The sequence below is a fragment of the Mesorhizobium sp. M1322 genome (assembly GCF_040318085.1).
In the GTDB taxonomy this organism is placed as follows: domain Bacteria; phylum Pseudomonadota; class Alphaproteobacteria; order Rhizobiales; family Rhizobiaceae; genus Mesorhizobium.
In genome coordinates this window covers 1-84,759 of sequence record NZ_JAMYLP010000017.1, presented here as the reverse complement: position 1 = coordinate 84,759, position 84,759 = coordinate 1, and the positions used below count along the sequence as shown (strand labels likewise).

Below are 84,759 nucleotides of genomic sequence, written 5' to 3'. Positions count from 1 at the left end.
GGGGCCAAAAAAGGGGGTCTGAAGATCAAGCCCTTGGTCGCTCCCGCGGCGGCTTGAGCACCAAGATACACATGGCCGTTCGCGGATTGGGGTGCCCTGTGCGGTTCACGCTTACTGCAGGGCAAAAGGGCGATGCGCCGCAAGCCGCAGCCTTGATCGAAGGACTGTCCGCCGACGTGGTCATGGCCGACACCGCCTATGACGCCGACTATTTACGCCAAGCCATCGCCGCCAAGAATGCAGTTGCTGTCATACCCAACAATCCATCGCGCTCACTCAAATATCCGCTCGACAAGCACCTCTATGCCCAGCGTCATCTCGTCGAGTGCTGCTTCTCCAAGCTCAAGCAGTTCCGCCGGGTCGCAACCCGCTTCGAGAAAACCGCCCGCAATTACCGCGCCGTTGTCACTCTCGCGGCTATTGTCCTATGGTTGCGGTAACTGTCCACACGGCCTAGAGCCTGTCACCGGCACGAAAGAAGCCCGCGGCATTCGCGCCACGGGGTTGAGATAAGTCAATCACTGAAACGGTAGCGGGGGTTAGATCAGCTCTTTACGACAGCAGCTGTCACTTTCTCGGAGACGTAGCCGAGACTGTTGCCAATGATCAGCGAAATCACCACAGCTGCCGCTACCTTGCTGATGCCGCTTGGACCCTCGCCATAGGCGGCAGCGCCAAGCAGAAAAAGTGCCGCAGTCGTTGCGTAGCCATAGACCGCTGATGGAATCGCACTCAGCAATGGCAGCTTGGCAGCGAAAATCAGAACTACGATTGAAACGCCGACGCAAATGCCGGCCGTGAGAGCCGTAACACCGATAGACGTCAGTGCTATCAATGCGCCGGCGGCGCAGATCGCTCCCCAAAGATTTGCAAGCGCCGAATTCTTGAACCCGGCTTCCTTGCCGCCACAGTGATAGAAACTCCCCCAGCCCACAAATACCGCCCAGATCAGCAGATAGGGGTTGCCGATGGTGATCGCTGCCCAGGTTGCAATGCCGCCCATAATGCCGATGACGACGGCCAGTCCTGTAATAAGATCCATATTGTCCTCCCATTTTTCCAAACTGCGAAGCAAAGAACTCGTTTCAGGACCACGCTTCGCTGACGTCCCGATTACGGAAAAGCCATGGCATCAGCCGCGGCGCCCAAGAAAGGCTTGCCGGGACCGGCAAGCGAACCAAAACGCCGGGCCCGCTCCGTGCAGGCCCGACCAGACGCTTCAGGGCACGATGACGCCGCGGCCGGTGAACCGACGGTTCTTGAAATCGTCGAGCGCGGTGTTGATGCTGGCGAGGTTGTATTCCGTGTAGTGCATCCTCACCTTACCGTCGGCGTTGAGCTCCATCAGTTCGACAAGCTCGGTGAAATTGCCGACCAGGCTGCCGCCGATGTTGATCTCCTCGATGACGAGATGGGCGGTCGGCACATTGATATTGCCGCCATAGCCGACGACGAACAGTTGCCCGCCCTTGCGCACCATCTTCCAGCAGATGTTCTCGATACCGAGTTCACCGACGAAATCGATGACCACATGGGCGCCGCCGCCGGTGATTTGGCTGACCTCCTCGACGATGTTCGGCCCACCATCGAGGACGAAGTCCGCGCCGAGATTCTTGGCCAGCACCTGTGCTGCCGGCTCGCGATCGACGGCGATGATGCGGCAGCCCGAGATCGCGTGCAGCGATTGCAGCGCGATGTGGCCGAGCCCGCCTATGCCGAGCAGCACACAATAGCTGCCTGGTCGCAGCAGTTTGGCGGCGCGCTTGGCGGCGCGATAAGCGGTGATGCCGGCGTCGGCAAGCGGCGCCACCTCGATCGGCGTGACGTTGGCGTTCAGCTTGATCAACGAACGCTCGCTGGTAATGAAATACTCCGCGAAACCGCCATTCATGCCGAGGCCCGGAAATTGGCCGTTATCGCAGTACATATCCTCGCCGTGGCGGCAGTTGAGGCAGATGCCACACGAGCGGAAGGGGTGGCAGATCACGGCGTCACCGCGCTTGACCGACCTGACGCCGCTGCCGACCTCCTCGACCCAGCCTGCATTTTCATGGCCCATGATGTAAGGCAACAGCGTGCCTTCTGGGTCCATCGTCGGCTTCCACACACCCTCGATGATGTGGAGGTCGGTACGGCAGAGGCCGGCGGCACCTACCCGTACGATGACCTCGTCGGGAGCGGTAATGGTCGGCGCCTTGACCTCCTCGACCCTGAGTTGGACGTTCATGTGCGGATCGTATTCGTACAGTCTGGCAGCTTTCATCGTCGTATCCTTTCAACGTCGAGATTGTTCGGATTGCTTCAGGCGCGGCCGAGCTTTTCAGAGCCGCCACCGCGAGCCGGTCCGGCCGTCGGGTCCTCGTCCTCGGCGAGATGGCCGATCAGCGTTTCGGTGGTCAGGATCAGCGTCGCCACCGAAGCTGCGTTGGCGAGTGCTGTGTAGGTGACGCGGACCGGATCAATGATCCCTGCCTCGAACATGTTCTGGTAGCTGCCGGCAGACGCGTTATAGCCGTAGCCGCCGTTGATGCGCGTGACTTCCGCCACCACTGCTTCGGGATCGGCGCCGGCATTGACGGCGATGCGCCACAGCGGCCGCGACAGCACCGATCGCACCAGGCGCACGCCTTCGGCGACATCGCCGTCGACGCCTGCCGCCACCTTGTCGAGCAGCGGCGCGATCTGGGCAAGCGCCGAACCGCCCCCGGCGACCACGCCCTCTTCGGATGCGGCGCGTACCGCATTCAGCGAATCCTCGATGAGCTGAATGGTTCGCTTCTGCTCGACCGGCGTGACACCGCCGGCATAGAGAATCGCAGTGCCGCCAGAAAGCTTGGCCAGGCGCTCGCGCAGCTTGTCCTGGTCGATGTTCGGCGGCGAAGCTTCATACTGCCGCTGCACCTGAGCGCGACGCGACGCGATTGCCGCGTGATCGCCGCCGCCGCGGATGATCGAGGTGTAGGACGAACTGGTCTTCACCCGGTCAGCCGTTCCGAGATCGTCGGCGGTGATGTCCTCCAGCCGGCCGCCGAGGTCGCGCGCGATCACCTTGCCGCCGGTGATGATCGCCAGATCCTCCATCATCGCCTTGCGCCAATGGCCATATTCCGGCGGATGAACAACGAGGTATTTTCCAGGTCCCTGCTTGCCGAGCAGCGTCACCACAACTTCCGGCGACATTTCCTCGGACACGATCAGCAGCGGCCGACCATCCTCGGCGGCAATGCGGCGAGCCGCATCCAGCGCCTCGGGCTGCTTGATCTTGAGATCGGTCATCAGGATGTACGGCCGTTCGAGAACAGCCTCCATCTTTTCGTGGTCAGTCACCATGTGATGAGAGAGATAGCCGCGGTCGAAGGACATGCCCTCGACCACATCGAGAGTGGTCTCGGTGGTGACGCTGAAGTCCGTGGTGATGACGCCTTCGGCCCCCACCCGCTGGTGGGCTTCCGCCACCAGAGCGCCAAGTTTGGCATTGGTCGCGGCGATGTTGGCGACGGACGCCAGGATGCCGTTGCCCTTTGCCGGCTTGGCCGAAGCCTTGAGCGCCGCCACCACCGCTGCCACGGCAAGGTCTATGCCCTTGCACAGATCGACGGACTTCACGCCGCGTTCATTCGCCTCCACACCGCCCTGGATGAGAGCGTTGGCGAGCACGATGGCAGTCGTGGTACCGTCGCCAGCGACCTCGTTGGTCTGCATCGAGACCTCGCGGACCACTTGCGCGCCCATGTTTTCGAAACGGTCGTGCAGCTCGATCTCGGAGGCGATGCTGACGCCGTCGCGGGTCACCATCGGCGTGCCGATCGGCCGGTCGATCATGGCGTTCATGCCCTTGGGGCCGAGCGTCGGCTCGACGGCAGCGGCCAGCCGAAAGACGCCACGGGCGAGAGCGCGGCGGGCGTCGGAATTGTGAAGCATTGTCTTGGGCATGATTCCTCCTTCCGCCTTACGGGCGGGTTGTTGGTTAGGGGCCTCGTGCGGGGAGGCCGTTGTTTTCGGCTCTACTTCAGGCGGTCGGCGCGGCTCGTGCCGGCACGCGATCCATGATGAAATCGACCAGTGTCGGTTCGCCCTCGACCACATCGAGTTCCTTGTATCTGGTCTGCTTGAGTCCACGGCACAGCGCGCCGTTGAACTCCATGTTGACGCGCACACCGCGCAGTTCGGCAAGATGAGCACCGAGCGCGGCGGGCGGTAGGCGTTGTCCTTCCCAGGTCACGAAGACGGGATCATCCGCCCGGCGGTCGGGAAAACGCTCGATCAGAGCCGCCCGGTATCTCGGCTTCTGGTTGGCCGCTTCGCCCGCTTCGAGCCGCGCGACGTCGTATGCCGGCAGGTCCATGCAGAGGATTTCCCGATCCGTCAGACCGTGCTGCCGGAGACCCCGCAAGACGGCCTCCTGGCGCCGCTTGAATGCCTTCATCCTGAAGGTTTCGCGCAAAGCGCCCAGATCCTGATCCTCGGCAAGTTCGACGAAAATATCGGCGAATGTCTTGCCGGCTTCCATGCCGCGATTGACCTCTTCCGCGAACATGTGGTCGTGCAGCTTGACGCGATAGGCCGGCGCCCAGGAGAGCTGGTCGAGCGCCTTGCGGACGCCGTCCAGCATCAGGAACGCGAAGTTGGGCGAGCACCAGTAGGTCGGCAGGCGGAAATCTATCTCCACGCTGCCATCGCTCGCCATCGCGGCCCGCTCGACGAAGCCCATCTCAGTAATAGGTTCGTCGAGCTCGGGGTCGTTGACCTCACCAAGGCACCGCCAGAGCTCCTTCTCGCGGTTGCCGGAAACGCTGGCGGCGGTTGCCATGGCCCCTACTCCGCCGCGATGCTGAAGGGCGAACTGGCGAGCGCCTTCTTCTTGGCTTCGATGTCGATGTCGTAGAGACGCGCGGCATTGAGGCCGAGGATCTTCTCCTTGATCTCGTCGGTCAGCTGCACGCCGCGTTCTGCGGCGATGTCGTCTGGGATCTGGTAGGCCCAGAATTTCTCGACCAGCCAGCGTGGCGTCCAGATCGCGTAGTCGGAACCGAACAGGATTTTCTCCGGCCCGAGCCAAAAGAGCAGTTCGGCGATGACTTCGCCGAAGTAGCGCGGGCGGGAATGGATGAAGGGCAGCGCTACCGCAAGCCCACCGAAGACGTTGGTTTCCTGCGTCGCGATCCAGCAGAAATCGTCGAGGCGCGGCAGGCCGCAATGCTCGATGATCCAGTTGAGGCCCTGGAAATCCGTCGCCGCGTGATCGACGTCATGCACATCGAAGGCATCCTTGCTGAGCGGCAGGATCGTCGGGCCCTTGTGGACGTGGATGTTCCTGATGCCGAGCTTGCCGCAGAGTTCAAAACACTTGTAGGCATCGGGATCGGTGAGCTTCCAGCCCTTGGAGGCGCCGTTCCATTCGGCCGTGTACATCTTCACGCCCTTGACGTCATAGGTCTCCTTGAGGAAGTGGATGTACTCAAGCGCCTTTTCGCCATCGCGCGGATCGAAGGCGCCATTGACGATGAAACGCTCGGGATAGAGCTTGGCCACCTCGGCGTTGCGCTCGATCGTGTTGAAGCCGTTCTTGTAGAAGTCCTTGAGATAGGTCGACTGGACGATCGCAATATCATCTGGACCGTCGATGAACAGGTCGCGATAGAGATCGTCGGCACTGTATTTCTCGAACTTGCTCTTCTCCCACAGCTGGTCCTTGGGGCTCAGCCCCGTGTGATAGGCGTAGAAGCAATCGATAAACTGCTTGCCGTGAATATTCTTCTGGTTTTCGGGGCTGCCGTCCCAGAAATGGGTGTGGCCGTCGACCACGAAGATTTCCTTGCCTTCCGGTGTGATGAACATGGTTCCCTCAGCCTGATTGCGTTGATCGGGGCGGCGCGCCGCAACCAAGCGGCGCGCCTGATTGATTTTTTGGCGTCTATTCGATGTATTCGAACATTTCGTCCATGTTGCCGAACAGGATCACGGTGTTGTCGTCGATGCGCACCATCCGCCCGTAGTGGGTGGAGCTGTTGACCTCGAAGGTTTCCGCCGTCATCTCGCGGCCGAGATATTCGCTGATCTCGTCCATTTTGAAGATCAGTTTGCCGGTGCCGTCGATGCGGATCATCGCCGGTTGGTAGGTGACGGTTACGTTCGGCTTCAGGCCCATGAATTCAGCGATGGCCCTGGCTTCCACCGAGTCGTTCATGGTGACGCCGCACTGATGCGAGATCGTCTGTTCGAAGGTGATGTCCTTCATCGCCCTGAAGATGTTGGATTGCGATGCGTCGCGTGCTGCAGTTGACATGACAGTTCTCCCTGTGTCAGCGCTTGAGGCCAAGTTCGCGGAGTATCTGACCAATCCGTTCCTCGGATTTGGCACGGACATCCGCAAAGGCGACCGGCTTGGAATGCGGCATCGACCAGATCGGCTGCAGGCCGGTGGCTGCCTTGTCGGCGAGCGCGCCGTGTTTCTCGACCCAGCCCTGGAAGAGCTTCTTGTTGGCCGCGCCGTGCTTCTCGTCGTTGGCGAGCACGTGCATGAGGTCGATCGTGTTGGCGAGGTTGCGTTCGTAGTCGGCCTCGGCTGCCGAGATCACCGCAGGCGTGATGAAGTCATGGTTGGCGGCCGCGATCTGCATCAGGAAACCTGAGCGGAATGCTTCCCCGACCAGCGGTTCGAAGACGATGTTGGTGGCGAAATACTGTTCGAGATAGTCGGTCGCGCCCATGATGGTTTCGACCGCCTCGCGGGTGCCTTGCCAGTTGTTGTCTTCGAGCCAGGTCTTCTTGCCGAGTTCGTCGTCCCAGCCGGGAAGGTCCATGCCGATCTCGGCAAGGTAGAGGGTGATGTCCTGCGCAAGCCGCAGCTTGTAGGACGAGTTGGTCAGCGTGGCGTTGTTGATCATCTGGGTGTAGCCGTAACGCTGCGCCTGCATCAGCGAGGTGCCGAGCCCGAATTCGGCATGTTTCCAGGCGCCGAGCTGCGTCTGCAGAATCTTGACCCAGGCCTTGTCGAATGTCTTAGGCGCCCCCGACTTGCGGGCGTTGTTGATGACGCTCTGCACCATCGTCTCGATCTTCGACTGGCGCTGGTAGTGCGTGCGTTCCCACTCCTGATCGGGGGCGCGAAAGGCATGCCAGTTGGAGCTCTGCGCAGCGGTGTTCTGCTTGACATAGGCGCCCTTGCCGTCGGCAAAGGAGATGATCCAGTCCTGGATCAGGTAACGCTCCGGGTCAGGCTGTACGTCGACCGTCATGTCTTCGTAGTGCGTGGCGCGCTGGCCCTTCGGGTCGAAATACCGGTACTTCCGGCTGTCGGAGTCGGCAAAGATCGCCGCGCCGGCGGCTCCGGATCCGACTGAACTCGAAATAGCTGGCATAGTCTTCACTCCCTTGTTGCAGTTGAGGTTGCAGTTGCGTGGCCGCCCTCAGTGGGCCGGCGTTGCACCTGCCGATGTGGTGAACTTGTCGAAGAAGATCCGCTCCGTCTCGAACCCGTTCATGAATAGAACCGGCTGGAGCGCATCGATCATCGGTGGCGGGCCACAGGCATGGACATCGCCCTGCCCGTCGACCGCAAGTTGCTTGAGCTTGGCGTCAACACTCTGGTGTACGAAACCGCGTTCGCCTTCCCATTCGGCGTCATCAGTCGCGTGCGACAGCACGGGAATGAAGGTGACGTCGGAATGGTTACCGACCAGCTCGGCGATCCTGTCGAGATAGAACAGGTCGTTGCGGGTGCGGGCGCCGTAGAAGAAATAGACCGGACGTTTCTCGCCGCTCTTCAGATGGTCGTTGAGGATCGACCAGATCGGCGACATGCCCGATCCGGCCCCGACCAGGATCAGGGGTCCTTGCCGTTCGTCCCGGCGGAAACAGGTTCCGTAAGGTCCGACGACGGTGACCTCGGCTCCGACCTTGATGCCTCCGGAATCGAGTTCTCCGGAGAACTTTCCCTCAGGGTATTTTTTGATGATGAAGCAGAGTTTTTGGGTTTGGTCCGGCGTATTTGCCATGGAGAACGAGCGCGTAATCGTCTCCCCTTTTTGCGTGGTAACCGTGATGTCGACATATTGCCCCGCCCAGAACTTTATCGGCGAGCCGAGTTCGATCTCGATGCCGCGAATGTCGTGGGTCAGGTGCTCGATCCGAGCAATCCGGCCTTTGAACGTCTTCACGGCGATCGCTTTCGCCAAAATCTCCTCGTCGTAGTTGAGAAGCTCGACTTCCAGATCGGAGTAGGCGATGCAGCGGCACAAAAGGACGTGGCCGCTCTCCTTCTCCATGTCGTTCAGCGCGAAGGTCGAGTATTTGAGCATGTCGACTTCGCCTTCGAGCAATACGCTTTTGCAGGCGGAGCATTGCCCTTCCTTGCAACCGTGCGGCAGCGCGATGCCCTGGCGGAACGCGGCGTTGAGCACCGTTTCGCCATTTTCGACATCGAATTCGACGCCGACTGGGCTGAGCCTGACCGTGTGGGTTTCCGACATACAGACCTCCAGTAAAGAGAAGGGGCGGGACGAACCCGCCCCTTGGCCTGATCAGTTGCAGGGATTGATTGTGAAGCCGGCCCGGTATTCCGCCAGGTGCTTCTCACGGTCCGCGGGCGACATGGCACGCAGCGCGTTGAGCGGCGATCCGAGCTTGTTGCCGCGCACGTCGTCCAGCGTCCACATCTCCTTGTCGTCGAAGCGCATATGCGGCTGCGGGACGAGTGTCTTGCCGTCGGAGCGGACGAAGTTCAGGTCCTTGATCGCATCGGCCAGATCCCAGCCGTCATAGAGCGTCTCCCACTCGCGCTTGCCACTGAAGCGGCCCATCGCGGGTGTCGGGCGGCCCTCATACTCGTCGGCGAAGGCCACGGTGGCGGTCCACTTGTCGAGCTCGTGGGCGAAGGTGTGCAGCTGGCCATCGATCTCGCCGACCACCATGTCTTCGCGGATCAGGCAGGGCACAAGGCAGGACCAGCAGCGGTGTGGATAGACGTAGCCCACGTCGCTGTTGAACAGCAGCACCTTCTCGCCCTTGTGGCTGAGCTTGGCGTACCATTTCCAGAAGTCGCCGAATTCGGCGTACCAGCCCGGATACTTGTGCTCGAACCACTCGAAGTCCTTGTCGGTCTGAGCTTCGATGCGCCAGAAATTGACCGGCCAGCCGACCGCGAAGAACTGCCCGACCTTGTGGACGTAATTCTTCTTGGTGATGCGTTCCCAGGCCGCCTGGACGTCGTCGTGATGGACCTTGATGCCGTATTTCTCGAGCGGCAGCATGTAGGTGCGGTAGTAGTCTTCATAGATCCAGCGGTGCCACATTTCCGCGTAGGACTCCTTGTTCTTATCGCGGTTGGTGGTGCCGTATTCGATGAAGGTGCCTATGGCCGCATCGACGATCGCGTGGTTCTGCCAGAAGGCATAGCGCAGGTCGCGCTCGAGCAGCAGATGATTTTCCGGCTCCTTGAGAGCCGCCATCAGCAGTGAGTGGCCATTACCGATATGCCGGCTCTCGTCGGACTGCACCGACAGGAAGACGGTCGGCAGCGCATAGTCGCCGTTGCGGGCGGCTTCCGAAGGCATGGCGACAAACAGCGTGTTGGTGAAGGCGGTTTCGGCCACCACGGTCAGATACATGCAGGCGGCAGTCATGGTGTCGCCGGTGATGAAGCCTTCCGCGAACTGCCGGCCGATAGTCGTGGCGTAGCATTTGCCGAAGGCTTCCTCGGTGATGTCGAAGCCAGCCGGATCGATGTAGTTCTCCATGTACCATTTCTTCAGGTTCATCTGGATCGTCGAGTGCCGGAACTCGTCGATCATCTGCATCGTGAAGCCGGTCCTGAGTTCCTCGCCAGGAGCGATACGGGCGACCATCGCCATCGAGCGGGCAGCCGAGATTTCCGGGAAGGGAATGATCGCCAGAAAGAGTTTCATCCACTCGACCCAGCGCGGTTCCACATTGCGGAACATGTCGCCGCGCAGCGCCGCATCCAGCGCGCCGTAGACCCGGTTGTCCTTCTCTTCCTGCATCGGGAAGTACGACCGCAAAACCTGTTTCATCGGGTCGCGCGGCGTCTTGTTGATCTTGTAGTCCGTCGGAAACGTCATCGCTTCCTGGACGTAGGAAGGATTCCAGCCGAGATCGGCAATCTTCTTGGTTGCCTCGCCCACGGAGATTCCGCGTTGTGAGGTAATCTTGTTGAGCGTCAGAGACGTCATGGTCATAAGCCTCCACCAGGTTTGAGCCGCAGGTCCCTTGACCCCGGCATGGAGCGGCGCACAGCACCGCTAGTGAGAGTGCGAACGGCACGACAAGGGTTGCGCGTTCAGGCGCGACTCATGGTCCGGCCATTCAAGTGGATCGCGGCAAAGGTTTTAGAGGCGTCTGGCAGAGATCCTCGGCGCCAACCGCATTTGCGATGGGCGCATCGAAGCGGACGTGACTGGTTCCCTGCTTCCTTCGTTCCTTCGTTCTTTTGGCACCGCGTCAAAAGCGCGATGGGCTTCTTATGGAAATGTATAAAGCAAGCGCCGTGCCAATTTGAAAATGGCGCCCATGGCCGGCGCAAAAGCAAATCGCTGCCCGTTCGGCGCGTGAAGAGAAGGTCAACCGTAACGTTCTTTTACAATTGTAACGTACGCATGTAATATTTATACATAGCTCGCAAATGCAATATATCTAGTTAGCAGGTGCAGCATATACAAAAACGCGCATCATCTATTTAACAATCGTTCTTTCTCTACTATTTGAATGCGATGGCTATGGACGAGCATGGCACTGGAGAAAGATCGTGGCGAACGACAGAGACAGCGGGTGGCCGCCCGAGCGGATGTCCAGCCAGGGCGATGGTGTTACCGGCGATCTTGTCAGGCTGATGCCTCGCGACCTGATCTTTGTCATGCGCTTCATGGGCGAGAGCCAACATCGCCTGCAGAGCCACTTTCAGGACTTCATCCGGGCCGAACTTGCCGCCGGCGGCGTCACCACGGAAACGCATCCGATGATCCATCTGTTCATCGAGAACCATGCGATCCTGTTGCGCGACTTCGTGTTTTCCGGCGTTTCGCTGTCGCGGCAGTTCCGCGTCGAGGAGATCGAGCGCCTTACCGGCGATACGACATCGATGATCCGCGTCGACATCTGGGATCAGCTCAAGAGCCACATCGAAACGGCCGAAAAACAGTTCCAGTCGCAGGCCAGCACATTGCCCAAATTGCTATCGGCTTTCGAAAATCCACCCGGACCGATGGCTGGGACCGAAAAATGATGGAGGATCCGATGGGGCAAACCACCAGGCGTGACATATTGCTCGCCCGCCGGCTCGATCTTGTCGCCAACGTCTCCGCGCTGACTGCCGAGGCGCTGCGGCTCAATCAGAAACGCGCCGGTATCGAGATGGATGTGCTGCGCCTGGAACTCGCAATCGGCAGGAGCGGCGCCAGCGCGCAACTGGTGCAGGATTTGCATGAGGCGGAAGAGAGAGCCGCGGCGGTCATGCAGGAAGTCGCGAGGTGCGAGCAACGCATCGCCGCTGCGGAGGGTGAGGTCGAGGACGTCGACCGCAGCCTCGCGGCGACGGTGGGTAACTGACGAAGGGAATGGTCATGAACCAGCACGCGATACAAAGCCTGACCTTGTTCGACCTGCTGGCGCGAAGCTGGCGTCGCCCGTCGGCGATCGCCGACCTGCGCTTCAGCGCCGATGGCTCGGCTGTCGCATGCACCAGCGTGGACGGAACGGTCGCCATAGCCGCGGTCGCGGACCAGGAGCCGCCGGAGTCGCGGATCAGAGTGAGCGGCGATCTCGGCCGAACGACGATCCGCCCGCGGGAGAAGCCACCGGCACCATTGATCGCCACCGCTGCGTTAGGCGATGGAGACGTCCCGCTCGCCAGCTACCTTTCCTCCGGATTCCTCGTTGGAACGGCGGCTGGCGAAGCGGTGCATCTGGCCGCGGACGGCAATTTGATGGAGACGCTGGTCAAAATCGACGGGCCGGTCGTCGCCGTCGACCACAACCCCCGAACGGCCATAACAGCCGTCAGCAACCGACGGGATGTCTTCCTGGCACGCGGCCAAGGCGATGCAGTGCGACTGCGACACGATGCGACACCGTCCACGGATGCGCTTGCCTTTTCGCCAGGCGGAAGGCGCCTCGCCCATGGCCTAGGCGACGGATTGTCGATCTGGGCGGTCGACGGCGGTGCTGCCCCGATACGCGACGTTTCTTTTTCGGCGCGCCCGGTATCGATCCGCTGGAGTGGAGACGGCACTTGGCTGGCCTGCGGGCTCGAAACCGGAGGCTTTGCTTTGGTCAGCGTGACCGATGGCCGAGCTAACATCGTCGAAGGATTTCCATCGCCGGTCCGGACAGTATGCTGGAGCCTGCCGGAGAATGCGCTGTTTGCGTCGGGCGCCTTCCGGATCGCCGGCTGGTCGATGACCGCTCCGCCACTTGACGGCGACACCTCGGGCGCGCTGGAGACTGGCCGAGCCGGGCTGGTTCCGGTCGAAACAGTGGCTGCGCACCCGGAGAAAAAACTGATTGCGGCCGGCTATGCCAACGGCCGGATCACCATCGCCCAGATCGGCGCGCGAGACGAACTCCTCGTCAGGCCGCTGGGCAGCGCGGTGGCCGCGCTTGCCTGGTCCGGCGACGGACGCCACCTAGCAGTGGGCGCAGTCGACGGCACCGCCGCGATCATCACCTTTCCCGCGCAGATGTTCAAATAGCAAAGGCAGCCCGTATGCAAAAGGAACACAAAATGCAAACCGAACCCACCCCCGAGGACGAAAGCAAGGACGAATTCTTCGAACGGCTCGCCAAGCTGTCGGAAGAAATGGTGGCCAAACACGGCAAGGATTTCAGTATGGGCGCATTGGTGCTTGCCGCCCGCTGGATTGCCGAAAACCGCGTCGGCCAGTTGAAGACCAACTAAACTCACGACCAATCAATTGCGCTCGAAAGCCATAGCTCCGAAGGAGCTTCAGGCGGATTCGCCGTACAGGTTTTGCGCTGCGCTGGCTGTGTATGCCATTCCTCCGGATTGCGACTTACCCTGATCGAGGGCTCATCCAGGCGACTCAATCCAGCGCTCGCAGATGCCGCACGGGAGCCGGCCTGCGCTAAGAGCGCACCACCAGAGGCACCAGACCTTCATGGCGATGGTCGAGATAGCACACAACGCGGTCGCCAATGCGCTCGAAGATGAGATCGACTTTCGCCTCGCCGATGGCCAGGTGGCGGATAACGATGTTGTCGATGCCGATCGGCAGCCGCGGGCGTTCGACGGTGATTTCGCGTTTCCAGCCGTCAACCCGAATGCCCAGGCAAGCCTGCAGCATCATGAAAGCGGAGCCAGCCGACCACGCCTGCGGCAGACAGGCGACCGGGTAGGCCACCGGTGAATCGCTGGCCGCACGCGTAAAGCCGCAGAACAGCTCTGGCAGCCGCATATTGAAACGGACCGCCGCCTCGAACATACCGCTCATCAGCTTCACGACGCTGTCGCGTTCGTGATAGCGGGCGAGCCCGGAGGCGCAGAGCGCGGTGTCGTGCGGCCAGATCGAGCCATTATGATAAGACATAGGGTTAAATGGGATCTCGTCGTCGGCCAGTGTGCGAACGCCCCAACCGCTATGGAGATGACCAGAGAGCAGCTGGGTGGCGACTGACTGAGCCCGTTCCGCCGACGGCAGCCCGACGTAAAGCAGGTGACCGGCATTGGACGTGCGAACCGCGCATTGCTTGCCTTGTCCGTCGATTGCCAAAGCATAGAAATCGCGGTCCGGCATCCAGAAATGCGTCTCCACCGCCTGACGGATCCTCTCTGCCAAGGCGCTCCAGTGCGCCGCCTTTGCGTCGTCGCCGCGCCTGGCGGCCAGCGCCGCCATCCCTTGATATGCGGCGAAGGCATAACCTTGCACTTCGACCAATGCGATCGGCCCTTTGGGGATCGTGCCGTCGGCATGGAAGATGGCATCGGAACTGTCCTTCCAGCCTTGGTTGAACAGACCCGTGTCGGCCGCCCTGTTGTAGGTTACAAAGCCTTCCCCGTTGCGGGCTCCGACCTCTTCCATCCACGCAGTGGCAGCGCCCAGCGAGTTCCACATGCGATCGACGAACGCCTCGTCTCCGGTGCGATCGGCGTAGGACGAAGCCAGATAGACATAGAGTGGCGTGGTGTCGACGCCGCCATAGTAGCGGCCGAACGGCAGCTCGCGCAGCACGGCCATTTCCCCCTTGCGGGTTTCATGCATGATTTTGCCAGGCTCCGCATCGTCGAATACAGAGGTCTCGGTCGATTGATAATGGGCAAGGAAGGCCAGGACCCCACGAGCAAGGTCCGGATTGAGCCAAAGCATCTGCAAGGCGGAAATGACGCCGTCGCGGCCGAAAGCCGTCGAAAACCAAGGGATGCCGGCATACGGGTATGGCCCGGTCTCCAGATCGGTCGTCAGCAGCGCGATGTCGGCGCGCGTGCGTGTCAGCCAGTCATTGAACACGCGCCCGGAGCTGAAGACGGTAGCGCCCTGCCGGCGCTTTGAGCGCATGGCGAAGCGGGCTCGCGCAGCGGCCGCGCGAAAGCGGTCGCTGGAGGGGGTTTCTTCGCTGTGGCCGACCTCCAGGTACAATGCTCTGCTGTCACGCCTTGCCACGACAATGAGGAAATCGGCGTGATCGGGGTGCACCTGATCGGGCTTGATCGAGAATGCGATGACCGATTGACGAGCCACATTGTCGAGGCCTTCATATCGGAACGTTACGCTCGCCTCGCCGACCAGTGCGTCATGCGCGCGACCGCGGCGGCTACGCGTAGTGCCGCGCACCTCGAACATGTCACGGAAATCGGCGTCGAAGTCGAGCCGGACCGGCAGAACCACCTCGCGCGCGGAGTAGTTGGTGAACTTGATGCGTTCGAACATGCGGTCCTGCCAGATGAACCGCGTCCGATCGACGTGGACGACGCCCGGCAATGCTTCGCTGCCATTCGGCCCGATAGTGGCTAGATTGGTAAGATTGGCGGTGAATAGGATGTTGTCCTGCGACAGCGAGGCGCCGAGCAGCGACGGCATCCGGCCGCCAATGAACAGACGGAAGCGCGACAATACACGCGTGTCGTCGCGGAAAAGCCCGTCGCCGGTGCCGCGTATGTCGCCGTAGCTGTCTGCGACGACGAAACAATCCTCGTGTTTCAGCGCAAATTGCCGATGCGGCTCGCGCGGTGCCGTTTCGTCGATTGCCGGCAGCGCCACGGCAGGATCAATCTTGCGGTCTTCGAGTTGAGTGGTCATGGTCAACCCTCCCGTTCAGAAGCGACCAAGGCGGCTCAGGCCTGATCCGGGCAGCCGAGCCGTCTCCTTGCTCGGTCAGGTAGACATACTCATCATTGCGGCATTTTTAGCGCGCTTGTTTTGAGAACCAAGTGCGGTCGTTATGTCGTCCGAGAGCGAGCCATAGATCGCTGCATAGTCGCGGCACATGCGCTCGACCGTGAATCGCTCTTCAAAAGTCCGTCGCACCTGTCCACGATCGAGGCCGTTTATTCGCCGTGCTGCGTCCACAGCTTCGTCCAGCGTGTCGACGATCAACCCGGACACACCATCGTCGACGACCTCCGGAACGGCGCCGCGCCTAAACGCTATCACAGGCGTGCCGCAGGCCATCGCCTCGATGGTTACGAGTCCGAAGGGTTCCGGCCAGTCGATGGGGAACAAAAGCGCTGCCGCATTACCCAAAAAGTCTGCTTTTTGCCGTTCGTCGATCTCGCCGATGAATTCCACGTTCGAATGTCGAAGCAATTGGGGTTCCACCCTCTCTTTCCAATATGATTGGTCTACCTTGTCAATCTTGGCGGCGATCTTCAGCGGCATACCGGTACGCGCTGCGATTTCAATGGCCGTTTCCGGCCCCTTTTCCGGTGAGATGCGGCCGAGGAATGCGAGATAGCCCGAGGCTTTCGGGCGAAAAGGAAGGAGGTCGCGTGGCAGCCCGTGATACACCGTGCCCGCCCAATTGACCGGCGGCATGGGCCAGCGTTGGTCGTAGGAAATCGAGACCAGCGGAATGTCATCGAACATCGCATAAAGCTGCGCCAGGTCCGGGAGGTCGAGCCGTCCATGAAGTGTCGTAACGGTCCGCTGGGCAAAATCCCGGACTACGGGGAAGTGGAGAATATCAACGTGAAAATGCAGCACGTCGAATTCATCGGCCCGCCTGCGCACCTTTTCAAGCATCGTCACGTGGTGGGGAATATCGTGCCGAACCCTGGGATTCAGGCGCAACGCAATATCGCAACACGGTACCAATTCGGCCGAGGTGCGTGAATCACCACTGGCGAACAAAGTCACATCATGCCCCTGCCGAACAAGCTCCTCAGTCAGATACGAAACTATTCGCTCGGTCCCGCCATACGTCCGCGGCGGCACGGCTTCGGTAAGGGGGGCGATCTGGGCAATTTTCATCTGCAACACTTCTCGAAAGCGAAGGTCATCCTTCAAAACGCTCCGACGGCAATCCCCTTCCTCGCGTTCATTGCGGTGCGGTCCTCCTGCGCCAACTCTCGAAGCGCCGATATGTTCCCAGCGGGAACAATCGCCGCGTCAGGGGAGTTCAAGCAGAGAACCAGGACGGCTACGAGGCTTCAGGACAGAAAAGCCGTCAAGGGATCCAGCGGCGAACATGGCGGCAACCGCGGCGGCAATCAGGACAAGAAGGACAAGCCGCAAAAGAGCAGCCAGGCTGCCGGCAAGGATTCAAATCGTGGCAAGGGCGGCAAGGATTGACCCGCAGGCGGACCATAGTGGTTGCGATCCCCGACCATCGACAGGAGTGACACCATGGCGAAGACAAACTCGTCTACGAAAGCCGACCAGCCTGTATCCGGAAAGAGGGCAAGCGGCAGCGACAAGGCCAAGGAACCGGCCAAGGGCGGCGCTAAAGCCAGGAATGCCCAGGAATGGGGAGGCGGATCGAAAGCATCGAAGGGCAAGATCACCCGGGCAGACCGGGAAAACCCGAACTCGAGCCAGCGCAACTAAGCTTTTCGCGAAGTTAGACGCTTCTGAAAATTGCAGCCTTGACGCGATGTGCATTAGGTCGTTTGTTGCGGACGGGAGAGCCACGGGAGGAAACCATGGAAGTCACCCTGGGGGTGGACAGCCCCGCAGCGCGGTTCCACGTTTTCATGCCGATGACGGGCGAAGGCTCCCGCGCATGAATTCCGGAGCGATCCTCGAAGCCGCGGGATTGACTAAGGAATTTGGGGGTTTCGTCGCTGTCAACAATGTCAACCTGAGGGTGGAGCGAGGATCGATCCACGCGCTGATCGGTCCCAACGGCGCAGGCAAGACAACCCTCTTCAACCTGCTGACCAAATTCCTCCAACCAACGCGCGGCGCGATCCGCTACCAAGGCCGCGACATCACCAGGATGCAGCCGGCCGACATCGCGCGACTGGGCCTTGTGCGTTCCTTCCAGATATCGGCGGTGTTTCCGCACATGACGGCACTCGAGAATGTCCGCATCGCGCTGCAGCGCCGGCGCGGCGACAGTTTCGATTTCTGGCGCTCCGAGAAAGTGCTTTCCAAGCTCAATAGCGAGGGTGCGGCTCTTCTCGCCGATGTCGGATTGACCGAGTTTTCAGATGTCCGCGCCAGCGATCTGCCTTACGGCCGCAAACGCGCGCTTGAGATCGCAACGACGCTGGCGCTGAACCCTGAAATGCTGCTCCTCGATGAGCCTATGGCCGGCATGGCGCAAGAAGATATCGAGCGGATCTCGGCGCTGATCCGGCGCATCGCCAAGAACCGCACCATTTTGATGGTTGAGCACAATCTTTCGGTCGTAGCCTCGCTGTCGAACCACATCACCGTACTCGCGCGCGGCAAAGTCCTCGCCGAAGGCGACTATGCTGCGGTTTCCAAAGATCCGCGCGTTATCGAAGCCTATATCGGGGCCGGACATGTCTGACGTTGAACTTGCAAGCAGGGCGGGTGCTGGCCCCTCGGCAAGAGCGCTGCTGCGCGTCGATGGCCTGCAGGGCTGGTACGGCGAGAGCCATGTGCTGCACGGCGTGAGCTTCGAGGTTGGCGAAGGCGAAGTGGTGACGCTGCTCGGCCGCAATGGCGCCGGCAAGACGACGACGCTGAAGGCCGTCATGGGCATCCTTTCCAGGCGCTCGGGCTCGGTCACCTACGACGGCCGGGAGACGATCAAGCTGCCGTCGCGGTTGATCGCACAGATGGGCATCGCCTACTGCCCGGAGGAACGCGCGATCTTTTCCAGTCTCTCGGTCGAGGAAAATTTGATGTTGCCGCCGCAGGTGCGCCCCGGTGGGCTCAGCGTCGAGCAGATTTTCGAGCTTTTCCCGAACCTGAAGGAGCGGCTTTCAAGCCAAGGCACCAAGCTTTCGGGCGGCGAACAGCAGATGCTCGCCATCGGCCGGATATTGCGGACCGGCGCGAAGCTCCTGCTGCTCGACGAGCCGACCGAAGGGCTTGCTCCCGTCATCGTGCAGCAGATCGGTCGCACCATTGCCCGGCTCAAGGAGGAGGGATTCACGATCGTGCTCGTCGAACAGAATTTTCATTTCGCCGCGTTGGTCGCGGACCGGCACTACGTGGTGGAACAGGGGCGCGTGATCGACACGATCCCCAACGACGAACTCGACGCCAACATCGACAAATTGCACGCCTATCTCGGTGTCTGAGGCAATTAGCAATGGCGCGTTGCGCCGCAATCGGAGGAGAGTAGCGATGAAAAAAATGGGGTTGATTCTGGCTTCGCTGACGAGCCTGCTGATGGCCGGTGCGGCCTACGCCACGGATGTCAAGATCGGCGTTCTGAATGACCGTTCCGGCATCTATGCAGACATCGCCGGCGAAGGCTCGGTCATCGCGGCCCAGATGGCGGTGGAAGACTTCAAGGCGGCGGACAAGGGCATCAACGTGTCGATCGTCTCCGCCGACCACCAGAACAAGCCGGACGTCGGCTCGAACATCGCCCGCCAGTGGTACGACACCGAAAATGTCGATGTAATCGCCGACGTGCCAACCTCGTCAGTGGCGCTCGCCGTCAACGAGATCACCAAGGAGAAGAACAAGATCTTCCTCGCCTCGGGTCCGGCTTCGTCCGACCTCACCGGCAAAGCCTGTTCGCCCAACACTGTCCACTGGACCTACGACACCTGGGCGCTTGCCAACGGCACGGGTTCGGCCATGGTCGCGCAGGGCGGCGATAGCTGGTTCTTCGTCACAGCGGACTACGCCTTCGGCCACGCGCTCGAGCGCGATACGTCGGCGGTCGTCGAAGCATCGGGCGGCAAGGTTCTCGGCGCCGTCCGTCATCCTTTCCCCGGCCAGGATTTCTCGTCCTTCCTGCTGCAGGCGCAAGGGTCGGGTGCCAAGGTCGTCGGCCTCGCCAATGCCGGCGGTGACACGATCAACGCGGTCAAGCAGGCATCGGAATTCGGCATCACGCAGGGTGGCCAGGCGCTCGCCGCCCTGCTGATGTTCATCAATGACGTGCATGCGCTTGGCCTAGAAGTGGCGCAGGGCCTCGTGCTCACCGGCGCGTTCTACTGGGACAAGAACGATCAAACGCGGGAATTCTCTGCCCGCTTCCAGGAGCGGAATGCCGGACAGAAGCCTTCGATGATCGAGGCCGGAGTCTACGCTTCGGTCCTGCATTACCTTAAGGCCGTCGAGGCCGTTGGCGACAAGGACGCGGCCAAGGTGATGGCCAAGATGAAGGAAATGCCGACCGATGATCCGCTGTTCGGCAAGGGCACGATCCGCGCGGACGGGCGCAAGCTGCACGACATGTATCTGTTCCGCGTCAAGAAGCCGGACCAATCGAAGGGGCCATGGGATTATTTCGAGACGGTGGCCACCATTCCGGCCGACAAAGCGTTCCGCCCGCTCGCCGACGGCGGCTGTTCGCTCGTCAAGTAAGCGAGCCTCGCTAACGACGCGCCGAGCGGCTCGGCGCGTCCTTTCGTCGACAAGTCAGCCGGAGCGACCATGTTCGAACTGCTTGGAATTCCGCCGCAGGTCCTGTTCGGCCAATTGCTGCTCGGGCTGATCAATGGGTCCTTCTATGCGGTTCTGAGCCTCGGGCTGGCGGTCATCTTCGGTCTCTTGAACATCATCAATTTCACGCATGGCGCGCAGTACATGCTAGGCGCCTTCGGCGCCTGGATGCTGCTCAACTATCTCGGCGTCGGCTACTGGTGGGCCGTGTTCATCGTGCCGCCGATCGTCGGCGTCACCGGCATCGTGCTTGAGCGCGTGCTGATCCGACGGCTCTATCACCTCGACCATCTCTACGGGCTGCTTCTCACTTTCGGCCTGGCGCTGATCATCGTCGGCTTCTTCCGCCAGTTTTTCGGCGTATCCGGCCTTCCTTACCCGCCGCCGCCGCTTCTGACCGGCGGGCATAATCTCGGCTTCATGTACCTGCCCAATTCGCGCGCCTGGGTGATTGTGGCTTCCCTCATCGTGTGCCTCGCGACCTGGTTCATCATCGAAAAGACCCGGCTTGGCGCCTATCTCAGGGCAGCGACCGAGAACCCGACCATGGTCGGCGCGTTCGGCATCAACGTGCCGCTGCTGGTCACGCTCACATATGGTTTCGGCGTCGCACTCGCGGGTTTCGCCGGCGTGCTCGCCGCGCCGATATACGCAGTCAATCCGAACATGGGGGCAGACCTGATCATTGTCGTCTTCGCCGTCGTCGTCATCGGCGGCATGGGCTCGATCCTGGGCTCGATCCTCACCGGCTTCGGGCTTGGGCTGATCGAGGGCCTGACCCGCGTGTTCTATCCGGAAGGCTCGGCCGTGGTGATCTTTGTCATCATGGCGCTCGTGCTGCTCGTCAAGCCCGCGGGTCTGTTTGGGCGGAGTGTGTGATGACAACCGACACCAACCCGATCGCTATGGCGGCCATCACCTCCGTTGGCGCCGAGGGCATGCCACGTCATCACCTTGCGATCTTCGCCGCGCTGTTCGTCTTCCTCATCGCCGCGCCATTTCTGCTCTATCCGATCTTTGTCATGAAGGTGCTGTGCTTCGCGCTGTTTGCCTGCGCCTTCAACCTGTTGCTCGGCTATGGCGGACTGCTGTCCTTCGGCCACGCAGCATATTTCGGTATGGCGAGCTACGTCTCGGCCCATGCGGCAAAGGTGTGGGGTTTGACGCCCGAACTCGCCATCATCGCGGGCACGCTGGTGGCAGCCGTGCTCGGTCTGGCCATTGGCTCCCTCGCCATTCGCCGCCACGGCATCTATTTCGCCATGGTGACGCTCGCTTTTGCGCAAATGATCTATTTCTTCTCGCTGCAGGCGGCGTTTACCGGTGGCGAGGACGGCATCCAGGCCGTGCCGCGCGGCCATCTGTTCGGGCTGATCGACCTGCGCTCGAGCGAAGTCCTCTATTACTTCGTGCTCGCCATCTTCTTCGCCGGCATATTGCTGATCTATCGGATCATCCATTCGCCGTTTGGACAGGTGTTGAAGGCGATCCGCGAGAACGAGCCCCGCGCGATCTCGCTGGGTTATCGGGTCAACCGCTACAAGCTCGCCGTATTCGTGCTGTCGGCCACGCTCGCCGGCGTCGCCGGCGCCACCAAGGCGATCGTGTTCCAGTTGGCGTCGCTTACCGACGTCTACTGGACCATGTCCGGCGAAGTCGTGCTGATGACGCTCTTGGGCGGCATGGGCACGGTGTTCGGACCAATCGTCGGCGCGGCAGTCATCGTCACCATGCAGAATTACCTCGCGACATTTGGCGACTGGGTCACGATCGGCCAAGGCATCATCTTCGTTGTCGCGGTGCTGTTGTTCCGGGAGGGCATCATTGGCGTCCTGGCAAAATGGATCCGGAAACCGCTCTGAGCAGGTGATGAAACCAGCGACCGGTCGCCGGTTAGGCATGCAGCCACTCAGTCCTATAGCCAGACGACAATTTTGCACGAAACCATCTTACCAAGACTTCAGGATTAAGAGGCAAAAGGCCTCTGCCTAGGCGTGTTTCTCGGGCCGGCGGGCTGTTCAGGAGTCCGGTGCGATCAGTTTCAGCGATGGAAAATAGGTGCGGTAGCGGCCGACGTCGCGGGTGAGCAACGGCAATCCATTGACGGCTGCATGGGCGCCGACGAAGAAGTCAGGCAGCACACCAGTGCGCGATCCGCCAGATTTGCGATACCGCGTAAAGACCTTTCCGGCGAGGAACAGTGCTGCCCGGGGCATCGGAGTCAATTGGAGACGAGCTTCGTCAAGAAACGCGTCGATACTCTCGATGCGGTCATAGCGGACGGCAAGTTCGGCATAGACTGCATCGTTGATCAACAACGGCCCATTGAGGCTTGCCGCCTCAAGCTGGGCGATCGACCAATCCGCCCAGTTCGCATCGTCGGTGACAAGATCGAGCAAAACATTGGTGTCGACCAGCGTCACGCGTCGCCACGCGTCAGTGCCATGATCGCGTCGGTGTCGAGTCCCTTGCCGGCATGGCCGCGCAATTTCGCGAAGCGGCTCGCGGGCTGCTTCTTGTCACTACGCACAATCACCACATTGCCGTCATCGGTGCGGCGGAAATCAACCTTGCTGCCCGGAACGATTCCGAGCAGGTCCCGGACCGGCTTCGGGATGGTCACCTGTCCTTTGGCTGTGACCGTGTTGGCCATGCTCGCACCTTGGTATTACCTATTTTCCACAAGGTATTACCTTGTGGGTCGAATTTCAACCTCCGCAACGGCTGCCGGAGCCGTCATTTGTGACTTGTCTTCCCAGGCGCGCCTTTTGACATCGTAATCCGCAGGCAAGCACCCTATCTACGCCGCATGAACGACATCACGAACAGACGCGCGCTTCTGCTCGTCAATCCAAAGGCGCGACGCGGGCAGGAATCTATCGCACCGGTCGTTGAACGGCTCGAAGCCGGTGGGCTCCGCGTCAGCGTCGAGACGTTTGAGGCGCTGCCCGAGATAGCACGCGATATCGTACGCCTTCGCCATAGGGCCGATCTTGTGATCGTGTGCGGCGGCGATGGCTCGGTGTCTTCGGCGGCGGTCGCGGTTATGGAAAGCGGGCTGCCGATGGGCATCATTCCGATGGGGACGGCGAACGATCTGGCGCGCACCCTCGAAATCCCGTTGGATCTGGGGAAAGCGGCCGACGTGATCGTAGACGGCGGAAGACGTCTGATCGATATCGGGACCGTCAATGGTCACGCTTTCTTCAACGTTGCGAGCACCGGCCTCAGCACCGACCTTGCCCAGGGCCTCGATCCGGCGCTGAAGAAGCGTTTCGGCAGGTTTGGCTATGCCTTGGCCGCCATGAAAGTGTTGACCAAGGCCCGCCTCTTCGAAGCAAGGATTACCGAAAAGGGCGTAGCGACCGAAGTCAAGACCTACCAGATTGCAGTCGGCAACGGCCGCCACTATGGCGGCGGCAACGTCGTCGAGGAGACGGCGGAGATCGATGACGGCCATCTCGACCTGTACAGCCTGGAAATGACGAACCTCTGGAAAATGGCGTTTATGCTGCGCTCGTTCCGCTCAGGCACACACGGCGCCTGGAGCGAGGTTCGCACGGCCAGATGCGTCGAGTTCGACATCGAGACGAAAAGGCCGATGCCGGTGAACACTGACGGTGAGATCGTGACCTCGACCCCGGCGCATTTCAAGGTCCACCCGAAGGCGATTTCGGTGTTCGCGCCTGCCGCCGCGCGCATGCAGCCCCGCACAAAGGTGCTTGGTGACGCGGTCAGCGCCAACAGCCGCTAGACTGGCGATCAAGCGCCTTCGGACACGTCTTCGATCATTGCTTGAGGAACGCGCCCGTGTAGGTCTGGCCGGCAAGTCTAACGGTTCCGGCCAGGGTTCCGTCGGGCCGCATGACAAAGCTGACGTCTGCGCCATTCGGTAGGCGATCAAGCTTCAACGTAGTCCCTACAATTCTGCCGGTGCCGGCCGCCTCTCCCGGATGGTTGTCGCCCAGATTTCCCCACGCATAGGTAACCGTCACCTTCCCATTGGAAGAAATCGTCTGAACAGCAAGCTTGGCGTCATACATCCCATCCAATCGTCCGGCCCATAGACCCGAAAAAACAGTATACTTTCTCGGAACGGCCTTGTCAGGCGGGGTTACCGCCACGGATTGATCGATAATTGCTGAGCCGGAGGGAACAGCGGCAGGATCCGAGGCAGTTTGCGCAGGAATGGTACCAGGTTCTAACGCTGGTTCGAGAGTGGTTTGCGGCGCGTCAGGAGCCGATTGGCACGCCGCTAAGGCAAGCGCGGCGAAGCCAAGCATTGCTTTGCATATTCGGCGTGCCATCTTCTGGTGCCCCGGCCATCTCTAAATCTAGCGCAGGCTAACCTTATCGCGCGTTTTCACGACCTCTGTCTACCCAAGGTAGCTCGTACAACAGCGGCTCGTCGAAGCACTGCAGCGGTCGTGAGTGAGCACCTCCATTCGTCGCCCAACTAGCCGCCCGGGTGATAGAAAATATTTTCAATTCAGCCGTTTATAGCAGAATGTTCGATCTATTTCTAGGTTTTTGGCTTCGACCATAGATGGCTAAGCTGCTATCGATGCAGCCGCTGCCGTTTCAGCCGCGACGCCATCCACCATGACATGACCGATGCCCCGCGAGCAGCGCTCGATCCTCGCCTCGACGCGGTACACATCACGCAAAAGCGCCGGGGTGACGACATCTTCCGGCGTGCCGCAGGCGATCATCCGCCCCTCGGCGATGACGATGCATTTGTCGGCGAAGCGCAGGGCCTGATTGAGGTCGTGAATTGCGATCAGCACAGCGATCCCGTGCTTGCGCGCAAGCCCGCGCATGAAGCTCAGCACCTCGACCTGCCGGTGCAAGTCAAGCGCGGAGGTCGGCTCGTCCATCAGCAGGATTTCAGGTTCGCGGGCAAGCGTCTGGGCAATGCTTACCACCTGCCTTTGTCCGCCGCTCAGTTCGCCGACATTGCGAAAGGCAATATCCGAAATGCTGAGCGCGGCCAGGATGCCGTCTATGAGTGCGAGGTCGCCATCGCCGACCGACCAGGCCGAGCCCTGCTTGCGGGCGAGCAGGATCGATTCATAGACGGTCAGCACCGCGTTGGCTGCCGTATCCTGCGGCATATAGCAGATGCCGTCCGGTCCCTTCGCCGCCCCCTCGAGGCAGACACGCCCCGGGCCCTTCAAAACTCCTGCGATGCGCTTGAACAGCGTCGACTTGCCCGCTGCATTGGGCCCGATAACGGCGACCACCTCGCCACCCCGAAAAATGGGAGTTGAAATGTCTGAAAGGACGAGCCGCGCGCCGTGGAAGGCTCCGAGACCATCGAGCCTGATCGTTACCATGAGCGCCTCACATTCGAGAGGATCAGCGAGATGAAGAAGGGAATGCCGATAAGCGAGGTGACGATGCCGATCGGGAAGATCGTGCCCGGAATGAGCGACTTGCTGGCAACCGAACTCGCCGAAAGGATGAGCGCGCCGGCAAGCGCGGAAGCGGGCAGGAAGAAGCGCTGATCTTCTCCGATCAGCATGCGGGCGATGTGCGGACCGACCAGCCCGATGAAGCCGATCGTGCCGACGAAGGCGACGGGAATGGCGGCGAGCAGGCTCACCATCATCATAGTTTCGAGCCTCAGGCGCGCGACCTTGACCCCAAAGCTCGCGGCCTTGTCTTCGCCTAGCCGCAGCGCCGTCAGCGCCCAGGCGCGGCGCGCGAATATCGGAAGCGTTGCGAGAAGGACGAGGCTGGTGATGATGAGCTTGGGCCAGGTGGCCTTTGTGAGGCTTCCCATGGTCCAGAACACGACCGCGGCGAGCGCCTGCTCTGAGGAAAGATACTGGACGAGCGACAGCAGCGCATTGAAGGTGAATACGAGCGCGATGCCGAGAAGCACGATGGTTTCGACCGTCACGCCGCGCTTGAGGCTCAGCATGTGGATGACGAGCGCGGTCAGCATGGCAACCACGAAGGCGTTGAGCGGCACGATATATTCGATCGCGGCTGGGATGAGCGCGACGCCGAAGGCCAGCCCCAGCGCGGCGCCGAAGCTGGCCGCCGCCGAAATACCGAGCGTGAACGGGCTGGCGAGCGGATTGTTGAGGATGGTCTGCATCTGGGCGCCGGCGACCGACAGTGCTGCGCCGACGACCACGGCCATCAGCGCGATGGGCAGCCGGATTTCCCACAGCACCACGCGCACCTGAAGCGGCACGCTGCCGGGAGAAACGAGGGCGAGCACCACCTGGTCGAGGCTATAGCTTGCGGGTCCGAGCGCAAGATCGACGCAAAGGCTCAGGAGCAGCGCCAGGGCGAGCCCTGCGAGCATGAGCTGCTTGCGCAGAACAAGAGCGCGGTAGAGGCCGCGCCCTTCTTTGGCCGACAGTGCAGCGGGTTCACTGCTCATCGGAAAGCGAGACCCAATGGCCAGGCCTATACGCGACCGGCAGGAACTTCTCGTGCAGTTCCTTGAAGGTGGCCTCGGCGTCGAGATCGGCGAACAGGTCGGGGTGCAGCCATTTGGCCATCTGCTGGATGGCCACGAACTGATAGGGGCTGTTGTAGAACTGGTGCCAAATTGCATGGACCTGCCCGTTCTCCACCGCCTTGATGCCGGTTAGCGCGGGCCGCTCCGTCAGGCCCTTGAGTTTCTTCAGTGCTGCCGCTTCGTCGGCGCCGGGCGCGCCGCCGACCCATTTGCCGCCCGGCACATAGGCCTCCCAGTTGCCGCCTGTGACAATCACCTGGTCAGGATCGCTTGCGATGATCTGTTCGGGATTGAGCGCGCCAAAAGTGCCCGGGATCAGATCCGCCGCGATATTCCGGCCACCGGCCATCTCGACGAACTTGCCGAAATTGTCGTTGCCGAAGCTCATGCAGCAATCGTCGGAATAGCGCCCGGCGCGCTCGACGAAGACGGTCGGGCGCTTGGGATCCTCTTTTGCGATCACCTCGGTGACGCGCGCGATCTGCGCGGCGCGGTAGGCGATGAACTCTTCGGCCCGCTTTTCCTGGCCAAAGAGCTTGCCGATAAGGCGCATGCTCGGCTCGGTGTTGGTGAAGGGATGCTCGCGGAAATCGACATAGACCACCGGGATGCCAACGGCGGCGAGCTTTTCGATATATTGCGCGTCCTCGGTCGCCTGCTTGGACTCGATGTTCATGATCATCACGTCCGGCTGAAGCGCGATGGCCTGCTCGACGTCGAAGGTGCCGTCCTTGAAACCGCCGAAGGTCGGTATCGTGGCCATCGAGGGGAATTTTTCCAGATAGACGGCGTAATTGTCGGGATCGGCCTGAGAGAAATCCTCGCGCCAGCCGACGATTCGCTTGAAGGGGTTGTCGGTATCGAGCGCGGCGATCAGGTAGATCTGCCGGCCTTCGCCAAGTATGACCTTCTCGACCGGCGTCTTCACCTCGACCTTGCGGCCGCTAATGTCGGTGACGGTTTCGGCGCGCGCGCCGTGGGTTAGCGGCATGGAGGCCGCGAGGGCGACCGCGGCCGCGAATATCGACTTCAAAATCATTGGGCTCTCGCAATTCAGTTTACCGGCCCGGCTTTAGAAAACATGAATTGTGTAATCAAGAATTATCTTTTAGAGCAATTCCAATGTACCGCTTTAGGGGAGAGCGTTTCGGGCAATGACGGCTCACGCAAACTATTCGCTGCGCGATGAAATTCGGGACTATTGGTCCGAACGCGCCGAGACGTTCGACCTGCAGGTCGGTCACGAGATTTTTTCCGAGCGGGAGCGCGCTGCCTGGCATGCGCTCATACGCAGGCACCTTGGGCCAGGCGCCGGGCGGGCGGCTCTGGATCTCGCCTGTGGGACAGGCGTGATTTCGCATCTGATGCACGATCTAGGCTTTGTGGTGACAGGCCTCGACTGGTCGGAAGCCATGCTCGCCAAGGCGCGCGCCAAGGCACAAAAACGCGGCGCCGATATCCGCTTCATCGTGAGGGATGCCGAACGGACGCTCGAGGACAAGGCGAGCTACGATGTCATCGTTACCCGTCACCTGGTCTGGACGCTGGTGGATCCGAAGGCGGCCTTTGCCGAATGGTTCTCGCTGCTGAAGCCCGGCGGCAAGCTGCTGGTCATCGACGGCGATTTCGTCAGCCGCAACTGGGCGATGAGTTTGCGGGAACTTTGGGAGAAGTTCACGGCCGGCAAGCCCCAGGTCTCGGACAAGGACGGCGCCTCCATGGCCAGACGCCACCAGAGCATTCTTGCTCGTGTCTATTTCTCAGGCGGCGCACGGGCGGAAGAGATAGGGCGCTTGCTGGCCGAAGCCGGGTTGGAGCAGCCGGTCATCGACTGGAAACTGGGCGCAATTCATCGCGCTCAGGCTCGTCAGATGAGTTGGCCCAAGGCGCTCGAACGCGCCACTCAACATCGCTTCGCGATCTGCGCGACAAAGCCGCAGTAAACGCCTCGGCGTTGCCGGCAATCGGTCGCTCTGTGGGGCACGCGACGGCACGACTGCGAATAGCTGCCGGTCTGCGTCAGCTCAGACGCGCCACCGAGGATTACTTCTCCTGGTTGGCGTGCTGCAAGATCATTTCCGATGCCTTCTCCGCGATCATGATCACTGGAGAGTTGGTGTTGCCGGAAACGATTGTCGGCATAATCGAAGCGTCGACGACGCGCAGGCCAGAAATGCCGTGCACCCGCAACCGGCCGTCGACCACCGCCATCGAGCCTGCGCCCATCTTGCAGGTGCCGACCGGGTGGAAAATCGTAGTGCCGATATCGCCTGCCTTGCGGACGAGATCTTCGTCGCTTTCATAGTGTGCACCGGGCAGCATTTCCTCAGGCGCGAAACGGGCAACGGCGCGCGCCTTCATCAAGCGGCGGACGTGGCGGAGCGATGCTACGGCCACGGTCCTTTCTCCCTCGGTAGACAAATAGTTCGGCCGGATCTTCGGGGCAGTCTGCGGATCGGACGCCTCTATGTGGACGGTGCCGCGGCTTTCCGGTCTGAGGTTGCAGACCGAAACCGTGACCGCGGGGAAGCGATGCAGCGGCTCGCCCAGCCGGTCAGTGCTCAACGGCTGGACATGGTATTCGAGATCGGGCGTCTCCAGGCGTGGGTCGCTTCTGGCGAAGATGCCAAGCTGGCTCGGCGCCATCGACAGCGGTCCGGTGCGACGGATGGCGTATTCGACGCCCATTGCCGCGCGGCTGAACAGATTGTGGTAGCGCTGGTTTAGCGTCGAGGCGTTGGCGACCTTGAAGACTGTGCGGATCTGCAGATGATCCTGCAGGTTCTCGCCGACGCCTTCCAGCGCGCGGCGAACCGGGATTCCTGCTGCGCCAAGCACGGCAGGTCGGCCGACGCCGGAAAGCTCGAGCAGCTTCGGCGAATTGATCGCGCCGGCGGCAAGTATCGTCTCGCCTGCCCGCGCACGATGCAGTTGACCGCCCATGCGGAAAATAACACCAGTGACGCAAGCTCCGTCGAAATCTAGCTTCTCGGTCTCGGCGCCGGTCACGACGCGCAAATTCGGCCGCCGCAGTACGCTGCGTAGGAACGCTTTTGAAGTATTCCAGCGCACGCCCCTCCTCTGGTTGACCTCGAAATAGCCCGATCCTTCGTTGGTCCCGCCGTTGAAATCCTCCGTCCGGGGGATGCCAAGTTCCTCGGCAGCATCGCGGAAGGCGTCCAGGATTGGCCACGACAGGCGCTGGCGCTCGACGCGCCATTCGCCACCGGCGCCGTGAAGGTCGTTCGCGCCACCAAAATGGTCCTCGGACTTGCGGAAATATGGAAGCACGTCATCCCAGCCCCAACCAAGATTTCCGGCTTGCCGCCAGCCATCATAGTCGGCCGCCTGGCCGCGCATGTAGATCATGCCGTTGATCGACGAGCAGCCGCCAAGAAGCTTGCCGCGCGGATAGTTGAGCACACGACCGTTCAGCCCGGCCTCCGGCTCGGTCTTCATCAGCCAATCGGTGCGTGGGTTGCCCATGCAGTAGAGATAGCCGAGGGGAATGTTGACCCAGTGGTAGCGGTCGCTGCCGCCGGCTTCCAGCAGCAGCACGCGCGTGCCTGGATTGGCCGACAGTCTGTTGGCCAGCACGCAGCCGGCTGAACCCGCGCCGACGATGATGAAGTCGTATTGTCCAAAATCGGCAGCGGTCTGTGTCAATTGGACATCCGTTCGCTTGCCATCCTGTCCCATAGCGGACCCATGGCGTGGTTGATCTCGCCATAGAGACGATAGCGCTGCTCATAGGCCGGTGCGGTCGCGCTATTGGGCTGGTAGCAGCGGTCGGGCGCGGTCATCGCGGCCGCGCCTGCAGAGAAGTCGGCAAACAGGCCGACGCCTGCCCCAGCTGCAATTGCAGCTCCCAGCGCACCAGTCTCGCGGCTGCGCGCTACGGTCACCGGCACATCAAGCACATCGGCGAATATCTGAGGCCAGACGGCGCTGCGCGAGCCGCCGCCCGAAAGAACCGCCTGGCTGACCGTCGCTCCCGCTCGACGAAGCGTCTCGACGTGACGCCGATGTTCGAAGACGACGCCCTCGAACAGTGCGCGCAGCAGATGCGCCCGCGTGTGCCAGCCGGCGATGCCGTAGAAACCTGCACGCGCCTTGCCATTCTGCTGCGAACCGTAAAGGAATGGGTGGTAGATCGGCATGTCTCCCGCGGGATCGACGGAAGCAACAAGCTCGCTGCAGATCTCGAATGGTGATGCGCCTGCCGGCGGCGCATGCTCGAAGAACTCACGCACGATCCATTCGAGATTTGCGGCCGATGTGGCGCTCGATTCGATGGCGAGGTAGCGCACCGGATCGAACGTCGACAGCATGAAGATCGACGGATCGCGGATCGGCTCTTCGGTGATAACCTGATTGATGCTCCAGGTGCCGGCAATGATGGAGGCGGCGCCGGTGCTGGTGACGCCCGAACCGATGGCGCTGGCGACGACGTCGAACAGGCCCGCCACCACAGGCGTGCCCGCTCGAAGGCCTGTGGATGCGGCGACATCGTGTGTGATATGGCCGGCGATGTCGGAGGCCTCCAGCACGTTCGGCAGCAGTTCCATGCAATCGGCGAGCCCGTATGGGGCCAGCAACTCACGCTCGTAGCGTCGGCCGGGCAGATGCAAAAGCCCGCAGCCCGACATGTCCGAGGTCTCGGTCGAGCGCGCGCCGGTGAGGCGATTGACGATAAAATCCTTGCACAGGAAGACGGTGCCTATTCGGGCAAAAAGCGCCGGGTCATGACGTTTGAGCCACGCCAGCAGAGTCGGCGTCTGCGCCGCCCAAGGCCGTTGCAGGCAGTGGACATAGGTCTGGTCGCCAACGCCTGCAGCCGCCCATTCGCTGACGATGCCGACGCCGCGCGTGTCGAGCGACTGGATGCCGAGCAGCGGGTCGCCGCCGCGGTCCAGCGCGTAGAGCCCGTTGCCATGGCCGGCGCAGCCGATCACCGCGATGTCGCGGGGATCTATGCCCGACTGATCGAGGCACTGGCGGATGACCTCGACGGCGTTGCGCCACAATTCGCCGAGGTCTCGCTCGACATGGCCGGGCTTTGGCATGCAGGAGCGGCCGTCCCGAGCGGCAAGCGCGAGTTCGCGACCTGCCGTGTCGAAGATGATGGCCTTGATGACGGTGTTGCCCGCGTCAAGGCCCAGAATGTATTGCTGCATTGAAGCTCCCTCCCAAGCCGCCAAAGATTATTCTTGTTGGTAGAGCTCCCAGGCCGCCGCGCCGTCCGCATTCTCATGGATGATCGCCATCAATCCTCTCACGACGGCGCGAGGGTTGGAATGCTGGTATATGTTGCGGCCATAGACCATGCCTGCCGCGCCTTGTGCCATCAGCGCTGCCGACTTGTCGAAGACTGCGCGCAAATCCTCCCTGCCCCCACCGCGCACAAGGACAGGACAGCGCGCCGCCGCCACGACCCGATGGAAGTCGTTCGGATCGGTAGTCGGGTCCGCTTTGATGATGTCGGCGCCCATCTCACTTGCGAGCCGGGTCAGGGTGACGATCTTTTCGGGGTCGCCGTCGACCATGTAGCCTCCGCGCTCCGAGTTGGGCAGCATCGCCAGCGGTTCGATCATCAGCGGCAGGCCGAATCTTTCGCAGTCGGCGCGAACGCGGGCAATATTCTGGACGCATTGCCGGAACAGGTCCGGCTCATCGGGCAGCATGAATAGATTGACGACCACACAGGCCGCGTCCATCTCCAGCGCGCCGATCAGTGGCTCGGCTTCGTTCTGCAGGATGGCCCACATCGAGCGATGGCGGGTTTTGTTATATGGATTGCCCATGTCTATGCGCATGACCAATGCTGGCTTTTCCTTGCCGGGCAAGGACTGCAGCAGATCGGCCTGGCCATAATTCATCTGAATGGCGTTCGGTCCGGCGGCGACCAGCTGGGCGACGACGCCGGCCATATGCTCTAGCCCTTCCAGAAACGACGGCTCGTTGCACACGCCATGGTCGATTGCGACGTCGAGACAGCGCGCTCCGCCGAACAAGCGGTTCATGCGGACTTTCTTGTTGATGCGCATTCGGCGCTCCTTCCTTGGTCTTTTCGGGATAGCTGGTCGAGATCGACGCCGTGCTGGCGTTGCAACAGGGCAAGGAAATCGGTTCGCTCGAATGCCTTTCGCGCGGCGTCCCAGTTCTTTTCGACAGCGAGAATATCGAGAACCGCATCGAGAAGGCCGGAAGAGAGAGCGCCGGTGATGGCGATTGCCGTGCGGCGGAGCAGCAGGTCCTCCAGCTGTTCGACATATTCATTGGCGATGAGATAGCGAATCTCCCGGGCCGAGTACTCGCTGCCGGGCAAGATCTCATCATGTCCGGATGCCAGATAGGCGGCGACTGCATGCGCCCCGGTACCGTAGCGCTCGAAGAGGCTGTGCATGCGGTCAAGCGACAGACCGTACGTCGCCGCGCGTTCTGCACACCATTTTGCCGGAGCGGTGGGAAAATGGCGGCCGCCGCCGATCGGCATGTTCTGGGTGCCGACGACGCGCTGCCGGCACAATCGCTCGAGCACGATATCGGCTGCCAGTTCGCCGAACGAGCGGAAGGTTGTCCATTTTCCGCCGATCATGCAGAGCGTCGGCGGCACTATACCGGCGCCCTCGATGAGCTCGCAGAAATGATCGCGGGGAATGCGCCCGGTAAAACTGTCTTGGCTTATCGGCAGCGGCCTCACCCCGGTGAACTGAAAGACCATGTCGGTATCGGCGATCTCGATCCCGGGAAAGACGAACGACAGCGACTGCAGGATGTATCGCCGCTCGTCGTCCATGCAGCACGCCTGGTCGGGATCGTCGACACGGATATCCGTCGAGCCGACCAGCACGTTGCCGAGATAGGGGAACAGGATGCAGATCCGTCCGTCCTCGTTCTCGTAGTAGATCATGTGGCCGTCGAGCGCGTCATGAAGCTCGCGATTGTCGACGATGAGATGCGAACCTTTGGTGCCGCCCATAAGCTTTGGCGCAACGGCTCCGATCGCCGAATTGGTCAGGTCGATCCAGCCGCCGGTGGCGTTGACGACGAGCCGCGGCTTTACGGCTACCGTTTCGCCAGATAGTCGGTCGTTAAGCACCAGGCTCGCGTCATCGAGCGATACGCGTGCATAGTTGAGCGCTCGGGCGGACGGCTTTTCCTTCATGGTGTCGCGCAACATCTCGGTACCCAGCCGCTCGGGGTGGCTGACCCAGGCATCATAATATGTGGCCGAATTGCGAATAGAAGGATTGATTGCAGGCCAGACCTTGAGTGTTTCAGCGCGGCTCCTGAATTTGTGCGTCGGGACAAGACGCCGTGCGGCGGTGAAGAAGTCATACATCGCCAGGCCGGTCTTGATGATCAATGCGCCGCGCCGACCCGGACGACGGCTTAGCCCAAGGAAGCGGAATGCGCCATTTGCTATGCCTGAGAACAGGTCGAAGATAGGCACCGTGGTTGGCAGTGGCGCAACGTAGTGCGGCGCGTTCTTCAACAGCCGATCGCGTTCGAGCAGAGATTCGCGGACCAGCTTGAACTCGCCGTTTTCAAGGTAGCGCAAGCCGCCATGAACCATGCGGGAAAGGGCTGCGCTGGCGCCGGAACAATAATCGCCCTTTTCCGCCAGCAGCACATCGACGCCCTGCAAAGCGAGTTCGCGAAACACGCTGATGCCGTTAATGCCGCCGCCTATGACGAGCACGTCGACGTCGGGGTTCTCGCGCAAGCCGGCAATCGTCTGGATGCGATTCATCTCAGGATGCGCTTTCGATCACGCGTCTATCGCTACGAGATGCCCGGCCACCGCCGCATCGATGGCCCCCAGTTCCGCCGCGCTCAGTAAAATCTCCCCTGCCCTCGCGTTGTCGAGCGCCTGCGTCGCGTTTCGCGCTCCACACAACGCGAAGGTGATGCCGGGTTGCGCCAGCGTCCAGGCGATGACGATCTGCGCCATGCTTGCCTGATGGATCTCAGCGACCGGGGTCAGGGCATGTTTCAACGCGGCTACCTTGCGCCGGTTGGCCTGAGAGAAGCGCGGATTGTCTTTGCGCTGGTCGTCGCCGCTGAACTCACGCGCCGGATCGATGGCGCCTGAGAGCAGTCCGAGTGCAAGCGACGAGTAACTGAGTGCTGCAACCTGATGCTGGCGCGCGATCGGCAGCAATGTCTGTTCAATCTCGCGATCCAGCATCGAATATCTTTCCTGGATCGCGTCGAGCTGGCCGGCGGCGACATACTGCTGCAGCTCGGCAGCATTGAGATTGCTTGCGCCGATGGCGCGGATCTTGCCAGCGGATTTGAGGCGTTCGAGCGCTTGCATTGTTTCGGCAATCGGGGTCGTCGGGTCCTGCCAATGGGTGATGTAGAGATCGATATAATCGGTGCCGAGCCGCCTCAGGCTCTGCTCTACTTCATAAGCGATGCCATCGGCGCCGAGATATCGGTTCACCGGCGTTCCGTCCTGATCGAAGAAGTGGTTGCCCTTTTTCGCGTGCCAGTTCAGGCCACATTTGCTGGCGATGACGGCGCGATCGCGCCGGCCCTTGATGGCCTTGCCGACGATCTCCTCGCTGCGGCCGAGACCGTAAGCCGGCGCGGTGTCGATCAACGAGACGCCGGCATCGATGGACGCCTGGATCGCAGCAATCGATTCTGCTTCATCGGTGCCACCCCACATCCAGCCGCCGATGGCCCAGGTGCCGAGTCCGACTGCCGACGTGACAACGCCGGACTTGCCGATTGAGCGGGTGATTTGTCGAGAATTCATGCTGCATTTCCTTCGGCGAGCTCGAGGATCTTCAGGCCGGTGGTTTCGTCGGTGACGAGGATATCGAGGTGAGAGCCGCGCATGGCACTGAGGATCGGGACCACCTTGCTTGCGCCGCTTGCGACCCCGATCGACTGCGGAATGGTCGCGAATTCCTGGAGCGTCAGCGAGACCAGTGATTGGTTGAGGCTGTAGTCGGCGAGCTTGCCGTTACGGTCTATGAGATGGGCGAGCAGCTCGCCGGCCGCGCCCGAGCGCTCGATGGCCAGCCGGTCGGCGCTCGATGACGGGTGCAGATCGTAGTAGCTCGAATCGTCAGCCAGGATGGAGCCGATGCCGACGACCGCAAGCGTTGCTTCGCGCGCCTTTTTGAAAACATCCGAAACGGCCCGCACGCCCATCAGCATGTCGCGTTGGGCCGGGCTGTCGGCAAACAGCGGCGCGTGAATTTGATAGGCGCGGCCGCCGAGTTTGTCGGCCATCAGAGACGCGACATGATTGACGTCGGTGTAATGCTTGCCCTGGACCAGGCCGGTCGCGGGAACTACCTCGACGTCGTAGCTGCGGCTCGGCTTGAGGCCGGCGACGACGGCACTCACCCCCTTGCCCCCGGTAATGGAAATCGTGTCGCCGTCCTTGATCGTCTCGAGCACCAGCCTGGCTGCGGCCTCACCGACACGCTGAAGCGCAGTCTGCGGATTGTCCGAAACGGAAGGGACGACGACGGCCCTTTGGAGTCCACCTATCGCGACAAGTCGCGCCTCGATGTCGATCAGTTGCTCGACCGGCGACTTGATCTTGATCTCGACAAGCCCGAGTTGATGACCGCGTTTGATGAGGCGATTGACGGTCGCATGCGAGATGCCGAGCTCCTTGGCGATTTCCGCCTGCGTCTTGGCTTCCATGTAATGAAGCACAAGCGCCTGATACATCTGGCGGACGATCGTGACGTCGTCCCGCGAATTGGGTGGTGACATGATGGATGCTCAACTCTCGCGCTGCTGCTCAGGATTTCCTGCGGTGCAGAAAGTGGTCGATCGATACCGCCGCGAGCAGGATGCATCCCTTGATCATGTCCTGCCAATAGACGGAAACGTCGAGCAGGATCAGCGAACTTGTGACGACCGAGAGCAGCGCCATGCCCAGTATGGCGCCGAAGATTGTGCCCGAGCCGCCATTGAGCGATGCTCCGCCAATCACCGCTGCGGCGATGATGTTGAGCTCCATGCCAGCGCCGAAGGTCGGGGTCGCAGCGCCAAAGCGTGACATATAGATGACGCCGGCAAAGCCTGCGAGAGTGGAGCAGAGGACCGTGACCCAGAATTTGATCTGCTTGGTCTTGATGCCCGAAAACTGGGCCGCCTTCTCGTTGCTGCCGGTATAGAAGACCTTGCGGAAGGCGGTGGCGCGCCGAAGTAGGAAGTCGAAGATGGCCACGACCACGACAAAGATGACGATGACATACGGCACGTTGCCGAAGCTGCCCTGGCCGATCGCCTTGAACTCTGGTGGCAGGCTGAACAGCGACAGCGGGGTTCCCTTGGTGATGACAAGGCAGAGACCGCGCACGATCACCATCGCCGCCAGCGATGTGATGAAGTGATTGAGCCCGATGACGGTTACGAAGAAGCCCATCGCCGCGCCGATCAGCGCGCTGGCGCCTATGCCGATGAGGCTCGCGGTCCACGGGTCCAATCCCATCAGGAAGAGAGCACCTGACACGACCATGGAGAAGCAGACCACCGATCCGACGGAAAGGTCGATGCCGCCGACAATGAGGAGTATCGTCATGCCGACCACGACGATGCCTTCAATGGAGAAGCTCATCAGCATGGCGCGGAAATTTCCCCAGGTCAGGAAATGCGGCGAGGCGAATGTCATCGCGATGCACAGCGCCAGCATGATTGCGATCAGCCCCGCCTCGCGCATTGACCCCAGACGCAGCCAGTTGCGCCCGCCAAGCCCGGGGGCGCTCGCCTTGATTTCAGCGTCCATGAGGGTTCCTCCGGTCTGTCTAAGCGACATTGTGAACCTGCCTTGCGTTTGATCGTTGCTGGCGGACACCCGAAGCCAGCAGCATGATCGCTTCTTCGGTCAATTCGTCCGCCTCCAGTTCGCCGACGAGGGCACCTTCGCGTATGACAAGCACCCGGTCGCTGAGCCCGATCAATTCCGGAAGCTCGGATGAAATCACGATGACGCCGACGCCCCGCTCGGCGAGATCGCGAAGCAGGCGATGAATTTCCACTTTGGCGCCGACATCGACCCCGCGTGTGGGCTCGTCCAGAATGACCACTTTGGGACCGACCGAAAGAAGCCTGGCGATGGCCACCTTCTGCTGATTGCCACCACTAAGTGTCGACACCTGTGTCTCGATGCCGCCCATGCGCACACCGTGGCGCTCGACCAGGTCGGTGGCTTGCTTTGCCTCGGCGCGGCGATCGAGCAGCCCAAGCGGTGTGGTCAGTTTCCGAAGGTCCAGCGCGGAAATGTTCGAGGCAACCGACAGGTCCAGGAACAGGCCAGACGCCTTGCGGTCCTCAGAGAGGTAGACCAGGCCCGCGCGCACCGCATCGCTGTAGGTCCTGATGCTGACCGGCTTGCCATTGAGTTCGACCGATCCCGACACCTTCAGGCGCAAGCCGCAAACGGTCTGGACCATCTCGCTGCGGCCAGCGCCAATCAACCCGCCGATGCCAAGAATTTCGCCTGCACGAAGCGTGAAGCTGACGCCGTCGGAACCCTCTCGATGGGAGAGATTCCCGATCGACAGCACAGGGCGGCCGGTGCGCCGTTCAGGCGAGAGCTTTTGCGGATAGAGCTGCGTGATTTCGCGCCCGACCATCTTGCGCACGACATCATTGGGAGTGACCGAAGCGATAGAATCGGTCGCAACATATCTGCCGTCACGAAACACCGTGACGCGGTCGCACAGGCTGAAGATCTCGGCCATGCGGTGGCTGATGTAGATGATTGAAATTCCGCGCGCCTTGAGATCGCGGACGATTGCAAAAAGGCGCTGCGCCTCGGTCTCGGTCAGGGCGGCCGTCGGCTCGTCGAGCATCAGCACCCGGCATTCGAGCGTCAACGCCTTGGCGATTTCCACGAGTTGCTGGTTGGAGATCGAAAGGTCGGCGACCGGCGTCTCGACCGGGATCGGCGCCAGCAGGTCCATTATCTTCTGCGCATCGGTGTAGAGCCGGCGAAAATTCATCAGCGGCGCGCGCCGATTGTTGATGGCCGCCATGAGGATGTTCTCGGCGACCGTGGCATCCTGGCAGAGCGCGATTTCCTGATGGACGAGGCCTATGCCAAGCCGCTGCGCGGCGGATGGCGATGCGATGGTGACGTCCTTGCCTTCGAGACGAATGGCGCCTTCGTCGGGCTGCACAATGCCGGCGATGATATTCATCAGCGTGGACTTGCCCGCGCCATTCTCGCCGCACAGCGCGTGAATTTCGCCTCGCTGCAGCGTGAAATCGACCCCGGTCAGCGCTTTGATGGCGCCGAAGGATTTCGAGATGTCGCGGATTTCAAGAATGGCGGCGGCAGTCACTCCGTCCCCCTGCAGCGTTGATATTGACGATGATGGCCCGGTCGACGAGGCGCGCGCGCCCCGTCCGGTTCGAGCATTTCCGAGAGAGCCCCCCCCGAAAGGCGGCGAGCCTTATTCCTCGATGCCCTTGGTGCCGCGCCGCGTGAGGTAGGCATCCCAATAGAAATCATCGGCGTTTTCCGCAGTGACGATGGAAAAGCCGTTGTCGACGAAAGGCACGCCCATGCCGTTGAATCCCGACCGCCGGGCGTCGTTCATCGGATCGATCAGCTCAGGATGCTTGGCCAGCCACAGCAGCATGAAGCCCATATAGCCCTGCATGCCCTGGTTCGGGTTGACCGAGCCGAAGATTTCACCGGCCTTGATCATGTCGAGGATCTTGGCGTTGACGTCGGCCAGCATAACCCGGATCTTGCCGCCGCCTTCCTTCGCGGCCTGCGCGGCGCCGATTGCCGAGTTGGCTTCCGGCATGAACACCGCGCCCAGTTCGGGATGCGCCTGGGCAAGGCTGAGCACGGCCTGATAGGCCTTCGTCGCATCCTGGTTCGACGCCGCGCGGCCGACGAGCTTCATATCCGGCCATTTGGCTTCCATGCGGGCGATGAAGGCGGCGATACGCTTGTCGTGATTATCCTGTCCGGGGTTTTCGAGGACCGCGTATTCGCCCTTGCCGTCCATCGCCTTGGCGACTGCATCGGCTGCATAGGTGCCTTCGGCGACGTTGTCGGAGGTGATGTAGGACACTCGTTTGGAGTTCGGCGAATCCGCGGCGAATGTGACTACTGCCGTTCCCTGGTCTATGGCCCGGTTGATTGGCTCGATGAAGGGATCGGAGTTCATCGGATGCACCAGGATGCCAGCCGGCTTTTGAGCCAGCGCCTGGTCGAATGTCGCTATCTGCTTGTTCACATCGTATTCGGGCGTTCCGGTGTATTCGGTCCCGCAACCGAACTGCTGTCCAGCCTGCTTGAACATCTCGTAGACCGGGAACCAATATTCGACGCCGGAAACCATGACGTTCATGACGTATTTTTCACCCGGCTCGCACTTGAACGGGTTAGCGGCCTGGGCCGCGGCGTGGCCTGCCCCCAACACTGTGGTCGCTGCTGCCGAAATGGCGAGCATGCTCAAAAATTTGCGCAAGAGTCCTCCCTCGGCCGAAGCCTGGTCAATTGGGCGGCCTGACACTTACGTGCCGCCGCTTGTGGTTGATGAGACCGAACCTCCTCCCGAGGCCCAGCAGCTGATCATTCGCAGGAGTTGGCTTGAGTGTCAATAAAATTCACATGCTGAAATATATTTCACACCCAGCCGACCGAAACCACTCGCTTCGCTATCTCAGCGGGCTGACTTCGTGCACAACGGCGCGGTTCACGAGCCAGTTGGTGAAGCGAAAAATATGAACGTGCGGGAGGGAGGCGGGCTTCGAGGCTGACGAACGCGGGGCGACGGGCTGAGCGCCCGGGATTTGGCTGGCTAACAGAGCAGTTAGGCGAAAACATTTGAGGGGGGTGGTCTGCGTGGGCAGCCGCTGCGCGTGGCAAACACACCAACCAAAAGGTCACCTTACGCTATCTCAAATTCCGTACTGCCGCCATCTATGGGTTCCACGAAACAGTCCGGCGGGCGTGAGTTGCAGGCTGCTTCGTACGCTTTCGTTCGAGCCGCGCCTCGCCCACTTCGAAAGCATCTCCACAATAGGCCGGAGACTTTCACCTTCTTCGCTGACGCGGCACTCCACCCGCGGTGGAACCTCGGCATAGACCCGTCCTGCTGACCAGTCCTGCCTCCTCCAAATCCCGGAGTTGCTCGGTGAGAAGCCGTATGCCGGGCACCCGGCGATGCAGCTCGTTGACGATTCCAAGCGGCGGGCGCGCCCGCCGCTTGGAGGTCTAATCTCGACCGTGCCGGCCGAACGCTGGTATCAACGGCCCCAGATCCCCTGGCCATAACCGGGCCCGGGAATATCGAAGATCGAATTTCCTGCCGAGGTCGGTGCGCTGTCGGCCGTGTTGACGCTCGCTGTGCCGCTGAGGTCGACTGCGTAGGCGTTGTCGGACACCATCGAATGGTGACCGGTGTTCGAAGAGCTGGAGCCATGGCTGTAGTCGGAGCCATAGTGGTCGCTGCCAGCAAAAGCCATGCCGGAGGCAAACAGGAAGGTGGCAGTGGTAAGAACGATCTTATGCATTTCAATTCTCCATCTTTTGAGGGTAGCATTTGGCCTCAACGCGCCGTGCCCCGCACCGCATCGATGAGCCGTCTTTCATGCCCTTTGGGCAAAAACCGACCAACCGCTATCCTTCTGGATTTGCGGCGGCAGGTTGTTCAGCGCACGGTTGTCTTACGTTCGTGCGCTGTTCGGAGGGCTGCTTGATAGCAGCCGAGATCGTCACCGTTCGGCGGCGTTCAACGCGGCCTGCACGAATGGCGGCTGTTCCCGATCAGCCGTCGCGTGGTGGGATTGACGTCTGCCCCTTGTCGATCATGGCGTTGTAAGAGCCGGCGAGCCGCTTCATGGGCCGGATGGTTTTGGTCAATAAGGCTCGCGCGGAGCCGGTCGGGGAAATCGTACGAAATAACTGGCTTATGCATTTTGAACCTCAGGTTTCGGAGCAAGACGCATCGACACCTCGACAAGACTAGATGTTCGTCCATGGCGCTGGATATTTGTATCTCGCCCGCTGAATCTGCCGCATCTGCGGTTCTTATTGTCATACACCGCTTTCGTTTCATGCGTTTTTCTGTAGTGCGGTGGGAGTGTTTCGTTTGTTTCAGCGGCACGCGCGACGGGGCGGGCCGCTCGTCGAAGATTCGACGAGAGTCTTCCTCGATGGCGCGACACCGGCTTCCGCATGCCACAGGCCTGTCCGCCTCGGCGCGACCCAAGGACGGACAGGCTCAGCCTCGGCTTACGGCCGGATGTTGTGGTTGACGCGGAAGAGGTTCGCCGGATCGTATTTGCGCTTGACCGCGACGAGCCGCTCATAGTTGGCGCCGTAGGCGGCGCGTACGCGCGCCTCGCCTTCATCATCCATCATGAAGTTGATATAGGCGCCACCATGCGGGTTGTGCTTGTGCACCGCGGCCCAATACTCGCTTGCCCAGCGCCTCAGCTCCGACGCCTTCGTCGGGTCGGGGTCGATGCCGGCGATAACCATGGACCAACGCGCTCGCCGCGCTCCCCAGGCGGTGGCGTCCGGAGCCACTTCCTGGACCGCTCCGTCGATCGGGTAGAGATGCATCAGCGACAGCTCGCTCGGGGTCTTCGAGCCGTGCTCGGCATGGGCAGCGATGGCCGCATCGGACAGCTCATCGACATAATCGCCCTTCCAGTACCACTGTAAGCCCTTCGGCAGCAGCGGATCAAATAACGCCTGCAGATCGACGAAGGGCATCTGCATCATACCGTCCATCAGAGGCTTGGGAAGCGCGTCGCGCACGGGCTGCATCGCCCGGATGCCGGCCTCCTCCGCGCCGTTGTAGCAACTGATCAGCGCGCAGACGCGCCGTCCCCAGATCTCGCGCGGGAAAGGGTCGCAGGAGGGCACCGTCTTGATGCCGAAGAACATCCCGAGCTCTCGCGGCGCTCCGGGCAGGAAGTCGCGGTACCAGCGCATGATCTCTGCGGCATGTGCGATGTCGAAGAAGATCGGCCCGGCATAGACATCCTTCGCTGGATGCGCCTGAAATGTGAAGCGCGTCACGACGCCGAAGTTGCCGCCGCCGCCGCGCAGCGCCCAGAACAGCTCCGGGTGTTCGTCCTCACTTGCCGTCACGACGCTGCCGTCGGCCAGCACGACCTCGGCCGCAAGCAGATTGTCGATGGTGAGGCCGTGTTTGCGCGTTAGATGGCCGGTGCCGCCGCCCAGCGTCAGTCCGGCGATGCCTGTGGTCGAGACGAGGCCAGCCGGCACCGCCAGCCCATGAGCGCTGGTGGCGCGGTCGACATCACCTTGGGTGCAGCCGGCCTCGACGCGGACCGTGCTGGTCCTGGGATCGATATCGACCCGTTTCATCGGCGACATGTCGATGACCATGCCGCCGTCGCAACTGCCGAAGCCTGGACCGTTGTGGCCGCCGCCGCGAACGGCAAGAAGCAAATGCTTCTCTCGGGCATGATTGACTGCCGCGACGACGTTGGCGACCTCGGCGCAGGGGACGATCCAGCGCGGCCGCTTGTCGATCATAGCGTTGTAGAGCCTGCGAGCTTCTTCATAGGCCGGATGGTTTTGGTCAATAAGGCTCGCGAGGAGCCGGTCGGGGAAATCGTACGAAGTAACTGGCTTATCCATATTGAACCCTCAGGTTTCAGAGCAAGACGCGTCGGCAATCGCCAAGACTAGATTGTTCGTCCTGAGCGCTGGACACTTGCGTTTCGCCGGTTGAATTTGCCGCATCTGCGGCTCTTCTTGTCATACACCGCCTTCGTTTCAGACGTTTTTCTGTGGTGCGGTGGGAGTGTTTCGTTTGTTTCAGCGCGCGCCCCACGGATGACAGGCGGCATTTTGTGGCTGGTTATGGTCCGAGTCGTTTGCTCGATCCGTGATGTCGGTCGTGCAACCTAGGCCATTCGTGTTTCGGCCGTTTTTCCGGAGGATCGGATAGAGTTTCGTTTTCACGTCAGCGCTGGCGATGACTCCCACGAGCCGAAACAGTTGAAACAAATCACGCAGCGTCTGAATGTATGCTGAAACAAAGAGGGTCTAGTATCCGCCCTCGGGAGATGACGTGAACAAAGGGAACGACCATGCGGCCTGATCATCCGGTGCCATCCACACACACAGGCTATGCCCTTTTTGACGCCAATCATGTTCTCGTCGACAGCAATCCGGAGATATTCGGAAGCCAGCGGCTCGACCGCGGCGAGATGCGGCCGATGGACGCCATTGCCGCAGTCGCCGAAGCCCTCGCATATCTGAAAAGTTTCGACGGCCGCCCCATCGAGCCCGGCAACGCGTTCGTTGAAAGCGCCGCGGCGCGATGGACGCAAATCGACGACGCTCCAGTTGAAGCGGAGACTTTGGATGGGCGGTGGAAGTTACTCACGGCACATCCTCGGCCGAATGGTGGCATGGCCCTGGTAAGCGTCGACATTACCGACATGAAGCGAGCGCAGATCGCGCACCTGGAAAACGCGGAGATATTCCGCTGCATCACGGACAGTCACCCGCTGCCCGTTTGGGTGGTGGACGCGGGAAGCGGGCAAATCGTCTACGAAAGCCTCGATGCGTCGAACCTGCTTGGCCGAAAATGGACCCCGAACGAGCCGCAATTCCTGACGGATCATTTCGTGAATACTGGCGAATTCGATGAAATCAGTTCTCTCGCCAGCAACAGCGACATCGTGCGGGATCGCGAAATCCAGCTTAGAAACACAAGCGGATCGACCGTATGGTGCTCGACCAACTGCCGCCGCGGCGTTTATGGCGGGCGCTCCTCGCTCATCATCGGGGTATTGGACATCACGGAACGGAAGCAGCGCGAGGATCTGTTCGGTTTCCTGATCAAGCATCATCCGTTGCCGGTATGGATGAACGATGCAAGTTCGGGGGAACTCATCTACCAGAGCAATGCTGCCGAACGGCTGCTTGGATGGAGCAAAAAGGCGCAACGCGAGACGGTGCGGCTCGGCGACTACTTTGTCGACCCCGAGAAACACCGGGAAATCAATCGAGAGCTCATGCAAAAGGGCGTCGTCGAAAATTGCGAAGTGCTTCTTAAAAGACCCGACGGCCAGGAGTTCTGGGCCACGGGCAATCTCAGGATCGTCGAGTTCCAGGGCCGGCAAGTGGTTCTCGCCGGCATCGCCGATGTGACCAAGCAGAAGAAGCGTGACGGCGAAGTCGCTGCGGCGCGGGAGATGCTCGCAGACGCCGTTGAATCACTCTCCGAGGGGTTCGCACTGTACGACGAAGATCACCGCCTGGTCATGTGCAACAGTCTTTACCGCGAGCTGAACCACCCAGTGCGGGATCTCGTTGAACCGGGGGTGGAATGGAACGAGCTCCTTCGCGAATCCGCCAGGCGCGGCGTGTACCGCAACGCGGTTGGACGCGAGGACGAGTGGCTCGGCGAGCGGATCCAAAACCGGATCGAGTTCCACTCCCATTTCGAGGTCCCCCTCTCCGACGGCAAATGGCACTCGGTATCGATACATCCCACCGATCTTGGCGGCTTCGTCGTAACGCGCGCCGACATCAGCGGGCGCAAGAAGGCTGAGGCTGCCGAGCGCGACGCCACGGCTCTGCTGCAACAGGTGCTCGATGCCTGCCCTTCGCCGATACACATGACCACGTTCGAAGGAGAAACGCTCTACCGCAATCCTGCTACCAGAGATCTCTACGCCGATCGCCCTCGAATAACCGACCACTATGTCGATCCAGACTATAGCGCAATATTGGAGCGCACCCTGATCGAAAAGGGCAGGATCGATGATTTTCGGGTCCAGCAGTACGACACGGAAAACAAGGCCTTCTGGGCCTCGATTTCCGCTCGCCTGATCGATTTCCAGGGAAGGCAAGTGATCGTGTCGAACACGACTGATATCACCGACATGATCGCCGCCCAGCAAGAAACGCGCAAGGCAAACGAGCGGCTGATCGACGCGATCGAATCTCTGGCCGAAGGGTTTGCCCTCTACGACAAGAACGATTGCTTGGTGCTGGCCAACAGCAGGTACCGCCAGATGCATGCGATAAGCGCGGATGTGCTCGTTCCCGGGGTGAACTGGTTCGAGTTCCTCCGCGTGACCGCGGAGCGCAACCAGTTTTCGGTTCCACGGGACAAGATCGACGACTGGCTTGCCGAGAGGGCAAGGGACCGCCGCGAGTTCCGGCAACAGGAATTCCGTCATACGGACGGCGGTTGGTTTTTCGTCTCGAACTGTCCAACCCGCGAAGGCGGGTTCGTGGTCACCCGTGTCGACATTACAGAGCGCAAGCGGGCCGAGGAGGCCGCTAAGGAAGCGGATGAAATGGTCCGCAAAGTCCTCGAAGCCTGCCCCGTCAACATCCAGATGACCCGCGCGCATGACGGGAAGCTGCTCTACCGCAGTCCCGCCACCGTTGAGCTGCTCGGCAACGTGACCAGCGCCATCGACTACTATGTCGATCCTTCAGAACGGATGCGATACGTTGAGCGGCTGCTCGCGACGGGGTTGGTCGACGATTTCGAAACCCAGCTCAAACGCAAGGACGGTAGGATCTGCTGGTGCTCGATTTCGTCTCGACTGATCGATTACCATGGTGAGAAGGTGATCGTTTCCCACGCCTACGATCTCACCGACCGAATCGAAATGCAGCAGGAATTGGAGCGCCAGCGCGAGACGCTGCACCAGAACGAAAAAATGTCGGCGCTCGGCGGATTGCTGGCGGGGGTCGCGCATGAGCTCAATAATCCGCTCTCGGTGGTGCTTGGCCTGTCATCGCTGTTGAAGGAGACCGCTACCGACGCCAAGGTCGTGGAACGCGCCGACAAGATGAGCAAGGCAGCCGAACGCTGCGCCAGGATCGTCAAGACTTTCCTGGCTATGGCCAGACAGCAGCCGACGCGAACCTCAAACGTTGCAATCGATGACATTATTTCCGAAGCGGTGGAAGTGGCGAGCTATTCGATTCGATCGTCGGACATTGGGCTTTCAGTTCATCTTGAACCTGGCCTTCCCCCGATCTGGGCGGATCCCGATCAGCTTGGCCAGGTGCTGATCAATTTGCTTGTCAATGCAGAACAGGCGCTGCACGGCTGGGAAGGGCGACGGACAATCACGGTTTCAACGCGGCTTCATCCCACGACCGGCAACATAGTCGTCAGCGTTGCCGACACGGGTCCGGGGATACCCAAAGAGATACTTCCCCGCATTTTCGAGCCGTTCTTCACGACCAAAGAGATTGGGGCAGGGACTGGGATCGGGCTGTCCTTCTGTCATCGGATCGTTCAATCCCATGGAGGAACCATCGAGGTCGAATCCCCCGAGGGGGGTGGCTCGACCTTCATACTTTCCCTGCCTGCTTCGGGCCGTATCGAGGAACGAGCCGAAACGGCCGAAGACGAGCTCCCGAATTCAACTGGTATTGCTTGTCTGGTGGTGGACGACGAAGAGGAAGTGGGTGAGCTGGTTGCTGAGGTGCTCAGGCGAGATGGTTTCAAGGTCACCATTGCCAGATCCGGCGAAGAAGCGCTGCTGCACCTCCAGAACCGCACTTTCGCGCTCATCCTGAGCGATCTGAAAATGCCTGATATGGATGGACGGGGATTGTTCAACCAGATTGCCAAGCTTCATCCGGCCGAGCTCGACAGGTTAGCCTTCTTGACGGGGGACACGATCAGCCCGGACGCGCAGATGTTCCTGCGCGCCGCGAAACGGCCCTATCTCGAGAAACCGATCAAACCTAACGAGCTCCGTTCGTTTGTCGCGAATCTGGTCAACAACAATACTTGACAGATCAGTGGATTTGCACGTCACTTCAGGGGCAGCTTATCCATTAGGCTAGTTGCTCGGTGGTCGATTTTGACGACGCACGCACATATAGTTGTCTGCGATGACGAACCGGATATCCGCGACACGGTGGCGGAGTATCTGGAGCATCATGGCTATGCCGTGACGACGGCCAACGCGGGGCCTGCCCTGCGTGAACTTATTAATCGCCAGCACGTCGATGTGGTCATATTGGATATCCGAATGCCAGGCGAGGATGGCCTCTCCCTGGCGCGATATCTACGAGAGCACTCAGACGTTGCCATTATCATGCTGACCGGATCGACGGAAATCGTCGACCGCGTTGTCGGATTGGAGATTGGCGCCGACGACTATGTCGCGAAGCCCGTGGACTTGCGGGAGCTGCTGGCGCGGGTAAAGGCCGTGCTGCGCAGGACGTCGGCGAGCGAACGAGCTGCGGAGAAAGCGAGTACTCCGGACCCTCTCCAGATCCAGTTCGGCAAGTGCCGCTTCGACGCGGACGAACACAAATTATACAACGCCGAGGGGGCCGAAATTGCGATCACCGCGATGGAGTTCCGGCTTCTGAAAGTATTCAGCGAACATCGCGGACGAGTGCTCAACCGCGATCAACTGCTCGAACTCGCCCATGACCGCGGATGGGATCCCTTCGATCGTAGTATCGACATTCGCGTTTCGCGCCTGCGGAAGAAAATCGAGGTCGATCCCTCCAAGCCGGAGGTGATCAGGACGATCCGCGGCATGGGTTACCTCTACTCCTGAGAGCGCCGCACGGTGGACCAGCGCCTCATCCCTTGCGGTTGAGGTATTGCGACCTTGTGATCCAGGCGAATGGCCCCGCTCGAACTTCTGAGTTTCGGGAATGCAGCTGCGTTGCCCTGGGCTTCCACTCTCACCTGTGGGCGCTGAGGGGCGTGTTGGCCAAGCCGGCCTTCTCGACACCTGGATTGTGTGCCGCAGCCGTCAGGCTGCACCTTGAGCGCGGGTCAGAGACGTTCGATGCCGAGAAAATCCGGCGCTCCCACCCACGCGGCCTTGAAGCGCGCATCCATCTCTTCGGCGTCCGCTGTCCTGCCGGTCCGGCGGAACACCTGGCGCAGGCCCCACAACGCCCAGGCGTTGTTCGGCGTCTGCTCCAGGACGTGCTCGAAGGCTGCCGCCGCCGCCTCGTGCTCGCCCATGGCAATGTTGACCGCGCCGAGGGTCTGTCGGACCGGATAATACCAGTACGCCGGTTCCATATAGGCAAGCCCGTCCTCGATCGCGACCGCTGCCTCAAGCTTATTGCGCGCTTCCCGCAGGTTGCCCTGGTGCTGGGCAATGCGAGCCTCCACGATCAGCGCGCTCAATTCCAGCAGGTCCGGCGCCGGAAGTCCTCCCGCCGTCTCCGTGGAAAAATCGGTGTCGGCAGCGAGCTTGCGGATTGCGGCGGTCTCGGCGCGCGCCGCCTCGCTCGCACCCTTTGCGGCGAAGGCGACGCCCCGCGCATATCGCCAGGTTGCCTCGACGTAAGGCAGGGCGTTTGCCGGCAGCGGCAGCGCGAGTATGACCTCGGGACCGCTGTACTGGGCGTGCGCGAAATAGGGAGCCGCCTTGATCGGCTGCAGCCCGGCCACCTTTCTGGCCATGGTGTCGGAGACAAGGGATTCGAGCTTTTTGGCCGCCTCGGCGATTGCCTCGACGTCGCCCGCCATCTGTGCGGAAGTCATCAGGAAATGCAGGTTGTGCGGATAATAGCCGTCCGTGTAGACACCGGGCGTGCTCTCCGGCGCTATGCCGACGCGCTCGAAATAGGCCTCGTCCGCTGCCACCGCCTCGCGGTTGATTTCCAGGCTGTCGATCCACCGGCCGACCTGGTGATAGATGTGCGCTGGCATGTGCACGATGTGTCCGGCGCCTGGCATGAGGGCGGCAAGCCGGTCGGCATGGGCTTCGGCCCTTTCCGGCGTCGTGGACGCTTCGACGGCATGGATATAGAGATGGATCGCGCCGGCATGATCCGAATTGCGCGCCAGCACCCGCTCCAACGAAGCCACAAGCTTGGCCGTGTCCGGCTTTGGCGTTGCTCCGCCGTCAAGCCAGTAGTCCCAGGGCGTCAGGTTCATAATCGCGTCAGCGTAGAGCGTGGCGATTTCGTCGTCCTGCGGATGGCGGTCTGCCAGTTCCGCCATCGCCGCGGCATAGGCCTGGTTCAGGGCGCCCTGGTCGGCCGAAGTATCGGCGCTGTAGCGCTTGGAGAGCGCGGCGATGAGGTCCTTTTCCCGGCTGGTGGCAAGGTGCGCTAGCTTGCGCGCCTGCGCGACGGCTTCGGCGGCGTTCGCGGCCGCCTCCTGGCCCATGCCGGCGTTGATGTTGGGGCCGAGCACGTAGGCCTCGCCCCAGAAACACATGGCGCAGGTCGGGTCCAGCTTCTGCGCGGCCCTGAAAGCGCGTTGCGCTTCGGCGTGGTTGAATGCCCACGCCCAGCGCAGACCCTGATTGAAATAGGCCTGCGCCAGCGGGTTGGCGGTGGTGACAGGGTAGGAATGACTGCCGAGGTTTTCGAACAGCGGGACGCTTGTCGAATCCTCTCCAACCGCCGCCTTGGCCTGGCGATGCGGAACGCCCGTTTCATGGGCATTGGCGGCGGGCGCCGCCAGAAGGGCGGCCGCGCTCGCACAGGCCAGCAGCGGGAGCCTAAATGAAAGCTTCATGGTTCAGCCCGCCTTGTCTTCTTGGCCGCGCTTCAAGCCGCGGACCACCAAACCAATTTCGGACCGGCTGATCCCGATGTCCCTCAAGAAGGCATCGTCCATTGCCGCCAGAGTCCGTTCCGCCATACGGTGAACCCGGTAGTCCCGGAAAGAGCGGTAAGCTGCTCGCATTATCGACATTGCAACACTCCATTGATTGGCGCCGCGGGATGCAGCGGTTGCCATTGCATTTAAACCATCCCTGTTTCAGGCGTTTTTCCGCGCCGAACGCGAAGTGTTTCGTTTGTTTCAGCGCCGGGGAGCGCTCCCGCGCGGTGTGAATTCCGAGCTGCCGGAGTCGCGCGGGAAACCGCCTTCTTTCTTAGCGCTCGATAGTGAAACCGGCGTCCGCGATCAGCCACGTTGGCTCGCGCGTCAGATGGCGGCACCGGGAGCCAGCCCCTCAGTCCGACAAGATGCCTTTGCAGAGTGCTCGGGGAGCGGAGTCTCACACCTGCCGCCCGCCGAGCTTCAGGACGTGGCAGAATTCAGCCAGCGCGCCCTTTGGGTGGGATGCTAGAAGGCGAGTGGATGACGACTACGGTCTCGGCCATAGCGTCACCCAAAACGTCTAAGGCAGGTTGAAGCTGGAGGAGGCATCGCCGGCGCCCTGCCCTTTGAAGTCGATGATTTGCCTTTCCAGGCGATCCGCCGAAACTTCTGCTACGGCAAAATTCTGCGAATTAGCTCCGTGCTGTTCAGGCCCGGAACGGCCCCAGAGATAAGGCAGCCCGCCTACCGATCTAATCGCCGATTATCTGCTGCCTTCCGAAACGGCAACAATGCGCCAATTCTGGATCTTCCCCAGTGATGCTGCGAAGTTAGCGTGCATTTCGTTGGGCAGCGCAGATGGTTGCACGGCAAGGAGCCTAGCGTCCGGGTTTTGCGCCGTACACGTCGTCAGCGAACCCTGTAGAACGGATTCGGCAGCAGGAACAGCTTCTCGGCGTGTCCCCCGAACAGGTCGGATGGCTGGTCACCGACATTGGCAATGATCGTGTAGCCGGCCTTTTCGATTTCGGCTCTTACGGGTGCCTTGAAATCAGCGGCGGAACCATATTTGGCGCCCGGCTGGACCATATAAAGTTGCTCATAGCCGGCATAGCCCGCCGATTGCAGGTTCTGTTCGGTCGCCTGACGCTGGTCCTCCGGACGTCCGGTGATGAAGAATACTGCGACTTTCGCCGTTCGCGCCTGCCGGAAGACCTGCAGCACAGGGTCGATGGCCGGATCCTTCGCGAGTTGGTCCCAGGCGGCCCAGCCACAGGGACCGTCGATTGCGATGTCGCAGGCGCCGCCGATCGGGCGGCCGAAATTGTCACGTATGATCACTTCCCAGTTGGCCAAAGCCGTCTCGTCGATATCGAGCACCAGTGCGGGGCGAGGCACCTCCATTGCGCGCTTGACGACCCAATCGCCAGCCTGCTTCGCCACGGCGGCAAGGTCGCGATCATATGCGCCGGAATCATGATAAGCGGCGGCCGCCAGCATCGCGTCGCCGACATTGGCTGGCTGAGACGGGCTCGTGAGAAGGAGTGAGCCGTCGGCACGCGCCGACCCAGGCACATTTGTGCCAGTCATCAGCAGGATTGCCCCGACGGCCGCACCACGCGCAATTCTATTCCAACCAATCGTCTGCATCACGAGACCTTGCGGTCGCGAGAGTGCTCTGTCAAGCGAGGCAAACCACAGGTCCTCGAAACTGAGCGATGTCGGCAAGTGCCCCAATAGCGGTTTTTCGGGGTGCTTGAGGTGAACGCTAGAAGTTGACCTCGCGAGAACTACACCAACGCTCTTGAAGACAGGTTCGGGGTACCGACGGCGAGATGGTTAGACCCCTCCGAAGAGGTGCTCGCAATGGATGCTCCGGACTGGTGGGCGCACCGGAGAAGGTTGGATAGCGCGATATTCCGCGAAATGACTGCCCAATCACCGCCGATTGCCGTTCAGCCGGCGCACCGAGCCGTCAAGGACGCGATCATCCGCATGGCGAGGGTTCGCAGCTTTGGCGCGCGTTGCCGTTCAGCGGGCACCGCGGTGGAAGGACCGCGGTGCCGTAGTCTGTACCCGCACACCTAGCAGTTCGCCCCAGTCTGCGGATCGCACGCTTTGTTTTCTTGCTTCTGTGGTTTGGGCTTGGCCGCCTGCTCAGGCTCGGCCTGCTGCTGCTCAGCGGCGGGCTGCTCCTCGGCCTTCGGCTTCTCAGGCTTGGCCGCCTGTTCCGGCTCGGCCTGCTGCTCGGCAGCGGGCTGCTCCTTGGCCTTCGGCTTCTCAGGCTTGGCCGCCTGTTCCGGCTCGGCCTGCTGCTCGGCAGCGGGCTGCTCCTTGGCCTTCCGCTTCTCAGGTTTGGCCGCCTGCTCGGGCTCGGCCTGCTGCTCGGCGGCGGGCTGCTCCTTGGCCTTCGGCTTCTCAGGCTTGGCAGCCTGTTCCGGCTCGGCCTGCTGCTCGGCGGCGGGCTGCTCCTTGGCCTTCGGCTTCTCAGGTTTGGCCGCCTGGTCCGGTTCGGCCTGCTGCTGCTCGGCGGCGGGCTGCTCCTTGACCTTCGGCTTCTCAGGTTTGGCGGTCTCTTCCGGCTCGGCCTGCTTCTGCTCGGCGGCGGGTTGCTCCTCTGTCGTCGACTTCTCAGGCTTGGCCGCCTGGTCCGGTTCGGCCTGCTGCTGCTCGGCGGCCGGTTGCTCCTCGCTCGTCGGCTTCTCAGGCTTGGCGGTCTCTTCCGGCTCAACCTGTTCGTCGGTCGCCGGCGCCTGTTCGGTCGTTGCTGCGCCTTCGGTCGGCTTCGATTTCCGGCCTGCCTGAACCTGCTTCACCTCCTCGATGTCTTTGAGCTCAGCTGGTTTGGCATCTGCATCGGCTTTCACTTCACCTTCAAAGACTGTGACCGTATTGTTTTCCAATTTTCCGGCCTGCTCGGGCGTCTCGGTCTCGCTGACCTCGACGACAGTCACCTGCTGGTTCGTCTCCTTCTCGATCACATTGACATCAATGACTTTGTTGATCACCACGTTGTTCTGGATCGTCACATCGCCGGCCGGCTCGGCCGCTTCGACAATGCGCACAAACTCCGGCTCGTCACGGATAACGACGACAGAAATGTCCTCAGCAAGGAATTCGCGGGTGGGGACCACGACCCAGTAAAAATCCGGCGTGGCGTCGAAGGTCACCTCGATCGAAATCAAATCGGGATCGCGGCGCGGCGGCAGTGGAGCCCAGATGATGTGCTCCCTTTCGCGGCGCCAGCTCACCCATGCTGGCGCCCAACGAGTGCCGGGAACCCAATACCAGCCGATGTCGTCGGCATAGCCCCACCGGCCGTAATGGTAAGTCGCCCAGCCGAACGGCTCGTCGGACACCCAGAGCCAGCCATACTGCTCGGTATAGACCCAGTGTCCAAGAGTATACGGACGCCAGTCGTCAGCTACAGCAACTGGGACGAAAACGGTCGCTCCCTCGTAGGAAACCCAATCACCGTGGGAAGACAGGTCATCGTAGAATGTGCTGATCGAAATGGAAACGTCGGTGGCGGCCCTCGCCTCGGACACAAGCGACAATGGCGCAACCGGGGTGGGAATCTCGACTACCGTAAGCAAACAGGCGGTCACCCCGCCCAGCATCAGTCGTATCGCATTTTGTGCAAGGACGCGTTTCATTATGGTCTTCCTCCGAAACAGATCGCCCTTCCTCTTGGAAACTCGCCGGCTGTCGGATTGTTCCACTTGCTAATGTTGCCCGCATCTGCACACACCGGCTTGGCATCACATGATGGTATGCCACCCTTATCAGCGCAAACGGCACACATCGCGCATTGCTGCCTTGCAGCCTCGGGCCGAAATTGGTTCTTCCTGAAAGGAAAAACTGCCCAGCAACTACCTCACCCGAGGGTCATATATATTCGCGGACAAACATGCCCGCGCTGTGAAGAGCGCGCCAACCGGCACTCAATCCTGCATTCCAAACCGGCCAGGCGTGAATCATATGCGGCCAAACTTCGAGACGTACTTTGACGTCAGCCGCGCCAGCGGCTTCCGCGAGCCGAGTTGCGTCCGACAACAGCGTCTCGGCCGAACCGACTTGTACCAGCATTGGGGGAAATCCGCTCAGATCGGCGAACAACGGCGAGATCAGGGGATCGCGCCGACTGACGCCAAGGGGAACATAGGCGGTTGCCAGTTCCTCCAAATACGCCCGGTGGACGATAGGGTCGATCGCGTCCTTAGTTGATAGTGTCGCGCCGGACATCGAAAGGTCCGTCCAGGGGGAAACCAGCCAAAGGCATCGCGGCAACCGCTCCCCTGCCGCGCACAATATACTGACCAGGCACAGGGTGAGATTGCCGCCCGCACTGTCTCCGCCAACCACGATGCGATCCGGCGCGATCCCTTGCCGGCTCAGAAAGCGCCATGCGGTGAGTGCGTCTTCATGTTGCGCAGGGAAAGGATGTTCCGGTGCGCGTCGATAGTCGATCGCGAGGGTGCGCATTCTCATTGTTCGCCCTGCCTCGGTCACCATTCGACGATGACTTTTGACAGAGCCGGAGCAGTAGCCACCACCGTGGAAAAAGAGCAGAACCTTATCCCTGTCACTCTCAGGCGCCAGCGACCACTCGCCCTCGAGGCCATCGAAAACCGCATTCTCGCATCGGATGTCGTCCGCAATCGGCCACGCCGAACCAACCTCGTCGAGCCGTGCCCGGCGTTCGGCCCAGCCCACCGGTCGTGGCTTTGACGTCAACAAGCTGCGGACGGCGTTGATCTCCGTCAGATCGAGGTGTTCGTCCACATCGCTCATTTTGCTTCCCTAGGATAGCCTGAGCTTCCGTTTCGGCCTCGCGCTTCAGCGCTGCCTCGTGCGTTTCTTTGATATAGGATACCGAGGGACGTGCCTTTCAACCACCATCCGCCCCCTGAGCGGCCGCGCTACGCGCTCAAGCGAAACCGTGTGACGTCGATGGCCGCGGCCATCAGCGTCTGCGTGTAGGTAGCCTGCGGATTGCTGAAGATTGCCTCGGTCGGCCCTTCCTCGACGATCTTGCCCTGCTTCATGACGATGATGTAGTCGGCCATGGCGCGCACGACGGCGAGATCGTGGCTGATGAACAGGTAGGACAGTTCATTGTCCGCCTGCAGCTTGCGCAGCAGTTCGACGATCTGTTTCTGGACGGAGCGGTCGAGTGCCGAGGTCGGCTCGTCGAGGACGACCACCTTGGGCTTGAGGATCATCGCACGCGCGATGGCGATGCGCTGGCGCTGGCCGCCGGAGAATTCGTGCGGGTAGCGATTGCGCGCATTCGGATCGAGCCCGACCTCGCGTAAGGCCTCGACTGCGCGCAGATCGCGTTGCCTGCCCGACAGGGTCGGCTCATGCACCAGAAGTCCTTCGGTGATGACTTGGCCAACGGTCATGCGCGGCGACAGCGAACCGAATGGGTCCTGGAAGACGAGCTGCAATTCACGCCGCAACGGCCGCATGGCCTGACGGTCGGCGGCGGAAATATCGCGATCGCCGAAGCGGATGAGGCCATCGCTAGGCAGCAGCCGCAGCAAGGCCCGGCCGAGCGTCGACTTTCCCGAACCCGATTCGCCAACGATGCCGATAGTCTGATTTCGTTTCAGCCGGATCGAAATGTGATCGACCGCGCGCAGGATCAGCGGCTCTCCGGCAAGAAACCCGCCGCCGATCTTGAAGGTCACTTCGACATTCCTGCCTTCGAGCAGAACGGGTGCGTTCGGCGGCGGCGGCGCCTTGGTTCCGGTCGGCTCGGCGGCCAGCAGCATCTTGGTATAGGCATGCTGCGGGTTGACGAAGATCGCTTCCGCCTCGCCCTCCTCGACGACTTCGCCGTAGCGCATGACATAGACGCGGTCGGCAAAGCGCCGGACAATGCCGAGATCGTGGGTGATGAAGACGATCGCCATGCCGAGCTTGCGCTGCAGTTCGGCGAGCAGCATGAGAATCTGCGCCTGGATTGTCACGTCGAGCGCCGTCGTCGGCTCGTCCGCGATCAGTATGTCGGGATCGTTGGCCAGCGCCATGGCGATCATCACCCGCTGTCGCTGACCACCCGACATTTCGTGCGGATAGGATTTCATCCGCCGCTCGGGATCGGGAATATGGACCAGCCGCAAGAGCTTGAGCGCCTCTTCGCGTGCCTCGGCGGCGCCAAGCCCACGATGCCGGCGGATCGGTTCGATCAGCTGGTTGCCGATCGAATAGAGCGGATCGAGCGACGTCATTGGCTCCTGGAAGATCATGCTGATCTTGCGGCCGCGGATCTGATTGAGCTCGGACTTGCTTAGGGTCAAAAGGTTGCGGCCGCGATAGTCGACGACGCCTGTCGCCTCGCCGTTCGAGGCCAGCAGGCTCATCGCCGCCATCATCGTCTGGCTCTTGCCGGAACCTGATTCGCCGACCACGGCAACGGTTTCGCCTGCATTGACGTGGATGTTGATGCCTTTGACGGCTTCGACCACGCCATCGAGCGTTCGGAAGCGGACCCGAAGGTCCTTGACGCTGAGGATCGTTTCGGAAGCGACCATCTCAACGATCCCTGGGGTCGAGCGCATCGCGCAGGCCGTCGCCGACGAAATTCAGCGCGAACAGCGTCGAGACGAGAAAGAAAGCAGGGAACAAGAGCAGCCAGTTGGCGGTGCCGATGTTCTTGGCGCCGGTCGAGATCAGCACGCCCCAGCTGGTCATCGGTTCCTGGACGCCGAGCCCGAGGAAGGACAGGAAACTCTCCAGGATGATGACATGCGGCACCAGCAGCGTCATGTAGATGACCACCGGGCCAAGCAGGTTGGGAATGACGTGGCGGATCAGGATGCCGCGTTGGCCGACGCCCATCGCCTCCGCCGCCTGGACGTATTCCTGCCGCCGGATCGACAGCGCCTGACCGCGCACGATACGCGCCATGTCGAGCCACAGCACGGCGCCGACCGCCAGGAACATCAGCACGAAGTTCCGGCCGAAGAACACCACCAGCATGATGACGAAGAAGATGAACGGCAGCGAATAAAGCACATCGACAATGCGCATCATGACCTCGTCGACCTTGCCACCGGCAAGGCCGGCCGTAGCGCCGTAGAGCACGCCTATGACGCCCGCGACGACCCCAGCGAGCAGGCCGATGGCCAGTGAGATGCGCCCGGCCATCAGCGTCCGCGACAGGAGATCGCGGCCGGTATTGTCGGTGCCGAACAGAAAATATTGCTGCCTGATCGAAGCGCTCATCACCGCCTCAAGGCCGTCAGGCGATTTGCTCTCTATCTTCGTGTTGTCGAAGGCATCGGAACGGTCGAGGTAGCGGACATTGCGGTCATCGATCGGCTTGGGCGATGTGACGGTGACGAAGATGCGATCGTCTTCCTGCCGCCACTCCTTGATGTCGACACGCATGCGCTTGATCGCCTCATTGAGCGCGGTTTCTATCTTGTCGGCCCTCGGATAGGCCGAGAAGCTCGGCGGTGTGCGCACATAGTCAGCGTAGATGGTGGTGTATCGATGCGGCACCAAAGAGGGTCCGAACACGCTGAGGATCGCGATGAAAGCAAGATAATACAGGCTGAACATGGCGGCGCGGTTGGCCTTGAGGCGCGCCCAGGCATCGCCCCACAGGGAGCGGCCGACGACGGCCGGAGCGGTGGCTGCGATATCAGTCATAGCGCACCCTCGGATCAACGAAGGCATACATGACGTCGACGATCAGGTTGAAGACGATGGTGAACAGCGCGATCACCACCACGGTGCCCATGACCAGCGTGTAGTCGCGGTTGAGTGCGGCCTCGACGAAATAGCGGCCGATGCCGGGAACGGCGAAGATCGTCTCGACGATGATCGAGCCGGTGAGCAGTGCCGCCGCCGCCGGGCCTGTGAACGAGACGATCGGCAAAATGGCGCCGCGCAGCGCATGCTTGACGACCACCGACCAGTCGGACAGGCCGAGCGCGCGTGCGGTGCGGATGTGGTGCGAGCGCAACGATTCGATCGTCGAGCCGCGCATCAGGCGGGCGACGATGGCGATCTGCGGCAAGGCGAGCGTCAGCACAGGCCCGACCTTGTTGAGCAGGGCGCCATCGCCCCAGCCGCCGATCGGCAGCAGCTTCCAGGTCAGACCGAACAAAAGCTGGATCACCGGCGCAATGACGAAGGTCGGAATGGTGCTGCCGGCGGCAGCCAGCGCAATCACCGAGTAGTCGGCAAGCTTGTTCTGGTTGAGCGCGGCAATGGTGCCGAGGAGGCCGCCAAGCAGCAGCGCCAGGATCAGGGCCGAGGCGCCGATCTGGATCGAAACGGGCAGGCCCCTGGCAAATAATTCGGTGACGGTGAAATCCGGCATGTTGTAGCTCGGACCGAAATTGCCGCGCAGCAGATTGCCGAGATAGTGGACATATTGCAGCCAGAGCGGGTCGTTGAGGCCGAACTGCGCTTCAAGATTGGCCTTGATCTCGGGGCTCAGGCCCCGCTCCTGGTTGAACGGGCCGCCCGGGGCGACGCGTATCAGGAAGAACGCCATGGTTACGATGACGAACAGCGTCGGGATGGCGGTCAGGAGCCGCCGGAATACGTAACGTAGCATCGGTTCCCCGCGGACCTAGAGCGACGTGCGTCCACTTGGACGCACAAAGTACGCTCTAGCGTTTCAATCTTCGCATCGTGCTTCCCGAAAATCGATTCCGATTTTCGGGCCGATGCGATGGCAAACCGGAACCGCCGCCCCTGACGCATGACCCCGAACCGAAGTTCGGAAAGGATCAGGCGTAAATCACAGCGCCCTGTGCGCGTCCCAAAGGACGCGCGGCGCTGTAGAGGAGCGGCAGTCCGGCCAAGGAGATCAGTCCTTGGAGATGAAGCGGGACGGATGCACGTCCATGACGTTGTCCTCAAAGCCATGAAGCTTCGGGGAAACGATATCCTTGTAGCTGTAGTAGAGGAGCGGGATGTTGCCGACCTCATCGACGAGAATGCGCTCCGCCTCAGCGAGTTGCTTCATGCGCTCTTCGGGCTTGCCGCCGGCGGCGGCAGCCTCGTCCATGGCCTTCTCGAAGTCCGGGCTGTTGTAGCCCGAATAGTTGTTGCCGCTTGCCTTGCGGGAGATGCCGAGGAAGGTTTCCGGATCCTTGTAATCCGCAATCCAGCCGGCACGCGCCACGTCATAGTCGCCCTTCTGCTCAAGGAAGGAGTAGTGGGTCTTGGTGTCGGTATTGAGCAGCGTGACTTCGACGCCGAGCGGCTTCAACTGCTCCTGGATGGCGACCGCAGTGTTCTTGTGGTTTTCCGACGTGTTGTAGCGGATTTCCATCTTCAGCGGTTTCTCGGGCGTATAGCCAAGCTTCTCGAGTACCTTCTTGGCCTCATCCTCGCGGTCGATCTGCGACATGTCCGCGTATTTGGCCATTGCCGGCGTATAGCCCTCAATGCCTGGAGGCACCATCGAATAGCCGGGCAGCATTGAGTTTTGCCAGACCTTTTCGGCAAGGAAATCGCGGTCGACTGCCATGGATATGGCATTGCGCAGTTCGACGTTGTCCCACGGGGCCTTGTCGGTTTTGATCGCAAAATAGTAGGTGCCGAGGTAAGGCCCGACGCGAATCTGATCGCCAAATTTGGCCTTGAGGTCGGCGAGCTGCTCGGTCGGGAGGTCGTCGTAGCTGTCGAGTTCGCCGGCCTCGAAGCGCTTCATCGCCGACGAACGATCTTCGGTCGGGATGTAGTTGACGACGTCGAGCTTGACGCTTGCAGCATCCCAGAATTTCGGATTCTTGACCAGTTTGATGTGGTCGTTGGGAACCCACTCCACCAGTGTAAAGGCGCCGTTGGAGACCAAATTGCCCGGTTTGATCCAATCGGCGCCGAGCTTGTCAATGGAGGCCTTGCTGACCGGATAGGCCGCCTGGTGGGTCAGCATTTCGAGGAAATAGGGCGTGGGCGCCTTCAGCGTCACTTCCAGTGTGTTTGCGTCGATTGCCTTGACGCCCATCTCCTCGGGCTTCGCCTTCTTGGTGTTCACCTCCTCGGCATTCTTCACGGGATAGAGCATCGAAGCGTATTCGGCGCCGGTGGCCGGATCTTCCAGCCGTTGGAAAGCGTAGACGAAGTCATCTGCCGTGACCGGAGCGCCATCCGACCAGACGGCGCCCTTGCGCAGCTTGAAGGTGTAGACGGTGCCGTCGTCCGATACTGTCCAGCTTTCGGCGGCGCCCGGGATGAGGTTCGCCTTTGCGTCCTGCATGGTCAGCCCCTGGAACAGGTCACGCAAAATATTTGCTTCGTAGATTGTCGAGGTCTTGTGCGGGTCGAGCGACTCCGATTCGGCGGCGGTGCCGCGGTTATAAACGACCTCGGCGAAAGCCGGCGTGTAGAACGTGCCGGCAGCCAAGGCCATGGTTGTGGCGAACACCGTCGCCTTCAGCATGTTTTTCAGCATGAAGTTCTCCCTGTCGAGGCGGCCCTTCAGCTACGCCTCTTGAGTGTTGACGCCCCGAAACCGATTAGATGGCCCCTTTGAGCGCGCCGCCGGTTCCCTCTCCGGCAGCTGGTGGCCAAACAGTAACGTGGCAATTTTTTATTTCAACAGACTCGTGAGGTCACCCTAAGTAAGGCGCGCTGACAGCCACTTCGCGGCCGCCAGAACAGCAGTCGAAACGATGGGCTTGCCTCCGTTTCCCACACTTCAAGCACTCGTTCTGGCAAGAAACCTGTCGTCGATTCCACTTTGTCGAAATGTCTTAAGCCGTCTTTAAGCAACCATGGGTTACTTCTTGCGCGAGCTTCGAGATGTCTCGATGGGCGAAGGACATGGACAGGATAGAAACTGAGACAATCTCTATACAGCGGCGTAAAATGCACCGGTTAACACTCAAATTTCGCCAGTTTAGAGACCAGTCCGGAACTTCCGCCATCGAGTTTGCGCTGCTTTCGCCCATTTTTATCTTAATTTTGCTCGGAATGGTTGCGTACGGTATCTATTTTGGTGCAAGCAACTCTGTACAGCAAATCGCAGCGGACGCCGCCCGCACGGCGATAGCCGGGCTGAATGAGGGCGAGCGCCAGGCGCTGGTGACCAGTTTCGTCAACACCAATGCCGGCGGATATCCCTTCGTCGATTCCACCAAGCTGACCTATCAGGCAAAGGACAGCACAGCCGACGGAAACCAGTTCGTCGTGTCCATCCAATACGATGCCCGTAACTTGCCGGTCTGGAATCTGTTCCCGACGCTGCCCATGCCTGGAACCACGATCTCACGCGAGTCGACAATACGGGTCGGAGGCATCTGAATGTCGGAAACTTTGCCGGGGAGGATCGGCCGGGTCGCCCACTCGATGCTTGGCGACCTGAATGCGAACTTCACCGTCATGACGGCGCTATGCGCACCGTTCGCGCTGGCGCTGGCCGCCTTCGCCATCGATGAAGGCTCGATCTATGTGGAGCGCCGGGAGGCTCAGTCGCTGGTCGATCTTGCGGCAATCACCGCCGCCTCCAACATCAACAACATTGAGGCCGCGGTGGTGACCACGCTCGGCGACAACGGAATGCCGGGTATCGTTGTCCAGAAGGCAGGGCAGACGATCGCCCCTGCCCTCGGGAAAACCGTCGTGTCAGTCACCGCCGGCCGATATTCACCAGAGTCGTCGCTCGGCGTCGACAAGCGCTTCGAGGCCGGCAAGACGCCCTACAATGCCGTCCACGTCACGCTGAAAAAGATTCCTGCCCGCTATTTCGCAAGTTCGCTTATCCCTACGCCGGTCATCGGCACCGATGCCGTTGCTAGCGTAGCGCCGCAGGCGATGTTCTCGGTCGGGTCCAGGCTTCTCAGCGTCAATGGCGGCATCCTGAACTCGCTTCTCAGCGGGCTCCTGGGCGGCAACATCTCGCTCAGCGTCATGGACTACAACGCGCTGATCGCTGCCGACGTCAACCTGCTTTCGTTCTTCGACGCGCTTGCCGTCCAGTTGCAACTGACAGGTGTCAGCTATTCGGAGGTGCTGGCTTCGAAAGCGACGGTGGGTCAGATAGCGACCGCCATGGCTGATGTTTCACCCGTTGGCAGCACCAGCAAGCTTGCCTTGCAGACAATCGCGTCAAGGACCACCAACACGGTCAAGATACCGCTCAATCATCTTGTCGACCTTGGATCAATGGGCCAATTGGGCCTCGGGCAAAAGTCGGCCGGTTTTTCGGTCGACGCTAACGCCATGGGAATGCTGACCTCCGCCGCCGCACTGGCCAACGGTTCGAAGCAGGTCGCGCTCAATCTCGGAGCCACCATTCCGGGGCTTACCTCGACCACGCTTGCCATCGCCATCGGCGAACCTGCGCAATTCTCGCCATGGCTGACAATCGGCGAGAAGGGCGCTGTGGTGCGCACGGCACAGACGCGGATCAAGCTGGTGGCGTCCGTCGGCGGCAGCAATGCCAATCTCGGTGGTGGCATCAGCCTGCTGGCCGTCAAACTGCCGCTGCATGTCGAGGTGGCCTCTGCCGAAGCCACGCTGACCGACATCAGCTGCCCGACGGGGCGCCCCGACAGTTTGAAGGTTACCATTGCCGCACGTCCGGGCCTTGCCTCGCTGCACCTTGGCGCCAGCGATGCCGACAACAGCCCCTCCGCCTTCGCCGATTTCAGCAACCCACAGTCATTTCAAAATGCCGAAATCGCGCAGGTCAGCGTGAGGCTTCTGTTTCTCACCCTCAATCTGATCGGCGTGAATGGTTCTGCAGCCGTTGAGATCGCCAACAACGATCCGACGATATTAACCTTCAACAGCACCGAAATCGCAAACAAGACGATAAAGACCGCCTCCACGAAAAACCTGACGCAATCTCTCACCACGTCGCTGGTCAACAATTTGTCGCTATCGGTCAGTGCGCTGGGCCTCGGGCTTGATGTAACCGCCTTGCTTGGAACGGTGAAGCCGGCAGTGGTGGCGCTGCTGAACGGCGTGACGGCGCCTGTCGACGAATTGGTTTACAACGTGCTTGCGGCACTGGGCGTCCGCGTCGGCGAAGCCGATGTCCGGGTCATGGGCGCGACTTGCGGGCGCTCCGTGCTCGTTCAATGAGCTGACAAATGGACGGGTCAGCCGGCTCGTCCGAGGAAGCAGCCCAAGGGCGGCAGCGACAGAATTTTGTCCTGCAAGGCGGTACCAGCGCCAAGATCGATCGACTCTGCGACATCGATACCCTGCGGCAACGGCCAGCTGGCCGGCTTCTCGGCGAAATTGAAAACGCAGAGCAGCTTCTCGCCGCCGCCTTCGCGAATGAAGGCAAGCACATCGCCCTCGGCATCGAGAAAGCGGATCGAACCTTGTACCAATGCGGCATGCTGCTTGCGCAAGGCCAGCATCGCCCGATAGCTGGCCAGAACCGACTTTTCCTCGCCATTCTGGATATCAACCGCGCGGGCGCGATTGCTTTCCGGGATCGGAAGCCACGGCCTGCCGGTGGAAAAACCGGCATTGTCGGCACCTCTCTCCCAGACCATCGGCGTGCGGCAGCCATCCCTGCCCTTGAACCCGGGCCAGAAGCGGATGCCGTAGGGATCGCGCAAATCCTCGAACGCCAATTCCGCCTCCTCCAACCCGAGTTCCTCGCCCTGATAGAGGCAGATCGATCCACGCAGGCATGACAGCAGCGCGATCGAGAACCTCGCCACCCTCTCTGGATCGCCGTCGAGCCTTGTCCAGCGCGTCACGTGGCGAACGACATCGTGGTTGGAAAACGCCCAGCAGACCCCGCCGTCCAAGACCGTACTCTCGAAAGCCTCGACACATCCGCGTATATGTGCTGCCGAGAATTGCGGACCGAGCAGGTCGAACGTGTAGCACATGTCGAGCTTGTCGCCGCCGCCAGTGTAGGCGGCGAGCGTCTGCAACGAACGGGTTTCGTCGCCGACCTCGCCGACAGCGGCGCGGCCCTCATATTCGTCGAGCAGCGCCCGAAAACGCCTGAGGAATGCGAGGTTTTCGGGCTGCGTCTTGTCGAACAGATGTTCCTGATAGAGGTAGGGATTGGTTTCGGTGTTGGTGCCGGCGACACTCGACGCCAGGGGCGGGTTGCTGCGCAGCCAGCGGTCATGGACATAGTAGTTGACGGTATCGAGCCGAAAGCCGTCGACGCCGCGCTCCAGCCAGAACCGCACCGTTTCCAGCAAGGCGTCCTGAACCTCCGGATTGTGGAAATTGAGGTCCGGCTGCGAGGCAAGGAAATTGTGCAAGTAATATTGCCTGCGGGTCGCATCCCACTCCCAGGCGGGACCGCCGAAGACCGACAGCCAGTTGTTGGGGGCGGTGCCGTCAGGCCTCGGATCGGCCCAGACATACCAGTCCGCCCTGTGGTTATCGCGGCTCGCGCGGCTTTCGACGAACCATTCATGCCGGTCGGACGAATGCGACAGGACCTGGTCGATAATGACTTTCAGGCCGAGACGGTGCGCCACGGCGACCACCGCGTCGAAATCCTCTGATGTGCCGAAGATCGGATCGACGGCTGTATAGTCGGATACGTCGTAACCCATATCGGCCATCGGCGACTTGAAGAAGGGCGACAGCCAGACGGCGTCGACGCCAAGCGATGCTACATGAGCCAGCCTTGGGACGATGCCGCGCAGATCGCCACTGCCGTCCCCCGTCGTATCTTGGAAGGAGCGCGGGTAGATCTGGTAGATGACGCAGCCGCGCCACCACTCGGTGTTGTCACTTGCCACCGGCGTTCTCCTCTATCCGTGCCTGCGCGGCTTTGTGTTCGATGATGAAAATCACCGTTCGCCCCGGCACCGGCCGTGAAATTCCTGCTGCGCCGTCCGGTGTTTCGATGGCTGGCACCCAGCGAAATCCGTCGCGCTCCGGCAGCGTGAACATACACGCCCGGCGATCACCATTGATGACCGCGGCAAGGCGGCAATCATCGCCGCCGAGCATCATGACCAGGCGGTACCGCTTCGGATCGTGCCAGCCTGCCTCGTCGAGCGGCATGCCGGTTTCAGTGAGCCAGACGACGTCCGGTATTTCTGACCCGGGCCGCGGCTGTCCAGTCAGGAAGCGCGTGTCGGAAAGCGCCTGCACGGAACGACGCATCGCGGCGAGCAAAACGGCGCGTTGTTCCAGCGCCTGATCGCGGCCGGTCCAGTCGAGCCAGGTGATCTCGTTGTCCTGCGCATAGGCGTTGTTGTTGCCCTCCTGGGTGCGGCCGAATTCGTCGCCGGCGGTCAGCATGATCGTGCCGCGCGAGGCAAACAGCATGGCCAGCAGCGCACACTGGTCATCGAAACGGGCCGTAACGATCGCCCGGTCGCCGGTCTCACCCTCGACGCCATTGTTCCAGGACAGGTTGTGGTCGTGGCCATCGCGGTTCTGCTCGCCATTGGCCTCATTGTGCTTGTGTTCGTAGGCAACAATGTCGGCCAGCGTCATGCCGTCATGCGCGGCGATGAAATTGACGCTGCGGTTTGTCTGCCGGCCTGGCTTGGCAAACACGTCGGACGAGCCGGCAAGCCGGGTCGCCAGCGCGCCGACCATGCCGCTATCGCCGCGCCAGAAGCGGCGAATATCGTCGCGATATTTGTCGTTCCATTCGAGGAAGGGCGGCGGAAAATTGCCAAGCTGATAACCGTCAGGGCCGATATCCCAAGGCTCGGCGATCAGCACCTTGTCACCAAGGACCGGGTCGTTGCGAATAGCCATGAGCAACGGCGCCGCCGCGTCGAATACGCCATCGACCCGACCCAAAATGGGCGCCAGATCGAAGCGGAAACCGTCGACGCCGGCATGGCAGACAAAGTGACGAAGCGTGTCGAGGACCATTTCCTGGACGATCGGATGATCACAGGCGACCGTGTTGCCGGTTCCGGTGTCGTTAGCCAAGCTGCCGTCCGGCCGATGCCGGTAGTAGGCACGGCTGTCGAGGCCGCGCAGCGACAGCGTCGGCCCAAACCTGTCGCTTTCGCCGGTGTGGTTGAAGACGAGGTCGAGGATGACGCCGATGCCGGCCTCACGCAGCGTGGCAACCGTCTGCCGCAATTCCGCGAGACCGCCGGGCGCCAGGCGCGGATCGAGCGCCATGAAGGTCACGGGGTTGTAGCCCCAGGCATTACGCAGCCCGAGCGGCGGCAGATGCCGCTCATCGATCGATGCCGTCACCGGCATCAGTTCGACCGCTCGGACCCCGATTTTTTTCAGGTGCTCGACTATGGCCGGATGGGCAAGGGCTGCGATCGTCCCGCGCTGCTGCTTCGGGATGTCCGGATGCAGCATGGTGAAGGCGCGCACCGGCACTTCGTAGATCAGACCACCGGGCTGGAATAGCGGCGGCAAGGCAGGCGTCGGTTGCGGCAGTGTGGCGGCAATCGCCTTCGGCAGCAGCGGCGCGGTATCGGTGCCGTCGCCCCGTCGTGCGGCGAGCCTGATGTCATAGACATAAGGCCTGTCGATCTCGACGGCATATGGGTCGACCAGCAGCTTGCCGGGATCGAACCAGAGCCCTTGCTCGGGCGCATACTCGCCATCGGCGCGAAATCCGTACCGGGTGCCGGCAGCGAGGCCGGCAACGAAAAGCGCGTGAACGCCCTCGCCTTCCGGCTGAAGTTCGATCCGGCCGATCTCCCTGTAACCCTGCTCATCGAAGATCGAGACCCAGAGCCGGCGGGCCGCGGACGACCATGCGGCAAAGCGAATGCCTTCGCGGGTGACGGTCGCGCCGAGCTGGCTCACGCGCGCCAACCTTGTTGTGGAGCATCGCAAAGGTTCGGGATTGGCCGAAGCCTATCCAACTTCGTCATCCCTGGGCGAAGCAGGAGCGAAGCTCCGTCGCGGAGACCCTGGGATCCATGACGTGACCTCGGCCGACGCATGCGGCGGAGCAGACTTATACACGGTGGCGGCGCTCTGGGGTCATGGCATGGATCCTGGGGTCTGCGCCGCGTCGCTGCGCTCCTTGCTTCGCCCCAGGATGACGAAGCGATGGGGGTTTTAGCCAATCTCCAAGCCATGCGATCCGTCAGCGCAAGCACATCCGGCCTGTCAAGCTTCTGCGCCAGGAGACCAGTTCCCCGATCGGCAACGCGGATCGACCCTCCCGACAGGCGAGAGGATGAGGGTGGCCAGCTTCACGTAATCACGCTCGGCTTGTCGCGGCCGGTATGGCTGCGAATCCCGGCGATATCATCGGCTGCCGCAATCAGATCGGCAAGCGCCTCCTGCGTGTCGAGATCGTGCCTGGATTTGTCCGGCTCGTAGCGCTCGATATAGACGCGCAACGTCGCCCCTGAGGTACCGGTGCCGGAAAGACGGAAGACGACGCGCGATCCGCCTTCGAAGAGCACCCTGATGCCCTGGTTCCTGGCTATCGAGCCGTCGACCGGGTCGTGGTAGGCGAAATCGTCGGCGCTGGCGATCTTCATGCCACGCACGCTGGCGCCAGGCAGTGATGCGAGTTTCGCGCGCAATTCATCGACCAGGGCGTTGGCGCGGTCGGTCTCGACCTCCTCATAGTCATGGCGCGAGTAGTAATTGCGACCGTAGGTCGCCCAGTGCTCGGTGACGATCTGCTTGGCGCTTTCGCCGCGGGCAGCAAGGATATTGAGCCACAAAAGCACGGCCCACAGCCCGTCCTTTTCGCGGACATGGTTGGAGCCGGTTCCCGCACTTTCCTCGCCGCAGATCGTTGCCATGTCGGCATCGAGCAGATTGCCGAAGAATTTCCAGCCGGTCGGCGTTTCGTAGATGCCGATGCCGAGCTTTTCGGCGACGCGATCGGCCGCGCCGCTGGTCGGCATGGAGCGCGCGATGCCTTTCAGGCCGGCCTTGTAGCCCGGCGCCAGATGGGCGTTGGCGGCGAGCATGGCCACCGAATCCGACGGGGTGACGAAAATGCCCTTGCCGATGATCAGGTTACGGTCGCCGTCACCGTCGGAAGCAGCGCCGAAATCCGGCGCATCCGGTCCCATCATCTCGTCATAGAGGTGTTTGGCATGAACCAGATTGGGGTCGGGATGGTGGCCGCCGAAATCCGGCAGGGGAATGAAGTTGCGGGCGGTGCCCTTCGGCGCGCCGAGCCGGTTCTCCAGGATCTCCTTGGCGTAGGGACCGGTCACGGCATGCATGGCGTCGAAGCGCATGCGGAAACCCGATTTGAACAGTGCGCGCAAGGCATCGAAATCGAACAGGCCTTCCATCAGCTCGGCATAGTCGGCGACCGGATCGATCACCTCGACCGTCATGCCGCCCGCCTCGACTGTACCGATCGTGTCGAGGTCGACCGTGCCGACGTCGGCGATCTTGAAACTGGAGATTACCTTGGTCTTGGCGAAGATCGCGTCGGTCAGCTTTTCCGGCGCCGGGCCGCCGTTGCCGGCATTGTACTTGATGCCGAAATCCTCGTGTGGGCCACCCGGATTGTGGCTGGCCGACAGGATGATGCCGCCGAAGGTCTTGTATTTGCGGATGACATGCGAAGCGGCCGGCGTCGATAAGATGCCGCCCTGGCCGACCACCACCTTGCCGAAGCCGTTGGCAGCAGCCATGGCGATGGCCTTCTGGATGACCTCGCGATTGTAGAAGCGGCCGTCGCCGCCGATCACCAGGGTCTTGCCCTTAAACCCGTCCAGTGCATCGAAGATCGACTGGATGAAGTTCTCGGCATAGTGCTCCTGCTGGAACACGGGCACTTTCTTGCGCAGCCCGGAAGTGCCGGGCTTCTGGTCTAAGTAGGGTTTGGTGGCGACGGTGCGTATCATGCTTCAGGCAACCCTTTTCGAAAGCAGCAAGCGATAGAGTTCGAGGTATTTTTCTGCGCTTTTGTCCCACGACACATCGGCCTTCATGCCCTGCCGCTGCATCGACGTCCAGACCGTGGGGTTGGCGTGCGCCGCGACCAGCCGGCGGATGGCGTGCAGCAAGGCGCCGGGATCGGCGGGTGCGAACTGAAAGCCGGTTGCGACGCCTGCCGAAACGGCCGCTTCATTGGCGTCGATGACCGTGTCGGCAAGGCCACCGGTGCGGGCGACGATCGGCACACAGCCATAGCGCAGGCCGTAGAGCTGAGTCAGCCCGCAAGGCTCGAAGCGCGACGGGATGACGATGGCGTCACAGCCGCCCTGCATGGTGTGGGACAGCCCCTCGTCGTAACCGATCACGACGCCGATGCGACCGCGATGGCGGGCGGCGGCGGCCAGCAGCGCGCCTTCGAGGCCGGCGTCGCCGGACCCCAGGATCGCCAGGCGCGCACCCCTCGCAACGATCCCGTCGACGACTGTCGCCAGTATGTCCATGCCCTTTTGCCAGGTGAGCCGGCTGATGACGCAGACGATCGGACTGTCGTCGCGGTCGAGATTGAAACGATCTTCGACCGCGGTCCGGTTAGGATGCCGCAGCTTCAATGTCTTGGCCGTGTAGTTGGAGACCAGATGCTTGTCGGTTTCAGGGTTCCATATCTCGGTATCGATGCCATTGACGATGCCATAGAGATCGACGGATCGCATGTTGACGAGCCCATCGAGCCCCATGCCGAATTCCGGCGAGCGGATCTCCTGCGCATACGTCGGGCTGACTGTGGTGATGGCCCAGGCGGCCTGCAGGCCGGCCTTGAGGAAACCGACGCCGCCATAATATTCGACGCCGTCGAGCGCCATGGCCGCTGCCGGCAAGCCAAGCTCGCCAAAGATGCCGGCGCCGAACTGACCTTGGAAAGCGAGGTTGTGGACGGTGATCATCGACGGCGTGCCGACCGCCTTGCCGTACCGCATATAGGCCAGCGTCATCGCCGATTGCCAGTCATGGGCATGGACGATGTCCGGCTGGTAGCCCGAGATGACGCCGCCGGCGATGTCGCCGCCAACCTGGCTCAAGGCCGCGAAACGCCGCCAATTGTCCGGCCAGTCGGCGCCGGCGGCATTGCCATAGGGGCCGCCGGGACGATCGAACAGATGCGGCGCGTCGAGCACGAACAGGTCGAGCCCGGCAATCTGGACAGCATGGACCGACGCCTTGCCGCCCTGCAGCAGCGGATATTGGTGAACGGGTTTTTTCTTCTTGAAGCCATCCATCACTTGGGGATAGCCGGGAACAAGCGTGCGCATCGTCACGCCCTTGCCGGCGAGCGCGACGGGCAACGCGCCGGTCACGTCGGCAAGCCCGCCAGTCTTGATCAGAGGGAATATTTCGGGCGTGACCGACAGAACCTGCATTCATTGCAATCCCAGTTTGTCGATCATGGCCTGCGTGACGAGGCAGATGCCCTTTTCGGAAACGCGGAAGCGCTTGGCGTCGAGAACGGGATCCTCGCCGACCACCAGCCCCTCCGGTATCCTTACGCCATGATCGATCACCACGCGCTTCAATCTTGCGTTCCGGGCGACATGGCAGTCGGGCAGCATGACGACTTCCTCGAGCGTCGAATAGGAGTTGATGCGCGCGCCGGTGAAGATCAGGCTTCGCTTCAGCGAAGCACCAGAGACGATGCAATCACCTGAGACGAGCGACGACACAGCCGAGCCGCGGCGGCCATCCTCGTCATGCACGAACTTTGCCGGCGGCTTCAGCTCGGCATAGGTCCAGATCGGCCAGTCGCGGTCGTAGAGGTCGAGCTCCGGCGTGATGTCGGTCAGGTCGATATTGGCTTCCCAATAGGCGTCGACCGTTCCGACATCGCGCCAGTAGGCTTCGTTCTCGGCCGTCGAGCGCACGCAGGATTTGGCGAAGCGATGGGCGATCGCCTTCCCGTGCTCGACGACATAGGGGATGATGTCCTTGCCGAAGTCGCGGCTTGAGCCAGGCTCGACCGCGTCGCGGCGCAATTGCTCCATCAGGAACTTGGTCTTGAATACGTAGATGCCCATCGAGGCCAGGGCAAAATCCGGTCTGTCGGGAATGCCGGGCGGATCTGCCGGTTTCTCGATGAAAGAGATGATGGTGTCCTTTGCATCGACATGCATGACGCCGAAACCGGTCGCCTCCATGCGCCGCACTTCGAGGCAGCCGACGGTGACGTCGGCGCCGGCGTCGACATGCTGGCGAAGCATCAGCTCATAGTCCATCTTGTAGACGTGGTCGCCGGCCAGGATGACCATGTATTCGGGCCCGTAGGCCTCGATGATGTCGATGTTCTGGTACACGGCATCGGCCGTGCCCTCATACCATTGCGTTTCCGAAACGCGCTGGCTGGCCGGCAGGATGTCGAAGCTCTCGTTGCGCTCGGGCCGCAGGAAGTTCCAGCCGCGCTGCAGGTGGCGGATCAGCGAGTGTGCCTTGTACTGAGTGGCGACGCCGAGGCGGCGAATACCGGAATTGAGCGCATTGGAGAGCGCAAAATCGATGATGCGCGTCTTGCCGCCGAAATAGACCGCGGGCTTGGCGCGCCGGTCTGTCAATTCCTTGAGGCGGCTGCCACGGCCGCCGGCCAGAACATAAGCCATGGCATCGCGCGCCAGCGGCTGGGTCCGTTTTATCTCTGCCATTTTTATCCTCCCAAGTTACGCGCTGCGAGACATCGCTTAGTCCGGAGCAAATTCGAGCATGATCGTCGACAGTGGCGGCAACAGCATCGTCGCCGAGATGCCTCCTCCTTCCCCCCGAGCCTCGACGGCACCGCCATTGCCCTTGCCTGAACCGCCATAGTCGGTGGCGTCCGTGTTGATGATCTCGCGCCATCTTCCAGCCGTCGGCAACGGCACGCGATAATCGTCACGCGGCACCGGTGTAAGATTGGAGATGACGGCGACCGGGTTTCCGCCCGGCGCGCTGCGCAGCCAGGCAAAGACAGAGTTGGCGCTATCGTCGACGATCAGCCAGGAAAAGCCCTCCGGCTCGCAATCGCGAGCATGCAGGGCCGGGCGTGAGCGGTAGAGATAGTTGAGATCGCGCACCGTCTGCCAGACGCCGCGGTGGGGGTGGGAACCGAGCAGGTCCCAGTCGAGCGCGCGCGCCTCGCTCCACTCGCGGCGCTGGGCGAATTCCTGCCCCATGAACAACAGCTTCTTGCCGGGATAGCCCCACATGAAGGCGTAGTAGGCGCGCAGCGTCGCGAATTTCTGCCAGTCGTCCCCGGCCATCTTGCTAAGCAGCGTCCCCTTGCCGTGCACGACCTCGTCATGGGAGAGCGGCAGCACGAAATTCTCGCTGAAGGCGTAGACCAGGCCAAAGGTGATGTCGCCGTGGTGATGCTTGCGAAAAATCGGCTCCTTGGAGAAATACTCCAGTGTGTCGTGCATGAAGCCCATGTTCCACTTGAAGCCAAAACCCAGCCCGCCCTCATGAACCGGCTGCGAAACTTTTGGCCATGAGGTCGATTCCTCGGCGATCGTCATCACCCCAGGATGATGGCCGTAGACCTCCTTGTTCATCCTCTGGAGGAAGCTGACCGCCTCAAGGTTCTCGCGCCCACCCTTTTCGTTGGGAATCCATTCGCCGGCCTTGCGCGAATAGTCGAGGTAGAGCATTGAGGCGACGGCATCGACCCGCAAACCATCGACGTGGTACTTCTCGGCCCAAAACAGCGCATTGTTGACCAGGAACGAGACCACCTCGCGCCGGCCGAAATTGTAGATCGCGGTGTTCCAGTCGGGATGGAAGCCCTTGCGCGGGTCGGCATGCTCATAGAGCGCGGTGCCGTCGAAATTGGCCAGGCCATGCGCGTCCACTGGAAAATGTGCCGGCACCCAATCGAGGATGACGCCGAGGCCGGCGCGGTGGGCGCCGTCGACGAACCGGGCAAAACCGTCCGGATCGCCGAACCGGGCCGACGGCGCGTAGAGGCCCGTCGTCTGGTAACCCCAGGACGGGTCATAGGGATGTTCGGAGATCGGCATGAATTCGATGTGGGTGAAACCCGTGTCGACGACGTACGGGATCAGCCGGCCGGCAAGCTCGTCCCATGACAGGAAGCTGCCGTCGTCGTGAAGCTGCCAGGAGCCGGCGTGGACCTCATAGATCGACACCGCCTCGCGGCGGGGGTCGGCGTTGCGCCAGAAATTGCGGTGCGCTTCGTCACCCCATTGGTGCGCCGGCGGAAGCGCCGTCACCGAAGCGGTGGCCGGGCGCAGTTCGGACTTGAAAGCGAATGGATCGGCCTTCAGCGGCAGTCTCACGCCATCGGGCCCGATGATCTCGTATTTGTAAGGCCGACCGGCGCCGATATCGGGGATGAACAACTCCCAGATGCCGATGTCGCGGCGGACGCGCATCGTATGCCTGCGGCCGTCCCATTCGTTGAAGTCGCCGACCACCGAAACGCGCCTTGCATTGGGCGCCCAGACGGCGAAATGCACGCCGGATGCACCCTCGTGATCGATGAGATGCGCACCAAGCTTATCGAACAGCCTGAGGTGCGAACCTTCGGCGATGTAATAGTCGTCCAGCGGACCGAGCACCGGACCGAACGAATAGGGATCGATCAGCCACCAGTCACCGCCGGCATTGCGCGCGTGATAGCGCAGCGGCTGACGCTTTTTGAGCGACAGGCTGCCCTCGAAGAAGCCGCCTTCGTCGCGCCTGGAGAGTTCGCCGGCTTTCTTGCCGGTCAGCGTGTAGGCAGTGACGAACTCGGCATGAGGGACGAAGCAGCGGGCGACAAAGCTCTTGTCAACCTCGTGCACACCGAGGACAGCGAATGGATCACCATGCGTGCCGGCGACAATTGCCGCGACATCACCGGCTGAAGCCAGTCCATCCGGCCCGCTTGTCGCAGCGGTCGCGCGCGGCTTCCTCATCAGGCAGTGACCCTCCCCGGCACCCGGACCACGTTGTTCGTGGCCTCATGCAATCATATCAGACCGGCACGTTCCAGATTTCTTTCGCATATTGGCGGATCGTACGGTCGGACGAGAACCAGCCGACGCGGGCGACATTGCGGATTGCCTTGGCGTACCATTCCGGGCTGTTGCGCCAGACGGCGTCGACATCGCGCTGGGTGGCGGCGTAGGCATCGAAATCCGCGGCGACCATGAACCAGTCGCTCTGATAGAGGCCGTTCATCAGGTCGCGATAGCGTTCCGGATCGTCAGGCGAAAAGACGCCCGACGAAACGGCAGCCACGGCCTGGGCCAGTTCGGGAGAGGCTTCGATCACCGATCGCGGATCGTAGCCGTTGCTGCGCCGCGCGGCGACCTCTTCGGTGGTCAGGCCGAAAATGAAGATGTTGTCGTCGCCGACGCATTCCTTGATCTCGACATTGGCGCCGTCGAGCGTGCCGATGGTCAGCGCACCGTTCAGCGCGAACTTCATGTTGCCGGTGCCGGAGGCTTCCATGCCTGCGGTCGATATCTGCTCTGAAAGATCGGCGGCCGGCATCATGATCTCGGCCAGGCTGACATTGTAGTTCGGCACGAACACCACTTTGAGCAAGCCGCGAACGGCCGGGTCGCGGTTGATGACCTTGGCGACGTCGTTGGCGAGTTTGATGATCAGCTTGGCGTTGTGATAGCTGGGCGCCGCCTTGCCGCCGAAGAACTTGACGCGTGGCATCCAGTTGCGCTCCGGATGGGAGCGGATCTGGTCGTAGAGCGCGACTGTTTCGAGGATGTTGAGGAGCTGGCGCTTGTATTCGTGGATGCGCTTGATCTGGATGTCGAACAGCGCAGAGGGATCGACCCGGATGCCGAGGCGGTCGGCGACGAGATTGGCAAGCTTGGCCTTGTTCGCCCGCTTGACTGCCGCGAACTTGTCGCGGAAGGCGGCGTCGTCGGCAAAACCATCGAGCTCCTTGATCGCGTCTATATCGTCGAGGAAGCGGTCGCCGATCGCCTCGCGGGTGAGCGCGGTGAGACCGGGATTGCACTGGATCAGCCAGCGCCGCGGCGTGATGCCGTTGGTCTTGTTGTTGATGCGGTCGGGGTAGAGCCGGTGGAGCTCGGCAAACACCGTTTCCTTCATCAGCTCGGTGTGAAGGGCAGAGACGCCGTTGATCGAGTGCGAGCCGACAAAGGCCAGATTGCCCATGCGCACGCGGCGCTCGCCATTTTCCTGTATCAGCGAGATCTGGCTGATCTGCTCGTCAGAAAACTGGTCGGAGGCGCGCGCCTCCAGCAGCACTTCGGCGTTGATGGCGTAGACGATCTGCATATGGCGCGGCAACAGCCGCTCGAACAGCGGCACCGGCCAGCTTTCGAGCGCTTCTGGAAGCAGCGTGTGGTTGGTGTAGCCGAAAGTGCGCTTGGTGATGCTCCAGGCCTGGTCGAAATCCATGCCGTGGACATCCATCAACAGGCGCATCAGCTCGGGCACGGCGATGGCCGGATGGGTGTCGTTCAGATGGATCGCCGCCTTGTCGGGCAGCGACTGCAGGTCGCCATATTGGCTGAGATGACGCTGGATAATGTCCTGCAACGATGCGGTGGAAAAGAAATACTCTTGCCTAAGCCGCAGCTCCTGACCGGCCTTGTGGGAATCAGCAGGGTAAAGGACGCGCGACAGGGCATCGGCCTTGTTGCTTTCGGCGAGCGCACCGATGTGGTCGCCGGCGTTGAACTTGTCGAGCAGGATCGGATCGATCGGCATGCCGGACCAGAGCCGCAGCGTGTTGACGCGGTTGGCCCGCCAGCCAACCACCGGCGTATCGTAGGCAACCGCCAGAACATGTTCGATCGGCTTCCAGACGTGGCGCTCGAGCCTGCCGTCCTTCGACGTGATCGATTCGACCGAGCCGCCGAAACCGACCTCGAAAGAGCGTTCGCGCCGCTCGAACTCCCAGGGATTGCCGTGATCGAGCCAGGTCTCGGGCAGCTCAACCTGCCAGCCGCCATGGATTTCCTGACGAAACATGCCGTTGGCATAGCGAATGCCATAGCCATGCGCGGGAATGTCGACGGTTGCCATGCTTTCCATGAAGCAGGCGGCGAGCCGGCCAAGACCGCCATTGCCAAGCGCCGCATCTGGTTCTAGGGCCGCGATGAGGTCGAGGTCGACGCCGAGAGACCGCAGCGCTTCGCGCATATTGTCCATCAGGCCGAGATTGGAGAAAGCGTCGCGCATCAGGCGGCCGATGAGGAATTCCAATGACAAGTAATAGACGCGCTTTTCCTGATGGGCGTAGGCCTCTTGCGTCGCCTGCATCCAATGATCGACGATATGGTCACGCACGACCTTGATCGAGGCGGTGAGCCAGTCGTATTGCGTCGCGACGCTGGTACCCTTGCCGAGCCTGTATTTGAGGGCCTTCAAGACTTCATCGGCAAGCGCCTTGGGATCGGAGTTTTCGAGAATGGGAGCTTTGGATGTCATCGCGCGCGTCATGCTGCCTCTCGTGCGGTTGCCATGATCATACCGGCTTTCACCATTCCTCCCAGCGCCCATGCTAGCGCATATTGTTATGCATTCAATCGAGTTAGATTGCCGCGGGGAAGCTTACCCTGCGGCATTTAGAAACTTAAAGGCATCGTGTGGGCGGCCTATGCGGCGCGCCTTAGTTCTTAACTATGTGCATATCGCCATCCCAAAACCGCTATGCACTTTTGGGCGACATGTATTTCTCTTTGATGCATGTCGTTATTCCAAAACCGCTGCGCACTTTTGGGCGACATGCATCAGGCCGCCAGCGCCGCCTCCGGCGGAAGCTTCGCTCCAGTCATGAAGGCGACGGCGTCGGACATCGTATATTGCTTGGGATCGATGACACAGAGGCGACGGCCCAGGCGATGGATGTGAATGCGGTCGGCCACCTCGAAGACATGCGGCATGTTGTGCGAGATCAGCACGATCGGCAGGCCGCGCTTCTTCACGTCGAGGATCAGCTCGAGCACGCGGCGGCTCTCCTTGACGCCTAACGCCGCCGTCGGCTCATCCATGATGACCATCTTCGAGCCGAAGGCGGCAGCGCGCGCCACCGCCACGCCCTGGCGTTGGCCACCCGAGAGCGTTTCCACGGCCTGGCTGATATTCTGGATGGTCATCAGGCCAAGTTCGGTGAGCTTGTCGCGGGCGCGCTTTTCCATTGCCGGGCGGTCGAGCATGCGCAGCCAGTCGCCCAGAAAACCCGGTTTGCGGATCTCACGACCCAGGAACATATTGTCGGCGATCGAAAGCGCCGGCGACAGCGCAAGGTTCTGGTAGACAGTTTCGATGCCGGCTTCTCGGGCTTCGATGGGCGACTTGAAGAGCACCTGCTTGCCGTCCAACTCGATGATCCCCTCGTCCGGGACAACGGCGCCCGAGATCGCCTTGATCAGCGTCGACTTGCCGGCGCCGTTGTCGCCGATCACGGCCAGGATTTCTCCCGGATAGAGATCGAAGTCGCAGCTGTTCAGTGCGGTAACGCGGCCGTAGCGCTTGACGAGGCCGCGGGCGGTGAGGATGGGCTCCTGGGTCATGGTTACACCGAAACCTTTCTGATCCACTGGTCGATCGCTACGGCGCCGATGATCAGCACACCGGTGAGCAGCACTTTCCATTGCGGATCGGCGCCCAGCATGTTGAGGCCCATAGAGACGACGCCGACGATCATCGCGCCGAACAACGTGCCCAGAATCGAGCCGCGTCCGCCGAAGAGGGAAATACCGCCGATCACCGTCGCGGTGATCGCCTGCAAATTGTAGTCGGTGACAGCGGCGGACGGCGAGATCGAACCGTTGCGGCCGATGGAGACCCAGGCAGCGAAAGCGGCGATCAGCCCGGCAAGGGTGTAGACCGAGATCAGCACCTTCTTGGTCTGGATGCCCGACAGCTTGGCCGCCTCCGGATCATCGCCGACAGCGTAGACATGGCGGCCCCAGGCCGTGTGATTGAGCACGTACCAGAGGACCAGCACCAGCACGACCATGGCAATGACGCCGAATGTCAGCACCGCTGTGCCGACCTTGAAGTTCAGGCCGAACAGATGCAGCAGCGGCGCCTGGACGTCGACGTCGGCATCGCGGATCGTCTCATTGGCCGAATAGATGAAGTTCGTGGCCATGACGATGTTCCAGGTGCCGAGCGTGACGATGAACGGCGGCAGCTTCATGTATGCGACCAACAGCCCGTTGAGCAGACCGCAGGCCCCGCCGGCGGCAAGCCCGATCACCACGGCAAGCAAGGTCGGCAGACCGTAGGTGACCGCGCAATTGCCCATGATCACGGCCGAAATCACCATGATCACGCCGATTGACAGGTCGATGCCGGCTGTAAGGATGACCAGCGTCTGCGCGGCGCCGAGAATACCAACGATGGCGATCTGCTGCAGGATCAGCGTCAGCGTGTAGGACGAAAAGAACCGTCCTCCGATCGTGACGCCGAAGACAGCGATCGACAGAACCAGCACGATCAGCGGCACCGCAGCCGGAGTGGAATGCAGGAAATGCTGGATGCGCTTGACAATCGACGTGCCGTGCTCGTCAAAAGCAGCAACGCTTGTCTCGCTATTCGAGAGAGCCTTTTCGAATTCCTGAACTTGAGCCATGTTTCCTCCCATGCGGCTTCAGCCACGCGCCGACGCCCGTCCACTGTTTCCGATCTGCCGCCGGAATTACTCGCGCTTGCAAAAGCGCATCGTCCACCCGAAGCGGCCGGGGATCAAGTCCCCGGCCAATCGGTTCTGTTGCCTGTCAGACCGGCATCAGCCCCAGCACTTGGCGAGGCCTTCCTTGGTGTCGATGGACTTCACGCCCTCAGCGGGCTTGTCGGTCACGAGGTTGACGCCGGTGTCGAAGAAATCCTTGCCTTCGGTCGGCTTGGGCTTCGTCCCGTCCTTGGCGAAAGCTGCGATCGCTTCGATGCCAAGTGCCGCCATCTGCAGCGGATATTGCTGTGAGGTCGCACCGATCACGCCCTCGGCGACCGACTTCACGCCGGGGCAGCCGCCGTCAACCGACACGATCAGCACATTGCCTTCGAGACCCACGGCCTTGAGCGCCTGGTAGGCGCCGACGGCCGCCGGCTCGTTGATGGTGTGGATGACGTTGATGCCGGGGTCCTTCTGCAGAAGGTTCTCCATCGCCTTGCGGCCGCCTTCTTCGTTGCCGTTGGTGACGTCGTGGCCGACGATACGCGGATCGTCCTCATCGCCGATCTTGTTGGGGTCCTTAACGTCGATGCCGTAGCCTATCATGAAGCCCTGGTCGCGCAAGACGTCGACCGTCGGCTGTGAGGGCGTCAGGTCGAGGAAGCCGATCTTGGCATCCTTCGCCTTGTCGCCGAGCGTCGCGGCGGCCCACGCGCCGATCAGCTTGCCGGCCTCCAGATTGTCCGTCGCGAAGGTCGCGTCGGCGGCGTCGAGCGGATCAAGCGGCGTGTCGAGCGCGATCACGAGCAGACCGGCGTCACGTGCCTTCTTCACCGCCGGGACAATGCCCTTGGTGTCCGACGCGGTGATCAGGATGCCCTTGGCGCCGTCGGCGATACAGCTTTCGATCGCCGCCACCTGGCTCTCGCTGTCGCCGTCGATCTTGCCGGCGTAAGCCTTAAGATCGACGCCGAGTTCTTTGGCCTTGGCGGCCGCGCCTTCCTTCATCTTGACGAAGAACGGGTTGGTGTCGGTCTTGGTGATCAGGCAGGCGCCGACATCGGCGGCGGACGCAGCCGAGGTGAACGCCATCAGACCCAGTCCGGCCGCGGCAAAAACGGTAGACTTCAATAGTGCTGTCTTGGTCACGATTTTCCTCCCAGTGGAACCATTTCGGATGCCGGCCAACCGGCACCGGCACAAGCATCCAGCGACTTCTCCCAGCGTGGACGCCTGCCTCAACAGAATACCAGACCGAGGTCGCTGTCAATAATTAAATCACTCTTATTTATTATTGACAGCGTTGCGTCGTTCACTCATTCTGGCCCAAAAGCATTTAGGGAAACGACGGGAGGAACAGGGGTGGAGACCGGCATTACAAGGCACGGTTCGCCCGAGGCAGCCGAAAGCCGCATTCACCGCGGCACCAACCAGAGCGGCATGCGGGACCACAATGAGCGGCTGGTGCTATCGCTGGTGCGTCAGCACGGCAGCCTGGCCAAGTCCGACATTGCGCGCATGACCGGACTTTCCGCCCAGACGGTTTCGGTCATCATGCGTGAGCTCGAGGAGGACAACCTCCTTGTCCGTCAGGCGCCGTTGCGCGGCAAGATCGGGCAACCTTCCATTCCGATGGCGCTCAATCCCGATGGCGCCTATTTCATCGGCTTGAAGATCGGCCGTCGCAGCGCCGAACTCGTGCTGATCGATTTTCTCGGCAACGTGCGCTCGATGCTGCAGCATTCCTACCGCTATCCGGCACCGCGCGAGACGGTCGAATTCGTCACCTCCGGCATGAAGACGATGCGCGGCGATCTCACCCCGGCGCAGGACAAGCGCATTGCCGGACTTGGCATCGCCATGCCGTTCGAATTGTGGAACTGGGCCGATACGGCAGGTGCGCCGCGCGACGTCATGGACGAATGGCGCCACCGCGACATCCGCGCCGACATCCAGGCGCAGTGCGAATTCCCGGTCTACCTGCAGAACGACGCCACCTCGGCTTGCGGCGCCGAACTGGTGTTCGGCCGGGCAGGTGCGGCGCGCGACTTCGTCTATTTCTATATCGGTGCCTTCGCCGGCGGCGGCATCGTGCTGAACGGTCACCTTTTCGGCGGACCGACCGGCAATGCCGGCGCGCTGGGTTCGATGCCGGTGCCCGGACCGGACGGCAAGCCGGCCCAATTGATCGACGTGGCGTCGATTGCCATGCTGGAAAAGGCGCTTAACGCTCGCGGTATCGAGGCCTCGCACCTGTGGACGTCACCGGAGGATTGGGGCGAGATCGGCGTGGAGCTCGACGACTGGATCGCCTGCGCTTCGCAAGCGCTCGCCTATGCCATCGTGGCGGCGTCATCGGTTATCGATTTCGAGGCAGCGGTGATCGACGGATGGATGCCGAAGGCCGTGCGGCGCCGGCTCGTCGATGCCGTTGTCGAAGCTATCGGCAAGATCGATGGTGAAGGCCTGAAGCTTCCGGCCATTCGCGAGGGGACTGTCGGCATTCATGCACGTGCCCTGGGCGGCGCCAGCCTACCGCTTTCCGAGCGCTTCCTTATCGGCTCGACCATGATTTCCAGGAGTGCCTGAGCGTGCTGATCGGAATCCCGGTGCTGCTCGGCCCGGAGCTTCTGGCGACGCTGCGTGCCATGGGTCATGGCGACGAGATCGCCCTTGTCGACGGAAACTACCCGGCGAAAGAGCAGGCACACCGGCTCATCCGCGCCGACGGTCATCATCTTGTTCCGATGCTCGACGCCGTCCTCAGCGTGTTGCCTGTCGATGACGCAGTGCCGGAGGCGCTGTTTCGCGCGTCGGTCAAAGGTGATCCCCTGCTTGCCGATCCCGTTCATCACGAGATGGAGGCGATCTGCGCCAAGCGTGCTCCGGGCCGCAAGGTGGTTGCGCTTGCCGGCGCCGACTTCTATCAACGGGTTAGGTCCGCGCACGCGATCGTCGCGACAAGCGAGCCGCGGCTCTACGCCAACATCATCATCCGCAAGGGTGTGATCTATCCGCCGGAGACCAGGAAATCATGATCCTCTGTTGCGGCGAAGCCCTGATCGACATGCTGCCACGCACCACGACGGAGGGCGAGCCGGCCTTTGCCCCCTATGTCGGCGGCGCGGTATTCAACACCGCTATTGCGCTCGGCCGGCTGGGAGCACCCGCCGGTTTCTTTTCCGGCCTGTCGTCGGATCTGTTCGGCGGCCAGTTCCGGGACGCGCTAGGGGCAAGCAAGGTCAGTTCCACCTATGCGCACACATCGCCCCGGCCGACCACGCTTGCTTTCGTGCGACTGGACAACGGCCAGGCGACCTACACGTTCTACGATGAAAACACCGCCGGACGCATGCTGACCATCGACGATCTGCCGAAACTCGGCAGCGAGATCGAAGCCATGCTGTTCGGCGCCATCAGCCTGATCTCGGAGCCGGCCGGATCAGCCTACGAGGAATTCATGCGGCGCGAGCACAGCCACCGCGTCATGATGCTCGATCCTAACATTCGGCCGAATTTCATACCGGACAAGGCCAAGCATCTCAGGCGCATCCGCTCGATGATGGCGATGGCCGACATCGTAAAGCTGTCGGACGAGGACCTCAACTGGTTCGGCGAAGCCGGCTCGCACGAGGACGTCGTCCGCAACTGGCTGGATCGCGGCCCGACGCTGATCGTCGTGACCCATGGCAGCGAAGGCGCCGTCGGCTACAGCAGGGACCACAAGGTCACGGTCGTGCCGGACAAGGTCGAGATGGTCGATACGGTCGGCGCCGGCGACACGTTCAACGCCGGCATCCTGGCCTCGCTGCACAAGCAAGGCCTGCTGTCGAAGGCGGCGATCGCCAATCTGCCAGAAGACGCCATCCACAAGGCGCTGGCGCTCGGCGCCAAGGCTGCGGCGGTAACCGTGTCGCGGGCCGGCGCCAATCCGCCCTGGCGGCATGAAATCGCCTGACCGGATCGGATCCTTCAAAAGGCATTGCGCCGATCGATCACTTTATGTTTCGCCTCACCGGATAGGATGCGATGCAAAGCTCGGACCTTGCCCGACGAAGCCCGGATTTCCGGCGTCTTACAAAGACACACCGGCAATCGCGGGTAACAAGCTGCGGCACTTGAGCAATTTGTGGTTTTGCCCATGCGGCTTTCTCGGCCGCGCCAAGTCTGATACCAGCGGCCCGTTATCTGGCTAGTACCGTTTGAGGCCGACATGCAGTTCATCGATCTAGGCGCGCAGCGCGAACGAATCCGCGACAGACTGAAAGGAGCGATCGATCGCGTCGTCGACGAGGGGCGCTATATTCTCGGCCCCCAAGTCACCGAATTCGAAAACAAGCTTGCCGCCTATATCGGCACCAAGCATGTGGTAGCCTGCGCCAACGGCACTGACGCACTGCTGCTGCCGCTGTTTGCGGCCGGCATCGGCCCAGGTGACGCGGTGTTCGTGCCGAGCTTCACCTTCGCCGCCACGGCGGAAGTGGTGGCGCTGGCCAAGGCCGAACCGGTTTTCGTCGATGTCGATCCCCAGACCTACAACATCGACATCGCCAGTCTCGAGGCGGCCATCGCCATGATCAAGGCGGAAGGCCGGCTGAAGCCAAGGGCGATCATTCCCGTCGACCTGTTCGGGCTCGCTGCTGACTACGAGGCGATCATGGCGATCGCCAACCGCGAAGGGCTGATGGTGATCGAAGATGCCGCGCAGGCGATCGGCGGCTCGATCGACGGCAAAATGTGCGGTTCGTTCGGCGCGGTCGGCTCGACCAGCTTCTACCCGGCAAAACCGCTCGGCTGCTATGGCGACGGCGGCGCGATGTTCACCAATAACGATGCGCTGGCCGAGCAACTTCGCTCGTTCGCCTTCCACGGCAAGGGCGAAACCCAATATGACAATGTCCGCGTCGGAATCAATTCGCGGCTCGATACGCTGCAGGCGGCGATCCTGATCGAGAAGCTGGCCATTCTCGAAGACGAGATGGTTGCCAGGCAAGCGGTCGCTAATCGGTATGCCGAAGGCCTCGGCGACATCGTCAAGACGGCGCGCAACCTGGAAGGTGGCCGTTCGGCCTGGGCGCAATATGCCATCGAGACGCCGAAGCGCGACGGGCTGAAGGCGCATCTCGGGGACAAGGGCATCCCGTCGGTCATCTATTACGTGAAGCCCTTGCACAGCCAGATCGCCTACCGCGACTATCCGCGCACGCCGACCGGTCTAACCGTTTCGGAGGAGCTGCCGAGGCGCATCCTCTGCCTGCCCATGCACCCCTATCTGAGCGAGGCCGACCAGGACCGGATTATCGAGACGATCCGCAACTATATCGGCTCGAATTCGGCGCAAATCGCCGCCGCGTAGAGCCTCACGTGCGATCACGGTCTAGCCCGGTATGCTCTCCAACATTGCGCCGATCACGGCACCAGCGCATGGCGGGAAGCCGCCCCTTCCCCTCAGGGATCTCAGGTCTTGGAACCCACAGTAGCGACATCGGTAAGCGCAAATCCCGCATCTATGGTCAGGATCGGCGCCTGGTAGGATTTCGCGGTAGCATAATGGAAGCAGTCGGCAAGATTGAGCGCGCTATTGCGTTCAGCGTCCGGATAGCGATGCCGTCCATAGCGATCGAAGGCTTGCAGCGCGGCGGTCAACTCACGGCTCGAAATCGCCAGAACCTCGACCCCAGCCGCTTCAAGGAACTCCTGTATTCGCGCTTCAGCTTCTGCCATGGGAATGCGCTTTTTGCGAAACAGCCCAACAGTTGCTTCCCATGCCGCCACGACCGATGTGATCGGCCGCTGCGAGCGGGCGGCATCCAGCGCCGCCGCAAGGTCCTCGGCCCCAGGCTCTTCCGTCACAATTGCGATGATTGCCGACGCATCGACGAACATCAGTAGTCACCGCTGAGGTCATCGAAATACGCCCTGTCGGCCGCAAGGCCAGTGTCCGGATAGGCCGCGATCTTCGCGCGCAAAGGCTTCAGCCGCTCCCACAGAGGGATCGCCTCCTCCGCACGACGCAATTCGTTCTGCAGGGCCAGTTTCACGGCAGCCGTCTTGTTCAAGCGCGTGCGCGCCGCCAGCTTTTCGGCAAGCGTGTTTACCTCTTCACTGCGAATGTTGAGCGGCACAGCGAATTCTCCTGTTTGTGTAGACGTAAATGTAACAACGCCAACGCGTGATGGCAACCGCTCTCTGGAGAGCATAAGGTTTTGTGGACGGCTGATGATGGGAACGGAGCCAAAGAAGAACCTGTTCTTGGGGTCATGGCCGGTTGGTAAGCGCTGTTCTCAGGCCACGGCCCTGAGTTCGGGAGCCGGGATGTAGGCCCAGGGCAGCAGGTCGTCGATCTGGCTGTTCGGGTGGCCATTG

At 61.5% G+C, this 84,759-nt stretch carries 71 protein-coding genes and 2 pseudogenes; 22 read left to right on the top strand and 51 right to left on the bottom strand.

The window, feature by feature from the left end:
- A partial coding sequence (locus NKH12_RS09450; protein WP_352952856.1) for an IS5 family transposase occupies positions 1–440 on the top strand: 440 nt, incomplete at its 5' end.
- A 104-nt stretch (positions 441–544) separates the two neighbouring features.
- On the opposite strand, the gene NKH12_RS09445 is transcribed toward NKH12_RS09450, so the two are convergent.
- The 9 genes from NKH12_RS09445 to NKH12_RS09405 all read right to left on the bottom strand — a co-directional run bounded on the left by NKH12_RS09445 (position 545) and on the right by NKH12_RS09405 (position 10,196).
- Positions 545–1,075 (bottom strand): DUF1097 domain-containing protein, encoded by a 531-nt coding sequence (locus NKH12_RS09445; protein WP_352952855.1) that lies wholly within the window; start codon positions 1,073–1,075, stop codon positions 545–547.
- A gap of 144 nt (positions 1,076–1,219) precedes the next feature.
- On the bottom strand, positions 1,220–2,263 hold the full coding sequence (locus tag NKH12_RS09440; RefSeq protein ID WP_352952854.1) for an NAD(P)-dependent alcohol dehydrogenase: 1,044 nt from the start codon (positions 2,261–2,263) through the stop codon (positions 1,220–1,222).
- 38 nt (positions 2,264–2,301) lie between these two features.
- Positions 2,302–3,933 (bottom strand): molecular chaperone GroEL, encoded by a 1,632-nt coding sequence (locus tag NKH12_RS09435; RefSeq protein WP_352952853.1) that lies wholly within the window; start codon positions 3,931–3,933, stop codon positions 2,302–2,304.
- Between the two features lie 76 nt (positions 3,934–4,009).
- Positions 4,010–4,810, bottom strand: a complete 801-nt coding sequence (locus NKH12_RS09430) for an iron-sulfur cluster assembly protein (RefSeq protein WP_352952852.1) — start codon at positions 4,808–4,810, stop codon at positions 4,010–4,012.
- 5 nt (positions 4,811–4,815) lie between these two features.
- The gene (locus NKH12_RS09425; protein WP_352952851.1) at positions 4,816–5,838 is read right to left on the bottom strand and encodes an amidohydrolase family protein; all 1,023 of its coding nucleotides are present in this window, start codon (positions 5,836–5,838) and stop codon (positions 4,816–4,818) included.
- 76 nt (positions 5,839–5,914) lie between these two features.
- On the bottom strand, positions 5,915–6,286 hold the full coding sequence (locus NKH12_RS09420) for an MmoB/DmpM family protein (protein ID WP_023799649.1): 372 nt from the start codon (positions 6,284–6,286) through the stop codon (positions 5,915–5,917).
- Positions 6,287–6,302: 16 nt separating this feature from the next.
- Positions 6,303–7,361: an aromatic/alkene monooxygenase hydroxylase subunit beta gene (locus tag NKH12_RS09415; protein ID WP_352952850.1), complete on the bottom strand. Its 1,059-nt coding sequence runs from the start codon at positions 7,359–7,361 to the stop codon at positions 6,303–6,305.
- 48 nt (positions 7,362–7,409) lie between these two features.
- On the bottom strand, positions 7,410–8,471 hold the full coding sequence (locus NKH12_RS09410; protein ID WP_352952849.1) for an NADH:ubiquinone reductase (Na(+)-transporting) subunit F: 1,062 nt from the start codon (positions 8,469–8,471) through the stop codon (positions 7,410–7,412).
- A 51-nt stretch (positions 8,472–8,522) separates the two neighbouring features.
- Entirely contained in the window at positions 8,523–10,196 is a 1,674-nt protein-coding gene (locus tag NKH12_RS09405) for an aromatic/alkene/methane monooxygenase hydroxylase/oxygenase subunit alpha (RefSeq protein ID WP_198021676.1), read from the bottom strand.
- 566 nt (positions 10,197–10,762) lie between these two features.
- Between NKH12_RS09405 and NKH12_RS09400 the strand changes: the two genes are divergently transcribed.
- From NKH12_RS09400 to NKH12_RS09385, 4 genes are read left to right on the top strand one after another with little or no spacing between them, the layout of a single operon-like run.
- Entirely contained in the window at positions 10,763–11,239 is a 477-nt protein-coding gene (locus tag NKH12_RS09400) for a hypothetical protein (protein WP_352952848.1), read from the top strand.
- A gap of 11 nt (positions 11,240–11,250) precedes the next feature.
- Positions 11,251–11,562 carry a hypothetical protein gene (locus NKH12_RS09395; RefSeq protein WP_352952847.1) on the top strand — a complete coding sequence of 104 codons (312 nt, stop codon included), beginning with the start codon at positions 11,251–11,253 and terminating at the stop codon, positions 11,560–11,562.
- Positions 11,563–11,576: 14 nt separating this feature from the next.
- On the top strand, positions 11,577–12,704 hold the full coding sequence (locus NKH12_RS09390) for a WD40 repeat domain-containing protein (protein WP_352952846.1): 1,128 nt from the start codon (positions 11,577–11,579) through the stop codon (positions 12,702–12,704).
- Positions 12,705–12,736: 32 nt separating this feature from the next.
- Positions 12,737–12,910 (top strand): hypothetical protein, encoded by a 174-nt coding sequence (locus NKH12_RS09385; RefSeq protein ID WP_167366274.1) that lies wholly within the window; start codon positions 12,737–12,739, stop codon positions 12,908–12,910.
- A 187-nt stretch (positions 12,911–13,097) separates the two neighbouring features.
- On the opposite strand, the gene NKH12_RS09380 is transcribed toward NKH12_RS09385, so the two are convergent.
- A complete protein-coding gene (locus NKH12_RS09380) occupies positions 13,098–15,266 on the bottom strand; it encodes an amylo-alpha-1,6-glucosidase (protein WP_352952845.1) in 2,169 nt (722 codons plus the stop codon).
- Positions 15,267–15,341: 75 nt separating this feature from the next.
- The gene (locus NKH12_RS09375; protein ID WP_352952861.1) at positions 15,342–16,436 is read right to left on the bottom strand and encodes a glycosyltransferase family 4 protein; all 1,095 of its coding nucleotides are present in this window, start codon (positions 16,434–16,436) and stop codon (positions 15,342–15,344) included.
- A 111-nt stretch (positions 16,437–16,547) separates the two neighbouring features.
- Between NKH12_RS09375 and NKH12_RS09370 the strand changes: the two genes are divergently transcribed.
- From NKH12_RS09370 to NKH12_RS09340, 7 genes are all read left to right on the top strand, one after another.
- On the top strand, positions 16,548–16,757 hold the full coding sequence (locus tag NKH12_RS09370) for a hypothetical protein (RefSeq protein ID WP_352952844.1): 210 nt from the start codon (positions 16,548–16,550) through the stop codon (positions 16,755–16,757).
- A gap of 54 nt (positions 16,758–16,811) precedes the next feature.
- A complete protein-coding gene (locus tag NKH12_RS09365) occupies positions 16,812–17,012 on the top strand; it encodes a hypothetical protein (RefSeq protein ID WP_352952843.1) in 201 nt (66 codons plus the stop codon).
- Between the two features lie 175 nt (positions 17,013–17,187).
- Positions 17,188–17,943, top strand: a complete 756-nt coding sequence (locus tag NKH12_RS09360; RefSeq protein ID WP_352952842.1) for an ABC transporter ATP-binding protein — start codon at positions 17,188–17,190, stop codon at positions 17,941–17,943.
- Positions 17,936–18,682: an ABC transporter ATP-binding protein gene (locus NKH12_RS09355; RefSeq protein WP_352952841.1), complete on the top strand. Its 747-nt coding sequence runs from the start codon at positions 17,936–17,938 to the stop codon at positions 18,680–18,682. Before NKH12_RS09360 ends, NKH12_RS09355 begins: the two co-directional genes overlap by 8 nt.
- Positions 18,683–18,728: 46 nt before the next feature.
- Positions 18,729–19,925 (top strand): ABC transporter substrate-binding protein, encoded by a 1,197-nt coding sequence (locus tag NKH12_RS09350; protein WP_352952840.1) that lies wholly within the window; start codon positions 18,729–18,731, stop codon positions 19,923–19,925.
- Between the two features lie 69 nt (positions 19,926–19,994).
- Positions 19,995–20,882, top strand: coding sequence for a branched-chain amino acid ABC transporter permease (locus tag NKH12_RS09345; RefSeq protein WP_029355907.1), 888 nt, complete (start codon positions 19,995–19,997; stop codon positions 20,880–20,882).
- Entirely contained in the window at positions 20,882–21,865 is a 984-nt protein-coding gene (locus NKH12_RS09340; RefSeq protein WP_502910769.1) for a branched-chain amino acid ABC transporter permease, read from the top strand. Before NKH12_RS09345 ends, NKH12_RS09340 begins: the two co-directional genes overlap by 1 nt.
- Before the next feature lie 156 nt (positions 21,866–22,021).
- Here the strand turns inward: NKH12_RS09340 and NKH12_RS09335 are convergent, their stop codons facing one another.
- Together NKH12_RS09335 and NKH12_RS09330 are read right to left on the bottom strand one after the other, a co-directional pair.
- A complete protein-coding gene (locus tag NKH12_RS09335) occupies positions 22,022–22,426 on the bottom strand; it encodes a type II toxin-antitoxin system VapC family toxin (protein ID WP_352952839.1) in 405 nt (134 codons plus the stop codon).
- The gene (locus NKH12_RS09330; RefSeq protein ID WP_352952838.1) at positions 22,423–22,656 is read right to left on the bottom strand and encodes an AbrB/MazE/SpoVT family DNA-binding domain-containing protein; all 234 of its coding nucleotides are present in this window, start codon (positions 22,654–22,656) and stop codon (positions 22,423–22,425) included. Before NKH12_RS09330 ends, NKH12_RS09335 begins: the two co-directional genes overlap by 4 nt.
- A gap of 156 nt (positions 22,657–22,812) precedes the next feature.
- Between NKH12_RS09330 and NKH12_RS09325 the strand changes: the two genes are divergently transcribed.
- The gene (locus tag NKH12_RS09325) at positions 22,813–23,757 is read left to right on the top strand and encodes a lipid kinase (RefSeq protein ID WP_352952837.1); all 945 of its coding nucleotides are present in this window, start codon (positions 22,813–22,815) and stop codon (positions 23,755–23,757) included.
- Positions 23,758–23,791: 34 nt separating this feature from the next.
- On the opposite strand, the gene NKH12_RS09320 is transcribed toward NKH12_RS09325, so the two are convergent.
- The 4 genes from NKH12_RS09320 to NKH12_RS09305 all read right to left on the bottom strand — a co-directional run bounded on the left by NKH12_RS09320 (position 23,792) and on the right by NKH12_RS09305 (position 27,520).
- Positions 23,792–24,286, bottom strand: a complete 495-nt coding sequence (locus tag NKH12_RS09320) for a hypothetical protein (protein ID WP_352952836.1) — start codon at positions 24,284–24,286, stop codon at positions 23,792–23,794.
- Positions 24,287–24,553: 267 nt separating this feature from the next.
- Positions 24,554–25,339, bottom strand: coding sequence for an ABC transporter ATP-binding protein (locus NKH12_RS09315; protein WP_352952835.1), 786 nt, complete (start codon positions 25,337–25,339; stop codon positions 24,554–24,556).
- Positions 25,333–26,400, bottom strand: coding sequence for a FecCD family ABC transporter permease (locus NKH12_RS09310; protein WP_352952834.1), 1,068 nt, complete (start codon positions 26,398–26,400; stop codon positions 25,333–25,335). The genes NKH12_RS09315 and NKH12_RS09310 overlap by 7 nt, the downstream gene beginning before the upstream one ends.
- Positions 26,390–27,520: an ABC transporter substrate-binding protein gene (locus NKH12_RS09305; RefSeq protein WP_502910768.1), complete on the bottom strand. Its 1,131-nt coding sequence runs from the start codon at positions 27,518–27,520 to the stop codon at positions 26,390–26,392. The genes NKH12_RS09310 and NKH12_RS09305 overlap by 11 nt, the downstream gene beginning before the upstream one ends.
- 115 nt (positions 27,521–27,635) lie before the next feature.
- On the opposite strand from NKH12_RS09305, the gene NKH12_RS09300 reads away from it, so the two are divergent.
- Positions 27,636–28,424, top strand: coding sequence for a class I SAM-dependent methyltransferase (locus tag NKH12_RS09300; protein ID WP_352952833.1), 789 nt, complete (start codon positions 27,636–27,638; stop codon positions 28,422–28,424).
- Between the two features lie 100 nt (positions 28,425–28,524).
- On the opposite strand, the gene NKH12_RS09295 is transcribed toward NKH12_RS09300, so the two are convergent.
- From NKH12_RS09295 to NKH12_RS30575, 13 genes and pseudogenes are all read right to left on the bottom strand, one after another.
- Positions 28,525–30,147, bottom strand: a complete 1,623-nt coding sequence (locus NKH12_RS09295) for a GMC family oxidoreductase (protein ID WP_352952832.1) — start codon at positions 30,145–30,147, stop codon at positions 28,525–28,527.
- Entirely contained in the window at positions 30,144–31,658 is a 1,515-nt protein-coding gene (locus NKH12_RS09290; RefSeq protein WP_352952831.1) for an FGGY-family carbohydrate kinase, read from the bottom strand. Before NKH12_RS09290 ends, NKH12_RS09295 begins: the two co-directional genes overlap by 4 nt.
- A 27-nt stretch (positions 31,659–31,685) precedes the next feature.
- Positions 31,686–32,528, bottom strand: a complete 843-nt coding sequence (locus NKH12_RS09285; RefSeq protein ID WP_352952830.1) for a class I fructose-bisphosphate aldolase — start codon at positions 32,526–32,528, stop codon at positions 31,686–31,688.
- The gene (locus tag NKH12_RS09280) at positions 32,501–34,237 is read right to left on the bottom strand and encodes a glycerol-3-phosphate dehydrogenase/oxidase (protein ID WP_352952829.1); all 1,737 of its coding nucleotides are present in this window, start codon (positions 34,235–34,237) and stop codon (positions 32,501–32,503) included. The genes NKH12_RS09285 and NKH12_RS09280 overlap by 28 nt, the downstream gene beginning before the upstream one ends.
- Positions 34,238–34,255: 18 nt before the next feature.
- Complete coding sequence (locus tag NKH12_RS09275; protein ID WP_352952828.1) at positions 34,256–35,251, bottom strand: aldo/keto reductase; 996 nt, start codon at positions 35,249–35,251, stop codon at positions 34,256–34,258.
- Positions 35,248–36,228 carry a sugar-binding transcriptional regulator gene (locus NKH12_RS09270; protein WP_352952827.1) on the bottom strand — a complete coding sequence of 327 codons (981 nt, stop codon included), beginning with the start codon at positions 36,226–36,228 and terminating at the stop codon, positions 35,248–35,250. Before NKH12_RS09270 ends, NKH12_RS09275 begins: the two co-directional genes overlap by 4 nt.
- Positions 36,229–36,256: 28 nt before the next feature.
- Complete coding sequence (locus NKH12_RS09265; protein WP_352952826.1) at positions 36,257–37,246, bottom strand: ABC transporter permease; 990 nt, start codon at positions 37,244–37,246, stop codon at positions 36,257–36,259.
- Positions 37,247–37,265: 19 nt separating this feature from the next.
- Complete coding sequence (locus NKH12_RS09260; protein ID WP_352952825.1) at positions 37,266–38,807, bottom strand: sugar ABC transporter ATP-binding protein; 1,542 nt, start codon at positions 38,805–38,807, stop codon at positions 37,266–37,268.
- Positions 38,808–38,918: 111 nt separating this feature from the next.
- Positions 38,919–39,950: a substrate-binding domain-containing protein gene (locus tag NKH12_RS09255; protein ID WP_352952824.1), complete on the bottom strand. Its 1,032-nt coding sequence runs from the start codon at positions 39,948–39,950 to the stop codon at positions 38,919–38,921.
- A gap of 433 nt (positions 39,951–40,383) precedes the next feature.
- A pseudogene (locus NKH12_RS30585) lies at positions 40,384–40,657 on the bottom strand (winged helix-turn-helix transcriptional regulator); the annotation flags it as partial.
- Positions 40,658–40,731: 74 nt separating this feature from the next.
- Positions 40,732–40,998: a hypothetical protein gene (locus NKH12_RS09245; protein WP_352952823.1), complete on the bottom strand. Its 267-nt coding sequence runs from the start codon at positions 40,996–40,998 to the stop codon at positions 40,732–40,734.
- Positions 40,999–41,719: 721 nt separating this feature from the next.
- Entirely contained in the window at positions 41,720–41,968 is a 249-nt protein-coding gene (locus NKH12_RS30580) for a BBE domain-containing protein (RefSeq protein ID WP_502910771.1), read from the bottom strand.
- A 621-nt stretch (positions 41,969–42,589) separates the two neighbouring features.
- A pseudogene (locus NKH12_RS30575) lies at positions 42,590–42,997 on the bottom strand (FAD-binding oxidoreductase); the annotation flags it as partial.
- A 560-nt stretch (positions 42,998–43,557) separates the two neighbouring features.
- Here NKH12_RS30575 and NKH12_RS09235 point away from each other — a divergent pair.
- Positions 43,558–47,247 carry a PAS-domain containing protein gene (locus tag NKH12_RS09235; protein WP_352952821.1) on the top strand — a complete coding sequence of 1,230 codons (3,690 nt, stop codon included), beginning with the start codon at positions 43,558–43,560 and terminating at the stop codon, positions 47,245–47,247.
- A gap of 69 nt (positions 47,248–47,316) precedes the next feature.
- A complete protein-coding gene (locus NKH12_RS09230) occupies positions 47,317–48,027 on the top strand; it encodes a response regulator (RefSeq protein WP_352952820.1) in 711 nt (236 codons plus the stop codon).
- Between the two features lie 224 nt (positions 48,028–48,251).
- Here the strand turns inward: NKH12_RS09230 and NKH12_RS09225 are convergent, their stop codons facing one another.
- From NKH12_RS09225 to NKH12_RS09185, 9 genes are all read right to left on the bottom strand, one after another.
- The gene (locus NKH12_RS09225) at positions 48,252–49,958 is read right to left on the bottom strand and encodes a tetratricopeptide repeat protein (protein ID WP_352952819.1); all 1,707 of its coding nucleotides are present in this window, start codon (positions 49,956–49,958) and stop codon (positions 48,252–48,254) included.
- A gap of 3 nt (positions 49,959–49,961) precedes the next feature.
- Positions 49,962–50,129: a YjiS-like domain-containing protein gene (locus NKH12_RS09220; protein ID WP_280951078.1), complete on the bottom strand. Its 168-nt coding sequence runs from the start codon at positions 50,127–50,129 to the stop codon at positions 49,962–49,964.
- Positions 50,130–50,897: 768 nt separating this feature from the next.
- The gene (locus NKH12_RS09215) at positions 50,898–51,578 is read right to left on the bottom strand and encodes an HAD family acid phosphatase (protein ID WP_352952818.1); all 681 of its coding nucleotides are present in this window, start codon (positions 51,576–51,578) and stop codon (positions 50,898–50,900) included.
- 494 nt (positions 51,579–52,072) lie between these two features.
- Positions 52,073–53,644: a DUF6600 domain-containing protein gene (locus NKH12_RS09210; protein ID WP_352952817.1), complete on the bottom strand. Its 1,572-nt coding sequence runs from the start codon at positions 53,642–53,644 to the stop codon at positions 52,073–52,075.
- 232 nt (positions 53,645–53,876) lie between these two features.
- On the bottom strand, positions 53,877–54,782 hold the full coding sequence (locus NKH12_RS09205) for an alpha/beta hydrolase (protein WP_352952816.1): 906 nt from the start codon (positions 54,780–54,782) through the stop codon (positions 53,877–53,879).
- Between the two features lie 128 nt (positions 54,783–54,910).
- Positions 54,911–56,530, bottom strand: a complete 1,620-nt coding sequence (locus NKH12_RS09200; RefSeq protein ID WP_352952815.1) for an ABC transporter ATP-binding protein — start codon at positions 56,528–56,530, stop codon at positions 54,911–54,913.
- 1 nt (position 56,531) lies between these two features.
- A complete protein-coding gene (locus NKH12_RS09195; protein WP_352952814.1) occupies positions 56,532–57,653 on the bottom strand; it encodes an ABC transporter permease in 1,122 nt (373 codons plus the stop codon).
- A complete protein-coding gene (locus tag NKH12_RS09190; protein ID WP_352952813.1) occupies positions 57,646–58,569 on the bottom strand; it encodes an ABC transporter permease subunit in 924 nt (307 codons plus the stop codon). The genes NKH12_RS09195 and NKH12_RS09190 overlap by 8 nt, the downstream gene beginning before the upstream one ends.
- A 255-nt stretch (positions 58,570–58,824) precedes the next feature.
- Positions 58,825–60,417: a peptide ABC transporter substrate-binding protein gene (locus tag NKH12_RS09185; RefSeq protein ID WP_352952812.1), complete on the bottom strand. Its 1,593-nt coding sequence runs from the start codon at positions 60,415–60,417 to the stop codon at positions 58,825–58,827.
- 416 nt (positions 60,418–60,833) lie between these two features.
- Here NKH12_RS09185 and NKH12_RS09180 point away from each other — a divergent pair, with 416 nt between their 5' ends.
- On the top strand, positions 60,834–61,268 hold the full coding sequence (locus NKH12_RS09180; protein WP_352952858.1) for a TadE/TadG family type IV pilus assembly protein: 435 nt from the start codon (positions 60,834–60,836) through the stop codon (positions 61,266–61,268).
- Complete coding sequence (locus tag NKH12_RS09175; protein ID WP_352952811.1) at positions 61,269–63,053, top strand: pilus assembly protein TadG-related protein; 1,785 nt, start codon at positions 61,269–61,271, stop codon at positions 63,051–63,053.
- Positions 63,054–63,070: 17 nt separating this feature from the next.
- On the opposite strand, the gene bglA is transcribed toward NKH12_RS09175, so the two are convergent.
- From bglA to NKH12_RS09125, 10 genes are all read right to left on the bottom strand, one after another.
- A complete protein-coding gene (gene bglA, locus NKH12_RS09170; RefSeq protein WP_352952810.1) occupies positions 63,071–64,696 on the bottom strand; it encodes a beta-galactosidase BglA in 1,626 nt (541 codons plus the stop codon).
- Positions 64,686–66,698, bottom strand: coding sequence for a glycogen debranching protein GlgX (glgX, locus tag NKH12_RS09165; protein ID WP_352952809.1), 2,013 nt, complete (start codon positions 66,696–66,698; stop codon positions 64,686–64,688). Before glgX ends, bglA begins: the two co-directional genes overlap by 11 nt.
- Before the next feature lie 395 nt (positions 66,699–67,093).
- Positions 67,094–68,722: an alpha-D-glucose phosphate-specific phosphoglucomutase gene (locus tag NKH12_RS09160; protein ID WP_352952808.1), complete on the bottom strand. Its 1,629-nt coding sequence runs from the start codon at positions 68,720–68,722 to the stop codon at positions 67,094–67,096.
- Positions 68,723–68,725: 3 nt separating this feature from the next.
- Complete coding sequence (gene glgA, locus NKH12_RS09155; protein WP_352952807.1) at positions 68,726–70,171, bottom strand: glycogen synthase GlgA; 1,446 nt, start codon at positions 70,169–70,171, stop codon at positions 68,726–68,728.
- Positions 70,172–71,440, bottom strand: coding sequence for a glucose-1-phosphate adenylyltransferase (glgC, locus tag NKH12_RS09150; protein WP_352952806.1), 1,269 nt, complete (start codon positions 71,438–71,440; stop codon positions 70,172–70,174).
- A 36-nt stretch (positions 71,441–71,476) separates the two neighbouring features.
- Positions 71,477–73,690, bottom strand: a complete 2,214-nt coding sequence (gene glgB / locus NKH12_RS09145; RefSeq protein ID WP_352952805.1) for a 1,4-alpha-glucan branching protein GlgB — start codon at positions 73,688–73,690, stop codon at positions 71,477–71,479.
- Positions 73,691–73,748: 58 nt separating this feature from the next.
- Complete coding sequence (locus NKH12_RS09140) at positions 73,749–76,211, bottom strand: glycogen/starch/alpha-glucan phosphorylase (protein WP_352952804.1); 2,463 nt, start codon at positions 76,209–76,211, stop codon at positions 73,749–73,751.
- Positions 76,212–76,501: 290 nt separating this feature from the next.
- Positions 76,502–77,284 carry an ATP-binding cassette domain-containing protein gene (locus tag NKH12_RS09135; RefSeq protein WP_023802796.1) on the bottom strand — a complete coding sequence of 261 codons (783 nt, stop codon included), beginning with the start codon at positions 77,282–77,284 and terminating at the stop codon, positions 76,502–76,504.
- 2 nt (positions 77,285–77,286) lie between these two features.
- Positions 77,287–78,351, bottom strand: coding sequence for an ABC transporter permease (locus NKH12_RS09130; protein ID WP_352952803.1), 1,065 nt, complete (start codon positions 78,349–78,351; stop codon positions 77,287–77,289).
- Positions 78,352–78,507: 156 nt separating this feature from the next.
- Positions 78,508–79,485, bottom strand: coding sequence for a sugar ABC transporter substrate-binding protein (locus NKH12_RS09125; protein ID WP_502910770.1), 978 nt, complete (start codon positions 79,483–79,485; stop codon positions 78,508–78,510).
- Positions 79,486–79,755: 270 nt separating this feature from the next.
- Between NKH12_RS09125 and NKH12_RS09120 the strand changes: the two genes are divergently transcribed.
- The 4 genes from NKH12_RS09120 (at position 79,756) to NKH12_RS09105 (ending at position 83,749) form a co-directional block, all read left to right on the top strand.
- Positions 79,756–80,982: an ROK family transcriptional regulator gene (locus tag NKH12_RS09120; protein WP_352952802.1), complete on the top strand. Its 1,227-nt coding sequence runs from the start codon at positions 79,756–79,758 to the stop codon at positions 80,980–80,982.
- A gap of 2 nt (positions 80,983–80,984) precedes the next feature.
- Positions 80,985–81,431: an RbsD/FucU family protein gene (locus tag NKH12_RS09115; RefSeq protein ID WP_352952801.1), complete on the top strand. Its 447-nt coding sequence runs from the start codon at positions 80,985–80,987 to the stop codon at positions 81,429–81,431.
- On the top strand, positions 81,428–82,351 hold the full coding sequence (locus NKH12_RS09110) for a carbohydrate kinase family protein (protein ID WP_352952800.1): 924 nt from the start codon (positions 81,428–81,430) through the stop codon (positions 82,349–82,351). The genes NKH12_RS09115 and NKH12_RS09110 overlap by 4 nt, the downstream gene beginning before the upstream one ends.
- A gap of 255 nt (positions 82,352–82,606) precedes the next feature.
- Positions 82,607–83,749 carry a DegT/DnrJ/EryC1/StrS family aminotransferase gene (locus NKH12_RS09105; RefSeq protein WP_352952799.1) on the top strand — a complete coding sequence of 381 codons (1,143 nt, stop codon included), beginning with the start codon at positions 82,607–82,609 and terminating at the stop codon, positions 83,747–83,749.
- A 101-nt stretch (positions 83,750–83,850) separates the two neighbouring features.
- Here NKH12_RS09105 and NKH12_RS09100 read toward each other — a convergent pair whose 3' ends face one another.
- Together NKH12_RS09100 and NKH12_RS09095 are read right to left on the bottom strand one after the other, a co-directional pair.
- Entirely contained in the window at positions 83,851–84,279 is a 429-nt protein-coding gene (locus NKH12_RS09100) for a PIN domain-containing protein (protein ID WP_352952798.1), read from the bottom strand.
- On the bottom strand, positions 84,279–84,518 hold the full coding sequence (locus NKH12_RS09095) for a type II toxin-antitoxin system VapB family antitoxin (RefSeq protein ID WP_352952797.1): 240 nt from the start codon (positions 84,516–84,518) through the stop codon (positions 84,279–84,281). Before NKH12_RS09095 ends, NKH12_RS09100 begins: the two co-directional genes overlap by 1 nt.
- Positions 84,519–84,759: the final 241 nt, after the last annotated feature.

Excerpts from the sequence above, each read along its gene's own strand:
- NKH12_RS09440 (WP_352952854.1), bottom strand. The coding sequence starts at position 2,263 with ATGAAAGCTGCCAGACTGTACGAATACGATCCGCACATGAACGTCCAA.
- NKH12_RS09435 (WP_352952853.1), bottom strand. The coding sequence starts at position 3,933 with ATGCCCAAGACAATGCTTCACAATTCCGACGCCCGCCGCGCTCTCGCC.
- NKH12_RS09430 (WP_352952852.1), bottom strand. The coding sequence starts at position 4,810 with ATGGCAACCGCCGCCAGCGTTTCCGGCAACCGCGAGAAGGAGCTCTGG.
- NKH12_RS09425 (WP_352952851.1), bottom strand. The coding sequence starts at position 5,838 with ATGTTCATCACACCGGAAGGCAAGGAAATCTTCGTGGTCGACGGCCAC.
- NKH12_RS09420 (WP_023799649.1), bottom strand. The coding sequence starts at position 6,286 with ATGTCAACTGCAGCACGCGACGCATCGCAATCCAACATCTTCAGGGCG.
- NKH12_RS09415 (WP_352952850.1), bottom strand. The coding sequence starts at position 7,361 with ATGCCAGCTATTTCGAGTTCAGTCGGATCCGGAGCCGCCGGCGCGGCG.
- NKH12_RS09410 (WP_352952849.1), bottom strand. The coding sequence starts at position 8,471 with ATGTCGGAAACCCACACGGTCAGGCTCAGCCCAGTCGGCGTCGAATTC.
- NKH12_RS09405 (WP_198021676.1), bottom strand. The coding sequence starts at position 10,196 with ATGACCATGACGTCTCTGACGCTCAACAAGATTACCTCACAACGCGGA.
- NKH12_RS09395 (WP_352952847.1), top strand. The coding sequence starts at position 11,251 with ATGGGGCAAACCACCAGGCGTGACATATTGCTCGCCCGCCGGCTCGAT.
- NKH12_RS09390 (WP_352952846.1), top strand. The coding sequence starts at position 11,577 with ATGAACCAGCACGCGATACAAAGCCTGACCTTGTTCGACCTGCTGGCG.
- NKH12_RS09385 (WP_167366274.1), top strand. The coding sequence starts at position 12,737 with ATGCAAACCGAACCCACCCCCGAGGACGAAAGCAAGGACGAATTCTTC.
- NKH12_RS09380 (WP_352952845.1), bottom strand. The coding sequence starts at position 15,266 with ATGACCACTCAACTCGAAGACCGCAAGATTGATCCTGCCGTGGCGCTG.
- NKH12_RS09375 (WP_352952861.1), bottom strand. The coding sequence starts at position 16,436 with ATGAAAATTGCCCAGATCGCCCCCCTTACCGAAGCCGTGCCGCCGCGG.
- NKH12_RS09370 (WP_352952844.1), top strand. The coding sequence starts at position 16,548 with ATGTTCCCAGCGGGAACAATCGCCGCGTCAGGGGAGTTCAAGCAGAGA.
- NKH12_RS09365 (WP_352952843.1), top strand. The coding sequence starts at position 16,812 with ATGGCGAAGACAAACTCGTCTACGAAAGCCGACCAGCCTGTATCCGGA.
- NKH12_RS09360 (WP_352952842.1), top strand. The coding sequence starts at position 17,188 with ATGAATTCCGGAGCGATCCTCGAAGCCGCGGGATTGACTAAGGAATTT.
- NKH12_RS09355 (WP_352952841.1), top strand. The coding sequence starts at position 17,936 with ATGTCTGACGTTGAACTTGCAAGCAGGGCGGGTGCTGGCCCCTCGGCA.
- NKH12_RS09350 (WP_352952840.1), top strand. The coding sequence starts at position 18,729 with ATGAAAAAAATGGGGTTGATTCTGGCTTCGCTGACGAGCCTGCTGATG.
- NKH12_RS09345 (WP_029355907.1), top strand. The coding sequence starts at position 19,995 with ATGTTCGAACTGCTTGGAATTCCGCCGCAGGTCCTGTTCGGCCAATTG.
- NKH12_RS09340 (WP_502910769.1), top strand. The coding sequence starts at position 20,882 with ATGACAACCGACACCAACCCGATCGCTATGGCGGCCATCACCTCCGTT.
- NKH12_RS09330 (WP_352952838.1), bottom strand. The coding sequence starts at position 22,656 with ATGGCCAACACGGTCACAGCCAAAGGACAGGTGACCATCCCGAAGCCG.
- NKH12_RS09325 (WP_352952837.1), top strand. The coding sequence starts at position 22,813 with ATGAACGACATCACGAACAGACGCGCGCTTCTGCTCGTCAATCCAAAG.
- NKH12_RS09320 (WP_352952836.1), bottom strand. The coding sequence starts at position 24,286 with ATGCTTGGCTTCGCCGCGCTTGCCTTAGCGGCGTGCCAATCGGCTCCT.
- NKH12_RS09315 (WP_352952835.1), bottom strand. The coding sequence starts at position 25,339 with ATGGTAACGATCAGGCTCGATGGTCTCGGAGCCTTCCACGGCGCGCGG.
- NKH12_RS09310 (WP_352952834.1), bottom strand. The coding sequence starts at position 26,400 with ATGAGCAGTGAACCCGCTGCACTGTCGGCCAAAGAAGGGCGCGGCCTC.
- NKH12_RS09305 (WP_502910768.1), bottom strand. The coding sequence starts at position 27,520 with ATGATTTTGAAGTCGATATTCGCGGCCGCGGTCGCCCTCGCGGCCTCC.
- NKH12_RS09300 (WP_352952833.1), top strand. The coding sequence starts at position 27,636 with ATGACGGCTCACGCAAACTATTCGCTGCGCGATGAAATTCGGGACTAT.
- NKH12_RS09290 (WP_352952831.1), bottom strand. The coding sequence starts at position 31,658 with ATGCAGCAATACATTCTGGGCCTTGACGCGGGCAACACCGTCATCAAG.
- NKH12_RS09285 (WP_352952830.1), bottom strand. The coding sequence starts at position 32,528 with ATGCGCATCAACAAGAAAGTCCGCATGAACCGCTTGTTCGGCGGAGCG.
- NKH12_RS09280 (WP_352952829.1), bottom strand. The coding sequence starts at position 34,237 with ATGAATCGCATCCAGACGATTGCCGGCTTGCGCGAGAACCCCGACGTC.
- NKH12_RS09275 (WP_352952828.1), bottom strand. The coding sequence starts at position 35,251 with ATGAATTCTCGACAAATCACCCGCTCAATCGGCAAGTCCGGCGTTGTC.
- NKH12_RS09270 (WP_352952827.1), bottom strand. The coding sequence starts at position 36,228 with ATGTCACCACCCAATTCGCGGGACGACGTCACGATCGTCCGCCAGATG.
- NKH12_RS09265 (WP_352952826.1), bottom strand. The coding sequence starts at position 37,246 with ATGGACGCTGAAATCAAGGCGAGCGCCCCCGGGCTTGGCGGGCGCAAC.
- NKH12_RS09245 (WP_352952823.1), bottom strand. The coding sequence starts at position 40,998 with ATGCATAAGATCGTTCTTACCACTGCCACCTTCCTGTTTGCCTCCGGC.
- NKH12_RS30580 (WP_502910771.1), bottom strand. The coding sequence starts at position 41,968 with ATGGTTATCGCCGGCATCGACCCCGACCCGACGAAGGCGTCGGAGCTG.
- NKH12_RS09235 (WP_352952821.1), top strand. The coding sequence starts at position 43,558 with ATGCGGCCTGATCATCCGGTGCCATCCACACACACAGGCTATGCCCTT.
- NKH12_RS09225 (WP_352952819.1), bottom strand. The coding sequence starts at position 49,958 with ATGAAGCTTTCATTTAGGCTCCCGCTGCTGGCCTGTGCGAGCGCGGCC.
- NKH12_RS09220 (WP_280951078.1), bottom strand. The coding sequence starts at position 50,129 with ATGCGAGCAGCTTACCGCTCTTTCCGGGACTACCGGGTTCACCGTATG.
- NKH12_RS09215 (WP_352952818.1), bottom strand. The coding sequence starts at position 51,578 with ATGACTGGCACAAATGTGCCTGGGTCGGCGCGTGCCGACGGCTCACTC.
- NKH12_RS09210 (WP_352952817.1), bottom strand. The coding sequence starts at position 53,644 with ATGAAACGCGTCCTTGCACAAAATGCGATACGACTGATGCTGGGCGGG.
- NKH12_RS09205 (WP_352952816.1), bottom strand. The coding sequence starts at position 54,782 with ATGAGCGATGTGGACGAACACCTCGATCTGACGGAGATCAACGCCGTC.
- NKH12_RS09200 (WP_352952815.1), bottom strand. The coding sequence starts at position 56,530 with ATGGTCGCTTCCGAAACGATCCTCAGCGTCAAGGACCTTCGGGTCCGC.
- NKH12_RS09195 (WP_352952814.1), bottom strand. The coding sequence starts at position 57,653 with ATGACTGATATCGCAGCCACCGCTCCGGCCGTCGTCGGCCGCTCCCTG.
- NKH12_RS09190 (WP_352952813.1), bottom strand. The coding sequence starts at position 58,569 with ATGCTACGTTACGTATTCCGGCGGCTCCTGACCGCCATCCCGACGCTG.
- NKH12_RS09185 (WP_352952812.1), bottom strand. The coding sequence starts at position 60,417 with ATGCTGAAAAACATGCTGAAGGCGACGGTGTTCGCCACAACCATGGCC.
- NKH12_RS09180 (WP_352952858.1), top strand. The coding sequence starts at position 60,834 with ATGCACCGGTTAACACTCAAATTTCGCCAGTTTAGAGACCAGTCCGGA.
- NKH12_RS09175 (WP_352952811.1), top strand. The coding sequence starts at position 61,269 with ATGTCGGAAACTTTGCCGGGGAGGATCGGCCGGGTCGCCCACTCGATG.
- NKH12_RS09160 (WP_352952808.1), bottom strand. The coding sequence starts at position 68,722 with ATGATACGCACCGTCGCCACCAAACCCTACTTAGACCAGAAGCCCGGC.
- glgA (WP_352952807.1), bottom strand. The coding sequence starts at position 70,171 with ATGCAGGTTCTGTCGGTCACGCCCGAAATATTCCCTCTGATCAAGACT.
- glgC (WP_352952806.1), bottom strand. The coding sequence starts at position 71,440 with ATGGCAGAGATAAAACGGACCCAGCCGCTGGCGCGCGATGCCATGGCT.
- glgB (WP_352952805.1), bottom strand. The coding sequence starts at position 73,690 with ATGAGGAAGCCGCGCGCGACCGCTGCGACAAGCGGGCCGGATGGACTG.
- NKH12_RS09140 (WP_352952804.1), bottom strand. The coding sequence starts at position 76,211 with ATGACGCGCGCGATGACATCCAAAGCTCCCATTCTCGAAAACTCCGAT.
- NKH12_RS09135 (WP_023802796.1), bottom strand. The coding sequence starts at position 77,284 with ATGACCCAGGAGCCCATCCTCACCGCCCGCGGCCTCGTCAAGCGCTAC.
- NKH12_RS09130 (WP_352952803.1), bottom strand. The coding sequence starts at position 78,351 with ATGGCTCAAGTTCAGGAATTCGAAAAGGCTCTCTCGAATAGCGAGACA.
- NKH12_RS09125 (WP_502910770.1), bottom strand. The coding sequence starts at position 79,485 with ATGGCGTTCACCTCGGCTGCGTCCGCCGCCGATGTCGGCGCCTGCCTG.
- NKH12_RS09110 (WP_352952800.1), top strand. The coding sequence starts at position 81,428 with ATGATCCTCTGTTGCGGCGAAGCCCTGATCGACATGCTGCCACGCACC.
- NKH12_RS09105 (WP_352952799.1), top strand. The coding sequence starts at position 82,607 with ATGCAGTTCATCGATCTAGGCGCGCAGCGCGAACGAATCCGCGACAGA.
- NKH12_RS09100 (WP_352952798.1), bottom strand. The coding sequence starts at position 84,279 with ATGTTCGTCGATGCGTCGGCAATCATCGCAATTGTGACGGAAGAGCCT.